Annotated in this window: 116 protein-coding genes, 4 tRNA genes and 1 riboswitch (2 of these 121 cut by a window edge); of the genes, 39 read left to right on the top strand and 81 right to left on the bottom strand. The window is 60.0% G+C overall.

The genetic code is table 11. The features are described 5' to 3' along the window. Both HBO05_RS13690 and HBO05_RS13695 read right to left on the bottom strand, forming a co-directional pair. Positions 1-290, bottom strand: partial view of an IclR family transcriptional regulator gene (locus HBO05_RS13690; RefSeq protein WP_169955225.1) — the start only. 514 nt of this gene lie to the left of the window's left edge; the window shows 290 of its 804 coding nt (coding positions 1-290); its start codon is at positions 288-290; its stop codon lies off the left edge, out of view. A 72-nt stretch (positions 291-362) separates the two neighbouring features. Beyond that, positions 363-842 (bottom strand): GNAT family N-acetyltransferase, encoded by a 480-nt coding sequence (locus HBO05_RS13695; protein ID WP_169955224.1) that lies wholly within the window; start codon positions 840-842, stop codon positions 363-365. Between the two features lie 359 nt (positions 843-1201). On the opposite strand from HBO05_RS13695, the gene HBO05_RS13700 reads away from it, so the two are divergent. Then, positions 1202-1540, top strand: coding sequence for a hypothetical protein (locus tag HBO05_RS13700; protein ID WP_057439593.1), 339 nt, complete (start codon positions 1202-1204; stop codon positions 1538-1540). A 52-nt stretch (positions 1541-1592) separates the two neighbouring features. Further along, positions 1593-1853 (top strand): hypothetical protein, encoded by a 261-nt coding sequence (locus HBO05_RS13705; protein ID WP_169955223.1) that lies wholly within the window; start codon positions 1593-1595, stop codon positions 1851-1853. Positions 1854-1901: 48 nt separating this feature from the next. Here the strand turns inward: HBO05_RS13705 and HBO05_RS13710 are convergent, their stop codons facing one another. The 17 genes from HBO05_RS13710 to HBO05_RS13790 form a co-directional block, all read right to left on the bottom strand. Next, positions 1902-2639, bottom strand: coding sequence for a class I SAM-dependent methyltransferase (locus tag HBO05_RS13710; protein WP_170042588.1), 738 nt, complete (start codon positions 2637-2639; stop codon positions 1902-1904). Positions 2640-2646: 7 nt separating this feature from the next. Then, a complete protein-coding gene (locus HBO05_RS13715; RefSeq protein WP_172312895.1) occupies positions 2647-3213 on the bottom strand; it encodes a DUF1285 domain-containing protein in 567 nt (188 codons plus the stop codon). A 16-nt stretch (positions 3214-3229) separates the two neighbouring features. Beyond that, positions 3230-3835 carry a DUF4823 domain-containing protein gene (locus HBO05_RS13720; protein WP_038442470.1) on the bottom strand — a complete coding sequence of 202 codons (606 nt, stop codon included), beginning with the start codon at positions 3833-3835 and terminating at the stop codon, positions 3230-3232. 74 nt (positions 3836-3909) lie between these two features. Further along, on the bottom strand, positions 3910-4878 hold the full coding sequence (locus HBO05_RS13725) for a radical SAM protein (RefSeq protein ID WP_172312897.1): 969 nt from the start codon (positions 4876-4878) through the stop codon (positions 3910-3912). 139 nt (positions 4879-5017) lie between these two features. Next, positions 5018-5671 carry a TetR/AcrR family transcriptional regulator gene (locus HBO05_RS13730; RefSeq protein ID WP_169955218.1) on the bottom strand — a complete coding sequence of 218 codons (654 nt, stop codon included), beginning with the start codon at positions 5669-5671 and terminating at the stop codon, positions 5018-5020. 426 nt (positions 5672-6097) lie between these two features. Next, entirely contained in the window at positions 6098-6880 is a 783-nt protein-coding gene (locus tag HBO05_RS13735; RefSeq protein ID WP_169955217.1) for a TatD family hydrolase, read from the bottom strand. A 65-nt stretch (positions 6881-6945) separates the two neighbouring features. After that, on the bottom strand, positions 6946-7932 hold the full coding sequence (locus HBO05_RS13740; protein WP_169955216.1) for a DNA polymerase III subunit delta': 987 nt from the start codon (positions 7930-7932) through the stop codon (positions 6946-6948). Next, a complete protein-coding gene (gene tmk / locus HBO05_RS13745; RefSeq protein WP_172312899.1) occupies positions 7925-8557 on the bottom strand; it encodes a dTMP kinase in 633 nt (210 codons plus the stop codon). The genes HBO05_RS13740 and tmk overlap by 8 nt, the downstream gene beginning before the upstream one ends. Positions 8558-8576: 19 nt before the next feature. Continuing rightward, positions 8577-9671 carry an endolytic transglycosylase MltG gene (gene mltG, locus HBO05_RS13750; protein WP_172312901.1) on the bottom strand — a complete coding sequence of 365 codons (1095 nt, stop codon included), beginning with the start codon at positions 9669-9671 and terminating at the stop codon, positions 8577-8579. 1 nt (position 9672) lies between these two features. Further along, positions 9673-10488, bottom strand: coding sequence for an aminodeoxychorismate lyase (gene pabC / locus HBO05_RS13755; protein WP_170043797.1), 816 nt, complete (start codon positions 10486-10488; stop codon positions 9673-9675). Continuing rightward, positions 10488-11732, bottom strand: a complete 1245-nt coding sequence (gene fabF / locus HBO05_RS13760; protein WP_169955213.1) for a beta-ketoacyl-ACP synthase II — start codon at positions 11730-11732, stop codon at positions 10488-10490. The genes pabC and fabF overlap by 1 nt, the downstream gene beginning before the upstream one ends. 127 nt (positions 11733-11859) lie before the next feature. Continuing rightward, on the bottom strand, positions 11860-12096 hold the full coding sequence (gene acpP, locus HBO05_RS13765; RefSeq protein ID WP_076964148.1) for an acyl carrier protein: 237 nt from the start codon (positions 12094-12096) through the stop codon (positions 11860-11862). A gap of 192 nt (positions 12097-12288) precedes the next feature. Then, positions 12289-13032: a 3-oxoacyl-ACP reductase FabG gene (gene fabG / locus HBO05_RS13770; RefSeq protein WP_169955212.1), complete on the bottom strand. Its 744-nt coding sequence runs from the start codon at positions 13030-13032 to the stop codon at positions 12289-12291. A gap of 17 nt (positions 13033-13049) precedes the next feature. Then, positions 13050-13988 carry an ACP S-malonyltransferase gene (gene fabD / locus HBO05_RS13775; protein ID WP_170043757.1) on the bottom strand — a complete coding sequence of 313 codons (939 nt, stop codon included), beginning with the start codon at positions 13986-13988 and terminating at the stop codon, positions 13050-13052. Positions 13989-14115: 127 nt separating this feature from the next. Beyond that, positions 14116-15126 (bottom strand): phosphate acyltransferase PlsX, encoded by a 1011-nt coding sequence (plsX, locus tag HBO05_RS13780; RefSeq protein ID WP_169955210.1) that lies wholly within the window; start codon positions 15124-15126, stop codon positions 14116-14118. 4 nt (positions 15127-15130) lie between these two features. Further along, positions 15131-15313, bottom strand: coding sequence for a 50S ribosomal protein L32 (gene rpmF, locus HBO05_RS13785; RefSeq protein WP_008152339.1), 183 nt, complete (start codon positions 15311-15313; stop codon positions 15131-15133). Between the two features lie 13 nt (positions 15314-15326). Continuing rightward, positions 15327-15857 (bottom strand): YceD family protein, encoded by a 531-nt coding sequence (locus HBO05_RS13790; protein ID WP_029299696.1) that lies wholly within the window; start codon positions 15855-15857, stop codon positions 15327-15329. Between the two features lie 105 nt (positions 15858-15962). On the opposite strand from HBO05_RS13790, the gene HBO05_RS13795 reads away from it, so the two are divergent. After that, positions 15963-16541, top strand: coding sequence for a nucleoside triphosphate pyrophosphatase (locus HBO05_RS13795; RefSeq protein ID WP_170043758.1), 579 nt, complete (start codon positions 15963-15965; stop codon positions 16539-16541). 131 nt (positions 16542-16672) lie between these two features. Here the strand turns inward: HBO05_RS13795 and HBO05_RS13800 are convergent, their stop codons facing one another. From HBO05_RS13800 to rluC, 3 genes are read right to left on the bottom strand one after another with little or no spacing between them, the layout of a single operon-like run. After that, positions 16673-17662 carry a S49 family peptidase gene (locus HBO05_RS13800; protein WP_169955208.1) on the bottom strand — a complete coding sequence of 330 codons (990 nt, stop codon included), beginning with the start codon at positions 17660-17662 and terminating at the stop codon, positions 16673-16675. 21 nt (positions 17663-17683) lie between these two features. After that, a complete protein-coding gene (locus tag HBO05_RS13805) occupies positions 17684-18346 on the bottom strand; it encodes an HAD-IIIA family hydrolase (RefSeq protein ID WP_172312903.1) in 663 nt (220 codons plus the stop codon). Then, positions 18333-19292, bottom strand: coding sequence for a 23S rRNA pseudouridine(955/2504/2580) synthase RluC (gene rluC, locus HBO05_RS13810; RefSeq protein ID WP_005790558.1), 960 nt, complete (start codon positions 19290-19292; stop codon positions 18333-18335). The genes HBO05_RS13805 and rluC overlap by 14 nt, the downstream gene beginning before the upstream one ends. Before the next feature lie 701 nt (positions 19293-19993). On the opposite strand from rluC, the gene rne reads away from it, so the two are divergent. Continuing rightward, positions 19994-23224, top strand: a complete 3231-nt coding sequence (gene rne / locus HBO05_RS13815) for a ribonuclease E (RefSeq protein ID WP_169955206.1) — start codon at positions 19994-19996, stop codon at positions 23222-23224. Between the two features lie 137 nt (positions 23225-23361). On the opposite strand, the gene HBO05_RS13820 is transcribed toward rne, so the two are convergent. The 12 genes from HBO05_RS13820 to HBO05_RS13875 all read right to left on the bottom strand — a co-directional run bounded on the left by HBO05_RS13820 (position 23362) and on the right by HBO05_RS13875 (position 34808). Next, positions 23362-23940: a nucleotidyltransferase family protein gene (locus tag HBO05_RS13820; protein WP_178123923.1), complete on the bottom strand. Its 579-nt coding sequence runs from the start codon at positions 23938-23940 to the stop codon at positions 23362-23364. After that, entirely contained in the window at positions 23937-24923 is a 987-nt protein-coding gene (locus HBO05_RS13825; protein ID WP_172312905.1) for an XdhC family protein, read from the bottom strand. The genes HBO05_RS13820 and HBO05_RS13825 overlap by 4 nt, the downstream gene beginning before the upstream one ends. After that, positions 24923-27244 carry a xanthine dehydrogenase family protein molybdopterin-binding subunit gene (locus HBO05_RS13830; RefSeq protein WP_172312907.1) on the bottom strand — a complete coding sequence of 774 codons (2322 nt, stop codon included), beginning with the start codon at positions 27242-27244 and terminating at the stop codon, positions 24923-24925. Before HBO05_RS13830 ends, HBO05_RS13825 begins: the two co-directional genes overlap by 1 nt. Next, entirely contained in the window at positions 27241-27711 is a 471-nt protein-coding gene (locus HBO05_RS13835; RefSeq protein WP_076964157.1) for a (2Fe-2S)-binding protein, read from the bottom strand. Before HBO05_RS13835 ends, HBO05_RS13830 begins: the two co-directional genes overlap by 4 nt. 244 nt (positions 27712-27955) lie before the next feature. Beyond that, the gene (gene murB / locus HBO05_RS13840; protein WP_172312909.1) at positions 27956-28975 is read right to left on the bottom strand and encodes a UDP-N-acetylmuramate dehydrogenase; all 1020 of its coding nucleotides are present in this window, start codon (positions 28973-28975) and stop codon (positions 27956-27958) included. Further along, a complete protein-coding gene (locus HBO05_RS13845) occupies positions 28972-29436 on the bottom strand; it encodes a low molecular weight protein-tyrosine-phosphatase (RefSeq protein WP_154842658.1) in 465 nt (154 codons plus the stop codon). Before HBO05_RS13845 ends, murB begins: the two co-directional genes overlap by 4 nt. Next, on the bottom strand, positions 29436-30200 hold the full coding sequence (kdsB, locus tag HBO05_RS13850; RefSeq protein ID WP_169955201.1) for a 3-deoxy-manno-octulosonate cytidylyltransferase: 765 nt from the start codon (positions 30198-30200) through the stop codon (positions 29436-29438). The genes HBO05_RS13845 and kdsB overlap by 1 nt, the downstream gene beginning before the upstream one ends. Next, positions 30197-30382, bottom strand: coding sequence for a Trm112 family protein (locus tag HBO05_RS13855; protein ID WP_003174668.1), 186 nt, complete (start codon positions 30380-30382; stop codon positions 30197-30199). Before HBO05_RS13855 ends, kdsB begins: the two co-directional genes overlap by 4 nt. A gap of 24 nt (positions 30383-30406) precedes the next feature. Beyond that, positions 30407-31417 (bottom strand): tetraacyldisaccharide 4'-kinase, encoded by a 1011-nt coding sequence (lpxK, locus tag HBO05_RS13860; protein WP_172312911.1) that lies wholly within the window; start codon positions 31415-31417, stop codon positions 30407-30409. Next, positions 31417-31845 carry a biopolymer transporter ExbD gene (locus HBO05_RS13865; protein WP_029299722.1) on the bottom strand — a complete coding sequence of 143 codons (429 nt, stop codon included), beginning with the start codon at positions 31843-31845 and terminating at the stop codon, positions 31417-31419. Before HBO05_RS13865 ends, lpxK begins: the two co-directional genes overlap by 1 nt. Next, entirely contained in the window at positions 31842-32477 is a 636-nt protein-coding gene (locus tag HBO05_RS13870; protein WP_029299724.1) for a MotA/TolQ/ExbB proton channel family protein, read from the bottom strand. Before HBO05_RS13870 ends, HBO05_RS13865 begins: the two co-directional genes overlap by 4 nt. Positions 32478-32552: 75 nt before the next feature. Continuing rightward, complete coding sequence (locus HBO05_RS13875; protein WP_262381406.1) at positions 32553-34808, bottom strand: DNA internalization-related competence protein ComEC/Rec2; 2256 nt, start codon at positions 34806-34808, stop codon at positions 32553-32555. 136 nt (positions 34809-34944) lie between these two features. Here HBO05_RS13875 and HBO05_RS13880 point away from each other — a divergent pair, with 136 nt between their 5' ends. From HBO05_RS13880 to HBO05_RS13900, 5 genes are all read left to right on the top strand, one after another. Then, positions 34945-35460 carry a DUF2062 domain-containing protein gene (locus HBO05_RS13880; protein ID WP_169955198.1) on the top strand — a complete coding sequence of 172 codons (516 nt, stop codon included), beginning with the start codon at positions 34945-34947 and terminating at the stop codon, positions 35458-35460. Between the two features lie 178 nt (positions 35461-35638). Then, on the top strand, positions 35639-38392 hold the full coding sequence (locus tag HBO05_RS13885; protein WP_169955197.1) for a response regulator: 2754 nt from the start codon (positions 35639-35641) through the stop codon (positions 38390-38392). Positions 38393-38503: 111 nt separating this feature from the next. Further along, the gene (locus HBO05_RS13890) at positions 38504-39493 is read left to right on the top strand and encodes a 2-hydroxyacid dehydrogenase (RefSeq protein ID WP_172312913.1); all 990 of its coding nucleotides are present in this window, start codon (positions 38504-38506) and stop codon (positions 39491-39493) included. A 71-nt stretch (positions 39494-39564) separates the two neighbouring features. Next, positions 39565-40005, top strand: coding sequence for a hypothetical protein (locus tag HBO05_RS13895; RefSeq protein ID WP_169955195.1), 441 nt, complete (start codon positions 39565-39567; stop codon positions 40003-40005). Then, positions 40002-40406 (top strand): META domain-containing protein, encoded by a 405-nt coding sequence (locus HBO05_RS13900; RefSeq protein ID WP_169955194.1) that lies wholly within the window; start codon positions 40002-40004, stop codon positions 40404-40406. Before HBO05_RS13895 ends, HBO05_RS13900 begins: the two co-directional genes overlap by 4 nt. Before the next feature lie 40 nt (positions 40407-40446). Here HBO05_RS13900 and HBO05_RS13905 read toward each other — a convergent pair whose 3' ends face one another. Further along, positions 40447-40908, bottom strand: a complete 462-nt coding sequence (locus HBO05_RS13905) for a TlpA disulfide reductase family protein (protein ID WP_057439622.1) — start codon at positions 40906-40908, stop codon at positions 40447-40449. Positions 40909-41023: 115 nt separating this feature from the next. Here HBO05_RS13905 and arsC point away from each other — a divergent pair, with 115 nt between their 5' ends. Genes arsC through HBO05_RS13920 form a run of 3 tightly spaced genes read left to right on the top strand, consistent with a single transcriptional unit; the run spans position 41024 to position 42391 of the window. Further along, positions 41024-41377: an arsenate reductase (glutaredoxin) gene (arsC, locus tag HBO05_RS13910; RefSeq protein ID WP_170043765.1), complete on the top strand. Its 354-nt coding sequence runs from the start codon at positions 41024-41026 to the stop codon at positions 41375-41377. Continuing rightward, complete coding sequence (gene wrbA, locus HBO05_RS13915; RefSeq protein ID WP_169955192.1) at positions 41374-41988, top strand: NAD(P)H:quinone oxidoreductase; 615 nt, start codon at positions 41374-41376, stop codon at positions 41986-41988. Before arsC ends, wrbA begins: the two co-directional genes overlap by 4 nt. Continuing rightward, on the top strand, positions 41972-42391 hold the full coding sequence (locus HBO05_RS13920; protein WP_038442506.1) for a DUF2069 domain-containing protein: 420 nt from the start codon (positions 41972-41974) through the stop codon (positions 42389-42391). The genes wrbA and HBO05_RS13920 overlap by 17 nt, the downstream gene beginning before the upstream one ends. Positions 42392-42516: 125 nt before the next feature. Here the strand turns inward: HBO05_RS13920 and HBO05_RS13925 are convergent, their stop codons facing one another. Continuing rightward, positions 42517-43188 (bottom strand): DNA-3-methyladenine glycosylase I, encoded by a 672-nt coding sequence (locus tag HBO05_RS13925; protein ID WP_057960415.1) that lies wholly within the window; start codon positions 43186-43188, stop codon positions 42517-42519. Positions 43189-43255: 67 nt separating this feature from the next. Next, positions 43256-44080 carry a tRNA 2-thiocytidine(32) synthetase TtcA gene (gene ttcA / locus HBO05_RS13930; protein WP_029299748.1) on the bottom strand — a complete coding sequence of 275 codons (825 nt, stop codon included), beginning with the start codon at positions 44078-44080 and terminating at the stop codon, positions 43256-43258. Positions 44081-45397: 1317 nt separating this feature from the next. Here ttcA and HBO05_RS13935 point away from each other — a divergent pair. Both HBO05_RS13935 and HBO05_RS13940 read left to right on the top strand, forming a co-directional pair. Further along, positions 45398-46000 carry a Yip1 family protein gene (locus HBO05_RS13935; RefSeq protein ID WP_057439628.1) on the top strand — a complete coding sequence of 201 codons (603 nt, stop codon included), beginning with the start codon at positions 45398-45400 and terminating at the stop codon, positions 45998-46000. Between the two features lie 129 nt (positions 46001-46129). Continuing rightward, complete coding sequence (locus tag HBO05_RS13940; RefSeq protein ID WP_169955190.1) at positions 46130-46624, top strand: SprT family zinc-dependent metalloprotease; 495 nt, start codon at positions 46130-46132, stop codon at positions 46622-46624. 115 nt (positions 46625-46739) lie between these two features. Here the strand turns inward: HBO05_RS13940 and HBO05_RS13945 are convergent, their stop codons facing one another. Both HBO05_RS13945 and HBO05_RS13950 read right to left on the bottom strand, forming a co-directional pair. Then, on the bottom strand, positions 46740-47921 hold the full coding sequence (locus HBO05_RS13945) for a CaiB/BaiF CoA-transferase family protein (RefSeq protein ID WP_170056929.1): 1182 nt from the start codon (positions 47919-47921) through the stop codon (positions 46740-46742). A 151-nt stretch (positions 47922-48072) separates the two neighbouring features. Continuing rightward, positions 48073-49404, bottom strand: coding sequence for a dicarboxylate/amino acid:cation symporter (locus tag HBO05_RS13950; RefSeq protein ID WP_169955188.1), 1332 nt, complete (start codon positions 49402-49404; stop codon positions 48073-48075). A gap of 334 nt (positions 49405-49738) precedes the next feature. Here HBO05_RS13950 and HBO05_RS13955 point away from each other — a divergent pair, with 334 nt between their 5' ends. Continuing rightward, positions 49739-50737 carry an AraC family transcriptional regulator gene (locus HBO05_RS13955; RefSeq protein WP_170043767.1) on the top strand — a complete coding sequence of 333 codons (999 nt, stop codon included), beginning with the start codon at positions 49739-49741 and terminating at the stop codon, positions 50735-50737. A gap of 105 nt (positions 50738-50842) precedes the next feature. Here the strand turns inward: HBO05_RS13955 and HBO05_RS13960 are convergent, their stop codons facing one another. Both HBO05_RS13960 and HBO05_RS13965 read right to left on the bottom strand, forming a co-directional pair. After that, entirely contained in the window at positions 50843-52189 is a 1347-nt protein-coding gene (locus tag HBO05_RS13960) for an ATP-binding protein (protein ID WP_169955186.1), read from the bottom strand. Beyond that, complete coding sequence (locus tag HBO05_RS13965; RefSeq protein ID WP_169955185.1) at positions 52186-52863, bottom strand: response regulator transcription factor; 678 nt, start codon at positions 52861-52863, stop codon at positions 52186-52188. Before HBO05_RS13965 ends, HBO05_RS13960 begins: the two co-directional genes overlap by 4 nt. A 148-nt stretch (positions 52864-53011) precedes the next feature. Between HBO05_RS13965 and HBO05_RS13970 the strand changes: the two genes are divergently transcribed. After that, entirely contained in the window at positions 53012-53728 is a 717-nt protein-coding gene (locus HBO05_RS13970) for a 4'-phosphopantetheinyl transferase superfamily protein (RefSeq protein WP_172312915.1), read from the top strand. A gap of 83 nt (positions 53729-53811) precedes the next feature. Here HBO05_RS13970 and HBO05_RS13975 read toward each other — a convergent pair whose 3' ends face one another. After that, positions 53812-55422 carry an ATP-binding protein gene (locus tag HBO05_RS13975; protein ID WP_172312917.1) on the bottom strand — a complete coding sequence of 537 codons (1611 nt, stop codon included), beginning with the start codon at positions 55420-55422 and terminating at the stop codon, positions 53812-53814. Continuing rightward, the gene (locus HBO05_RS13980) at positions 55419-56144 is read right to left on the bottom strand and encodes a response regulator (RefSeq protein WP_169955182.1); all 726 of its coding nucleotides are present in this window, start codon (positions 56142-56144) and stop codon (positions 55419-55421) included. Before HBO05_RS13980 ends, HBO05_RS13975 begins: the two co-directional genes overlap by 4 nt. A gap of 848 nt (positions 56145-56992) precedes the next feature. Here HBO05_RS13980 and HBO05_RS13985 point away from each other — a divergent pair. After that, the gene (locus HBO05_RS13985; protein ID WP_170043770.1) at positions 56993-59884 is read left to right on the top strand and encodes a ribonucleoside-diphosphate reductase subunit alpha; all 2892 of its coding nucleotides are present in this window, start codon (positions 56993-56995) and stop codon (positions 59882-59884) included. A gap of 102 nt (positions 59885-59986) precedes the next feature. Here HBO05_RS13985 and HBO05_RS13990 read toward each other — a convergent pair whose 3' ends face one another. The 8 genes from HBO05_RS13990 to HBO05_RS14025 all read right to left on the bottom strand — a co-directional run bounded on the left by HBO05_RS13990 (position 59987) and on the right by HBO05_RS14025 (position 67297). Then, positions 59987-60994 (bottom strand): hypothetical protein, encoded by a 1008-nt coding sequence (locus HBO05_RS13990; RefSeq protein ID WP_169955261.1) that lies wholly within the window; start codon positions 60992-60994, stop codon positions 59987-59989. 218 nt (positions 60995-61212) lie between these two features. Beyond that, on the bottom strand, positions 61213-62532 hold the full coding sequence (gene flgE, locus HBO05_RS13995) for a flagellar hook protein FlgE (protein ID WP_169955180.1): 1320 nt from the start codon (positions 62530-62532) through the stop codon (positions 61213-61215). Between the two features lie 31 nt (positions 62533-62563). Continuing rightward, the gene (gene flgD, locus HBO05_RS14000; protein WP_169955179.1) at positions 62564-63295 is read right to left on the bottom strand and encodes a flagellar hook assembly protein FlgD; all 732 of its coding nucleotides are present in this window, start codon (positions 63293-63295) and stop codon (positions 62564-62566) included. Positions 63296-63311: 16 nt separating this feature from the next. Next, positions 63312-63755 carry a flagellar basal body rod protein FlgC gene (flgC, locus tag HBO05_RS14005; RefSeq protein WP_169955178.1) on the bottom strand — a complete coding sequence of 148 codons (444 nt, stop codon included), beginning with the start codon at positions 63753-63755 and terminating at the stop codon, positions 63312-63314. A 3-nt stretch (positions 63756-63758) separates the two neighbouring features. Beyond that, a complete protein-coding gene (flgB, locus tag HBO05_RS14010) occupies positions 63759-64166 on the bottom strand; it encodes a flagellar basal body rod protein FlgB (protein ID WP_057439685.1) in 408 nt (135 codons plus the stop codon). 236 nt (positions 64167-64402) lie between these two features. Then, the gene (locus tag HBO05_RS14015) at positions 64403-65290 is read right to left on the bottom strand and encodes a hypothetical protein (RefSeq protein ID WP_172312919.1); all 888 of its coding nucleotides are present in this window, start codon (positions 65288-65290) and stop codon (positions 64403-64405) included. Positions 65291-65493: 203 nt separating this feature from the next. Then, complete coding sequence (gene cheR, locus HBO05_RS14020) at positions 65494-66321, bottom strand: protein-glutamate O-methyltransferase CheR (protein WP_057439687.1); 828 nt, start codon at positions 66319-66321, stop codon at positions 65494-65496. A 43-nt stretch (positions 66322-66364) separates the two neighbouring features. Beyond that, complete coding sequence (locus tag HBO05_RS14025; RefSeq protein ID WP_169955176.1) at positions 66365-67297, bottom strand: chemotaxis protein CheV; 933 nt, start codon at positions 67295-67297, stop codon at positions 66365-66367. Between the two features lie 81 nt (positions 67298-67378). Here HBO05_RS14025 and flgA point away from each other — a divergent pair, with 81 nt between their 5' ends. The 4 genes from flgA to HBO05_RS14045 all read left to right on the top strand — a co-directional run bounded on the left by flgA (position 67379) and on the right by HBO05_RS14045 (position 69962). Next, positions 67379-68143, top strand: a complete 765-nt coding sequence (gene flgA, locus HBO05_RS14030; RefSeq protein ID WP_169955175.1) for a flagellar basal body P-ring formation chaperone FlgA — start codon at positions 67379-67381, stop codon at positions 68141-68143. A gap of 140 nt (positions 68144-68283) precedes the next feature. Then, positions 68284-68601, top strand: coding sequence for a flagellar biosynthesis anti-sigma factor FlgM (gene flgM, locus HBO05_RS14035; protein ID WP_057960432.1), 318 nt, complete (start codon positions 68284-68286; stop codon positions 68599-68601). Between the two features lie 48 nt (positions 68602-68649). Next, complete coding sequence (locus tag HBO05_RS14040) at positions 68650-69117, top strand: flagellar protein FlgN (protein WP_170043774.1); 468 nt, start codon at positions 68650-68652, stop codon at positions 69115-69117. Positions 69118-69212: 95 nt separating this feature from the next. Next, a complete protein-coding gene (locus HBO05_RS14045; protein WP_169955173.1) occupies positions 69213-69962 on the top strand; it encodes a flagellar brake protein in 750 nt (249 codons plus the stop codon). A 60-nt stretch (positions 69963-70022) separates the two neighbouring features. On the opposite strand, the gene HBO05_RS14050 is transcribed toward HBO05_RS14045, so the two are convergent. Continuing rightward, positions 70023-71402, bottom strand: coding sequence for an MFS transporter (locus HBO05_RS14050; RefSeq protein WP_169955172.1), 1380 nt, complete (start codon positions 71400-71402; stop codon positions 70023-70025). A gap of 545 nt (positions 71403-71947) precedes the next feature. Here HBO05_RS14050 and HBO05_RS14055 point away from each other — a divergent pair. Then, the gene (locus HBO05_RS14055) at positions 71948-73159 is read left to right on the top strand and encodes a site-specific integrase (protein WP_172312921.1); all 1212 of its coding nucleotides are present in this window, start codon (positions 71948-71950) and stop codon (positions 73157-73159) included. On the opposite strand, the gene HBO05_RS14060 is transcribed toward HBO05_RS14055, so the two are convergent. Next, on the bottom strand, positions 73156-73653 hold the full coding sequence (locus HBO05_RS14060) for a hypothetical protein (RefSeq protein WP_172312923.1): 498 nt from the start codon (positions 73651-73653) through the stop codon (positions 73156-73158). The genes HBO05_RS14055 and HBO05_RS14060 overlap by 4 nt on opposite strands. Positions 73654-73815: 162 nt before the next feature. Here HBO05_RS14060 and HBO05_RS14065 point away from each other — a divergent pair, with 162 nt between their 5' ends. The 3 genes from HBO05_RS14065 (at position 73816) to HBO05_RS14075 (ending at position 74858) form a co-directional block, all read left to right on the top strand. After that, the gene (locus HBO05_RS14065) at positions 73816-74016 is read left to right on the top strand and encodes a helix-turn-helix domain-containing protein (RefSeq protein WP_172312925.1); all 201 of its coding nucleotides are present in this window, start codon (positions 73816-73818) and stop codon (positions 74014-74016) included. A gap of 136 nt (positions 74017-74152) precedes the next feature. Beyond that, positions 74153-74389: a helix-turn-helix domain-containing protein gene (locus HBO05_RS14070; RefSeq protein ID WP_172312926.1), complete on the top strand. Its 237-nt coding sequence runs from the start codon at positions 74153-74155 to the stop codon at positions 74387-74389. Positions 74390-74453: 64 nt separating this feature from the next. Continuing rightward, entirely contained in the window at positions 74454-74858 is a 405-nt protein-coding gene (locus tag HBO05_RS14075; RefSeq protein WP_093128165.1) for a hypothetical protein, read from the top strand. A gap of 477 nt (positions 74859-75335) precedes the next feature. Here the strand turns inward: HBO05_RS14075 and HBO05_RS29295 are convergent, their stop codons facing one another. Both HBO05_RS29295 and HBO05_RS29300 read right to left on the bottom strand, forming a co-directional pair. Then, positions 75336-75701: a hypothetical protein gene (locus HBO05_RS29295; protein ID WP_262381407.1), complete on the bottom strand. Its 366-nt coding sequence runs from the start codon at positions 75699-75701 to the stop codon at positions 75336-75338. 146 nt (positions 75702-75847) lie between these two features. After that, positions 75848-76078: a hypothetical protein gene (locus tag HBO05_RS29300; protein WP_262381408.1), complete on the bottom strand. Its 231-nt coding sequence runs from the start codon at positions 76076-76078 to the stop codon at positions 75848-75850. A gap of 164 nt (positions 76079-76242) precedes the next feature. Here HBO05_RS29300 and HBO05_RS14085 point away from each other — a divergent pair, with 164 nt between their 5' ends. Further along, positions 76243-77241 carry a hypothetical protein gene (locus HBO05_RS14085; RefSeq protein ID WP_172312928.1) on the top strand — a complete coding sequence of 333 codons (999 nt, stop codon included), beginning with the start codon at positions 76243-76245 and terminating at the stop codon, positions 77239-77241. Positions 77242-77390: 149 nt separating this feature from the next. Here the strand turns inward: HBO05_RS14085 and HBO05_RS14090 are convergent, their stop codons facing one another. Then, positions 77391-78278, bottom strand: a complete 888-nt coding sequence (locus tag HBO05_RS14090; protein WP_172312930.1) for a DUF2971 domain-containing protein — start codon at positions 78276-78278, stop codon at positions 77391-77393. A 440-nt stretch (positions 78279-78718) separates the two neighbouring features. Between HBO05_RS14090 and HBO05_RS14095 the strand changes: the two genes are divergently transcribed. From HBO05_RS14095 to HBO05_RS14120, 6 genes are all read left to right on the top strand, one after another. Continuing rightward, positions 78719-79075, top strand: a complete 357-nt coding sequence (locus HBO05_RS14095) for a hypothetical protein (protein WP_172312932.1) — start codon at positions 78719-78721, stop codon at positions 79073-79075. Positions 79076-79570: 495 nt separating this feature from the next. Next, positions 79571-79987: a DUF5681 domain-containing protein gene (locus tag HBO05_RS14100; RefSeq protein ID WP_172312934.1), complete on the top strand. Its 417-nt coding sequence runs from the start codon at positions 79571-79573 to the stop codon at positions 79985-79987. Beyond that, positions 79984-80415: a hypothetical protein gene (locus HBO05_RS14105; RefSeq protein ID WP_070994668.1), complete on the top strand. Its 432-nt coding sequence runs from the start codon at positions 79984-79986 to the stop codon at positions 80413-80415. Before HBO05_RS14100 ends, HBO05_RS14105 begins: the two co-directional genes overlap by 4 nt. Continuing rightward, entirely contained in the window at positions 80402-80611 is a 210-nt protein-coding gene (locus HBO05_RS14110) for a hypothetical protein (protein ID WP_143007505.1), read from the top strand. The genes HBO05_RS14105 and HBO05_RS14110 overlap by 14 nt, the downstream gene beginning before the upstream one ends. Positions 80612-80615: 4 nt before the next feature. After that, entirely contained in the window at positions 80616-81449 is an 834-nt protein-coding gene (locus tag HBO05_RS14115; RefSeq protein WP_172312936.1) for a hypothetical protein, read from the top strand. A gap of 222 nt (positions 81450-81671) precedes the next feature. Next, positions 81672-82103: a trypco2 family protein gene (locus HBO05_RS14120; RefSeq protein ID WP_172312938.1), complete on the top strand. Its 432-nt coding sequence runs from the start codon at positions 81672-81674 to the stop codon at positions 82101-82103. 70 nt (positions 82104-82173) lie between these two features. On the opposite strand, the gene HBO05_RS14125 is transcribed toward HBO05_RS14120, so the two are convergent. After that, on the bottom strand, positions 82174-82833 hold the full coding sequence (locus tag HBO05_RS14125; RefSeq protein WP_172312940.1) for a DUF4145 domain-containing protein: 660 nt from the start codon (positions 82831-82833) through the stop codon (positions 82174-82176). Positions 82834-82990: 157 nt separating this feature from the next. Here HBO05_RS14125 and HBO05_RS14130 point away from each other — a divergent pair, with 157 nt between their 5' ends. Then, positions 82991-83605, top strand: coding sequence for a recombinase family protein (locus HBO05_RS14130; RefSeq protein ID WP_172312942.1), 615 nt, complete (start codon positions 82991-82993; stop codon positions 83603-83605). Between the two features lie 3 nt (positions 83606-83608). Here HBO05_RS14130 and HBO05_RS14135 read toward each other — a convergent pair whose 3' ends face one another. Together HBO05_RS14135 and HBO05_RS14140 are read right to left on the bottom strand one after the other, a co-directional pair. Beyond that, on the bottom strand, positions 83609-84613 hold the full coding sequence (locus HBO05_RS14135; protein ID WP_172312944.1) for a hypothetical protein: 1005 nt from the start codon (positions 84611-84613) through the stop codon (positions 83609-83611). 152 nt (positions 84614-84765) lie between these two features. Further along, positions 84766-84842: transfer RNA gene (locus tag HBO05_RS14140), tRNA-Arg, on the bottom strand. A 319-nt stretch (positions 84843-85161) separates the two neighbouring features. Here HBO05_RS14140 and HBO05_RS14145 point away from each other — a divergent pair. The 3 genes from HBO05_RS14145 (at position 85162) to HBO05_RS14155 (ending at position 86307) form a co-directional block, all read left to right on the top strand. Beyond that, positions 85162-85386, top strand: coding sequence for a hypothetical protein (locus HBO05_RS14145; RefSeq protein ID WP_172312946.1), 225 nt, complete (start codon positions 85162-85164; stop codon positions 85384-85386). 11 nt (positions 85387-85397) lie between these two features. After that, a complete protein-coding gene (locus tag HBO05_RS14150) occupies positions 85398-85577 on the top strand; it encodes a PA3371 family protein (protein ID WP_169955165.1) in 180 nt (59 codons plus the stop codon). A gap of 403 nt (positions 85578-85980) precedes the next feature. Further along, positions 85981-86307 (top strand): Arc family DNA-binding protein, encoded by a 327-nt coding sequence (locus tag HBO05_RS14155; RefSeq protein ID WP_029294475.1) that lies wholly within the window; start codon positions 85981-85983, stop codon positions 86305-86307. A 97-nt stretch (positions 86308-86404) separates the two neighbouring features. On the opposite strand, the gene mgtE is transcribed toward HBO05_RS14155, so the two are convergent. The 8 genes from mgtE to ltaE all read right to left on the bottom strand — a co-directional run bounded on the left by mgtE (position 86405) and on the right by ltaE (position 94184). Then, a complete protein-coding gene (gene mgtE / locus HBO05_RS14160; RefSeq protein WP_169955164.1) occupies positions 86405-87847 on the bottom strand; it encodes a magnesium transporter in 1443 nt (480 codons plus the stop codon). Between the two features lie 369 nt (positions 87848-88216). Next, a tRNA-Arg gene (locus HBO05_RS14165) sits at positions 88217-88293 on the bottom strand. Between the two features lie 72 nt (positions 88294-88365). After that, positions 88366-88442, bottom strand: a tRNA-Arg gene (locus tag HBO05_RS14170). Positions 88443-88550: 108 nt separating this feature from the next. Continuing rightward, positions 88551-88641: transfer RNA gene (locus HBO05_RS14175), tRNA-Ser, on the bottom strand. A gap of 62 nt (positions 88642-88703) precedes the next feature. After that, complete coding sequence (csrA, locus tag HBO05_RS14180; protein WP_003178872.1) at positions 88704-88892, bottom strand: carbon storage regulator CsrA; 189 nt, start codon at positions 88890-88892, stop codon at positions 88704-88706. Positions 88893-89075: 183 nt separating this feature from the next. After that, on the bottom strand, positions 89076-90317 hold the full coding sequence (locus HBO05_RS14185) for an aspartate kinase (protein ID WP_038442619.1): 1242 nt from the start codon (positions 90315-90317) through the stop codon (positions 89076-89078). 97 nt (positions 90318-90414) lie between these two features. Then, positions 90415-93033 (bottom strand): alanine--tRNA ligase, encoded by a 2619-nt coding sequence (alaS, locus tag HBO05_RS14190; RefSeq protein ID WP_170043788.1) that lies wholly within the window; start codon positions 93031-93033, stop codon positions 90415-90417. 146 nt (positions 93034-93179) lie between these two features. Next, positions 93180-94184, bottom strand: coding sequence for a low-specificity L-threonine aldolase (gene ltaE, locus HBO05_RS14195; RefSeq protein ID WP_172312948.1), 1005 nt, complete (start codon positions 94182-94184; stop codon positions 93180-93182). Positions 94185-94364: 180 nt separating this feature from the next. Then, a riboswitch (FMN riboswitch) is annotated at positions 94365-94534 on the top strand. Positions 94535-94647: 113 nt separating this feature from the next. Here ltaE and HBO05_RS14200 point away from each other — a divergent pair. Then, entirely contained in the window at positions 94648-95157 is a 510-nt protein-coding gene (locus HBO05_RS14200) for a 6,7-dimethyl-8-ribityllumazine synthase (protein WP_169955161.1), read from the top strand. A 146-nt stretch (positions 95158-95303) separates the two neighbouring features. Here HBO05_RS14200 and astE read toward each other — a convergent pair whose 3' ends face one another. From astE to acs, 14 genes are all read right to left on the bottom strand, one after another. Continuing rightward, positions 95304-96308: a succinylglutamate desuccinylase gene (gene astE / locus HBO05_RS14205; RefSeq protein WP_170043789.1), complete on the bottom strand. Its 1005-nt coding sequence runs from the start codon at positions 96306-96308 to the stop codon at positions 95304-95306. 12 nt (positions 96309-96320) lie between these two features. Beyond that, positions 96321-96611, bottom strand: a complete 291-nt coding sequence (locus HBO05_RS14210) for a hypothetical protein (protein WP_029294458.1) — start codon at positions 96609-96611, stop codon at positions 96321-96323. A 23-nt stretch (positions 96612-96634) separates the two neighbouring features. Further along, positions 96635-97981 (bottom strand): N-succinylarginine dihydrolase, encoded by a 1347-nt coding sequence (gene astB, locus HBO05_RS14215; protein ID WP_172312950.1) that lies wholly within the window; start codon positions 97979-97981, stop codon positions 96635-96637. Positions 97982-98185: 204 nt separating this feature from the next. Continuing rightward, complete coding sequence (gene astD, locus HBO05_RS14220; RefSeq protein ID WP_172312972.1) at positions 98186-99655, bottom strand: succinylglutamate-semialdehyde dehydrogenase; 1470 nt, start codon at positions 99653-99655, stop codon at positions 98186-98188. Beyond that, entirely contained in the window at positions 99652-100677 is a 1026-nt protein-coding gene (astA, locus tag HBO05_RS14225; RefSeq protein WP_169955158.1) for an arginine N-succinyltransferase, read from the bottom strand. Before astA ends, astD begins: the two co-directional genes overlap by 4 nt. A gap of 50 nt (positions 100678-100727) precedes the next feature. Continuing rightward, positions 100728-101747 (bottom strand): arginine/ornithine succinyltransferase subunit alpha, encoded by a 1020-nt coding sequence (aruF, locus tag HBO05_RS14230; RefSeq protein WP_032861580.1) that lies wholly within the window; start codon positions 101745-101747, stop codon positions 100728-100730. A gap of 194 nt (positions 101748-101941) precedes the next feature. Further along, positions 101942-103162: an aspartate aminotransferase family protein gene (locus tag HBO05_RS14235; protein WP_169955157.1), complete on the bottom strand. Its 1221-nt coding sequence runs from the start codon at positions 103160-103162 to the stop codon at positions 101942-101944. Between the two features lie 241 nt (positions 103163-103403). Beyond that, the gene (gene argR / locus HBO05_RS14240) at positions 103404-104384 is read right to left on the bottom strand and encodes a transcriptional regulator ArgR (protein ID WP_172312952.1); all 981 of its coding nucleotides are present in this window, start codon (positions 104382-104384) and stop codon (positions 103404-103406) included. Positions 104385-104611: 227 nt separating this feature from the next. Continuing rightward, complete coding sequence (locus HBO05_RS14245) at positions 104612-105376, bottom strand: ATP-binding cassette domain-containing protein (protein WP_029294441.1); 765 nt, start codon at positions 105374-105376, stop codon at positions 104612-104614. Between the two features lie 27 nt (positions 105377-105403). Continuing rightward, entirely contained in the window at positions 105404-106516 is a 1113-nt protein-coding gene (locus tag HBO05_RS14250) for a succinylglutamate desuccinylase/aspartoacylase family protein (protein ID WP_172312954.1), read from the bottom strand. A gap of 1 nt (position 106517) precedes the next feature. Beyond that, on the bottom strand, positions 106518-107216 hold the full coding sequence (locus HBO05_RS14255; RefSeq protein WP_029294436.1) for an ABC transporter permease: 699 nt from the start codon (positions 107214-107216) through the stop codon (positions 106518-106520). Beyond that, complete coding sequence (locus HBO05_RS14260; RefSeq protein WP_029294434.1) at positions 107213-107902, bottom strand: ABC transporter permease; 690 nt, start codon at positions 107900-107902, stop codon at positions 107213-107215. The genes HBO05_RS14255 and HBO05_RS14260 overlap by 4 nt, the downstream gene beginning before the upstream one ends. Positions 107903-107993: 91 nt before the next feature. Beyond that, complete coding sequence (locus tag HBO05_RS14265) at positions 107994-108779, bottom strand: ABC transporter substrate-binding protein (RefSeq protein ID WP_172312956.1); 786 nt, start codon at positions 108777-108779, stop codon at positions 107994-107996. 671 nt (positions 108780-109450) lie between these two features. After that, on the bottom strand, positions 109451-111406 hold the full coding sequence (gene acs / locus HBO05_RS14270; protein ID WP_169955154.1) for an acetate--CoA ligase: 1956 nt from the start codon (positions 111404-111406) through the stop codon (positions 109451-109453). Positions 111407-111799: 393 nt separating this feature from the next. On the opposite strand from acs, the gene HBO05_RS14275 reads away from it, so the two are divergent. Then, positions 111800-112069: a DUF2790 domain-containing protein gene (locus HBO05_RS14275; protein WP_170043792.1), complete on the top strand. Its 270-nt coding sequence runs from the start codon at positions 111800-111802 to the stop codon at positions 112067-112069. A 153-nt stretch (positions 112070-112222) separates the two neighbouring features. Continuing rightward, positions 112223-112253, top strand: the 5' end (the start) of a protein-coding gene (locus tag HBO05_RS14280; protein WP_169955152.1) for an AraC family transcriptional regulator. Its footprint extends 857 nt past the window's final position; 31 of the gene's 888 nt are visible here — the first part of the coding sequence; it begins with the start codon at positions 112223-112225; its stop codon lies off the right edge, out of view.

The raw sequence follows: 112253 nt of genomic DNA on the forward strand, positions 1-112253 counted from the left end.
GGTATCGCCAGCGTCACCAGCGGCAGTTCTTCCCGCGCCTGGAACCCCAACTCGATCAGCTTGGGCCCCAACAGGTAACCGACCTGCGGCACTACCCGCAGGTAACGCTCGTCCACCAGGCAACTGGCCAGGCGATGCGTGGTGCTGCGGGTGGTGCCGATGCGCCGGGCAATCTCCTTGAGATCCCGCGCCCCCGCCGCCACCGCCTGCACCACGCCCAGGCCGCGCAGCAAGGTCTGGGTGCCGGTGGGCGCGGGGTCTTTGGCGGGGATCGCTGGGTTTTCCTGCATGTTTGGGCCTATCTAGAAATGCGAAAGCGGCGGCCATTATGGCAAATGCCGGGCCGCAAGACAGGGCCGATCTCAGCCCTGGGCAAACTCACGCAGCGCATCGCCTTCCATGCGGTAGCGCACCCATTCTTCCTGGGGTTGGGCGCCGATGGATTTGTAGAAGGCAATGGCCGGCTCGTTCCAGTCCAGAACGCTCCATTCGAAGCGCCCACAGCCATTGTCGTAGGCGATCTTTGCCAGGTGGCGCAGCAACTTCTTGCCCGCCCCGCCGCCGCGCTGTTCCGGGTTGATGTACAGGTCTTCCAGGTACAGGCAGTTGCTGCCCAGCCAGGTGGAATAGCTGAAGAAGAACACCGCAAACCCGATCGGCAAGCCGTCACGCAGGCAGATCAGGCCATGGGCGGTAGCGCCTTCGCTGAACAGGCTGCGTTCGATGTCCACCACGCCGGCGATCACTTCGTGGCGAGCTTTTTCGTATTCGGCCAGCTCGGTGATGAAAGTCAGGATCTGCGCAGCATCGCTGGGCACGGCGGGACGAATCTCGATGGTCATGAACAGGCCTGCGGCTAAAAATAAAGGACACATACTAAGGCCCTTTGATAACCGTTTGCAGGGTTTTATGCACGCAGTTACTCCATAACTGCAGCAATGTTGGCACCCGTAACCGCAGAACAAATGGTGCAGTCGCGCGTGGTAAAAAGTCCGCCATAAATCCAACAGACGCCCAGGTTTGCCCATGCCCCCCCACTGCTCCCGTTGGCGGAAAACTCTGGCGCGCCTGATCTGGCGCCGGGCTTCGAAACACAAAATCTTACAGGTGAGCTGACACCGTTCGTCGTGATCCAGGCACCAACAATAAGAGCGGGCGGACCAACCTAAGGTAAGGACTTTATTCCTATGGAGGCTCCACCATGAATACTTCCAAAGTGACTGCCCTCGCCCTCGCCGGTTTGCTGTCTGCGGTTTCCCTGGGCAGCTTCGCCGCGTCCGACCCTTCCACCGGCAAGACCGACCCGATTGGCAGCCCGCCCAACCCTGCCACCCAAGAGAGCAAAGACTCCATGGGCACCGGCCTGGATACCAATGGCGGAGCCATCATCCAGAACGGTGCCGACCCACGCACCCAAGGCAATGACGGCAACCGCCAGGGCCTGGGTACCGATGTGGAGAACGGCAAGATCGGCCCCGGCAAGAATGCCGCCCCAAGCGGCAACGATGACAACCTGCCCGGCGCGCCGAAACAACCTTGACCCCTTGGCCGACAGACGAACACTACCCCACCACTGACCCTGAGAGGTATGCATGAACGTCGATAAAAACCTGGAGAAAGAAGTCCTCACCCGCCTGCTGCACGCGCACCCGAATGGCTTGGGTAAGGAGGTGCTGGATAACTACCGGGGCGAAAAAGTCGTGGCCAGCACCCTGGCCACCCTTCAGGACCGTGGACTGATCAAGGAAGGCCATGTGACCTGCAACGAGGCCGGCGAACACGCGCTGCACCTGCCGATCAAACTGACGGCCTCTGGCGTGGACGCCGCCCGCAAGCTGGAAAGCCAACCGTAACGGCTGTCGAGCCCTGGCGAGGCTGCGTCGCCCCTCGCCAGGCATTGCCTACAGCGTTGGGCGTTGCGCAGCCACCAGCAACATCATCGGCCGCTCCAGCTCCTCCGCCAACTCAGGCCGGGCCACAAGGTCCGCGGCACTCGGGCCCCATTCTTCAATATGGCTCAGGCTCAAGCCTGCCTTGATCAACAGGTTGAGCAGAGTGCCCAGGGTACGGTGCTGCTTGATCACGCCCTTGGCCAGCCAGTCGGTGACCCGCGGTCCTTCCAATTGATAACTGTCCAGCGGCCAGCTTCTGCGGCCTTGCTCATCGACCTGCCAGCCCGGCTGGCGGGGTGCCATGAAGATCGGGTGCTCGATGGAAAAAACCAGCCACCCTCCCGGTTTCAAGGCCCTATGAATGCGGGCAAACAGCCCGGGCAGGTCGGCGATGTAGTGAAAGGCCAACGAGCTGTAGGCCAAGTCGTAAGCAGCATCGGGCAGATCAAGTTGCTCGAGGTCGGCAATGGCATAAGTAATGGCCGAGGATGACGTCATTTCCTTCGCCCGCGCCAGCATCTTCTGTGAGACGTCCAGCCCCAGCACCTGTTCGGCGCCCTGCTCCTGGGCCCAGCGGCTGAACCAGCCATAACCACAGCCCAGGTCCACCACCTGCAAGCCCCGCATCGGCGGTAACAACGCCTGCAACGCGGGCCATTCCGGCGCGCCTGCCAACCCTTGCAGGGAGCGGCCCATTTGACTGTAGCCAGCGAAAAAAGCCGGGGTATCGTAGATATTCTGCGTCATGCCAGTATCAATCCCTGGGCTCCAGGCCTATCGGAAAGAACACCCCGCCACTCCAGATGCCCAGCCAACTCTCGCCTTCGATCTGGCGCGTCACCGCCAAGTCCACCAATTGGTAGAACACGTTGCGATGGACCAGTGCCTCAAGGTTGTTGCGCACCAGCACGTAGGGCGAAGGTTCCTGGGTGTGGGGATCGATCACCACCCGTAGCGGGTGCGCCGGGCCGGCTTCGATCAGGTCTTCGACATTGGAGGTAAACCGCAGGAGCTGGCTTTCGCCCTGCCCCTCGACCTCCAGCGACACCGCCACAAAAGGCGCGTCATCCACCTTGATCCCAACCTTTTCCACCGGTGTGATCAGAAAGTAATCATTGCCATCGCGGCGGATGATATTGGAGAACAGCTTGACCATCGGTTTGCGCCCGATGGGCGTGCCCAGGTAATACCAGGTGCCATCACGGGCGATACGCATGTCGATATCGCCACAGAAATCCGGGTTCCACAGGTGAACCGGTGCAGGTCCCTTGCCCTTGGGCAACTGCGCCAACAAATCATTGGCCTTGGCCGAACCCGTCATGCTGTTCTCCTTTGAATTACTGGTCGCTCATGCCCAGCAGGCTGCGGGCGTACTGGCGCAGCGGTGGGCCAAGCAAATCTTCGGGTTTGTTGTCGTGGAACGTCAGTAAACCGCCACGACTGCGGATCCGTGCAGTATCGATCAAATACTGGGTGCTGGTCTCGATCAACATGATCTGGATCACACCGCTGTCGACACCCAGCCGGTCGAGGGCTTCCTGGTCGGCCCACTCATCCGCATTGCCGATGCGATCATCGGCCTTGGCGAACCGCGTATACAACAGGTAATGGGCGCCTACCTCGCGGGCTTCGGCCATGGCCTGCTCCAGACCTTCCGGGGCGCGGGCGCGGCGGACCATGGGGAAGTATTCGATGAAACCGTTGAAGGCTTCTTCGGCCACCACATTGGGCCGCGGATAGGCACTGCCCGGCGGCGTGAACGCGCCCTGGGCGATAAACACAAAGGAATCGGGCTGAATGCGAACCGAGTTGGAACGGCGAGTATCGCTGTGGTCCAGCAAGCCGGCATCGCTCATCTGATAGCGAGTGCCTTCGGCCATATCGCTGACTGTCATGCAGCCACCCAGCGCGAACGACGCCAGCAACAAAACCAGACTACGCATCCTATCCTCCAGAGGCCGGTGACGGAAAACCGGCGAATGGGCACAAGATGCAGATTTTGCGCCAGCTTGCCTGGCTAGCCGCCAATGATCTTCATCACCGTCGCCCCGCCCGAAAACGCCACTTCCTGCTTATCGCCCAAGGCCTTGACCAGCAAGCCCTGTAACGCCGGCAGGGCCTGATGGCGCGGCTTGTCCAACAGGTCGCCGACATAGTGCCGGTTGCTCGACGAAAGGCAGCCGTGCAGCCACCCCGTGGAAGACAGCCGCAGGCGCGAACAGGTTCGGCAAAACGGCACGCTTTCATTGGCGATCACGCCGAAGAAGCCCTGGCCGGGAATTTCATAACGCACGGCGGTAGCGTCCACGGGGGCGTCGGCCTGCAGATATTCGTGATGCTCGCCAATCAGGCTCAGCAGTTGTTGCAGGCTGACGAATTGCTGTAGGAAGGCGTTGGAGTCGCTGGCCAGATGGCCCATGCGCATCAACTCGATAAAACGCAGTTCATAACCGCGCTCCAGGCAATATTCCAGCAGCGGCATGACCTGGTCGAGGTTCTGCCCGCGCAGCGGCACCATATTGACCTTGATCTTGATCCCCGCCGCACGAGCCTGGTCCATGCCATCAAGGACGGTGGCCAGGTCGCCACCCCGGGCGATCCCGCGAAAGGCATCGGCATCCAGGGTGTCAAGGGACACATTGATACGGCGAATGCCGGCATCGACCAGCAATGGCAACTTGCGCGCCAGTAACTGGCCATTGGTGGTCAGGCTGATATCGCTCAAGCCCATCTGCCCGACGGCCCGCATAAACGTTTCGAGCTTGGGGCTGACCAGTGGCTCGCCGCCGGTAATGCGCAGGCGATCGATGCCCGCCGCCTCGATCAGGTAGGCCACGCCACGCGCCATGGCTTCGGCCGAGAGTTCGTCCTGCGCAGCCACCAGCCGCTTGCCGTTGGGCACGCAGTAGGTACAGGCGTAATTGCAGGCTGAGGTCAGGCTGATCCGCAAATTGCGAAAACGCCTGCCTTGACGATCAACGATCATGGATCACTCCGGCAGCGGATAATTCGGGCGCGCTAAAACCTGACTCATAAATCAGATTTTAGCAAGGTCCTTGCCTGAGTATATTCCTGGGTTACTACATAGGGCAGTAAATCAGCCGGTCATTGTCCGGGTGAATGCCTTATGTGGCAGGCGTCTCGGGGTTCGGCAGCTCGGTGCTGTGCTTGCGCTTGTTGCCCATGCGCACGCCGATGTCCATCAAGAACTGGAAGAAGCCTTCCTGATCTTCCAGCACGTTGCTCCAGAATGGCGAGTGGTACAGCGCCACCGCGCCATGCACCAGGGCCCAGGCGGCGCAGTAGTGGAAATAAGGCGGCACATCTTCCAGCTTGCCTTCGCTGATGCGGCCCTTGATCAGCAGGGTCAGGCGCTCGAAGTTCGAGGCACGGATCTTGTGCAACTCCTCGACCATTTCCGGCACCTGGTGGCCCTTGACCACTTTTTCTTCCAGGCGGTCGAACAGGCGGTAGCGCTGCGGGTCGCGCATGCGGAACTCAAAGTACGCCCGGGACAGCGCTTCCTTATCCTTGTCGACGTCGGCCGAGTGCAGCAACTCGTTCAAATCGCGCTCGTAGTCGAGCATCAGGCGCAAGTAGATCTCGGCCTTGGACTTGAAGTGTTTATAGATGGTGCCTTTGCCGATACCCACGGCATCCGCAATCATCTCGACGGTGACGCTGTCTTCACCCTGTTCGAGGAACAATTTGAGCGCGGTGTCGAGAATTTCCTGCTCACGGCGGCGAAACTCACGGACCTTACGGGGTTCTTTGTGCATAGAAAGAGGTCTGCAGAGGTCAGTATTGGAAGGGTTCGATGCCCCGATGACGGAACGTTTTACCCGGTGCGAGGGATTATCCCGACTGAACGGTCGTTGGGCAACGTCTATATGAACAACCCATACACTAAACTTACAGCGCGCCAACGAATCAGGCGATGCGGGTCAGAAATTAAACGTCGATTCGCGCAATGTATTGCCGCTCAATGAGAACTCAAGCGAAGCGCACGTATTCCAAATCTGTTTAAAAAACGACCAGATGCGGCTGGACTGCACGGGATACTGATCAATACTTCATCTGTCGGTGTGACATCTCCCCCAAGTGAAACACCGATATGGGTACCAACGGACCGCGTACCCTTGTTTACTCCTAATGGTCTTAACCCGGATTCACCCCCCAGAACCCGGGTTTTTTTTGCCTGCAATTCAGCGAACGTGCGCCAGGGGGAACAGACGCTTGAAGTTCTCGGTGGTCTGCTCGGCAAAACGCTCCACCGACTCGCCGCGCAACATCGCCAGGTAATCCGCCACATCCCGCACATATTCCGGCAGGTTCGGCTTGCCGCGATGAGGGATCGGCGCCAGGTATGGCGAGTCGGTCTCCACCAGCAGACGGTCGGCGGGCACCTGGCGCGCCACATCACGCAGGGCCTCGGCGTTGCGGAAGGTGACGATGCCCGACAGGGAAATATAGAACCCCAGGTCCAGGGCCGCCTTGGCCATCTCCCAATCTTCAGTAAAACAGTGCAACACACCCGCCTGGGGCAGCGCCGCTTCGCGCAGCAGGGCCAGGGTGTCGGCGCGGGCGCCACGGGTATGCACGATCACAGGCTTGCCGGTCTGCTGCGCCGCTTGCAGGTGCAGGCGGAACGAGGCCTGCTGCAGGTCGGCGGCCTCCGGCTCGTAGTGGTAATCCAGGCCTGTCTCGCCGATGGCCACCACTCGCGGGTGATTGAGTTCGTCCAGCAGCCACTCCAGGGCCGGGGCTTCGCCAGGCTTGAGATCCAGAGGATGGATGCCCACCGAGCAATCTACATCGGCATAGCGCTCGGCCAGGGCCTTGACGTCGGCGGCGTTCTCGGCGCTGACACCGATACACAGGAAGTGCCCGACCCCACGCTGGCGCGCAGCCTCGAGGGCAGCATCCAGGGAGCCGTTGTGGGCGGCGAGGTCGAGGCGATCAAGGTGGCAATGGGAATCTACGAGCATAAGAAGTTACAACTTGCGTCACAGGAAGTGTCTGGCCGACGAAACATCCGTCGACCCCGAGAATATCAACGTCGGCCGAGCAACCCGACCCACTGCACCAGCAGGGCCTCAAGCAACAGCACGCGGTTCAGGTTGGCCTTGCCCAGGACTTTCTGGCGCTGGGCGAGGATCCAGTCCTGAATGTTCAACACCTTGTCCTGGGCGCTCTTCTGCGCCAGGTATTGCACGACCTTGCGCATGTCCATCAGGCCCAGGCCGTTTTCGTCCTGGGTCAGTTGATAGCGCAGGATCAGGCTGGACCAGTCGCAAAACCAGTCAAACAACAACAACAGCGGCACATCTTTCCAGCCTTCGGCCAGTTGTGTGGCGGACTGCTCTTGCTTGAGCAGCTTCTTCACCCCGTCGACCACCAGCGCGCGCTGCTCGCGCACGCCCTGGGCCTGCAAGCTGACCGCAGCCAGGGGCGAGCCGGCCGCCAGGGTCAGCAACTCGACCCGCTCCTGCTCGCTGCACTCGGGCAAGGCCTGGCCCAGCCACTGCAAGCTCATGGCCTCGCTCGGCAACGGGCAGGCCTGCTGCACGCAACGACTGCGGATAGTCGGCAGCAGGCGGCTGGATTGGTGGCTGACCAGTAGCAGCACCGTATCGCCGGAAGGTTCCTCAAGGCTCTTGAGCAAGGCGTTGGCGGCGTTGATGTTCATCGACTCCACCGGCTCGATCAGCACCACCTTGCGCCCGCCCATCTGCGCGGTCTGTACCACGAAGCTCACCAAGTCGCGCACCTGGTCGACCTTGATCGCCTTGTCGGCCTCTTCCGGTTCCAGCACGTAGTTGTCCGGATGGCTGCCGGCCTTGAGCAGCAGGCACGACTTGCAGTGCCCGCACGCCTCCAGCCCAGCCGGATTCTGGCACAACAAGCGTGCCATCAAGCGCTCGGCCAGGGCGCGCTTGCCGATGCCTGCCGGCCCATGGAGCAAATAGGCATGGGCGTGCTGGGCACGCCCGGCCAATTGCTGCCACAGGCTGTCCTGCCACGGATAGGCTTCAGCCACGGTAAAGCTCCAACAGTTTGGGTAGCAGCGCATCGATGGCCTGCTGCACCTGCTCCAGCGGCTGCGCGGCATCCAGCAGGCAGTAGCGCGACGGCGCAGCTTGGGCACGCTGCAGGTAAGCCGCGCGTACCACCTCGAAAAACCCCCGGCCTTCCAGCTCGAAGCGGTCCAGGCGCCCACGGGCACTGGCCCGGGCCAGGCCGACGTCTACCGGCAGGTCGAAAACCAGGGTCAAGTGCGGGCGCAGGTCACCCTGGACGAAGGTCTCCAGGGTCGCAATGCGTTCCAGGGACAGGCCGCGGCCAGCGCCCTGATAGGCGTAGGTGGAGTCGGTGAAGCGGTCGCAGATCACCACCGCGCCACGGGCCAGGGCCGGGCGGATCACCTCGGCCAGGTGCTGGGCACGTGCGGCAAACACCAGCAACAGCTCGGTGTCGGGGTTCATGACCTCGTCGCCAGTGGCCAGCAGCACCTCGCGGATTTTTTCCGCCAGGGGCGTGCCGCCAGGCTCGCGGGTCAGCAGCACCTCGATCCCTTCGGCCCGCAAGCGTTCGGCCAGGTATTCACGGTTGGTACTCTTGCCGGCGCCTTCCGGGCCTTCCAGGGTAATAAACAAGCCAGTCACAGGCAGTCCTTAGTCAGAGTCATTGCGGGCTTTGCGTGGGCGCAGCGTCGGGCGCGGCAGGCTCAACGGTCGCGGGTGCAGCCGGCGCAGGGCTGGAGCGATAATCGGCGCGACGCTTGAGTTGGTACTCGCGCACGGCGGCATTATGGGCATCCAGGCTGTCGGAAAAAACATGGCTGCCATCGCCTCGGGCCACGAAATACAGGCTGCTGCCCGGCACCGGATTCAACGCGGCATGGATCGCCTCGCGGCCGACCATGGCAATTGGCGTCGGCGGCAGGCCGCTGATCATGTAGGTGTTATAGGGCGTGGCTTCCTTGAGGTGCGCGCGCGTCAATTTGCCGTTATAGCGCTCGCCCATGCCGTAGATCACGGTGGGGTCGGTTTGCAGCAGCATGCCGATCTTCAGGCGCCGCACAAACACCCCGGCAATCTGCCCACGCTCCTCGGGCACACCGGTTTCCTTCTCGACCAGCGACGCCATGATCAGCGCCTGGTAGGGATCGGTATAGGGCGCGTCCGGGGCGCGTCGCTGCCATTCCTGGGCCAGCACCTCGTCCAGGCGGTTGTAGGCTTTCTTCAGGAACTCGACATCGGTCATGCCGCGCACAAAACGGTAGGTGTCGGGGAAGAACCGCCCTTCGGGGAATTCGTCGGGATGGCCGATTTTTTCCATCACCTCAGTGTCACTCAAGCCCGCCAGGGTCTGTTCGATTTTTTCATGCTTGGCCAAGGCACTGCGCACCTGGCGGAAGTTCCAGCCTTCCACCAGGGTCAGGCTGTACTGCACCACGTCGCCGCGCTGCCACAGGCCGATCAGGCCCTGGGCCGTCAGGCCGGGCGTCATGCGGTACTCGCCACTGTGCAGGGGCTGGCCATCAAGATTGAAGCGCCAGTAGAGGCGTAGCCAGAAGGCATCCTCAAGCACGCCGTCGTTTTCCAGGCGATTGAAAGTACCCGTAGGGGTCGCGCCAGCGGCTACATCCAGCAATTGCTCCTGGGACAGATTCAGCGGCTGCTTCAAGGCCGAGTCCAGCTTCCAGGCCGAAAAGCCCAGGAGCAAACCCGCCAGGACCAGGCCGATCTCCAGCAGCAATACAATTTTACGTATCAAATCAAACACCCAATAGCGCGCGAACAATGCCCTGCAGTTTACGGGTGAGTGGCCCGGCCGACCAGCTCATTGGCCCACATCCAAGCACCGGCCAAATGCCATACACGCTGTTGCAGACGAACACTTCATCAGCCTGTTGCAGTTGCGCAAGGCTGATATCGGCAACCGTGGTGACAATGCCCAGCGCCTCGGCACTGGCCAGCAACTCGGCACGCATGACGCCGGCCACGCCACAGCGGCTCAGGTCGGCCGTCAGCAGTTGGCCGGCATGCACCAGGAACAGGTTGCTGAACACACCTTCGATGACGCGCCCGGACATATCCAGCATCAATCCTTCCGCGTGATCGGCATCTTGCCACTCGGCGCGGGCCAGGACCTGTTCGAGACGATTGAGGTGCTTGAGACCTGCGAGCAAGGGTTGCTCGGACAAACGGGTGGCACAGGGAAACAGGCGTATGCCGGATGAACCATGAGCCTGGGGATAGGCGGCAGGCGGGCTGCCTTGCAGGATACGCCGCGCTGGGGCGCCTGCATTGATGCCATAACCGCGCAGGCTATCGCCACGGGTGAGGATCAACTTGAGAACGCCGTCACCGAGGGCTGCCGCGTAAGCCAGCACCTCGCTGCGGATCAGATCCGGGGTCACCGCAAGCGCCAGGCGCCTGCAGCCCTCGTCGAGGCGTTGCAGGTGACGATCCAGCAGCACGGGCTGCCCGGCCTTGACCGCGATGGTTTCAAACAAACCATCGCCGTAGGCCAGGCCGCGATCTTTCAGCGACACTGCGTCCGCTGGCTGACCGTCGACCCAGCAGTGCATCACTCGGCGAACCGGCGGAACACCAGGGAACCGTTGGTACCACCAAAACCGAACGAGTTGGACAGCACCACGTCGATCGGCATTTTCTGCGGCTCGTGAGGCACGAAGTTCAGGTCGCAGCCTTCATCCGGCTCATCAAGGTTGATGGTCGGCGGCGCGACCTGGTCCTTGATCGCCAGCACACTGAAAATCGCTTCAACCGCGCCAGCCGCACCCAGCAGGTGACCGGTCATGGACTTGGTGGAGCTGACCGCCAGCTTGTAGGCGTGCTCGCCGAACACCGACCTGATGGCCTGGGCTTCCGCCAGGTCGCCAGTTGGCGTCGAGGTGCCGTGGGCGTTGATGTACTGTACCTGGTCGACGTTGATCTTCGCATCGCGCAGGGCATTGCTGATGCAACGCGCAGCGCCCGCGCCATCGGCGGGTGGCGAGGTCATGTGGTACGCATCGCCACTCATGCCAAAACCGATCAGCTCGGCGTAGATCGTCGCGCCACGGGCCTTGGCGTGCTCCAACTCTTCGAGGACCAGGGCACCGGCACCGTCGGACAGTACAAAGCCATCACGGCCCTTGTCCCACGGACGGCTGGCACGGGTCGGCTCGTCATTGCGCGTCGACAGCGCACGGGACGCGCCGAAGCCGCCCATGCCCAGGCCGCAGGCGGCCATTTCGGCACCACCTGCGATCATCACGTCAGCCTCGTCATAGGCGATATTGCGCGCCGCCATGCCGATGCAGTGAGTGCCCGTGGTGCACGCTGTGGAAATGGCGTAGTTAGGCCCCTGGGCACCCAGATGGATGGACAGGAAGCCGGAAATCATATTGATGATCGAGCCCGGGACGAAGAACGGTGAGATTCGACGAGGGCCGGAGTCGTGCAGCGTGCGGCTGGTTTCTTCGATATTGGTCAGACCGCCAATACCCGAACCCATGGCCACGCCGATGCGTTCACGGTTGGCATCGGTGACTTCCAGGCCAGCATTACGCACTGCCTGAAAACCGGCTGCCAGGCCGTATTGAATGAACAGGTCGAGTTTGCGGGATTCCTTGATCGAGAGATATTCCTCGACATTGAAGCCCTTTACCGAGCCGCCAAAACGGGTGGAATAGGCAGAAAGGTCCGTATGCTCAATCAGACCGATACCACTGTGGCCAGCCAGAATGCCCTGCCAACTGCTCGGCACATCCGTACCCAGTGGCGACAACATACCCATACCGGTGACTACGACGCGTCTACGCGACACAGCACTCTCCTTTTTCTAATGACGACACTTTGTTTCAAAGCTCATTTTTCATCAGAGCTAAAGAAAAAACCGCACGCCGTTATAGCAGTGCGGTTTTTCCATGACAGCAAGCGACGATTACAAACTATTACGCCTGGTGGCTAGTAACGTAGTCGATAGCAGCTTGAACAGTAGTGATTTTTTCAGCTTCTTCGTCCGGGATTTCGGTCTCGAATTCCTCTTCCAGAGCCATCACCAGCTCAACGGTGTCAAGGGAGTCGGCACCCAGGTCTTCAACGAAGGAAGAAGTGTTTTTCACTTCGTCTTCTTTAACGCCCAGTTGCTCGGCAACGATTTTCTTGACGCGCTCTTCGATGGTGCTCATACCTTGTTTTCACTCCTAATGGACAAATTCAGGCAGCTGGCCAGTGGGTAAGTGTATAGAAAGGCTTTTCAGCTTTTCAACTGAAAGCTTCACCCTCGTACCCTACCGACCACCTGTCTATAAATAGATTGCAGCTTTATAACGGATTTTAGACAGCTCGTATGACATTTTTTTGAAGCGATCCGTCACAATTTAACTCATGTACATCCCGCCGTTCACCGGGATTGTAGCCCCAGTCACGTATGCCGCACCGTCAGATGCCAGGAAAGAGACCACATTGGCGATCTCTTGGGCCTGGCCCAGACGGCCCAGCGGAATTTGCGTCAGCAACGCATCACGTTGCGCTTCAGGCAATTCGCGGGTCATATCGGTATCGATAAACCCTGGAGCCACCGAGTTGACCGTAATCGACCGCGAGCCGACTTCACGCGCCAGGGCACGGCTGAAACCTTCCAGGCCGGCCTTGGCAGAGGCGTAGTTTACTTGGCCTGCGTTGCCCATGGCACCCACTACGGAGCCAATATTGATAATTCGGCCCCAGCGCGCCTTGGTCATACCGCGCAAAACACCCTTGGACAGGCGAAACAGACTGTTCAAGTTGGTATCGACCACGTCGTACCACTCGTCGTCTTTCATGCGCATCATCAGGTTGTCGCGGGTAATTCCGGCGTTGTTCACCAGAATGGCCGGTGTTCCGAACTGTGCAGTGATCTGGGCCAAAACAGCAGCCACGGACTCATCACTGGTCACGTTGAGCTCCAGGCCGGTACCCTGCACGCCGTTTTCCTTGAGGGTTGCGGCGATACGCTCGGCGCCCGAGGCGGACGTGGCAGTTCCGATCACTACCGCGCCCTGACGGCCCAGTTCCAGGGCAATCGCCTGGCCAATGCCACGGCTTGCGCCGGTAACCAGTGCAACTTTACCTTGCAGACTCATGCAGGCTTCTCCTTAGTTCAGGCCAATGCGGCGCGGGCGGCGGCGAAGCCATCCGGGGTATTGAGGTTGGACGTCGACACGCCCTCGGCGCAGCGCTTGTTGAGGCCGGCCAGGACTTTACCCGGACCACACTCAACTAGTTGGGTAGCGCCCTTGGCGGCCAGGGTCTGGACTGATTCAACCCAGCGTACCGGCTTGTACAGTTGCTCCAGCAGGTCGCGCTTGAGGGTTTCCAGGTCCGGCGCCACGTCGGCGCTGACGTTTTGCACCAACGGGATCTGCGGTGCCTGCCAGTTGATGGCTGCGATGGACTCGGCAAAACGCTCGGCCGCCGGGCGCATCAACTCGCAATGGGACGGCACGCTGACCGGAAGTGGCAACGCACGCTTGGCGCCGCGGGCCTTGCAGCCTTCGATGGCACGCTCAACCGCAGCCTTGGCACCGGCGATCACCACCTGGCCTGGGGAATTGAAATTCACCGCGCTGACCACTTCGCCCTGGGCCGCTTCGGCACAGGCTTCGATCACCACGGCGTCGTCCAGGCCCAGGATCGCGGCCATGCCGCCCTGCCCGGCTGGAACCGCTTCTTGCATCAGTTGGCCACGGCGCTCTACCAGTTTGACCGCCTCAGCGAGGGTCAGGCTGCCTGCCGCGACCAGGGCGCTGTATTCGCCCAGGCTATGACCGGCAACAAAAGCCGGACGTGCGCCGCCTTCGGCCAGCCAAACGCGCCACAGCGCGACGGAAGCCGTCAGGATGGCCGGCTGGGTTTTATCGGTTTGATTGAGCAGTTCTTCCGGCCCGTCCTGGGTCAATGCCCAAAGGTCGTAGCCCAAGGCAGCAGACGCTTCCTTGAATGTCTCCAGGACTAGCGGGTATTGCGCGCCCAGCTCGGCCAACATGCCGAGGGACTGCGAACCCTGCCCTGGAAAGACGAATGCGAGGGATGTAGACATGTAACAAGCCCCTAATGATCTGGTCGTCGGTGAATTGACGCCCCACAGCTGGGAGCGCAAGAAACTGACAGATTGGATGGTCAATTGAACTGGCCGGTCACATTTAAGCATTCCCGGCCCGATTCGCCTAAGGCAACAGATCCTCAAGACGGCCATGCAAGCGCTGCGGAAGGTTCTCCTGGATCTCGATCAGCGCACGCGCAATGGCACTCTGAAAACCCTGGACTCCCGCCGAACCGTGGCTTTTTACCACAATACCCTGCAGACCGAGGAAGCTTGCGCCGTTATGCCGCGCCGGGGCCAGGTCCGCCTGCAAGCGCCGCATCAACGGCAACGCCAGGGCACCCACCAGCCGCGAAGCCAGATTGCGCTTGAACAACGCCTCGATCCGCGCAGCAATCATCGTAGCCAGGCCTTCGCTGGACTTAAGCAGGATATTTCCGACAAACCCGTCACAAACCACCACATCGGCCTCGCCACGATATAACCCATCGCCTTCGACGAACCCGATGTAGTTCAAGCCCCGCGCCTGTTGCAACAGGCTGGCGGCCAACTTGACCTGCTGGTTACCCTTGATGTCCTCGGTGCCGATGTTCAGCAAGGCCACCCTTGGCCGCACCACGCCCAACGCTTCGGCCGCGACCGAGCCCATCAGGGCAAAGTGCAGCAGGTGCTCGGCGCTGCAATCGACATTCGCCCCCAGGTCCAGCAACTGGCAATAGCCACGCTGCGTCGGGATCGCCGCAACCATCGCCGGTCGATCAATGCCCGGCAGGGTTTTCAGCACATGGCGGGACAAGGCCATCAAGGCCCCGGTATTGCCGGCACTGACACAAGCCTGGACCTTGCCATCGCGCAGCAGCTCAAGGGCCACGCGCATGGAGGAGTCAGGCTTGCCACGCAGGGCCTGGGCCGGCTTTTCATCCATGCCGATGGTTTCGCTGGCCGGCGTTATCGTCAGGCGCGCGCGATCCACAGCCGCATGGCTGGCAATCAGTTCTTCAAGTAGGGAGGGTTGACCGACGAGGGTCAGGTGCAGCGAGGGCGTAGCAGACAGGCTGGCAATGCATGCCTGGACAATGCTGCGGGGACCGAAGTCCCCGCCCATTGCGTCAATCGCGATGACTTGAGCAGACAAGTGATTACTCGTCAGCGCCCTTGTCGATCACTTTACGGCCACGGTATACGCCTTCTGGCGATACGTGGTGACGCAGGTGAATTTCACCGGTGGTTTTTTCTACAGACAGAGTGCTTGCCGTCAGGGCATCGTGCGAACGACGCATGTCACGGGCAGAGCGGGATTTTTTGTTCTGCTGAACAGCCATAATTGATTAACTCCTAAACGTTTGGGTCACGCTTTAACTGCGCCAATACACTGAACGGGTTGGACCGCGTTACCTCGTCCTCGCTCGGTTCGGACTCGTCATCGAGCCCCGCCGGCTGCTGGCATTCTTCCGGATGATGAGCAGGCACAATGGGCAAGGCGAGCAGAAGCTCCTCCTCGATCAGTGCATGCAGATCCAAAGGATCTTCGCCCAGTTCCAGCACGTCATAACCTTTCGGCAACGACTGGGTATTCGCACCCTCTTTCACCACAGCATAACTGCATTCGCTGTGGATCGGCAGGGTGACCAGCTCAAGACAACGCTGGCAAACCATTTTGACCTCGGTGTCGATAAAGCTGTGGATTACCACAGATTTACGTTCATCTCGCTCAAAAACGAATTTAGCCTGCACCGTACCGACATTGTCGGAAAGCGGGTCGCAGAGTCTCTCCAAATCGGCCAGCAACACTTCACCTTGGAGGGTGGTGCCACGATCAGCCAATTTGCGCGGGTCAACGTGAGGTGGAATCGGGTCATTCAACATAGGCGCAGCATTATAGGGATGCACCCGCCCATGTCAAAGGAAATTCAGCCCTGTGCGCCAGACTGTCCGCTCGCTAGAATCCGCGACTGCCTTGAGGAGAGCCACATGTTGCCTTTATTACTCGCTTCCAGCTCGGTTTATCGCCGGGAACTGCTGAACCGCCTGCATCTGCCGTTCATCTGCAGCTCGCCGGATATCGACGAAAGCCATCACGCCAACGAGCCAGCAGCCGATCTGGTCAAGCGCCTGGCCGAGCAGAAAGCCCGAGCCCTCGCCGGCAGCCACCCTGGGCATCTGATCATCGGTTCGGACCAGGTCGCAGCGCTGGATGGCCAGATCATCGGCAAGCCCCACACCTTTGAAAAGGCCCGCGAGCAATTACTGGCGGCCAGCGGCCGGCAGGTCAGCTTCCTGACCGGCCTGGCGCTGCTCAATAGCGACACCGGGCATTGCCAGGTGGACTGCATCCCCTTCACCGTCACGATGCGCCAGTTGGACCCGGCACAGATCGAACGCTACCTGCGGATCGAGCAACCCTACGACTGCGCTGGCAGCTTCAAGGCCGAAGGTTTAGGGGTGAGCCTGTTTCAAAGCACCGAAGGGCCGGATGCGACAAGCCTTGTCGGCCTGCCGCTGATTCGCCTGGTGGACATGCTGCTGGCCGAAGGCGTGCAGATCCCCTGAAAGCACCACAAAACCCAATGTGGGAGCGGGCTTGCCCGCGATTACGGCGGATCAGCCAAATATGTACCGACTGATCCACTGCCATCGCGGGCAAGCCCGCTCCCACATTTTGGGCTACGCCAATCGCGAGCTCAGCGTAAGGTCGGCCCCTGGAAGCCCATATACAGCGCCAATTTCTCCGCCACACTGGCACCCAGTCGCTTGGAGAAGCGATCGAACGGCGACTCCTGGACGGTAAAATCCACCAGTTCCTTCTCGCCAATCACATCCCGCGCCACCGAACTGGCACTGCCCAGGCCATCGATCAAGCCCAGCGGCAACGCCTGCTCACCGGACCAGATCAGGCCGGAGAACAACTCCGGATGCTCTTTATCCTTGAGCCGCTCACCGCGCCCCTGCTTGACGCTGGCAATGAACTGGCGATGAGTGGTATCGAGCACGCTCTGCCAGAACTGGGTTTCATCAGCCTTTTGCGGCTGGAACGGATCAAGGAAAGACTTGTGCTCGCCCGAGGTGTAGGTACGCCGCTCAACCCCCAGCTTCTCCATGGCCCCGACAAACCCGTAGCCGGCCGCCGTCACGCCAATGGAGCCCACCAGGCTGGCCTTGTCGGCGTAGATCTGGTCGGCGGCGCTGGCAATGTAATAGGCACCCGAGGCACCCAGGTCAGAGATGACCGCGTACAGTTTGGTCTCTGGATGCAGCGCGCGTAGGCGACGGATCTCGTCATAGACATAGCCCGACTGCACCGGACTGCCACCCGGACTGTTGATGCGTAGCACCACACCCTTGACCTTGGGATCCTCGAAGGCCGTGCGCAGGCTGCTGACGATATTGTCGGCACTGGCGGACTCCTTGTCGGCAATCACCCCACGCACCTCGATCAGCGCGGTGTAGCTACCACTGCGGGCGGCGCTTTTTTCCATATCCACCAAAGGGCTGAACAACACCAGCATGCCAATCAGGTAGGTAAAGGTCAGGAGCTTGAAGAAGATCCCCCAGCGCCGGGCGCGACGCTGCTCCTGGACGCCCGCCAGCAGGGTTTTTTCCAGCAGTTTCCAGCTTTTATCATCGCCATTGTCGGCACCGGCCTTGGTCGGTGCTTTCCACTCATCGGTCATGCCATCTACCCCAGCAAAAACTTAACGGGCCTGGTTGAGCCAGGCGTGCAATTGCGAAAACCGGTCAATCGTCAGTCGCGGCTCGTAAGCCTGCAAGGCTTCGGGGGACTGTGCGCCATAGCTGACAGCAACGCTGTCCATGCCGGCATTGCGCGCCATCAGCAGGTCGAACGAAGCATCGCCCACCATCAACGACTCACGGGCAGACACGCCGCAATGGGCCATGATCTGCTCCAACATCAATGGGTGAGGCTTGCTTGCGGTTTCATCGGCGGCGCGGGTGATATCAAAATAATCTTCCCAGCCATTGGCCTTGAGCACCCGATCCAGGCCGCGCCGGGCCTTGCCGGTAGCCACCGCCAGGTGATAGCCCTGCTCACGCAATGCGGCCAGGGACTGCACTACCCCTTCAAACAAGGGTGACGGCTCGGCTTCCAGGGCAATGTAGTGATCGGCGTAATGCTCGCGAAACGCCACCAGCTCACTGTCAGCGATCTGCGGATACAAGGTGCGAATGGCTTCGGGCAAGCCCAGGCCGATGATGCCCTTGACCGCCAGGTCACTGCACAGCTCAAAGCCGGAACGGGTCGAGGCCATGTGCATGGACTCGACAATCCGACCAATGGAATCGCACAGGGTGCCATCCCAGTCAAAGATCAGCAGCTTGTAGTCAGGGCGCGACACTCAGGCGCTCCACGGTCTTGGCCCACATCTCGTCCACAGGCGCCTGCAACTTCAATTCGCCACCATCGGGCAACGGCACCGTCAGCATGTAGGCATGCAGGAACAGGCGTTTGCCGCCAAGGTCACGAATCTCCTTGGAGAACCCTTCGTCGCCGTACTTGGTATCGCCAGCAATGCAGTGGCCCGCATGCAAGGTATGCACGCGGATCTGGTGGGTGCGCCCGGTCACCGGCTTGGCCTCGACCATGGTCGCGAAATCACCGAAGCGCCGCAGCACCTTGAACAGGGTCAGCGCCTCCTTGCCCTCCTCGTCCACCTCGACCATGCGCTCGCCGGAGCGCAGGTTGCTCTTCTGCAACGGCGCCCGCACGCTCTTGATCGAGGACGCCCAATTGCCGCGGACCAGCGCCATATAACGCTTGTCCACGCCATCGCCGCGCAGGGCGGTATGCAGGTGGCGCAACATGCTGCGCTTCTTGGCGATCATCAACAGGCCGGAGGTGTCGCGATCCAGGCGATGGACCAGCTCCAGCTCCTTGGCATCCGGACGCAACTGACGAAAGGCTTCGATCACCCCGAAATTCAGGCCGCTGCCGCCGTGCACCGCAATGCCGCACGGCTTGTTGATCACGATCAGCTTGTTGTCCTCGAAGACAATCGACGCCTCAAGGCGCTGCAACAGGCCCTGGGCCAGCGGCACGGGCTCGTCGCGCTCAGGCACGCGAACAGGCGGCACGCGGACGATATCGCCCGCCTGCAGCTTGTACTCAGGCTTGATCCGGCCCTTGTTCACCCGCACTTCGCCTTTGCGCAAAATGCGATAAATCAAGGTCTTGGGCACGCCCTTGAGCCTGGCCAGAAGAAAATTGTCGATGCGTTGGCCGGCATATTCCGGCGAGACCTCAAGCAGCTGGACGCTGGGGGTCGGGGGGGTGGTAGTCGTCATGTCGGGAATGATAACAATTTTTTATGGAATTGAAGCACTTAATCATTGCTGCTATAGTCGCGAACGCCGCCAAAAGCGGCCTGGACAGAGGACTCGCGGCAAACTGCCGCCCCTGACCATCGCAATTCATCAGGACGCGAGGCCGTCCTACGGGGCTCTTGCCATACTGGAAGGCTCAAGATTGTAACAAGCGCAGGTGACATGAGGCCTGAAGCGAGTGCAGGAAGCAGAGTGATTACTCGCCTCTTGCGCCGATATTTACGGCCAGTTCACAAAGTGCAGTCAGTCTTGTACCAGACCACGGCGAATGCTTCGGAAACAACGCCTGTTATTAGCCATGAGCGTGAACTCCCCATTGGAGAACACGGTAAATGCCAACCCGCTGCGGATTCTGCGCGCGGCAGCACCCGAATTATCAGGGATACGTGTAGGGTGGAGATGCACAACCGTCGGACTGTGTAGCACTAGGCTTATATTTAGACGCTTCATCTCGTCCACAGTCGCCGGTTGATTCCTCCTCCTGACTGAGTGCTTATTAAGTCACCACAGCAAGCAGGACGCGTAAGTCGCGATACCAGCCCAATTGGCCAGTATTGCTGGACACTGGAGTGGCCAACCACTCTTGACGCACCTGACACCGACCGTGAGAAGTCGTGTGTGCCGAACGCCGTTTCCGGCAGCCCGGAAACCGACGGTACAACATGAAAAGAATGCTGATTAACGCAACTCAACCCGAAGAGTTGCGTGTTGCACTGGTAGATGGCCAACGCCTCTACGACCTGGACATCGAGTCCGGTGCACGCGAGCAGAAGAAGGCCAACATCTATAAAGGCCGGATTACTCGTATCGAGCCAAGCCTTGAGGCTGCCTTTGTCGATTTTGGCTCTGAGCGCCATGGCTTCCTGCCCCTCAAAGAAATCTCCCGCGAGTACTTCAAGAAAGCCCCTGAAGGCCGCGTGAACATCAAGGACGTCCTGAGCGAAGGCCAGGAAGTCATCGTCCAGGTCGAAAAAGAAGAACGTGGCAACAAGGGCGCAGCCCTGACCACCTTCATCAGCCTGGCTGGCCGTTACCTGGTCCTGATGCCGAACAACCCGCGTGCTGGCGGCATCTCCCGTCGCATCGAAGGCGAAGAGCGCAACGAACTGCGTGAAGCGCTGAACGGCCTGATCGCCCCGGCCGACATGGGCCTGATCGTGCGCACTGCCGGCCTTGGCCGCAGCAGCGAAGAAATGCAGTGGGACCTCGATTACCTGCTGCAACTGTGGACCGCTATTAAAGAAGCGTCCCTGGACCGCTCCGCGCCATTCCTGATCTATCAGGAAAGCAACGTGATCATCCGCGCCATCCGCGACTACCTGCGCCAGGACATCGGCGAAGTACTGATCGACAGCGTTGAAGCCCAGGACGAAGCCCTGACCTTCATCCGCCAGGTGATGCCGCAGTACGCCAGCAAGATCAAGCTGTACGAAGACAGCGTTCCGCTGTTCAACCGTTTCCAGATCGAAAGCCAGATCGAAACCGCCTTCCAGCGCGTGGTCGAACTGCCTTCCGGCGGCTCCATCGTGATCGATCCGACCGAAGCCCTGGTGTCCATCGACATCAACTCGGCGCGCGCCACCAAAGGCAGCGACATCGAAGAAACCGCCCTGCAGACCAACCTGGAAGCAGCCGAAGAAATCGCTCGCCAACTGCGCCTGCGTGATATCGGCGGCCTGATCGTGATCGACTTCATCGACATGACCCCAGCCAAGAACCAGCGCGCCGTGGAAGAAAAAGTCCGCGAATGCCTGGAAGCCGACCGTGCCCGCGTACAAGTTGGCCGCATCTCGCGCTTCGGCCTGCTGGAAATGTCCCGTCAGCGCCTGCGTCCATCCCTGGGCGAAAGCAGCGGCATCGTCTGCCCGCGTTGCAACGGCACCGGCATCATCCGTGACGTTGAATCGCTGTCCCTGGCTATCCTGCGCCTGATCGAAGAAGAAGCCCTGAAAGACCGCACCGCCGAAGTCCGCGCGCAGGTGCCGATCCCGGTTGCAGCCTTCCTGCTCAACGAAAAACGCAACTCGATCACCAAGATCGAACTGCGCACCCGTGCCCGTATCGTCATCCTGCCGAACGATCACCTCGAGACGCCGCACTTCGAAGTCCAGCGCCTGCGTGACGACAGCCCGGAAGCCCACAGCGGCCAGTCCAGCTACGAAATCGCCGCCGCCGCTGCCGAAGTCGAAGAAGTCCAGCCAGCCGCCGCGACCCGCACCCTGGTTCGCCAGGAAGCCGCCGTCAAGACCGCGCCGGCCCGTGCCAACGCACCGGTGCCGACTGAAGCCGCTGCCCCGGTGGCCGCGCCTGCCGTCCTGCCGGAGCCAAGCCTGTTCAAGGGCCTGGTGAAGTCGCTGGTCAGCCTGTTCGCCACCAAGGAAGAGCCGGTAGCTCCTGCCGTGGTCGAGAAGCCAGCCGCTGAACGCCCTGCACGCAACGAAGAGCGTCGCAACGGTCGCCAGCAGAGCCGTAACCGCAACGGTCGCCGCGACGAAGAGCGCAAGCCTCGCGAAGAACGTGCACCGCGTGAAGAGCGCGCACCCCGTGAAGAGCGCCAGCCGCGCGAAGCCCGTGAAGAAACCCCAGCCGTAGCCCGTGAAGAACGTGCTCCGCGCGAAGAGCGTGCGCCACGTGAAGAACGCGCGCCGCGTGCCCCTCGCGCCCCACGTGAAGATCGCAAGCCACGTGGCGAGCGTGAAGAACGTGTACGTGAACTGCGTGAACCTTTGGACGCTGCCCCAGCTGTTGCCGCCGTAGCAACTGATGTCGCGACTGAAGAACGTCCGGCCCGCCAGCCCCGTGAAGAGCGCGCCCCACGCCCGCCGCGTGAAGAGCGTCAACCACGTGCCGAGCAGGCTGCCGCAGCCAGCGAAGAAGAACTGCTGAACAATGACGAACAGCCACAGGAAGATGGCCAGGACAACGCCGAAGGCGATCGTCCACGCCGCCGCTCCCGTGGCCAGCGTCGCCGCAGCAACCGTCGTGAGCGTCAACGTGACGCCAACGGCAATGTGATCGAAGGCTCGGAAGAGACCGGCGAAGCCAGCGAAGACAACGCCAACAACGAACCCACCAGCACCGAACTGGCTGCTGGCCTGGCCGTTACCGCTGCGGTTGCCAGCTCGGTCATCAGCGCACCTGCCGAAGCCGAAGCCAACCAGCAGGCCGAACGCGCCACCGCTGCCGTGCAGGAAACTGCCGCAGTTGAAGCACCGGTTGTCGAAGCCACCACCGTGGTTGAAGCACCAGCGGCTGTAGAAGTGGAAGTTGCACCGGTTCGTGAAGCCCAGCCTGAAGCCGAAGTCGTGGCTGCACCCGCAATCGTGGTTGAGCCACAGCCTGTGGTTGAAGCAGTTGTTGAAGCGCCAGCCGCTGAAGCAACCCCGCAAGTGCGTGAAGTTCGCGAAGAACAGACCGCCTTCCAGTGGACTGCCGAGCCAGCCGTCGTCACCGAAGCCCCTGCCCCGGCACCGGTAGAAGAAGCTCCAGCACCGGCTGCTGAAGTGGTTATCGCCGAACCTGCGGTGGTTGCAGAACCGGTTGTGATTGCCGAGCCTGCTCCGGTGGTCGTGGAAACCCCAGTGGTTGCCGAAGTGGCCGCCCCAGTGGTTGAAGCCCCTGCCAGCGCCCTCACCGAAAACGGCCGTGCGCCTAACGACCCGCGTGAAGTGCGTCGTCGCAAGCGTGAAGCCGAGCGTCTGCAGAAAGAAGCCGAAGAAGCAGCGGCAGCGGCCCCGGCCGTAGTCGAAGCGGTTGCGCAAGCACCGGCCATCGAAGCAGAAGTTGAGCACACTGCCCCAACCATCGACGAGAACCTGCGTTCCGTTGAAGAAGTGGTAGAGCACAACCCCAAAGCCCTGGAAGAAGAGCACGAGCCTAAACCCCTCGCCTGATTCCAACGGCAACTAAAAAGCCCCGCCTGATCACTCAGGCGGGGCTTTTTTATGCGACATGTGGGAGCTGGCTTGCCTGCGATGGTCGTTAACGATGACGGATAAATACCTGACACCCCGAGCAGCTCTTCCAGCCCCTACCTGAATTCCAGTGATTGCGGCACATCCACATCCCATAACACCCCAGGATCATCCACCGGCACTTCCCGCACCTCAGCCTGGGCAAACAGCGCCTTGGCCCCACAATCCCCGGTCAACCCCATCAACACCGGCCCCAGTGACTGGCCAAACGCAACAGGATGGCCTTGCCGGCCAGCATGCACCGGCACACTGACCCCCTCCACCCGCTCTATCACCCGCTCAATACTCGCCACCTGGATAAACGGCATATCCCCCAACACCACCAGCCAATCCGTCGCGGGGCCACTGGCGGCCACCGCTGCCGCAATGCTGTCGCCCATGCCCGCCGAATCCAGGAGCAGCACTTCGCACCCATAATGGCGCGCCAGGCGTACAACCTCGCTGCGCCCCGGCGATGTGACCACCCAACGCCGGGTGACACTGGCGGGCAAATTGACCAGCACCTGCTCCAAGACCGGCCGCCTCACCCCATCACGCCCCACACAAGGCGCCAGCAGTTTGTCCTGACCGCTTAACGCGCGGAACCGGCTGCCCTGCCCCGCCGCCAGGACAATGGCGGTGATGGCGCTCGTCAACTGACCGCCTCCCGCACGGGTTTCGCTTGCAACAGCTCTACGCCGTTCTTGATCGCGACGATGTGCGCCATCAACGACAAGGCAATCTCTGCCGGCGTATGACTGCCAATATCAAGACCGATCGGACCATGCAGCCGCGCAATCGCCTCGGCTCCCAACCCCAACACCGCCAGGTTCTCGCGACGCTTGCGGCTATTGGCCCGTGAACCCAGGGCACCGATGTAGAACGCCCGGGAATTGAGCGCGGTCAACAGCGCCATATCATCCAGGCGCGGATCGTGGGTCAGGGCCACAATGGCCGTGCGCTCGTCCGTCTGGATATTGAGCACCGCCTCATCGGGCATTCCCGGCACAAAGCGCCCGTGTTGTTCTTCCCAGCCATGCACGAACTCCGTGCGTGGGTCGCAGATCAGTACTTCAAAATCCAACAGCCGCGCGATTTCCGCCACATAGCGCGACAACTGGCCTGCACCGATCAGCAACAGGCGCCAGCGCGGGCCATAGATAGCCCGCAAGCGTCCACCGTCAAAACTGACAATGTCGTACTTGCTCGCCGCGCTCAAACGCACGGTGCCCGTCGCCAAGTCCAACTCCCGGGCCACTATTTCATGAGCCTCACAACGCGCCAGCAACTCGGCGACCCACGCAGGATCACCCACCCGCTCCTCCGTCAGGCGCAAGGTGCCGCCGCATGGCAGGCCAAAGCGCGCCGCTTCATCGCGGGTGACGCCATAGGTCACCAGTTGCACCGGCGGCCCGTCATCAGGCAAGCGGCCATCATGCAGCCGGGCGATCAGATCATCCTCGATGCAGCCACCGGACACCGAGCCAATCACCACCCCGTCGCCGCGCAGGGCCAGCATCGCCCCCGGCGGCCGTGGCGCGCTGCCCCAGGTCTGGACCACGCTGTACAGCACCACCCGCTGCCCGGCGCGGCGCCATTCGAGCACGCTGCGCAGGACATTCAGATCCACGCTGTCCATCAGGCCTTCGCCTCCTGCTGCCAGCCCTGTAGCTGATAACGCACGGGCAAGTTGCGGATACGCTTGCCGGTGGCGGCAAATATCGCATTGCACAGCGCCGGCGCAATCGGCGGCACACCCGGTTCACCGACGCCGCCCAAGGGCACCTCACCTGTTGGGGTGACCAAATGTATGGCGATTTCCCGGGGCGCCAGGGACATGCGCGCCACTTCATACATATGGAAGTTGTCCTGCTGGACCTTGCCATCCTTAAAGCTGATTTCCCCCAGGACCGCATTGCCCAAGCCCATGACGCACGCGCCCTCGAACTGCGAGCGGATGCGCTCCGGGTTGATCTGCGGGCCGCAATCCACGGCGATGTCGGCCTTGCGCACAATCAGTGTGCCATCATCCTTGACCTCGACCTCGATCACCGCCGCCACATAGGTCACGAAGCTGTAGTGCACCGCCAGCCCCAGGCCACGCCCCTTGGGCAGCGCACGGCCCCAGCCGGCAGCCTTGGCCGCGGTTTCCAGCACGCCACGCATGCGCGCGGTATCAATCGGATAACGCTCGGGGGACTCGCCGTAGTTCCATTCTTCGCTCAAGGTTCGCGGATCGATCTGACGATCCGGGCCCAGCAGCTTGAGTTGATATTTCAGCGGATCCTGGCCAGCCTTGTGCGCCAGTTCATCGACAAAACTCTGAATGGCAAACCCGTGGGGGATGTTCGACACCGAACGGTACCAGCCCACGCGGGTGTGGGCAGCAGCCTCGGGGTTTTCCAGGCGCACATTGGGAATGGCATAGGCCATGTTGGTAAAACCCATGCCCAGCTCGAACGCCGCCTCGTGGTTCATGCCTGGCGCAAACAACGCGGTGATGCTGGGTGCCACGGTGCGGTGCAGCCAGGCGGCAGGCATGCCGTCCTTGTTCAGGCCGGCCTTGAGGTACTCGGCGGAGACGGTATGGAAGTAGGAGTTATGGATATCGTCTTCACGGGTCCACTGCACGCGCACAGCCTTGCCGGGAAACTCCTTGGCCAGCACCGCAGCTTCGATGATGAAGTCCGGTTTCGACTTGCGCCCGAAACCGCCGCCCAACAGGGTGACGTGGATCGTGACGTTATCGAACGGCAGGCCAAGGCGCTCGGCCACCCGTTCGCGGGTGACCTGTGGCGCCTGGCTCGGGGCCCAGGCCTCGCATTGCCCGTCTTGATAGCGGGCCACGGCAACCATCGGTTCCATCGGCGACTGCGCCAGGTGTGGCAAGTAATACGCGGCTTCGAGGGTGCTGTCGGCATCGCTCAGGGCCTGGTCGATGCTGCCGGTATTGCGCACCACTTTGCCGGGCTTGAGGGCCGCCGCTTCCAGGGTCTTGCGATAATCGATGGAGTTGTAGCCGGCATTGGTGCCGTCCTCCCAGACAATCTGCAACGCTTCGCGCCCCTTGATCGCCGCCCAGGTGTTGCTGGCCACCACCGCCACGCCGCCCAATGGCTGGAACTCGGAGGGCAAGGGCCGGCTTTCGATTTGCAGGACCTTGATCACCCCCGGGACTTTCAACGCCGCGCTGGCATCGAACGACTTGACCTTGCCGCCATACACCTTGGGCCGCGCAATGGTCGCGAACAGCATGCCGTCAAAATGCACATCGGCGCCGTACACCGCCCGGCCGTTGACGATATCGGCACCGTCGATGGCCTTGGTGGCTTCCTTGCCGATATAGCGAAATTCCGAGGGTTGCTTGAGCCGCAGGCTGTCGCGCGCCGGCACCGCCAGCGCACCGGCGGCTGCGGCCAGGGCGCCATAGCCCAGTTCGCGGCCGCTGGGCTGGTGAATCACTTTATGCAACTGCGCCCGGCATTCGCCCAGCGGGACTTGCCACTGCTCGGCAGCGGCCTGTTCCAGCATGGTTCGCACGGCGGCGCCGCACCGGCGCATCGGCTCGAACCAATGGCGCATGCTGCGCGAACCGTCGGTATCCTGGTTGCCAAAACGCGCTTCATCGCCCGGTGCCTGCGCAACCTTCACCAGCGCCCAATCGGCCTCCAGTTCATCGGCCACCACCATGGTCAGGCTGGTGCGCACGCCCTGGCCCATTTCCGAGCGGTTGCAAATCACGGTGACGGTGCCGTCGGTGGCGATGCTGACATAGACCTTGGGATCATCCACCACCCCATGGGGCATCGCGGCCCCGCCGTATTGCTTGGCCTCGGCGGCAAAGGCCTGGGGCAAGCCCCAACTGGCAGCCACCACCAGCGCACCGGTGGCGCCGACCCCCTTGAGGAACCCACGGCGACTGAGGTTGTTCAGGGCGAAATTGCTCGGCAACTGGCTCATGCCTTGGCCTCCTGCAAGTGGGTCGCGGCCTGGCGGATCGCCGTCTTGATGCGGTTATAGGTGCCGCAACGGCAGATATTGCCGACCATCGCCTCTTCAATCTGCGCATCGCTGGGGTTGGGGTTGGTTTTGAGCAAGGCCGTGGCCGACATGATCTGCCCGCCCTGGCAGTAACCGCATTGCGCCACTGCGGTGTCCAGCCACGCCTGCTGCACCACCTGGCCAATCGGGTCGTTATGCAGGTTGTCGATAGTGCTGACGTTCTGCCCTTTGACCGAGCCGATGGGCGTGATGCAACTGCGCGCCGGCGAGCCGTCGATATGAATGGTGCAGGCACCGCACAGGCCCATGCCGCAACCGAACTTGGTGCCGTTGTAACCCGCCACGTCGCGGATCGCCCACAGCAGGGGCATGTCCTCGGTGACATCCAGCGGATGATCTTGACCGTTGAGTTTGAGAGTAATCATGGGCACGCCCGCATAGTGATTGGATTATGGGGTCGAGCTATCTGCCGCTTTCAAAGGAGCGGAGTCGGTTCACACAGATGGCTCAGGCTAATCGGGCTCTCTTGTGAAGACAGGTCTTCACCGGGCCTTTGATAAACAGCGTCTATCGAACAATAAACAGGCATCGTTAGCCTGCTAAGTTAACCCAGCATTAACAAAAAAGCCCTGCAATGCAGGGCTTGGTTCAACAGGCTAGAAGCGTAGCTCAATAACGATTGGGCTCCATTTCCAACTCGACCTTGAAGCGCTCGGCGATATCGCTCTGGATGCGCTGGGCCAAGCTGGCAATATCCAGCCCGGTGGCCGCGCCATAATTGACCAGCACCAGCGCCTGCAAGCGATGCACGCCGGCATCACCGTCGCGAAAGCCTTTCCAGCCGGCCTTTTCAATCAACCAGCCAGCCGCCAGTTTCACTTGGCCATCAGCCTGGGGATAAGCCACCAGATCGGGATATTGCAGCTTTAATTGCGCCGCCAGCACCTGGGGCACCAAGGGGTTCTTGAAGAAACTGCCAGCGTTGCCCAGGACCGCAGGGTCGGGCAGTTTTTCACTGCGAATGCTGCAAATGGCCCGACTGACATCGCTGGGGGTCGCCTGGGTAATGCCCTGCTCGGCCAGGCGCTGCTGCACCGGGCCATAGCCGAGCTTCAGGTGCGCGACGCGGCTCAAGGCAAAGCGCACCCGCAGGATCAACCAGCGCCCCACTTCGTGTTTGAACAGGCTGTCGCGATAGGCGAAGTTGCACTCTGCCAGGCTGAAATCGCGCAACTCGCCGCTCTGGCGGTCGAGGGCGGTCAGGCCGGCGAACACATCCTTGATCTCGACACCGTAGGCGCCGATGTTCTGCATCGGCGCGGCGCCGACAGTGCCGGGGATCAGGCTGAGGTTTTCCAGGCCAGAGAACCCTTGCTCAAGGGTCCACAGCACAAAAGGATGCCAGGCCTCACCCGCCTCGGCTTCCACCACAACCTGCTGGGCGTCCTCGTGCAGGACGCGGATACCCTGGGTCGCCATGCGCAATACCAGCGCCGGGATATCCTGGGTCAGCAGCAGGTTGCTGCCGCCACCGATCACCAGCAATGGCAACTGTTGCGCGGCCGCATAGGCCAGGGCCTCGCGCACATCGGCGTCGCTATGGGCCTCGGCGAACAACTGCGCACGCACATCGATGCCAAAACTGTTGAAGGCCTTCAGGGAAACCTGGGGCTGCACATCCAGACTCATAACCGCCCCTTCAACTCGATCACCAGCAAGTCGCACGCGGCCTCGATCAGGTCCAGGACCTGCTCGAAACCCTGTTCGCCGTCGTAATACGGATCCGGCACTTCATCCACCGCCGAGTCGTAGCGGCGCAGGAACAGATCCAGCTCCGCCTTGCCTTGGGCCGGCTGCATAGCCTTGAGATTGCGCAGGTTACTCTGGTCCATGGCCAGGATCAGGTCGTAGCGCGCAAAGTCGGCACGCGACACTTGCTGCGCACGCTGGGCCGACAAGTCGTAGCCACGGCGCAGCGCTGCTTGCTGGCTGCGCTTGTCCGGCGCCTTGCCGATATGCCATTCACCGGTACCGGCAGAGGCCACCTCGACCCGGTCCGCCAGCCCGGCGGCCCGCAGTTTGTGGCGCAGCACGCCTTCGGCGGTGGGCGAGCGGCAGATATTGCCCAGGCAGACAAACAGGACTTCCATCACGCCCCCAGCAACCGACGCACGCGCTCAAGGTCTTCCTGCGTATCGACGCCGGCTGGCGGGGCTTGCAGCGCATCATCGACATGAATGCGCACGCCGTGCCACAGGGCTCGCAGTTGTTCCAGTGCCTCGGTGTTTTCCAGCCAGCACGGGCCCCAGCTGACGAAGTCATGCAGGAAGCCCGCGCGGTAGGCGTAAATGCCGATATGGCGACGATAAGGTACGCCAGCCGGTAATACGTCACGCTGCTTGGCGAACTCATCGCGCGCCCAGGGCAGGGTCGAACGGCTGAAGGTCAGGGCCAGGCCATTGATGTCGCTGACCACCTTGACCACGTTCGGGTTGAGCAGGGTCTGGATGTCTTCGATAGGTTCGGCCAGGGTCGCCATGCGCGCTTCGGCATGGGCGGCCAGGTTGGCGGCGACCTGGTCGATGACACACGGCGGGATCAGCGGTTCGTCACCCTGCACGTTGACCACGATGGCGTCCGGCGCCAGGCCCAGGTGCGTGGCGACTTCGGCCAGGCGGTCGGTGCCGGAGTTGTGGTCTTCACGGGTCAGCACTGCTTCGGCGCCAAACCCCTTGCAGGCCTCGATGATCCGCAGGTCGTCAGTGGCCACCACCACGCGCTGGGCGCTGCTTTTGCAGGCCTGCTCCCAGACCAGCTGGATCATCGGCTTGGCGCCGATCATCTGCAGCGGCTTGCCGGGCAGGCGGGTAGAGGCATAGCGCGCGGGGATGACAACAGTGAAGGCAGTGGTCATTTATCCAGGCGCTCGTCGGTCGTCAGGGTACGGGCTTCGCTTTCCAGCATCACCGGGATGCCATCGCGGATCGGGTATGCCAGGCCAGCGCCTTTGCTGATCAGCTCGGTCTTGTCGGCGCTGAGCTTGAGCGGGCCTTTGCAGATCGGGCAAGCGAGGATATCGAGCAGTTTGGTGTCCATGGGGGTTTCCTGGATAAAAGCGTTTTAAGGCAAAAGTCGAGCGGGCAGCAGACGCATCAGTTGCGTGTCGAACCAGGCGATAAACGCCGGTGACGGTGCCGCATCAACTGCAAGGTACCACCAGTGTGCCTGGGCAAAGGCGCGGCACTTCACCGCGTCCTTTTCAGTCATGACCAGCGGCAGTGACGGCGTAAAATTCAGGACCTCGGCGCTGTAGGGCGCATGGTCGGCAAACGCATGGGGTATCGGCCGCCAGTGTAGCGTTTCAAGGGTATTGAAGAAACGTTGCGGGTTGCCGATACCGGCGACCGCATGCACCTGCTGCCCCACGGGAAAATGGTCCAGCGGCCGGCGCTCGCCGGTCAGCAGGTTGACCAGCGTGGTCGGCAGCAGACGGAAAGCAAAGCCGTCCTCGCGATCAGCCCCGGCGCCGTTATAGAGCAGGGCATCGACGCTGTGCAGGCGCTCGACCGGCTCGCGCAACGGCCCGGCCGGCAGGCAGCGGCGATTGCCCAGGCCACGGGCGTTGTCGATCAGCACCAGTTCCAGGTCACGGGCCAGGCGGTAATGCTGCAAGCCGTCGTCGGAGAGGATCAGGTCCAGGGTCTCGCTGGCCAACAGGGCTTGCACCGCACGGCTGCGATCGGGGTCGATCATCAGCGGGACGCCGCTGCGCTGCACGATCAACAACGGCTCGTCGCCGGCCACTTGAGCGCTGTCGCTAGCCTGCACTCGCCATGGCAACTGCGCAGGCTTGGCCCCGTAGCCACGGCTGACCACGCCGACCCGCAGGCCACTGCGCTGGCAATGCTCGATCAACCACAGGATCAACGGCGTCTTGCCCGTGCCACCCACGGTGATATTGCCGACTACCACGATGGGCACCGGCGCTTGATAGATCGTGCCCTCGCCCGCCAGGAACCGCTCGCGCTTGCGCCTGACCACCCGGCGATAGAGTGCCTCCAGAGGTTGCAGGAGCTTGAGCGCCGGGTGGCCGTCATACCAGGCCTGGAGCAAACGATCGGACAAGGCCATCAGGGTTGCCCCGCCGCCTCGACGGTGGTCATGCGCAAATGGCTGAAACCGAGCTTGCCGGCTGCATCCATCGCGGTGATCACAGCCTGGTGTGGGGTCTTGCCATCGGCGCTAATGGACAGCGGCATTTGTGTATCACCGCCGGACTCCTTCTGCAGCGCATCCATCACGCTGGCCACGTCGTTTTTCTCAAGCAACTGGTTGTTCACCGAAAACACCCCTTCGGCGCTGATGGTGATCTCCAGTTGCTTGAGCTGCTGGTCTTCAGCCGGCGAGCCGCTGACGGCTTCCGGTAGCTCGACCCGCAGTTGGGTTTCCCGGGTAAAGGTGGTGGTGACGACAAAAAACAGCAGCAGGATAAACACCACATCGATCAACGAGGCCAGGTTGATATCGACGGTTTCCCGGGGCTTGCGGCGAAATTTCACGCTTTGCCCTCGACCAGGTCGACATCGCGGTCGCCCTGGACCACTTCCACCAGCTTGATCGCTTCCTGCTCCATGCCCACCACCAGTTCATCGATGCGCCGTTGCAGGAAACGGTGGAAAAACACCGCCGGAATACCCACCATCAGGCCCGCCGCCGTGGTGATCAAGGCCTTGGAAATGCCCCCGGCCAATACCGAGGCGTTGGTGGTCATGCCCGAACCGGTAAAGGCGCTGAAGATATCGATCATGCCCAGCACCGTGCCGAGCAGGCCGAGCAACGGCGCCATTGCGGCGATGGTGCCCAGGGCATTGATATAGCGCTCCAGCTCGTGGATCACCCGGGCGGCGGCTTCTTCAATGCACTCCTTCATGATCTCGCGACCGTGCTTGGAGTTGGCCAGGCCAGCGGCGAGGATCTCGCCCAGGGGGGAATTGGCCCGCAGTTCCTTGAGCTTTTCCTTGTCCAGTTGCTTGTCCTTGATCCAGCGCCAGACCTGCCCCAGCAGATGATCAGGGGTTACACGGCTGGCGCGCAGGGTCCACAGGCGTTCGGCAACAATGCCGAGTGCGGCGATGGAGCTCAGAATGATCGGCAACATCATCCAGCCGCCGGATTTGACCAATTCCCACACAGTGAATGTCCCCTCGAAAAAGTGCGCCACTTTAGCATACAGGCTGGCGAGGAAGGACCTGCCTGCCGACAGCCATCATGTCGCAGGTACCGGCCTTTGGTAACTGTCAGTGACAGGCGCACGCCAGAAACGACGCTGGCTGCGTGCCATGATCGGCGCCTCGAAAGCCCCCAGGCGCAGGCGCACGGCGCCCCGCTCGGCGCTGTCATAAATGGTGCTGTGAAAATGCTGGTAGCGTGCCAGCACTTGCGGGTGCGGATGGCCAAAGCTATTGCCGCGCCCCCGGGAGATCAGCACCGCCTTGGGGGCCAATTGCTGGACAAACGGCCATGACGAAGAACTGCGGCTGCCATGATGGGGCACTTGCAACCAATCCGTGGCGACCGCCAAGGGTGTGGCCAACAAGGCGCGCTCGGCCTCGCGGTCGATATCGCCGGTCAGCAGCAACCGTTCGCCATTGGCCTGGACCTGCAGCACGCACGACTTCGCATTGCCATTGCTGGCATCCGCCCATTGCCACAGCTCAAACGCCACGCCGTCCCACTCCCATTGCTCACCGCTGACACAGGCCTGGGTATCGAGAAATGCCGGCAGGCCCTGGGTTTCCCCGCCCACCACGCGCTTGACCGGCAACCCGCGCGCGATCGCCGCAGCGCCACCGGCATGATCGGCGTCGGCATGGCTGAGCAGCATCAAGTCCACCTGGCCAACCCCCAGCTTGCGCAGAGCCGGCAGAACCACGCGCTCACCGAGATCGAAATCCCCCACCCGTGGCCCGGCGTCATACAACAGCACGTGGTTGCGGGTGCGCAACACGATCGACAAGCCCTGGCCGACATCCAGTTGCTCCACCGCCACCTGGCCCAACGGGATCGACTCACGGGGCGGGAACACCGCCAGCAGCAACAAAGGCCACCCCAGCAGGCGAAAGGGAATGCCCTTGGGCATCGATAACAGCACGGCGCCCAGCACACTGAGCAACCAGTAGCCCACGGGCACCTCGGCCGGCAGCCACGCCGGTATGTGCCCGGCCAGCAAGGTCAGGGCGCTGAACAGCCAATCCAGCGCGCCACCCGCCAACCACAGCAGGCCACTGCCCAGCCACGGCACTGCCAGCAACAACGTGCCCGCCAGCGCCAACGGCAGCACCAGCAGGCTGATCCACGGCACGGCAAACAGATTGGCCAGCGGCGCACTCAAGCTGATCGGCAAGCCGAGTATCAATAGCAGCGGAAACAGCCCGATAGCGATCAGCCACTGGGCACGGCTCCAGGCCTGCCACGCACGCCAGGGCCCCAGACGGCCGCTGAAGGCCAGCAGCAACACGGCCACGGCGGCAAATGACAACCAGAAACCCGGTTGCAGGCTGGCCAGGGGTTCAAGGATCAATACTGCATTGAGTGCCAGCAGCAGGGGCCACCAGATCCCCAGATGGCGAAACCGCAGGCGCCACAGCAACACCAGCCCCACCATCACACAGGCCCGCTGCACCGGCACGGCAAAACCGGCGAGCACGCCATAGGCCAGCGCCGCGGCGAATGCCAGGCCACAGGCCCAGGGTAACCAGGGCAAGCGCCTGGGCCAGCAACCGTAACGGGCCAGGCCGGCCACCAGCGCATAGATCAGCCCCGACAACAGGCCGATATGTTGGCCAGAGATGACCAACAGATGCACGGTGCCGGTGTCCTGCAAGATGCGCCAGTCCTCGGCGGCCAAACCGGAGCCGTCGCCCAGTACCAAGGCGGCCAGTCCGGCTGCGCGTCCCTGGGCATCCACCGCCAATAACTGCTGGCGGATCCCATCGCGCCAGGCATGTCGGGCAGGCGCCAGGCGCTGGCCATCCTTGACCGACCCGGTCGCCCCCACACGCTGGGCCAATAGCCAGGCCTCCTGGTCGAAACCATGGAAATTCAGCAGGCCGGACGGGCGTTTGAGAGTGACAGCCAAACGCCAGCGCTCCCCGCTGCGCACTGGCGGGCCGCCCTGCCAACTCAGCCGGATGCGCTGGGGCAGCCGGTCCTGGCGTGACCGGCTGTCGCTCAGCTCGAAGCGCACCAGCCCATTGGCCTGCTGCGGTAGCCCACTGACGCGCCCTTCCAGCCAACGGGTCTGGCCGTCCAGGGCGGGCACGAGCCGCTCGTCCAGTGCTCGTTGCGCGCTGAAACAAGCCCACGCCAGGCCCAACAGGAAAAGCGCCAGCGGATAAGTACGAAACGGCAGCAGCATCAACGCCACCACCAACATGACCAGCAACCAACCGACCGGCGGCAAGGCAGGCAGCAGGCGCAACGCCAGCAGCCCCAACGCCAGCGCAAACATCCCTGTGCGCATGGATCATTCCTTTAAAGTGACCCATCGAGTGTTAGCCGAGTGGTTCAAGGCGAACTATGATTTTTTGTCACAAAGTCTGAATTTCCCGTTCGTAGAATACGGGCATACTTGCCCCTCGAACTGACCTGGACCCCTTATGCCACGGCGCTTATTCAAACGGTACATGCCCGATCCGACCAGCATTCGGGAACACAAGTCCTTACGCTTTCTCGGCACGCTGCTCCATGACCCCAACCTGTGGCACCTCAATCGGCACTCGGTTGCCCGGGCCATGGCTGTCGGTCTGTTTGCCGCATTCATTCCCATTCCCTTGCAGATGCTGTTGGCCGCCGTCCTCGCCATCTCCGTGCGCGGCAATATGCCCATCGCCGTGAGCCTGGTATGGCTGACCAACCCGATTACCATGCCCGTGGTGTTTTTCTGCACCTATATGACCGGCACCTGGCTGATGAACATCCCGCCGCGCACCCTGCCCGATGAACTGACGTGGGAATGGATCAGCGGGCAACTGTCGACCATGTGGCAGCCGTTCCTGCTGGGCTCGGTGGTGATGGGCCTGGTATTGGGCGCGCTGGCGTACTGCCTGACCATGGTGTACTGGCGGTGGTGGGTGGGTCATCAGTGGAAAAAACGCCAGCAGCGTAATCGGTAGTCGCCGAGGGGCCTTGCTGGCGCCAGCGCCGCGATGCAGCAACCCGACAAGCCAGCGCCTTGCCCCCTCAAGCATCTTTTGCAAGATTCCAAGCCCCTCATATGGCTACACTGCGCAGGTGGCGCAGGCCGGATGCCTGCGTAGAATCTCGACATCAGTGTGGTAGCAGGAGAGTGGCGTGCTAAGAAGAATGGGGATAAAAGGCCGCGTACTGTTGCTGACCTTGTTGCCTACCAGCCTGATGGCATTGCTTTTGGGCGGTTATTTCACCTGGATGCAGCTCTCGGACCTGCAAACCCAATTGCTCAATCGCGGCGAGATGATCGCCGAACAGCTGGCGCCGCTGGTGGCACCGGCATTGGGCAACAAGAACACCGATCTGCTGGAACGCATCGCCACCCAGTCCCTGGAACAAGTCGATGTACGGGCCGTGTCCTTCCTGGCGCCCGACCGCACGCCCCTGGCCCATGCCGGCCCGACCATGCTCAACCAACCGCCCATCGGCAACAGCTCGCACCTGTTGCAACGCACCGGTAATGACGCCACCCGCTACCTGCTGCCCGTGTTCGGCCGTCATCGCAACCTCGCTGGCGAGCTGATCCCCGACGAAGCCGATCGCCTGCTGGGCTGGGTCGAGCTGGAACTGTCCCATAACGGCATGCTGCTGCGCGGCTATCGCAGCCTGTTCGCCAGCCTGATGTTGATCGCCATCGGCCTGATCTGCACCGCCGCCCTGGCCTTGCGCATCAGCCGCACGATCAACTCGCCCATCGGCCAGATCAAACAAGCGGTGGCGCAGCTCAAGGATGGCAACCTGGAAACCCGCTTGCCGCCCCTGGGCAGCCAGGAGCTGGATCAGTTGGCGTCCGGCATCAACCGCATGGCCGAAACCCTGCAAAATGCCCAGGAAGAACTGCAACACAGCATCGACCAGGCCACCGAAGACGTGCGCCAGAACCTGGAAACCATCGAGATCCAGAACATCGAGCTGGACCTGGCCCGCAAGGAAGCCCTGGAGGCCAGCCGCATCAAGTCGGAGTTCCTGGCCAACATGAGCCATGAAATCCGCACGCCGCTCAATGGCATCCTCGGTTTCACCCATCTGTTGCAGAAAAGCGAGCTGTCGCCCCGCCAGCTGGATTACCTGGGCACCATCGAAAAGTCCGCCGACAACCTGCTGGGCATCATCAACGAAATTCTCGACTTCTCGAAAATCGAAGCCGGCAAGCTGGTGCTCGACAATATCCCGTTCAATCTGCGCGACCTGCTGCAAGACACCCTGACCATCCTCGCCCCGGCCGCCCACGCCAAACAGCTGGAGCTGGTGAGCCTGGTCTACCGCGATACGCCGCTATCGCTGGTGGGCGACCCGCTGCGTCTCAAGCAGATCCTCACCAACCTGGTCAGCAACGCCATCAAGTTCACCCGCGAAGGCACCATCGTCGCCCGCGCCATGCTCGAAGACGAACAGGAAGACAGCGTGCAATTGCGCATCAGCGTGCAGGACACCGGCATCGGCCTGTCGAACCAGGATGTGCGCGCCCTGTTCCAGGCCTTCAGCCAGGCCGATAACTCGCTGTCGCGCCAGCCCGGTGGCACTGGGTTGGGCCTGGTGATCTCCAAGCGCCTGATCGAGCAGATGGGCGGTGAAATTGGCGTCGACAGCACGCCGGGCCAGGGTTCGGAGTTCTGGATCAGCCTTAACCTGCCCAAGACCCGCGACGATATCGAAGACCTGCCCGCCCCGCCGCTGCTGGGCCGGCGCGTGGCGGTGCTGGAGAATCACGAACTGGCGCGCCAGGCCCTGCAACACCAACTGGAAGACTGCGGCCTGGAGGTCACGCCGTTCAACAGCCTGGAGAACCTGACCAACGGCATTACCAGCGCACACCAGACCGAACAGGCGATCGACCTGGCCGTACTGGGCATCACCGCCAACGACATTCCGCCGGAGCGCCTCAACCAACACCTGTGGGACCTCGAACACCTGGGCTGCAAAGTGCTGGTGTTGTGCCCGACCACCGAGCAGATGCTCTTCAACCTGTCGGTGCCCAACCCCAATAGTCAGTTGCAGGCCAAGCCGGCCTGCACCCGCAAATTGCGCCGGGCGCTGTCCGACCTGATCAGCCCGCGGCCGTTGCGCAGCGAACCGGGCGAGCCGCTGTCCAGCCGCGCGCCACGGGTACTGTGTGTCGACGACAACCCGGCCAACCTGTTGCTGGTACAAACCCTGCTCGAAGACATGGGCGCCAAGGTGCAGGCCGTGGAAAGCGGCTATACCGCCATCGAGGCGGTGAAAAAAGAAGCCTTCGACCTGGTGCTGATGGACGTGCAGATGCCCGGTATGGACGGGCGCCAGAGTACCGAGGCGATTCGCCAGTGGGAAAGCGAGCGCCACGGCACGCCGCTGCCTATCGTCGCGCTGACGGCCCACGCCATGGCCAATGAAAAGCGCGCCCTGCTGCAAAGCGGCATGGATGACTACCTGACCAAACCCATCAGCGAACGGCAACTGGCCCAGGTGGTGCTCAAATGGACCGGCCTGGCCCTGCGCAACCAGGGCCCGGAACGCGCCGTCGAAGGCCACGGCCCCGCCGCGCAACTGCCGGTACTCGACCATGAGGAAGGCCTGCGCCTGGCGGCCGGCAAGGCTGACTTGGCCGCCGATATGCTGGCCATGCTGCTGGCGTCCCTGGAGGCCGACCGTGAGGCGGTCTGCGTTGCCCGCGAAGCCAACGACAATAACGCGCTGATCGAACGGGTACACCGCCTGCACGGCGCCACCCGCTACTGCGGCGTGCCGCAATTGCGTGCAGCCTGCCAACGCGCCGAAACCCTGCTCAAGCAGGATGACGCCAAAGCCATGGCCGCCCTCGATGAGCTGGACCTGGCCATTGCCCGCCTGGCCAGCGAAGCGCGGGTCAACGCCTGATGCAGAGCAACACGCCCAACGCCAATCATGGGCAACATCTCCTGTAGGCGCCGCTACGCCGGTGCCTACAGGATTTGTGTCACCACACGCTATTTTGCAGGGAGCCTTTTGATGCGCATCATCCTCTTCAGCAGCCAGACCTACGACCGCGACAGTTTCCTTGCCCAACCCTTGCCCGCAGGCATGGAGCTGCAATTCCAACCGGCGCGCCTGAACCTCGACACCGTGGCCCTGGCCGACAAGCACGAAGTGGTCTGTGCGTTTATCAACGACGACCTCAGCGCCCCGGTGCTCGAACACCTGGCCGCCGGCGGCACGCAACTGATCGCCCTGCGCTCGGCCGGCTACAACCATGTAGACCTGGCCGCCGCCAAGCGCCTGGGCCTGACCATCGTGCGCGTGCCGGCGTACTCGCCCCACGCGGTGGCCGAACATGCCGTGGCCCTGGTACTGGCCCTCAACCGCCGCCTGCACCGCGCCTACAACCGCACCCGCGACGGCGACTTCAGCCTGCACGGCCTGACCGGCTTCGACCTGGTGGGCAAGACCGTGGGCGTGGTGGGCACCGGGCAGATCGGTGCGACCTTTGCCAAGATCATGGCTGGCTTTGGCTGCACCTTGCTGGCGTACGACCCCTATCCCAATCCGCAGGTCGAAGCCCTTGGCGCGTGCTATGTCAGCCTGCCCCAACTGCTGGCCGAGGCGCAGATCATCAGCCTGCACTGCCCGCTGACCGCCGACAGCAAGCACCTGATCAATGCGCAATCCCTGGCCCATATGCAGCCGGGGGCGATGTTGATCAATACCGGGCGCGGTGGCCTGGTGGATACCCCGGCGCTGATCGAAGCTCTCAAGGACGGGCAATTGGGCTACCTGGGCCTGGATGTGTACGAAGAAGAAGCCCAGCTGTTTTTTGAGGACCGCTCGGACCTGCCCTTGCAGGACGATGTACTGGCGCGCCTGCTGACTTTCCCCAACGTGATCATCACCGCGCACCAGGCATTCCTCACGCGCGAGGCGCTGGCGGCGATTGCCGGGACCACCCTGGCCAATATCCAGGCCTGGGCCAACGGCCAGCCACAAAACCTGGTGCACGGATGATCAACGGTCACATACCGCACGCATGGTAAACAGACGAGCGTGATAGGATGCCGCGCCTATTTGGAGGATCCATGGCCGAACACGATTTCCGCTTCAGTTTGCTGAGCCCACAACACACCCTGATCGAATGCCGCGCCCTGGTGCCGGGTCGTTACCAAGTCACCGGCAATGGTGGCTCGATCAAGCATGGCGATGTGCTGATCGTCACCTTGCGCGGCAGCAAGACCCTGTCGATGCGCCTGACCGTCGAAGGCGATGCGCGCTACTCCATCCGCCCGGCCGGGCAATGGGTGGCCATGGCGCAGGGGCCGAAGTTCGGCGAACTGGAGATTCACACCTGGAAGGTCAATTGCGACAGCTGCGACGCCGTGCTGGAGTTTGAGTTCTCGGTAGAAACCAAACTGACCAAGGAACCGCTGCAACCGGCCGCCACTGCGCGCATTGCCGAGTTGGGCTGGGCCACCGTCGGCGACAAGCACCGTTGCCCGAAATGCCAGCAGGCCGCGCCATGAAGAGCCTGCTGATGGTCGCAGCGCTGGGCGCAGGCCTTGCCGGCTGCGCCAGCGATGAGGTCAAGCTCAAGCAGGATCACAGCTACATCGTCGAATGGATCGGCGAACGGCCCCTGATGGACTACGCCCACCTGACCGTGACCCTCGGAGCCGATGGGCGGGCCTATGGCAATGGCGGCTGCAACCACTGGTTCGCACCGTACAGCCTGGACGGTGACAAACTCAGCTTTGGCAAGATCGGCAGCACCCGCAAGCTGTGTGCCGAAGCCCTGATGGAGCAGGAGCAGCGCTTCTTCAAGGCCCTGCAAACCGTGCAACGCTGGGACATCTCGCCCATCGAGCAGACCCGCTTCTGGCCTGCCGAAGGCAAGCCACTGCGCTTGTGGCTGGAAGAAGGCTGACCACCCAGCAGGAGCCGGCTTGCCGGCTCCTGCAAGGGGTTTAGCCGCGCAGTTCCTTGAGTTTGGCCAATACGCCCGCCGCCGTCTGCTCGCCCAACATCTGTGCCCGCACCTTGCCCTTGTCATCAATGATGTAGGTCACCGGCAACGCTTCGCTGCGCGGGATATCAAAAATCGCCTCGGGGTTCTGCGCCAGTACGGTGAACTTGATGCCCAGCTTCTCGCTGGCGCTCTTGAGCTCTTCACCCTGCACATTGTCGAAGTTGACGCCGAACACGCTGACCGGCTGGCCCTTGAGTTGCTCGGCCAGGGCGTTGAGTTCGGGGATCTCGATGCGGCACGGGCCACACCATTCGGCCCAGTAATTGATCACCAACCATTGTTTGTCGACGCGCTCGGACGCGACTTTCTGGCCGTATTGGTCAACGCCATAATCATTGCCGCAGCCGCTGAGCAGGAGTGTGGTGATAACTGCCAGTGCGCCTATCAGTCGCCGTGTCATGGGGTAATCCTTAGCAAAAATGAACGTGGGCTGCGGCCGATCGCCTCTTACGGTTTAAGGACACGCCGCAGCGCGGGTAGAATACCCGCCACCTTACGCAAGATGCGACCCGCACATGACCGATCTGACGCTTTATCACAACCCGCGCTGCTCGAAATCCCGCGGTGCGCTCGAACTGCTGCAAGCCCGTGGCCTCACGCCCAACGCGGTGCGTTACCTGGAAACACCGCTGGACGCCGCGCAGCTTGAAGCCCTGCTCGGCAAGCTGGGGATCGGCGCCCGGCAATTGCTGCGCACCGGCGAAGACGAATACAAGACCCTCAACCTGGCCGACGCCAGCCTCAGCGAGGCGCAGTTGATTGCCGCCATCGCCGCCCATCCCAAATTGATGGAACGGCCGATCCTGGCCACCGCCGACAAGGCCGTGATTGGCCGTCCGCCGGAAAACATCCTGGAGCTTCTGCCGTGAGCGCGCCCTACATCCTGGTGCTGTATTACAGCCGCAACGGCTCGGTCAGCGAAATGGCCCGGCAAATTGCCCGGGGCATCGAGCAAGGCGGCCTGGAAGCGCGCCTGCGCACTGTGCCGGCGATTTCCAGCGAATGCGAGGCCGTCGCCCCGAGCATCCCCGCCGAAGGCGCACTCTACGCCAGCCTCGACGACCTGAAGAACTGCGCGGGCCTGGCCCTGGGCAGCCCGACGCGTTTTGGCAACATGGCCGCGCCGCTGAAGTACTTTCTCGACGGCACCAGTAACCTGTGGCTGACCGGCGCCCTCGTCGGCAAGCCAGCCGGGGTCTTCACCTCGACCGCCAGCCTGCACGGCGGCCAGGAAACCACCTTGATGTCCATGCTGCTGCCGTTGCTGCACCACGGCATGCTGATCACCGGCCTGCCCTACAGCGAACAGGCCTTGCTCGACACCCAGGGCGGCGGCACGCCCTACGGCGCCAGCCACCATTCCGGCGCTGACGGCAAACGCGCCCTGGACCCCCATGAAATCGCGTTGTGCCGCGCCCTGGGCCTACGCCTGGCGAAAACTGCGGCGAAACTGGAGAGTGGCCGTGGCCAAGAAGCCTAAAGTCCTGCCGGCCCAGGCCTGGCTGGAACCCCGGGTCAAAGTGGCACGGGCCTTGAGCCTGCTGGCGTTCCTGGGCCTGGTGGGGTTGCTCTGCGTGTACTACCTGCTGGTCGCCGACCTGCATGGCGCGCGGCCCTGGGTGATCTTGCTGATCGAACTGGTGCCGTTGCTGATCCTCGCGCCGGGCATGCTCATGGGCAGTGCGCGCGGGCATTCGTGGATGTGCTTTGTGGTGAATCTGTATTTCATCAAGGGCGCCCTGGCGGCCTATGACCCGAACCGCCAGTGGTTTGGCGTGCTGGAGATGCTGGCGAGCCTGGCGGTGTTCTGCACGGCGCTGCTGTATGTGCGCTGGCGGTTCCAGCTGAATCGGCGGTTGGCGGGGGAAGGTCAGCCAGCCTGAGGGGTATGTGGGGCCAGCCAGGCCCCCATCGCAGGCAAGCCAGCTCCCACAGGGGAATGCATTCCAAATGTGGGAGCTACGGTGGTGCGACGATTCGACTTGCCTGCGATGGCAGCACCGCGGTCTCAATGGTTGACGGTAAACGCCAGCATCATCGACAACTGGCACATCGGCCGCCCGCTCTCGGCGTGCCATTGGTTGAACGCCGCCTGCACCGTCGCCAGGTCCCGCAGGCTGGTGGGGGCCTTGTCGACAATCTCCTGCGCATTCAGCGCCGCGACCACGTCGTAGCTCGGCACAAACGTGTCCTTGCCCACCATGCGCAAAAAGCGCGGCGCCGACAGCCCGCCCAACTGGTGGCCGTGCTTGCTCAGGTATTTCCACAGGCCGACGATATCGGTCACCGGCCAGTCGGCGATCAACGCCGCGAAGCTGCCCTTCTCCTGCTCGACATCGAGGATCATCTGCGCATTGCGCGGCACGCTCTTGAGCTTGCCCAGGTGGCGGATGATCCGCGTGTCCTGCATCAGCCGCTCAAGGTGCTCGGCGCCCATCAACACGACCTTCTCGGGATCGAAGCCGAAGAACACTTGCTCGAACGCCGGCCACTTGGCGTCCACCACACTGTGCTTGAGCCCGGCGCGAAACACCCGCAGCGACAGGGTCGACAGGTAGCGGTCATCGCTGATCTGGCGCAATTGCGCCGGCGTCTTGGGCACAGGCAGGTGGGCTTCGAGCTCGGCCGCCGAACCAAAGCGGTTCAGACAGTATTCGTGCAGCCATTTGTAATCGCGCATGCCCTCTCCTACGGGTTGAAATGAAAACGGCGCCTATGAGCGCCGTCTGTCAGAGCCTGGAAAAGACTCAGAGGTTCACAATGTTGACGAAGCGCGAAGCGGCGGTCTCGTCGATGCGCAGGCTGGTGAAGTCGAACAGGTTGCGGTCGGCCAGTTGCGACGGGATCACGTTCTGCAAGCTGCGGAAGATGCTTTCGGTGCGCCCCGGCGTCTTGCGCTCCCACTCCTGGAGCATGTCCTTGACCACCTGGCGCTGCAGGTTCTCCTGGGAGCCACAGAGGTTGCAGGGGATGATCGGGAATTGCTTGAAGTCGGAGTAGGCCTGGATGTCCTTCTCGTTGCAATACGCCAGCGGGCGGATCACCACGTTGCGGCCGTCGTCGGCGCGCAGCTTGGGCGGCATGGCCTTGAGGGAGCCGTTGAAGAACATGTTGAGAAAGAACGTCTCGACGATGTCGTCGCGGTGATGACCCAGGGCCATCTTGGTTGCGCCAATTTCATCGGCAAAGGTGTACAGGGTGCCACGGCGCAGGCGCGAGCACAGCGAGCAGGTGGTCTTGCCTTCCGGGATCAGTTCCTTGACCACCGAATAGGTGTCTTTCTCGACGATGTGGTACTCGATGCCCAGGGTCTTGAGGTAGGCCGGCAGCACGTCCTCGGGGAACCCGGGCTGCTTCTGGTCCATGTTGACGGCAACGATGTCGAACTTGATCGGCGCGACCTTCTGCAGGTGCATCAGCACGTCCAGCATGGTGTAGCTGTCCTTGCCGCCGGACAGGCAGACCATGACCTTGTCGCCCTCCTCGATCATGTTGAAGTCAGCGACAGCCTCACCGGCCAGGCGCCGCAGGCGTTTTTGCAGTTTGTTCTGATTGACGGTAAGGGTGCCCATGGCGCTTGGATCCGCGAAAAAGGTGTGTGACGAAAAGCCGGGCATTTTAGCGGTATGGAGCACCGAGTTCCAATGTGGGACGGGCTTGCTCCCGATAGCGGCAGTCCAGCCACTGTTTCTGGTAACTGACCCACCGCCATCGCAGGCAAGCCAGCTCCTACACTTGATCTGTGGTGGGGCCAAAATTCTCTGCCTCAGTGAGATCCCCTGTGGGAGCGGGCTTGCCCGCGATAGCGGCAGTCCAGCCACTGTTTCTGGCAACTCACCCACCGCCATCGCAGGCAAGCCAGCTCCTACACTTGATCTGTGGTGGGGCCAAAATTCTCTGCCCCAGTGAGATCCCCTGTGGGAGCGGGCTTGCCCGCGATAGCGGCAGTCTAGCCACTGTTTCTGGTAACTGACCCGCCGCCATCGCAGGCAAGCCAGCTCCTACACTTGATCTGTGGTGGAGCCAAAATTCTCTGCCCCAGTGAGATCCCCTGTGGGAGCGGGCTTGCCCGCGATAGCGGCAGTCCAGCCACTGTTTCTGGTAACTGACCCGCCGCCATCGCAGGCAAGCCAGCTCCTACACTTGATCTGTGGTGGAGCCAAAATTCTCTGCCCCAGTGAGATCCCCTGTGGGAGCGGGCTTGCCCGCGATAGCGGCAGTCCAGCCACTGTTTCTGGCAACTGACCCACCGCCATCGCAGGCAAGCCAGCTCCTACACTTGATCTGTGGTGGGGCCAAAATTCTCTGCCCCAGTGAGATCCCCTGTGGGAGCGGGCTTGCCTGCGATAGCGGCAGTCTAGCCACTGTTTCTGGTAACTGACCCGCCGCCATCGCAGGCAAGCCAGCTCCTACACTTGATCTGTGGTGGGGCCAAAATTCTCTGCCCCAGTGAGATCCCCTGTGGGAGCGGGCTTGCCCGCGATAGCGGCAGTCCAGCCACTGTTTCTGGTAACTGACCCACCGCCATCGCAGGCAAGCCAGCTCCTACACTTGATCTGTGGTGGGGCCAAAATTCTCTGCCCCAGTGAGATCCCCTGTGGGAGCGGGCTTGCCCGCGATAGCGGCAGTCCAGCCACTGTCTCTGGCAACTGGCCCACCGCCATCACAGGCAAGCCAGCTCCCACAGGAGGCTGTATTCCACGTCACAGACCCAGGCGCGATTAAGCCCAGTGTTTACAGCGCAATTTGCTCTAAAGCCCCACACTTTTTCCGGTCATCACTTCCTATACTGCGACATAAGGTCGCACATGTATCCAGACCTTTCAGGCCACTTGGCCGGCGGGCGCTCCGCTTGGGGGGCGATGGTAATAACGACAGGAGTGACTGGCATGATCCATCACGTCGTGGGGCTTTTCACCCATCCCGACCAGGAATGGCGGGAAATTCGTGGCGATAAAGAAGAAAGCATCGGCCACATGTACCTCACTCACACGCTGATTCTTGCGGCGATCCCCGCCGTATCAGCCTTTATCGGCACCACCCAGGTCGGCTGGGTCATCGGCAATCGCTCCCCGGTCATGCTGACCCAGGAAAGTGCATTGTGGATGACTATCATGTCGTACCTGGCGATGCTCGGCGGCGTTGCGGTGATGGGCGCCTTCATTCACTGGATGGCGCGCACCTACGACGCCAATCCGAGCATGGCGCGCTGCGTCGCGTTCGCCACCTATACCGCGACGCCACTGTTTATCGGCGGGCTGGCGGCGCTGTATCCGCATATGTGGCTGGGCATGGTCGTGGGCACGGCCGCCATCTGCTACACGGTGTACCTGCTGTATGTAGGATTGCCGACCTTCATGAGCATCGACCCGGACGAAGGCTTCCTGTTTTCCAGCTCGGTACTGGCCGTAGGCCTGGTGGTACTGGTGGCGATCATGGCGTTTACCGTGATTGTCTGGGGCCTGGGCGTGGGGCCGATCTACACCAACTAGCCGTCTTACCAGCGCAGGAACAGCCACCGCAAGGTGGCTTTGTGCGTTATGCATGACCATTCGGCGCCTGACAGATTCGGAAACACCCGTGGATGCGGCATACTGGGCGTCTCTGGAGATATGTACAGCATGCCCGAGCAACTCAATACCCGCGTCGAAGATTGTTTCCTACAAGCCGAATCCTTTTTCAAACGAAGTTTCAAACGCCCCCAGGTCAGCCTCAAGCTGCGTGGGCAGAAAGCCGGTGTCGCGCATTTGCACGAGAACCTGCTGCGCTTCAACCCCCAGTTGTACCGAGAAAACAGCCAACACTTCCTCAAACAGACGGTGGCCCACGAAGTGGCGCACTTGATCGCCCACCAGTTGTTTGGCGAGCGCATCCAGCCCCATGGCGAGGAATGGCAACTGATCATGCGCGGGGTCTACGAACTGCCGCCTGATCGCTGCCATACCTATGAGATTCAGCGCCGGCGGGTGACCCGCTATATCTACCGGTGCCCGTGTGCCGACAGTGACTTCCCGTTCTCGGCCCAGCGCCATGGGCTGGTGAACCAGGGCCGGCGGTATTTGTGCCGGCGCTGTCGGGAGACGTTGGTGTTTACTGGGGAGACGCGGGTGGAGTGAGGTTTTTGGGGGCCTGTTTGGGCCCCTTCGCGGGCAAGCCCGCTCCCACATTTTGATTTGTGAATACATTCAGAATGTGGGAGCGGGCTTGCCCGCGATGGGGCCCGAACAGCCACTACCCCACCACCCTGGCACCCCGCAGCTCGGCTATCCGCTGAGTACTGAAACCCAACTCCCCCAGCACCTCATCACTGTGCGCCCCCACCGCAGCGCCAATATGCCTCGGCTGCGGCACGCCCTCGGAAAACTTCAGCGGGCACGCCATCTGCGCCTGGAACGAGCCATCCCCGCGGGGCACTTGGCTCACCAGCTCGCGGGCCTGCAACTGCGGATGCTGCAGGGCTTCGCCCAGACTGAGCACCGGCTCGACGCAAGCATCGACCCCGGCAAACAACGCACACAGCTCCTCGAAGCTGTGCCGCTCAAACTCCACTTGCAGCGCCTGCTTGAGGGCCTTTTGCTGTTCGGGCTTGGGCGACAAGCCCTGGGCCGCCAGCTCCGGGCGCCCCAGCGCAGTACACAATTGCTGCATAAACCCCGGTTCCAGGCTACCCACCGACAGCCAGCGCCCGTCCCGCGAGCGGTAGTAATCGTAGAAGCTGCCGCCATTGAGTATCTGGTCTTCGCGCCCAGGCTCCACGCCACAGGCTAGGTAGGCCGCGCCGGCCATGGCGTTGAGGCTGAAGGCGCAGTCGGTCATGCTCACGTCCAGGTACTGGCCCAGCCCGCTGTGCTGGCGCGCAATCACTGCCGCCAGCAGGCCGACCACGGCATGCAACGAGCCGCCGCCCACATCCGCCAATTGCACGCCCAGGGGCACTGGGCCGCTGTCCTGGCGCCCGGTGTAGCTGGCGACGCCAGACAGGGCCAGGTAGTTGATGTCATGGCCGGCGCGGTCCTTGTAGGGGCCTGTCTGGCCATAGCCGGTGATGGACACATAGATCAGCTTCGGGTTGAGCGCCTTCAACGCCTCATACCCCAAGCCCAGACGCTCCATGACTCCGGGGCGAAATTGCTCCAGCACAATGTCGTACTCCGCCACCAATTGCCGCACGATCTCCAGCGCCTCGGGCTGCTTGAGGTCCAGGGCCAGGCTGCGCTTGTTGCGGTTGAGGTAGGCATGACTGGCCGACACGCCACGGTCGTGGGGCGGCAACACCCGCAGCAGGTCCATGCGCGTGGGGGATTCGATGCGCAGCACCTCGGCGCCCATGTCCGCCAACAGCAGCGAGGCAAAAGGCCCCGGCAGCAAGGTCGAGAAATCCAGCACTTTAAGGGACGCCAAGGGGCCTGACATGGGAGCTCCGATTCCAGTTCGATGGGGCACAGAGTAGTCAGCCTTGGGCAACAGCGGCAATTACCGTAAGCATCATCGACAGTGACCGTTGTGCTCGTGCGCCCATAAAAAAACCCATCCGAAGATGGGTTTTTCAGGACTGCGCCAGCGTTTACTTGATCGCTGGTGCCGGGCCTTCGGCCACGCCCAGGTCATCCAGTTCGCGGGTTTCGGAGATACCGGTACCGCCGGAATCCAGCTCGCTTTGCAGCTTGTCGGTGTCCAGTTCCTTGACCCACTTGGCGACGACGATGGTCGCCACGGCGTTACCGACCAGGTTGGTCAGGGCACGGGCCTCGGACATGAAGCGGTCGATACCGAGGATCAGCGCCAGGCCGGCAACCGGCAGGTGGCCAACCGCCGACAGGGTTGCGGCCAGGACGATAAAGCCACTACCGGTCACGCCCGCAGCGCCTTTGGAGGACAGCAACAGCACCAGCAGCAGGGTGATCTGGTGGGTGATGTCCATGTGGGTGTCAGTCGCCTGGGCGATGAACACGGCAGCCATGGTCAGGTAGATCGAAGTACCGTCGAGGTTGAAGGAGTAGCCCGTCGGGATCACCAGGCCTACAACCGACTTCTTGGCACCCAGGCGTTCCATCTTGATCAGCATGCGCGGCAGTGCGGATTCGGAGGAGGAAGTACCGAGGACGATCAGCAGCTCTTCACGGATGTAGCGCACCAGCTTCAGGACGCTGAAGCCGTGGGCGCGGCAGATGCCACCCAGGACCACCAGCACGAACAGCACGCAGGTGATGTAGAAGCAGATCATCAACTGGCCCAGTTGCACCAGCGAGCCGACACCGTAGGCACCGATGGTGAACGCCATGGCGCCCAGGGCACCGATTGGCGCAAGCTTCATGATCATGTTGATGATGTTGAACATCACGTGGGCGAAGCGATCGATGAAGTCCAGCACCGGCTTGCCGTAGGCACCCAGGCGGTGCAGGGCGAAACCGAAGATCACCGAGAACATCAGCACTTGCAGGATATCGCCGTTGGCGAAGGCGCCGACGATGGTGTTGGGGATCACGTTGAGGATAAAGCCGACGATGCTCTGGTCTTTACCGGCAGTGACGTAGGCCGCGACTTTCGAAGCGTCCAGGGTCGCAACGTCGATGTGCATGCCAGCGCCTGGCTGCACCACGTTGACCACGACCAGGCCGATCAGCAGGGCGATGGTGGAGACGATTTCGAAGTACAGCAGCGCGTAGCCGCCGGTCTTGCCCACCGACTTCATGTTCTGCATGCCGGCGATGCCGCTAACCACGGTACAGAAGATGATCGGGGCGATGACCATTTTGATCAGCTTGATAAAGCCGTCACCCAATGGCTTGAGGGCCACACCGGTTTGCGGGTAGAAGTGACCGAGCAGGATACCGATAACGATGGCAACGATTACCTGGAAATACAGGGTTTTGTAGAACGGCTGACGAGTCGTCATTGCAAAGTTTCCTCAAGAGTCCCGTGGGGCAAATATCCGCCATTGCCCACGACACTTGAATTGCGAACCCTCCTGCACTGGAGGGATTTGTTTTGGCGAGCTGCTGGCTGGCAGATCTGTAATCCTTATCGCAAACGGCGTGCCACTTTCCTCAAAAGCCCTGGAGCCCGCAAACCATGGGGGCTGATAGCTATCAGCGGTGGTTTTGCAGATGGCGACAGGTGGCGGATATCCGCCCAGCGATCCGATCTCGTCCTACAATTTGGCGGATATCCGCCTTGTCCACCCACAGCACGATGGCTACCATCGGCCACTCAATGGACGAGGCCCCTGCATGCGCGAACGCACCATCGCCAGTCATTACGCCCGCGCCGCCCTGGGCGGCGCGCGCCGGGCCGGCTACGACTGCTCGACGCTGTTGCAGCAACTGGGGATTACCCCGGAACTGCTGGCAGAACCCCGCGCGCGCATCGCGCCGGAGCAGTTCACGCAACTGTTGCAACGGTTGTGGCTGGCCCTGGATGACGAATACCTGGGCTTCGCCGATGGGCCGAGCAAGCGCGGCACCTTTGCCATGATGTGCCACGCACTGATTCACTGCCGCACCCTGGAGAAGGCCCTGGAGCGTGGGCTGCTGTTCTACAGCCTGTTCCCCCAGGGGCCACGCTGGCGCCTGAGCCGTGAAGGCGATATGGCGCGCCTGAGCCTGGATGACTCGCAACTGTGGGACCCGGATCATTTCTTGAGCGAAAGCCTGCTGGTGATCTGGCATCGCCTCGGCAGTTGGCTGATTGGCCAGCGTATCCGCCTGGAGCAGGCAACCTTCAGCTACCCAATGCCGGCCCATGCCAGCGAATACGACCTGCTGTTCCCCTGCCCTCTGGTGTTCAGCGCGTCCAGCAGCAGCCTGCTGTTCCACTGCCGCTACCTGAACCTGCCTCTGCTACAGGATGAGCGCACCCTCAAGCTCTTCCTCGAACGCTCACCCGCCGACCTGCTGTCCCGGCCAGACGAAGGCGACAGCCTGCGCAGCCAGTTACGCCGCCTGCTGAGCCGCGACCGCACGCCCTGGCCAGACCTGGAGGCCGTGGCGCAGCACCTGCACATCAGCCCCCAGACCCTGCGCCGGCATTTGCGTGACGAAGGCACCAGCTTCCAGGCACTCAAGGACGAATTGCGCCGCGATATTGCGATTTTTCATCTGGGGCGGGCGGATCTGTCGTTGCAGGAGATTGCCGAGCAGTTGGGGTTTTCCGAGCCGTCGGCGTTTCATCGGGCGTTCAAGAAGTGGACGGGGGTGACGCCGGGGGCTTATCGGGCGCAGGAGAGTTGAGGTCGGGCCCCATCGCAGGCAAGCCAGCTCCCACATTTTGATGTGTAAACACAATTAAATGTGGGAGCTGGCTTGCCTGCGATGCGCCCGGCGAATCAACAAAGATCACAGCGCCGGGAAATGAATCCTGAATGCCGCGCCTCCTAAAGGCGAATCCCCCAGGGTCAACCGCGCGCCGTAGCTTTCAATAATATCCTTGACCACCGCCAACCCGATCCCCTGCCCCGGATGCTGGCGATCCAGGCGCTCGCCGCGCTGCAGGATCCGCGCACGCTGGTCGGGGGGCACGCCGGGGCCGTCGTCTTCGATGCACAAGCGCACGCCATCGGCACCTTCATCCAGGGTCACGCGCACTTCGCTCAGGCACAGGCGGTAGGCGTTTTCCAGCAGGTTGCCGAGCAATTCCAGCAAGGCGCCCTGCTCGATGGGCACGTCGCATTGCTCCGGCAACGCGAAAGACACCCGCACGCGTTTGTCGCGGTAGACCTTGTCCAGGGTCTCGCACAGGCTTTGCAGCACCGGCCGCAAGCGCACCTGGTGGCGCACCAGGCCGCTTTTGCGCAGGCTGGCGCGCTGCAACTGGTAGCTGATCTGCTGGCTCATGCGCTCGATCTGCGACTGCAGGACCCGCGCCTGCTCAAGGTCCTGGGGGCGCTGGGCCATGTCTTCACTCACGCCCTGCAACACCGCCAGCGGGGTTTTCAGGCTGTGGGCCAGGTCGTCCAGGGAGTCACGGTAACGGGTGCGCTGCTCGCGCTCGCTGTGCAGCAAGCGGTTGAGGGAGCCGGTCAGGCGCAGCAGCTCCCGTGGGTGTTGCTCACTGAGGCTTTCGCGGGTGCCGCCTTCGATTTCATCCAACTCCTGACTCAGCCGGCGCAAGGCCTGCAAGCCCCAGGTCAGGCCGATCCACAGCAGGCTCAACAGCACCAGCAAGGCGGCGCCGAAGCCCAGGTAGAGGTTTTCCCGCAGGCCTTCCAGGGTCACCTGGTATTCGCGCACCGGTTGCAGGGCGACGATACTGAACGCCGCGCTCTTGCCCCCCAGTAGCTTGACCTCGACGTCATACACGAAGAATTCCTGGCCGTTGGCCTCGCGAATCTTCGCAAACTCATTGCCGCGCCCGTCGTAGCGCGGGCGGTAGTTGATGTTTTCTTCGCGGGTCGCCCGCGAACGCCAGACCAGGTGGCCTTCGCGGTCATAGATGTAGCCCAGCAGGCGGCTGTCGGTCAGGTTGAAGCGCTCGTCCGGCAACTGCGCCGGCATCAGCAAGCGGTTGTTATCAACCCGCGCGGCAGAGATCAGTGTGGTCACATCCGACGCCAGGCGTTGCTCGATGGAATCCTGCAACGCCAGGCTGAACGCGCCCTGCATCGCCGGCAACAGCGCCAGCATGAACAACACGGCCAGGGTGGTGGCCGCCAGCATCAGGCGCACACGGAGCGAACGGATCAACGGCAGCGCTCGTTAAACAGGTAGCCCAGGCCGCGCACGGTATCGATGGGCTTGAACCCGGCCGGGCCTTCGAGCTTGCGACGCAGGCGGCCGACCAGCACCTCGATCACGTTCGGGTCGCGCTCGTCGTCATCGGGATAGAGTTGTTCCATCAACCGGTCCTTGGCCACCACTTGCTGGTGATGACGCATCAGGTATTCGAGGATCCGGTACTCATAGGCCGTCAGCGCCAGGGGCTGTTCGTCGAGGGACGCCTGCTTGCGGTTGAGGTCCAGCAGCAGCGGGCCGGCGACGATGGTCGATTGGGTAAAACCACTGGAGCGGCGCAGCAGTGCGTTCATCCGTGCCTCCAGTTCCTCGAACTGGAAGGGCTTGACCACATAGTCGTCGGCCCCGGCGGCCAAGCCTTCGACCTTGTCCTGCCAGTTGCCACGCGCGGTCAGGATCAGGATCGGGAAGGTCTTGGCCTGGGCCCGCAGTTGGCGGATCAGGTCCAGGCCGCCCATGCCGGGCAGGCCCAGGTCGATGATCGCCAGGTCGTGATTGAATTGCCCGGTCTGGTACAGCGCCTCTTCGGCGTTGGCCACGGCTTCGACCACGTGGCCGCTGTCGCCAAGACGGGTCAACAGGTGATGGCGCAACAACGCCTCATCTTCGACAACCAGCAATTTCATAACGCTCTCCAAGGCCAATCCACTGTCCCGCAGGGAAACATCATAGCGGCCCTGAAGGTATGCTTGTGCAGTTTACGGCCGTTGAACTGAACACAGTCTGAACCGGCGGGCTACCCAGGTGTGTGCCGCCCCGTGCAGAATAGCCGCCATGAACCTGATACCCGCCTGCTGCACCCCACTTGATGATCATTGGCCGCTGCCCGTCGCCTTGCCCGGCACGGTGTTCCTGAGCACCCGTTTCGAACCCAAACTGCTCGAGGCCGGTGACTTCCAGCGCTGCGCCGTGCCGCCACCGGCCAGTATCCAGCGTTCGGTGGCCAAGCGGCAGGCGGAGTTTCTGGCCGGACGGCTGTGCGCCCGCAGTGCCTTGCAACGGCTCGAAGGCCTGGACTGCATCCCCGCCATCGGTGAGGACCGCGCGCCGGTCTGGCCCGCTCATATCAGCGGCTCGATCACCCATAGCACGGGGCATGCAGCGGCTATCGTCGGGCACAAGGCGCAATGGCGCGGGCTGGGCATGGACCTGGAAAACCTGCTGCCCCTGGAACGGGCCAAGCGCCTGGCCGGGGAAATCCTGACCGCCGATGAGATGCAACGCATGGCCGCCGGGCCACGGGAGCAGATTGCGCAGTGCGTGACCCTGACGTTTTCGGCCAAGGAGAGCCTGTTCAAGGCGCTCTACCCGATTGTGCACAAGCGCTTCTATTTTGAGCATGCCGAGGTGCTGGAGTGGTCTGAGACAGGCTCGCTGCGCCTGCGGTTGCTGACGGAGTTGTCCAGTGAGTGGTGTTATGGCAAGGAGTTGGAGGCGCAGTTTGTGGTGCATGAGGGGCAGTTGTTGAGTGTGGTGGCTATCGGCGCCTGATAGATAGCTATCGCGGGCAAGCCCGCTCCCACATTTGACGGTGTTCACCCATCAAAATGTGGGGCTTGCCTGGGATGTCGGTCTCAAGGTTTGTCCTGATCCCGAGGCCAACTCAGGCTGAAACACGCGCCACCCAGGTTGTTGCTCTTGCTGATCAACGCCCGCCCACCGTGCCAGTAGATAATCCGCCGCACAATCGACAAGCCCAGGCCATGCCCGCCCGAGGCCCGGGTGCGGCTGTCATCCAGGCGCAGGAAGGGGGTAAAGATCCGTTCCCAGGCACTTTCCGGAACCCCCGGGCCATCGTCTTCGACATCGATACGGCAACGCACCTGGCCCACCTGGTAGCTGATCAGCACCCGCGACTGGGCATGGCGCATGGCATTGCTCACCAGGTTTTGCAGGGCGCGGTGCAGATAGCGCGGCTCGGCATCGACCCAGGCCGCGTCCAGGTGCGCCGATGACAGGCACACCCCCCGCGCCACGTCGATCCCCGGCCGCAGGGGCGCCAACTCGCCGATCACCTGGTCGAGCAAGGCACTCAGGTCGACCCGCTGGAAACTCAAGGCCGGCGACCCCTGCTCCAGGCGGGCATAGGTCAGCATCTCGTCCACCAGGCCGTCGAGGTCCTGGATATCGCTGTCCATGCCTTCCATATATTTACGCCGGGCTTCGGGGGTGGCGGCTTCGCCGATCATCTCCAGGCCAAAACGCAGGCGCGCCACCGGCGTGCGCAGTTCGTGGGACACCGCGCGCACCAGTTCGCGCTGGATCGCCAGCAGGCGCTGCAAGTGCTCGGCCATGCCGTTGAAGGCCGATGCCAGGCGCCCTACCGAGTCGGCACCGCGCGCCGGCACCCGGGCTTCCAGGTTGCCTTTGGCGATGCGCGTGGCGGCCGCTTCCAGCCCGCGCAGGCGGCGTTCCAGCTGGCGCACCAGCAAATACACGATCAGGCCGATCAGGGTCAGGCCGATCAAGGCGATCAGCACCAGCCATTGCGCCGGGTAAGGGTTCATCTGGTACAGCGGACCGATTTCCAGGACCCACGGGGTGCCGACCATGCCGGCAAACACGCGGATCGAGTCGCCGCCCTTGCCCAGGGCCATCACCGTGTCGCCTTCAGCCACGCGCCGCCGCTGGTCCTCGTCCATGTCGGCCTCGTTCGGTTTCAGCAGGTGCATTTCAAAGCCGAAACCCTTGGCCTCCTTCAGGTCTGCCAACCGTTGCGGCTGCTCGGCCACCGAAAACCGCACGAGTTCGTCGGCCAGCAAATAAATGGTGGCCCGGGCCAGTTGCTCGCTGATCTGCTGCACTTCGCCGGTGAGCAGCAGTTGCTCTTTTTCACTGACCAGGCGCAACACCCGGGCCGCATGGGGCCCGGTCTGCTCCACCAGGACCTGGCCCCGCTGCAGGCGATTGCGCTGGCTCAGGTCCAGGCGGGCATCCGCCACCGCCTGCAATTGCAAGGGAATCCCCAACAAACGCTCCCACACTGCCAGGGCGCGCTGGCGCTCGATGCTGCTCATGGGTTGCAGGTTGTCGCCCATCAGGGCAAACGTGCCGTGGGCCAGGCGCTCGCGGTACTGGCCGCTGCGCACCTCATTGAGCAGATGCAGGGCCAGGACGCCGAGCAGGGCCACCAGGATCAGCGCCGCACACATGCCGCCATAGATGCGCAGGAAGATCGAGTTCACGACAGCATATCGGCGCAAGCTTCGGGGACGAACAGGTAGCCTTTGCTGCGAATGGTCTTGATCAGCCGCGGGTGGATCGGGTCGTCGCCGATTTTCGGGCGGATCCGCGAGATGCGTACGTCAATGGAGCGGTCCTGGCCGTCGTAGCCGATCCCGCGCAGGGCGGTGAAGATCTCTTCCCGGGACAGGATGCGCCCGGCATTGGCCACCAATAGCCACAACAGGTCGAATTCGGCGCTGGTCAGCTCGATACCGCCGTCGTGCAGCCAGGCTTCGCGCAAGGCGTTGTCCACCACCAACGGGCCGAATTGCAGGCGCCGCTGTTTCTCCGCGGCGGCGGGCTCGGCGCTTTCGCTGCGCCGCAGCAAGGCCTGGATCCGCGCCAGCAGCAGGCGCGGGCGCACGGGTTTGCATACATAGTCATCGGCGCCCATGTCCAGGCCCAGGACCTGGTCCATGTCGTCGGTACGCGCGGTGAGCATCAGGATCACCCCGTCGTAGCGCTCGCGCACCTTGCGGCAGATGCTCAGGCCGTCTTCGCCGGGCAGCATCAGGTCGAGGATCACCAGGTCCGGCTGCTCGGCAATGATCCGCGCCACCGCCAGGGCGCCGTTGCCCTCTATGGCGACCCGCAGGCCGTTGCTTTCCAGGTAGTCACGGGTCAACTCAGCCAGACGCTGGTCATCCTCGACAATCAGTACCTGCCAGGCTTCTTGCTCCACGGGTGGTCCTCGTTTTTATAAGGGATTTGTCCGGACTGCGCAGGTCCAAATGTGGGAGTGGGCTTGCCCGCGACAACGGTGGATCAGTAGTAGATATGTTGCCTGACACACTGCTATCGCGGGCAAGCCCACTCCCACATTTGGATCTTCGCCAGCCATACCTAATTTGTCATGCACAAAGGGCATAACCGTGTAGGAATAAAAGGCCGATTGTAGCCATGGCCCAACCCTCAAACACAAGCCAGGAAATGCATTCGGTGATCGCGTTTTTTTGTGATAGGGTTCGCGCCCGCAAAAATCCAACCGGGTGTTTTCAGCTTGGAATATTCGGTGACAAACGGTGCGATGCAGCAGTACTGCGGCCTACACGGTGGTTCTACCTTTCATACACATTTTACCCACAGCGTTATCCACAGGTAGTGCGTTGCTAAGCCCCCCAAAACGCATTATCTTGTACCTCGTTGCCAAAAAAACCCTACATGTAGGGTTTCAAGCGAAAAGACCAAACACAAATCAGACAAGAAACTCAAGTGCTTTCTTGCTCCTGTTTGGTGGAACTTAAACCTTTTTCGAAAGCCCAAACCGCGCACGCGGATGGCTGCTGTTTTCAAGCCCGAAGGGGAGAAAGCGGTACGGGTGTTGCAATACAAACCACACCCACTCAGGAATACGGCAAAGAGCCCAAGGCTCGGCGCCGAAGACTTCGGCATGGAAGCGGCGCGAACAGCTCCCTTCCTCCTGTCCCGAGGTTGTTATGCCAGGCCAAGGCCTGTTGTAAGTGCTTCAGGACGGAACGGTGGGCACCGTGATGGTGCCCAAATAAATATAGAATGTGGAGACAACCCCCCATGCAAACCGACACAACTCGCGAGAACCCGCAAGGCTCCGTGCCGCAGGGCGCTGATTCGAATATGGATCTGTCCGCCACCGCGCCCGGCCAATTGCGCGTGATCAAGCGTAACGGCACTGTCGTTCCTTACACCGATGACAAAATCACCGTCGCCATCACCAAAGCGTTTCTTGCAGTTGAAGGCGGCACCGCTGCCGCTTCGTCGCGTATCCACGACACCGTTGCCCGCCTGACCGAACAAGTCACCGCGACCTTCAAGCGTCGCATGCCCTCGGGCGGCACCATTCACATCGAAGAAATCCAGGACCAGGTCGAACTGGCCCTGATGCGTGCCGGCGAGCAGAAAGTGGCCCGCGACTACGTGATCTACCGTGATTCGCGTGCCAAGGAACGTGCCGTACACGCACCGTCCGCCGAAGCCGTGCAAGCTCACCCGTCGATCCGCATCACCCTGGCTGATGGTTCGTTCGCGCCCCTGGACCTGGGCCGCCTGAACACCATCATCACCGAAGCCTGCGAAGGCCTGGAAGAAGTCGACGGCGACCTGATCCAGCGTGAAACCCTGAAGAACCTGTACGATGGCGTGGCCCTGACCGACGTCAACACCGCCCTGGTGATGACCGCCCGTACCCTGGTTGAGCGTGAGCCGAACTACTCGTTCGTCACCGCCCGCCTGTTGATGGACACCCTGCGTGCCGAAGGCCTGGGTTTCCTGAAAGTCGCCGAGAGCGCTACCCACCACGAAATGGCCGACCTGTATGCCAAGGCCCTGCCTGCCTACATCGCCAAGGGTATCGAGTTCGAATTGCTGAACCCGATCCTGGCCACCTTCGACCTGGAAAAACTCGGCAAGGCCATCAACCACGAGCGTGACCAACAGTTCACCTACCTGGGCCTGCAAACCCTGTACGACCGTTACTTCATCCACAAGGACGGGATCCGCTTCGAACTGCCGCAGGTGTTCTTCATGCGCGTGGCCATGGGCCTGGCGATCGAAGAGAAGAACAAAGAAGACCGTGCCATCGAGTTCTACAACCTGTTGTCGTCCTTCGACTACATGTCGTCGACCCCGACCCTGTTCAACGCCGGCACCCTGCGTCCACAGCTGTCGAGCTGCTACCTGACTACCGTGCCGGATGACCTGTCGGGCATCTACCACGCGATCCACGACAACGCCATGCTGTCCAAATTCGCCGGCGGCCTGGGCAATGACTGGACTCCGGTGCGTGCACTGGGTTCGTACATCAAGGGCACCAACGGCAAGTCCCAGGGCGTCGTGCCGTTCCTCAAGGTAGTGAACGACACCGCCGTCGCGGTAAACCAGGGCGGCAAGCGCAAAGGCGCAGTGTGTGCGTACCTGGAAACCTGGCACATGGACATTGAAGAGTTCATCGAGCTGCGCAAGAACACCGGTGATGATCGTCGTCGTACCCACGACATGAACACCGCCAACTGGATCCCTGACCTGTTCATGAAGCGCGTCTTCGATGACGGCCCGTGGACCCTGTTCTCGCCGTCCGAAGTACCAGACCTGCACGACCTGACCGGCAAGGCCTTCGAAGAGCGCTACGAGTACTACGAAGCCCTGTCCCAGTACCCAGGCAAGATCAAGCTGTTCAAGACCATCCAGGCCAAAGACCTGTGGCGCAAGATGCTGTCCATGCTGTTCGAAACCGGCCACCCATGGTTGACCTTCAAAGACCCGTGCAACCTGCGCAGCCCACAGCAGCACGTCGGCGTGGTCCACAGCTCGAACCTGTGCACCGAGATCACCTTGAACACCAACAAGGACGAGATCGCCGTTTGCAACCTGGGCTCGATCAACCTGCCGAACCACATCGTGGGCGGCAAGCTGGACACCGCCAAGCTGGAACGCACCGTCAACACCGCCGTACGCATGCTCGATAACGTTATCGACATCAACTACTACTCGGTGCCACAGGCGCAGAATTCCAACTTCAAGCACCGTCCGGTCGGCCTGGGGATCATGGGCTTCCAGGATGCTTTGTACCTGCAGCACATTCCCTACGGTTCGGACGCTGCGGTCGAATTCGCCGACAAGTCCATGGAAGCGGTCAGCTACTACGCGATCCAGGCTTCCTGCGACCTGGCCGACGAGCGCGGCGCCTACGAGACGTTCCAGGGTTCGCTGTGGTCCAAGGGCATCCTGCCGCTGGACTCGCAACAGATCCTGATCGAGCAGCGTGGCCAGAAGTACATCGACGTTGACCTCAACGAATCCCTGGACTGGGCGCCGGTACGTGCCCGTGTGCAGAAAGGTATTCGTAACTCCAACATCATGGCCATCGCACCGACCGCGACCATCGCCAACATCACTGGCGTGTCGCAGTCGATCGAACCGACCTACCAGAACCTGTATGTGAAATCGAACCTGTCGGGCGAATTCACCGTGATCAACCCGTACCTGGTCCGCGACCTGAAAGCCCGCGGCCTGTGGGACTCGGTCATGATCAACGACCTGAAGTACTACGACGGTTCGGTGCAGCAGATCGAGCGCATCCCGCAAGAACTCAAGGAGCTCTACGCGACGGCCTTCGAAGTGGACACCAAGTGGATCGTTGACGCCGCCAGCCGTCGTCAGAAGTGGATCGACCAGGCCCAGTCCCTGAACCTGTACATCGCCGGTGCTTCGGGCAAGAAGCTCGACGTGACCTACCGCATGGCTTGGTACCGTGGCCTGAAAACCACCTACTACCTCCGTGCCCTGGCCGCGACCAGCACCGAGAAGTCGACCATCAACACCGGTAAGCTGAACGCTGTATCCAGCGGCAACCACGGTGATGATTCGGTGCTGGCTGCTCCAGCCGGTCCGGCGCCAGTGCCAAAGGCCTGCGCGATTGACGAGCCGGATTGCGAAGCTTGCCAATAAGCTGAGCCCGCCCTGGGGCTAACCCTCCAAGGCTGAAAAGCCCCCGATACACCCAAAGTGTATCGGGGGCTTTCTTTTGCCCGGAAAAACCCTCGTACGAGACTAGATCAACACGGTGGCTATACCCGATGCAGGCACACCGCCTCGCTGCCCCCACAGCTCAATGCGGCCGTTAATCACCGCCATCGAATGGCCGCCGTACTCCACCGTCCCGACCTTGCTGTTCCTCAAGTCGGCATCGGTCGCCTGCCTGTAAAGCCCCTTGAGCCCTATGCGGTCCAAACCCTCTCGCGAATACTCTCCATCGTTAAGGGTCTTGATGGCATCCTTGAAACTGCGCGCAGCCTTACCATCGTTGTTTTCCATCTGGGCCCGCTTGGCGCTCGCGGCAAATATGAAGTTGGCGGACGTTATCATCGAAGGATCATCTCCCTCGAATCGGGCCTCCTTTGCGGCCTCCTTGAATTCTTCCTTGGAAAAATGAACCTTGTATCCATCGCGCATCGTCACGTCATAGCCATCGCCCGCCCCTTTAACCTCCTTGAACACATCCGTAGGCTCCTTGCCATACCGCATCATGGCGGCCTTTATTGCGGAAACCGTCACACAATTGCCGTCAGGCCCTTGCTTGAAACCACTCCAGATATTGCCCGATTCTTTACCGGTTCCCGGCTTTTGACCGGGGTTGCTGTTATCAGGCTTGTAGTTGAAATAATTCCTCCCGTTGGTATAAGGCTTATCGGACATTTTTTCGGCAGGGCCAAACCCCGCAGGGTTCACTCTACCGCCGCCGCCACCGCCACCTCTTGGCGATGGCGGGCTGGGTGGCGCTACGTCATCACTGGGAAACCATTCGTCCAGCATCCGCTTGAGAAACTCGAGAAACTTGCTATCCGCGCTCTCGCCCAGCTTGTTTAGCGCCTCCTTGAATTTTTCGTCACCCATTTTCTGGCGCAGATCATTCAACTTGTCGCGCAGATCCTGCACCGTCTGAGTCTTGCCGGCTTGCTCGGCATCGAACAGTTGGCTGAGCAACGTCTTGACCGTCGACGCTTCGCCAGCAGGCCCAACGGCAGGCAACACCGTCGGTGCCGCAGCCGGTGTGAACATCACGCGCCCCGTACCTGGTGCAGACCACCCTAGACTCTCCATGCTCCGCCCTCCCAAGATTGGTGAGCCAACAGGGCTCTGGCCCCATCAGTGGCGAAGCAGGAGCGGAGTGTTCCTTCCCATGCATTTCAACGCGTTACCTGATGCTCTGCGCTGGGTTTTCCTACGCCCACAAAAAAGCCCCTCCTAGGAGGGGCTTCTTGTGCAGCACTAGCGCATCAGGTCATCTGAATGATGGTCTGCATGATGGTGCTCTGGGTGGAAATGGTCTTGGCGTTCGCCTGGTAGTTGCTCTGGGCCTTGATCAGGTCCACCAGCTCATTGGTCAGGTTGACGTTGGAGTTCTCCAGGGAGTTGGCCACGATCGAGCCCAGGGTCCCGGCTTCTGGTGCATCGTAGCCAGGCTGGCCAGAGGCGAAGGTTTCTTTCCAGGTGGTGCCACCTGCGGGCTGCAGGCCTTGCTCATTATTGAAGCTGGCCAGGGAGATCTGGCCGATGGCCTTGCTCTGCTGGTTGCTGAAGGTGGCGAACAGCACACCGCTGCCGTCGATTTTCAGCCCGGTGATTTCGCCGGTGGCATAGCCATCAGTGATCGGCGGGTTGCGGTAGCTGGCCGAGTTGTACTGAGTGATATCGGACATGTTGATCGCAATACCGCCCGGGTTGGCAGCAGCCCCGTTGTCAGGGTTCCACACGCCATTATCCATGACGCCCGGCTTCCAGTTGCTGATGGTCAGGGTGGTGTTGGATACGGTGCTTGGCGGAGTGACGATCCCCTTGAGCGTGCCTGATGTATCAAATGTCACCGTGGAGGCCACCGGCGCAACCGCACCTGTGCCCTTGACCGGCGTACCGTCAGGATTGCGTCCGTCGATCAGGGTGTAGGACTTCCAGGTATTGGAGCCGGTTTTCACCATGTACTGCACCATCTCATGGGCATTGCCTTGAGTGTCATACAACGTGGTGCCGTACTGCTCGGTAAACGTGCTCGCTTCAGTCGGATCAAACGGGCTGGTCGTCTGGTCGATCACCGGCTTGGAGGAGTTCAGGTTGCTGCTGGAGTCAACCTTGGTCGACGCTTTGGGCGGCAAGTTGGACAGGTTGATCCGCAGGTCGGTCAGGCCGCTCTTGGAGATTTTGCCATCTTCATCGGCAGCGTAGCCCTGCAGGCGCGAGGTGCCGGTGTTGTTGGTGATGTAGCCGTCCTTGTTCGCCTGGAACGAGCCATTACGGGTGTACTCCAGCGAGCCGTCGCTGCCCTTCTGCACGAAGAAGCCGCCGCCCTGGATACCCATGTCCAACACGCCACCGCTGCCGTTGACTTCACCCTGGGTGAATTGTTGGGAGACCGCCGCCAGGTTAACGCCCGTGCCGATGGTTTTATTGCCAGTGCCCAAGCGGGACGCCGCATAAATGTCGCCGAACTCTGCGCGGGACGACTTGAAGCCAGTGGTCGCGACGTTGGCGATGTTGTTGCCGGTCACGTCCAGTTGTTTGTTGGCCGCATAGAGGCCGCTAAGGCCGATATTAAAAGACATGTTTCTCTCCTCTTGCCGTATCTAGCCGGCTCTATGTACCGATAGTCTGAATTTGCGACAGCTTGATGCTGCCCATGCCGCCAGAAAGATTGAGTAGCATTTCGCCGCCAGTCTGGCTCAAGGTCACGCTGGTGACCGTGGCCGGCAGCGAGGTTTTCAGGGCAACCGAATCACCAGCGTCATTCTTGGTGCTGGCCGCGAAGGTGTAGGTGCCGGAATCCAGCTGCTCGCCCGCCTCGTTCTTGCCGTCCCAGATAAAGTCCGACTTGCCGGCGCTCTGGGCGCCCAGATCGATGGTCTTGACCAGCTTGCCGTCCTTGTCGGTGACCTTGACGGTGACGTTGCCCACCGACGAACCCACGGCGACCGAGCCGGTGAAGCTCTTGCTGGTGTCGACCATGGCCTTGTTGGTTTCGATAATCACCGAACGCCCGACCAGCGACGAGGCTTGCAGCGCCTGCGACGATTTGTAGTTGCCGGTGATGGTGTTCACCGAGTCGTTCAGGGTGTTGATGCCTTCCAGGCTGCTGAACTGCGCCAGTTGCGCGACGAACGCGCCGTTGTCCTGGGGCGACAGCGGGTTCTGGTTCTTGAGCTGGGTAACCAGCAGTTGCAGAAACGCATCCTTGCCCAGGGACTGGTTGCCCGAGGCCGCCTTGGCCGTGTCGGCCAGGTTGCCCTGGGTGGACTTGGCATCCTTGACCTTGGAGTCGAACAGACTCTGGATCGTCGACTGATTCGACACATCGTTAGTGACAGACATGCTTTAGCGCCCCTTATCACTGACCGAGGGTCAGGACCTTCTGCATCATGGCTTTGGCGGTGTTCATCATTTCCGCGTTGGTCTGGAACGAGCGACTGGCGGAAATCATGTCAGCCATTTCCTCGACCACGTTGACGTTGGGGTAGTACACGTAGCCCTTTTCGTTCGCGGCAGGATGATTGGGCTCGTAGCGCGCCTCGAGGTTGCTCTGGTCTTCGACCACACCCAGCACCTGGACGCCCTGGCCGGCAGCATCCTGGCTCTGGAACAACGAATCGCTGCCGCCGTTCTGACCGGCCTGAAACATGGTGGCGAACACCGGGTGCCGGGCGCGGTAGGTCTGGTCGATGCTCGACGACACTGTCTCGGCGTTGGCAATGTTACTGGCGACCGTGTTCAGACGCGTGGTCTGGGCGCTCATGCCACTACCGGCAATATTGAAAACACTGGATAGAGACATGGCTTACTCTCCGCGCAGGGCTGACATCAGCCCTTTGAATTTGCTGTTGAGCAGGGTGAAGCTGGCCTGGAAGTTCACCGAGTTCTCGGCGTAGTTCGATTGCTCCAGCTGCGCATCGACGGTGTTCTGGTCGATCGACGGCTGCATCGGCGTGCGATACATCAGCGACTCATCGCCACTGCTCAGGCCCTGGGCTTCGATATGACGGTTATTGGTCATGTTCAAGGCGAAGGAGCCGTTCTTGGTCTTGTCGCTCTGTGCGGCGAGCACGGCGGCAAAGTCCAGGTCCCGAGCCTTGTAGTTCGGGGTATCGGCGTTGGCGATGTTGTTAGCCAGGACTTCGGCACGCTGGGCGCGGAAGCCCAGGGCTTGTTCGTGGATACCGAGCGCTTTATCGAAGCTGATGCTCATGGCGGAAACCTTTAGGGGCTGACCTGCTTTTCGTAACAGGGTTATAGCAAGCCCCATGCCAGGTTTATCAACCCCAATAAATCAAGGGGTTAGGCAGGCATTGCCGGCGGCAATGGCGCAAAAGCGGCAACGCTTTTCCGCGAAACGTCAGGAAAGCGGCAATGGGCATTGCCGTTTAAAGAAAGCGGCAGGAGCCGGATTGCCGGTTCCTGCGGAGGTGGCCTGGAGGAGTGCCATCAAGTCAGAACCAATACGTTCTCTTTCCATTCGTGCCCCCTGCCATCGGAAATCTTGCCCGCTGTGGCTCGCTGTCCCACTTTGCCCCAGCGCTCCTCCATTCCCCCAATTACCGCCATCGAGTGCGCGGTACCGGCACCGCCCACATCCTTGTCTATCGTACCCACCATGCCACTTTGCAAGTCGCGCAAAGTCCCCTGCCTGACATGATCCTTCAGGCCCAACCGGACAAACACATCCTTGGTGTACTCACCGTTTTTAAGGGAGTCCAAGGCCTTGGCATAGCTGTGCCCTGATCCTTCGTGGTTTTCGTTCTGCGCCCGCTTGGCACTGACGGCGTATATAAAGCTGGCGTCCTTGATCATCGCGGGATCACTTCCTTTGAGCCCGGCGTGCTGGGTGGCCTGTTGCAGTTCCTGCCGGGTCAAATCCACGGTTTTCCCATCCCGCATGGTGACATGGTAGCCATTGGCGGTTTTCTTCACGTCCTTGAAGATATCGGTCGGTTTCTGGCCAAAACGCTGCATTGAGGCCTTGATGGCTGAAATAGTGGCGCAGTTGCCGTTTTCACTCTGGAAAAAACCGCCAAAAATATCCGCGGTTTTTCTCCCCGGCGTCGCGCTATTGGAAGGAAAAAAATTGTTGTGAGCCAGGGCAGAATTACCGCCGGATGGATAAGCGCCATAATTGAAAGGCTGGCTCGAAGCACTGGGATTACCCGAGACAAAATTCATACCCGGCGGCCTGGGGCCATGGGCGCCAAATACAGGCCTTGAACCTGCCTGCCCTCTTCCCGCCAAGGGGTCATCGATACGCCGCTGTTCAACTGAAGAATCGAATGCAAACCGTGCGCCTTGCGGACCGTACCCTGATGAAACGTTTCCCATACACCCTCCTTCTGGTGAGCGCGACGAAGAGTCAATCCCACCGTCGCAAACACGACTTTTCGTATTGGGCGGGCTGAATTTGCCCACCCAATGCTGGGTGGTGAGGAAGGAAACATCAGTTCCAGCAGGGTACGCCCCAGGATCGCCGGACAAAAAAAAGGAGCCCCTGGGGGCTCCCTTTTGCGTCGGCTCGGCTCAAGCCATCACTTGGCCTGGTAGATAATGCCTGGGCTGCACTGCACCATCTGGTAATGATCCGGCAAACCGTTCAGCGCCTCGGACGCGCCGAGGAACAAATAGCCGCCGCGCTTGAGCGTACCGTGGATGCGCAGCAGGATGTCCTTCTTCACTTCAGCCGAGAAGTAGATCAAGACGTTGCGGCAAAACACGATGTCGAACTTGCCAAGGCTGGCGTAGCTGTCCAGCAGGTTGAACGAGCGGAACTCCACCCGGCTCTTGATCGGCGCCTTGACCGCCCAGCGCCCGGCGCCCTTGGGGTCGAAGTAACGCTGCAGGCGCTCCGGGGACAGGCCGCGGCCCAGGGCCAGGCTGTCGTATTCGCCGGTCTTGCAGTTGGTCAGCATGGTGCCGGACAGGTCAGTGGCAACAATTTGCACCCCGGCCTTCAACTGCCCCATGTTGGTCCGTTCGAACTCATCGATGGACATCGACAGCGAATAGGGTTCCTGCCCAGACGAACATGCCGCCGACCAGATGCGCAAGCGCTGGCCAGGGCTAGCCTTGATGGCCTCGGGCAATACCTTGTTCTTGAGCACCTCGAAGGGGTAGGTGTCACGAAACCACAGGGTTTCGTTGGTAGTCATGGCATCGACCACCATCTCCTTGAGCCCGCTGCGCGGTTGGCCCTGGATGCGCTGTACCAACTCGCCCAGGGACTTGATGCCCTGCTGCTCCATCAATTTGTTGAGACGGCTTGATACCAGGTATTGCTTGTTTTCACCGAGCAATATGCCACAGGCTTTTTCCAGGAAGACCCGGAACTGTTCGAAATCCAAATTACCCGTAGACAATGAAACCGCCTCTTAACTCGTGTGACCGCCAGGGAGAAAGCCCCTAGCCGTGATCTGCAGATTTGATCCGTTCAACGACCCGGGATGCCAGGTCATCAGGACGGAATTTGGCCAGGAAGTCATCGGCACCGACCTTCTTGACCATTGCCTGGTTGAATACACCGGACAATGAAGTATGCAGGATGATATGCAATTTTTGCATGCGTGGGTCGTTGCGTATCTCGGCCGTGAGGGTGTAGCCGTCCATTTCCGGCATCTCGATGTCGGAAATCATCATCAGGAATTCTTCTTCCGGCTTCTTGCCTTCATCCACCAGCTTGCGCAGGTAGTCCAGCGCCTGGCGGCCGTCATTGAGCGCCACCACTTCGACACCGACGGTCTGCAGGCACCGGGACACCTGCTTGCGCGCCACCGACGAGTCATCCACCGTCAACACCCGCAGGGACACGGCCTTCTGCTGGGTCTGCTCATCCACTACACCCACCGAAATATGCTCCGACGTCGGCGCCACTTCCGCGAGGATCTTCTCCACGTCGATGATTTCCACCAACTGGTTATCGACCCGCGTCACTGCCGTGAGGTAGTGGTCGCGCCCGGTGCCCTTGGGTGGTGGATGGATCTCTTCCCAGTTCATGTTGACGATACGTTCCACCGAGCGCACCAGGAAACCCTGGGTCTTGGTGTTGTACTCGGTGATGATCACAAACGGGTTCTCGCGATCCTGCAAACCGGCAGAACCGGTGGCCATCGCCAGGTCAAGAATCGGAATCGTCGAGCCACGGATGTTGGCCACGCCACACACCACCGGGTTGGACTTGGGCATTATGGTGAGCTTGGGGCATTGCAGCACCTCCCGCACCTTGAAGACGTTGATGCCATATAGCTGCTTGCCATCGAGTCGAAACAGCAACAACTCCAGGCGATTCTGCCCTACCAGCTGTGTGCGCTGGTTCACTGAATCCATTACACCCGCCATGCCCAGACTCCTACGCTACAAAACTTACGGGTACGACGCGCCCCCAACACGAAACGGCACGCGCTTTGCTTTTTATTGGCCATGGACATCAAAACGACAGTTTCCCGACGCCTTCGCTCGCCACAGTACCGCAGATTACTCTGCGCCTGGATGGCGTTGCTTGCCTTGGGCGCAGGCCACCAGGCCCACGCCGACAACGTCACCTTGCCTGATCTGCTTATCGGCGTCACTCAAGGCTTTCTTGAGTTCACTGTAGAAGATTATCTGGCGAGCACCCAGACACCGGGCCGTTATGAAATCCAGGTCAACCAACTGGACCCGCGTTTGCGCATGCCCATGTGCGACAAGGAATTGACAGGCTCCCTGGAAAGCCCAGCCCAGCCCATTGGTCGCGTGACCGTGCGCGTGCGCTGCGACGGCAGTTCGCCCTGGACCGTGTTCGTGCCGGCCCAGGTCCGGTTGTTTCGTGACGTAGTGACCGTTACTCGCCCGCTCAAGCGTACCGGCATCATCGGCTTTGAAGACGTGGCCCTGCGCGAGCGGGACATCAGCCAGATCAGCCAGGGCTACCTCACCTCCGTGGACCAGGCGGTCGGGCAGAAACTGACCCGACCAATGGTAACCGACCAGGTCATCACCCTGGTTCACCTGGAACAGGCAGAAGTGGTGCGCAAAGGTGACCAGGTGGTGATATCCGCCAGCAGTGGCGGCCTGAACGTGAAAATGCCGGGAGAAGCCCTGGCCAATGGCGGGATGAGCGAACAGATTCGCGTGAAGAACCTCAACTCCAAGCGCGTGATCAAGGCCCGGGTAACAGCGCCTGGCCAGGTGGAGGTCGCACTATAGATCACTGGCGTGGGACGCTGGCTTTTCCTACACTGTGCCGAGATCACGCTGTGCACAGGTTTATTGTCGATCGAGCCTAAAGTTTGTCCGGGTATGGCCGAAAACATGGCAAGCGTCCAAATACCCAGAGGTTTTTTAACATGGTCATTGATTTCAGCCGATTGAACAGCGCCCAGGCAACGCCCGGCGGCACGCGTACCAACGCGGCCAAGGACAGCGTTGAAGCCAAGGCCCCGGCACTGCCCGCCAAGGCAGAACAAACCGCTTCGACCCAAAGTGGCGAATCGGTGCATTTGAGCAACGAGGCTCAACAGTTGCAGAAGATCACGGACTCGCTGCGCGATCAGCCAGTTGTCAATAAAGCCCGCGTGGCCGAGTTGAAACAGGCGATTGCCGATGGCAGCTATCAGATCGACAACGACCGTTTAGCCGGCAAAATCATCAAAGCCGAGCGCTAGGCCAAGGCCTGCGCCAGGCTTTTGGACGCTTAAAACCCAAGGCCAGCCATGCACGACGAAAATTTGCTGCACCTGATCACTGAAGACCTGGCTCCCGCGCAACACCTGCTGGAGCTGCTTCAAGACGAATTCGTGGCCCTGTGCGGCCGCGATATGCGCCTGCTGGAAGATATACTGGCACGCAAGCAATCGTTGATCATCCTGCTTGAACAACACGGCCAGAAACGCAGCCAGATCCTGCTCAGCCTGGGCCTGCCCGCTGATCACAGCGGCCTGGAGCAGTTGGCCAGCCACTCGTCGGTCGGCGACCAGTTGCTGGCCCAGAGCGCAGCGCTCAATGAGTTGTTGATCAACTGCCAGCAAGCCAATGTGCTCAATGGCCAGTCGATCCAACTGCAGCAAGCCACCACCGCCAACCAGCTGCGCATCCTCCATGGCGGCGAACCTCCAGCACTGTATAACGCCCAGGGCTCCACCTCACGGCTGGTCAAGCCCAGCACCCTCAGCCAAGCCTGACGCCGGTTTATTGCGCGCCCTATCAAGGCGTGCCACATGCTGGCAAAATGCCGGTTCTTGCGTGTAGTCGTATTTTGTCTGGAGATGGAAGAACCGTGTTCAACACCCTTAGCGCGGAAGATGCTCCGCAGCCCCCCAAGGTCCTCACCACCCCTCTGGAAATTGCCAGCACCCTGCGGCTGCTGCAAGAGAGCCACGACCCGCTGATCATCACCTTCCACGAACGCAACCAGCGCTTCCAAAGCTACCTGGTGGATGTCGACAAGGACAGCAAGACCCTGAGCCTGGACGAAATGATCCCGCCCGAAGGTGAACGCTATCTGGAGAATGGCGAAGCATTTCGTATCGAAGGCTTTCACGAAGGCGTGCGCGTGGCCTGGGACAGCAATGGCCCGCTGACCATCGGTGCAAAGGACGGCCACCGCATCTATAAAGGCAGCCTGCCAGAAGAAGTGGTCTACCATCAGCGCCGCAATGCCTTTCGCGCGGCATTGAAACTGGCGCAACTGGTGAATATCGAACTGGGTGGCGAGAAACTCAAGGCGCCTATCAGTGGCAAGCTGCTGGATATCTCCGCCACCGGCTGCAAGCTGCGCTTTGAAGGTGATATCTCCGAGCGCCTGCAACTAGGCCAGGTCTACGACCGTTTTATCGCCGCCCTGCCCTTCGGCAGCATGACCACGGCGGTGGAGCTGCGCTACCTGCACTTCGAAGAAAGGATCAACACCACCTTTGCCGGTGTGCGCTTTCACAACATGAGCGGCCTGGTGCAGCGCCAGGTTGAGCGGTTTGTCTACCAACTGCAGCGCGAGGCGCGACGGTTCGATAAAGACGACGACATGTAAGCGCCAAACCACAGGCACAAAAAAACGGGCAGCTCCTTTGGGAACTGCCCGTTTTTTGTTTCAGGGACGGGCCCGGCTCAGGTCATGCGGGTGTTCATCCGGGTCAGGATGCTCCGGCGGCTCGGGCTCGGGCTGCGGCTCCATCTCCGGCTCTGCGTCGGGCGCAGGCTCTGGCGCGGCGGTTTGCATCTGGTCCTGGACCACCTGCTCATCCACCCGCGGGTCGAGGGCTGCCACCAATGGCGAACTGGACATGCTGTCGGGCATGGCCACGTGGTGCAACGGCGCGTCGTCCACCTGATGCAGGTTGGTCACAGCCTTGGGGCGAATACGCCAGACCAGGATCAATGCGCACAGGCTGAAGAAGGCATAGAGCATCTGGTTGCCAAACAGCTTCATCACCACGCCGGCCAGCAACGGCCCGATACTCGCGCCCACCCCGTAGGTCACCAGCAACATCGCGGTGAGCGACACTCGGCGATCACCTTCGACATGGTCATTGGAAAATGCCACGGCCAGCGGATAGAGGCAGAACTGCACCAACGAACACAGGAACCCGGCGATAAACAGCACTTCCAGCGGCACCTGGGTCATGATCGCCAGCGGCAATGCCGCCACCGCCAGGCACAGGGCGAAACAGCGAATCAACAAGGCGCGGTCATAGCGATCGGACAGCCAGCCCAGCGGCCACTGCACCAACAGGCCGGCAAAAATGCAGCTACCCATGAACAGGCCGACCTGTTCGGTGCTCAAGCCCTGTTGGGCCGCGTACAGCGGCGCCAGGCCGTAGAAGGACCCGACGATCAGGCCCGCCCCCAGCACCGTACTCAAAGACTGCGGCACACGCTTGATAAAAAAGCGCGGCTCCATCGGCGCCGGATGCAAGGGCGCGGGGTGAATACGCCGGGTCATGGCGACCGGCACCAGGCACAGGGCAAAACACAGCGCCACCAGCATCAGCAACTCAAGCCCCAATTGGGGGTGCATGACCAGAATCAGTTGGCCCAGCACCAGGCCCAGGTACGACGCGATCATATAGCCGCTGAACACCACGCCACGCTGCTTGGCATCCGCCTGCTCGTTGAGCCAGCTCTCGATCACCATGTACTGGCACATCATGCCGAGGCCGACGATTATCCGTAGCACGATCCAGGCCGGCAGCCAGTCCACCAGGCCATGGCCCAGCACCGCCGCACCGACAATCCCGGCACAGGTGGCATAGGCCCGAATATGACCAACGCGGGCGATCAGGCGATGCCCGATCTTGCCACCCAGCACCAGGCCAAAATAGTTGGCCGCCATCAGCGCACCGACCCATAGGCTGTCGACGTTATCCGCCGCCAGGCGCAAGGCCAGGTAAGTACTGAGCAGGCCGGAGCCGATCAGCATCATCAAGGAGGCGAAATAAAGGGCTCGAAAAGATTTCCAGATCTGGCGCATCGGCGTTCCGAGCGGCTCCTTGCAGTGGGTGTCAGGCAATTCGCACTAGCCTGAGGGCGAAGCGTCGTTAAGCCCAGGCACCCAACTACACAGGCACCCAGGGGCATTTTGATCCAGCAAGCGGCACAACCTCGGGATCACCGAAGCATGCAGCCTTCGATGAACTTGGCACCCAACAGTTCCTTCGCTGTTCAGCTACGTGTCAGACGCATCCAGACCGGGGGCGAGGTACAAGGTTTTAACAATATATCTCGCCAGCCAGCCCAAAGGCACTGGCCAAGCGGCCAAGAAAACAGCCGCCCATAAAAAAACCCCGCCAGCAAAATCTGATCGGGGTTTTTCAGCGTCTCGGCCAGGGTGGAGGCGAGACTGCAAATGGTGTCCCAGGGCCGGTTCGAACGGCCAACCTTCCCCTTAGGAGGGTCATATCAAGCCCAGTCACCATTGAGAAAACCCAGTATTTATTGGCCTTAGCGTCCGGTTGCGTCCGTAAAAACGACCCCGTATAGTACTTTTTGCACCCACCATGCACCCATGGGAACAAATTGAAAGAGAAGCTAACAGCCAAACTGCTGGGATCACTGCAGGTCACTGGCAACGAATACGAAGTTCACGATACCACCGTCGGCGGTCTATTCGTGCGTGTTACTGCCGCAGGTGCAAAGTCTTACGTCGTCTCCTGGGCCCGTGGCCGGAAGAAGACTTTAGGCCGTGTAGGCATTCTCACGCTTGATCAAGCGCGCACTGAGGCCACTCAGTACCTCGCAGAAGCCCGAGCACATGGAGAGCCTCTGGCGGTCACTCAAGGCCGAAGGGGAGCCACCCTGCCCTCCTTGCGCGACTTCATTGAAGACACCTATATGCCGTGGTTCAAGGCTCATCACAAAGGCCACGAGAAGACGCAGCACACCCTCAGCAATAACTTCGACCCAATCATGTCCCAGCGCCTGGACGCGATCACCGGGCGAGACCTGGAGCAGATCCGCACCGCCTGGATGCAAGCCGGCAACAAAGCATCGACGGTGAATCGAAAAATGGGCTCGATCAGTGGTGTTTTCAGTCGTGCCGTTGAGTGGGAGTACATCGACACACACCCGCTGGCCAAGCTGAAACAGCTCAAAGTCGACTCAAAGGGGGTGATTCGCTACCTGGCTGCTGATGAGACCAAGCGTCTACGCGACGCCCTGGACGCTCGACAGGATGAGATGAGGGCTGAGCGCGAGAGTGCAAACACCTGGAGGACGGACCGCCACCGAGAGCCGATGCCAAGCCTGCTGGAACTGCCCTTCACCGATCACCTGAAGGCCATGGTGTTGGTATCGTTGAATACCGGCATGAGGCGCGGAGAGCTGTTCGACCTGAAATGGTCAGCGGTGAACTTCGACACGAAGACAATCACAGTCGCCGGGGCCACCACCAAGACAAGCGATACGCGCCACATCCCGATGAACAGGGAGACTATTGGGGTGCTGGAAGCCTGGAAAAAGCAGGTGAGCGAGTCGCCGTATGTCTTCCCTGGCCAAGGCGGCGGTCGTTTTGAGGACGTGAAAAGCGCCTGGCTCAAATTGCTTGAGCGGGCGCAGATCGACGGATTCCGCTGGCACGATATGCGGCACGACTTTGCTTCACGCCTGGTAATGGCTGGCGTACCGCTCAACACGGTACGGGATCTGCTGGGGCACGCCGATATTAAGATGACACTTCGTTACGCGCACTTGGCGCCAGGCACCAAGGCCGCCGCGGTAGAGCTGATTTAGAAAGGAGGCTCAAAGGGAACGATAGTGCGGCTTTCTTTGTTTTCCTCCACGTGCTCGAGAAGGTCGCTCCAGAACATTCGGATATATTCTCGATCAAGGCGACCTACCCCCTCGACTTGCCAGTGAGTGCCAATTTTTGCGTGCGCTTTTTCCATGAAAACAGGGGATGCCTTAATCGTCTCCCAGATACGCTGCTCTTCAAATGTGAGGAGGTTAGGCAGGTGATAGCAGAGATTTACAAAGCGCTCACTTTCATCAGTCGACCACACCTCTGTTACGGCATTAGCAACCGACCGGCTCTCTGTATTCCCACCATCATGAAATGGAACATCAAGATCGAAAACCAACGCTTCAACTGCTGCCTCTACTACCCCAGTAATTGACTGCCGTTTTACCCGAGAAATGACGTCGATCGTGAATTTGACCTTTGGGTCTAACCGGAGGGTCAGTGTTTCGGTCTTCCGCGATCCCTGGTTAGGTTTGTTCTTGGCCATTTCAAAATCTCCGAGCCATAAATCGAGCGACAATCCTAATCCGTACGTCCGAGCGAGTCCATACGCTCATACAAATCATATAGCATCAGTTGACGTACAGTATTCTTAACGAATAGGATTGGTCCACGGCCACTCAATTCCAATGGCCGATGGAGAACCAAAATGCTTGCAGCAGAACAACCAGCAGCCTTGTCCGTCAGCGTCGAAGACGCAGCTCGGATCGTCGGATATTCGCGATCGGGTGTTTATGAGTTGATAGCAAAGGGAGAAATCAAAACCTTCAAGCTTGGTAGGCGTCGCTTGATTCTGATGAGCGAACTTAAGGTTTGGATCGAACGAGCAGCGAAGGAAGGTGCCCGGTGATTAGTGCGTTGCCCCTGGAAGCTGGACCGGAAGGGATTGAATCAAGAGAACTGAATAATAGAGAGAGCGTTAAGGCGGTGTTCGAGCACCGCCCTAACGAAAACACACTGGATAGCACCAACGTGAAGGGCAAACTATGACACGCCATTCTTCGACAGAGCAAGACCGCAAGATGATAGAGGCGCTGAGAAACGGCCCTGTATCGACCATCGAAGCCGCTAGGGATCTGGATATAGTCCAGCCACCGAATACGATCCGCCGCCTCAGAAAGAAAGGCAACGAGATTCGTACCTATTGGACGCATCAGTCCACCGAGCCAGGCCGCCCGCCACATCGCGTGGCCAAGTACATCCTCATGCGCGAAGCGTCCTAAACCAGATATCCAGCGCTTTCCCCAGTTGTGGGGCAAGCGCTCGCACCTGCCTGTGAGCCGCTGAATGGCCAGAAAGAAATCCTACAAAGTCGATTTTGGCGGCGGCCGAGTTTTGGCGCTTCCCTATCGGCTCTTGGTCAGCGACGCCTTCGACAATCTGTCGACCAAGGCGGTAACGGTGCTGATCAAGTTGGCCAGGAACTACAACGGCCGTAATAACGGGGATCTCTCCTGCACTGCCTCAATGATGGCCAAGGGTAAGCCTATGGACGCGAAGACACTTGCCTCAGCCCTCGCTGAGCTTATGGAGGCTGGGCTGATCGTTCGCACAAGGGAGAGCCGTAAGGGCGGTAGAGAGCAGGGAATGGCCCGTTGCGCGCTGTATGCGGTCACGTGGGCAGCAATTGACGACTGCCCGGGAAAGGAGCTCGAGATTTCCCCTGGGCCACCGCGCTTCAAGTTCATCTGAGTTCGAGTTTTTCGGTGGGAATTTTTCCGCCTAGTACTGGGAATTTTTCCCAGTCATCACTCCCTCATTGTCCGGTTGCGTCCGGGTATTTTGCTGAAATGGTGCAGTACTGGGATTTTTTCCCAGTACCTTTCAATGAAACCGGGGCCTCCAGAGGAGTGCGTAAACGGAAAAAATCCCACCCTTTATAAATTACCACCACCAGGGGTTATTAAGATGGGACCAAGGACCTACCAGCAGGCCCGCTGCACTCATGGTTATGCTGGGAAATGTAAGCGCATCGGAGGCTTCACTTTCCTTATTCTCGACTGGCGACCTTGGACGATGCTCGGAATGTGCAGACCGTGCGCCGAGGAAGTGAGGAAAGACCTTATCTATCTCGCCGAGAAGGCACCAACGGCCAACAAATGAAAAAGGGCACCACCCTGTTTCGGGGTAGTGCCCTTGATGCTGCGAAGGTTTCTTTGCTTGTCAGCCCTACTCCAACACCACCGCGCGGTATTGCTGATCACCGCCCAGGTCATCCGAGCCGAAAAGAGCCTGGTTGACGGCCTTCCTACTCTCAAGCAGAAGGTCATGCTCATCATGAGTGCCAATGTCCGCCGCAACCCACTCAGGGAGCTCCTTACGCCGCCGTAACTCGCTCAGGTGTGTCCACCACCGGGTAGCGTAGCGACGCTCTGCGAGGATTAGCTCAACCACCAAGGTTCGTTGCTTCTCGGTGAAGAGGGGCAGATGTAAGACGCTAGCGTCGCCCGCCTCAGTGCGTGCCGAGCCCTCCCCTTCAAATCCGGACTTATCTTGGCCTTTCAGAGCGTTACTGATATTTTGGTAAAGTTGCATGACGTGTACCTTGAAGTTTCGTCGTGTGATCGCCAGGCCGCTGTTGACGCAGCGGCTTGGCACCTTTTCTGTGATGGCTCAAAATAGAGCCATCGATTCAATCGGCTAGATTTTCAGCCGATTACCGGGGTGAACGGTCTGTTCAACTACTGCTTACCCTTCTCGCTGATCCAGCCTGCCGCCCAGCTTAGGGGGTCTTTCGACTCCATCGGATTGAGTGGCTTCCCGTCGCGTGCCGCTTGCTTACCCTCCTGCTCTGTCTCTGTGTGAATCCATACAGAGGTATGCCTATAGCCTGCTTCGCGCTGTCGCTCCTTGAAGAGCCTTTGGCGTTTTGCCGCGGATAAAGGCTCTTTGGGCTCAGAGGGCTTGCTCATCAATCTCTCCATTCACACTTGCTGTGAGAGGACTATAATCATTCGTTAGTGGTAACGCAAGATATAGAATGCAAGCACACACTTGGCATCCCCTGCAGATGGATCCTGACTCCCTTTCACAGCATGGTGATGGCATAATGCTTTCAAAGACCAAGAGCATAATCATGGACATGGATATCAAAAAGAAACACTTCATCGATCAAAAAGTTAGAGAGCGTTGGGTGTTAACTCTCTCACCTCTGTTAATCGGGGTCTTGCTAAAACTTTATGTCGATATACCGTTTCGCTCGGAATACAATACAAAAGTCACAATAGCCGAATACTCTTACCCAATATTTTTTGCAACAAGCTTCTTTTATGTATTATTTTGGTATCTTAGAACGGGATTCAAGGATAGAAAAATCCTTGAACAAGACCCTGATCGTTTGAAGATGCGCAATGAAAACTCGGAGCTCAAATCTAAGCTTAAACAGATGCAACGAGAAATAGAATTCCTTCACAGTCACCACTTTGAAAGTCAAACAAACAACAGCTTTGTGGCAACTCAAAAAAACCGCAGTGCGAACCCAGATGCCTATACCGAGGAGCATATTCTTAAGTCAGAAATCAATATGACTATAAACAAAACTCGCGACTTATCTTTCAGTAGAATCGAAAGAGAAATCAGTAGATCGGGCTTCAGAGGAGCTATTTACTTAGTGTCAGGCGTATTCTTAGCAGTACTCGGAATTTTAGCGTTAGCAGGGTTCGTTTTCCCCAACGCATTTGGCGTCTACTCAAGATTTTTCAATAGCACACCAGAAACTGGCGCAAGTGATTACGCAACAGCAATTCATTATGCATCTAAATTTTCATTTATTATTTCCATTGAAATCCTTGCTTACTTCTTTCTTCGACTTCACAAATCAAATCTGGTTGAGGCAAAATACTATCAAAACGAACTAACCAACCTTGAGATAAAATACCTCTCTCTTGACGCCGCCCTTTATGTCAAGCGTGCAGAAACTTCACACAAGGTAATATCAAACCTATCTGAAACAGAGAGAAATCATATCCTTGAAAAGGGCCAGTCCACCACTGAGCTGAAAAAAATCGAGCTGGAAAAAAACCAGTTTGTAGAAATTACAAAGGCGCTCGCCTCATTAACTCCCAAATCAAAATAAAGTTATTGCAAACAATAGAATATATGATAAACCTTAGAACTGAACGTTAAGATGCACGGAGAGATGTGAGCACATTACGCACATCTCTTCAGCCTCCTTGACATTGATTGCTCCCACTGACTTTAGCGAAGTGTAACCTCCAGCCTGCGTCACCCAGCACAAATCAATAACTTACGCTCTAGTTTACCGCCATGTAGCTCCATGCGATAAAGCGAAGCCCTTGTGTATTTTTCAGAAATTAGTTGACGAACACGCTCCTCAGTGACGCTAGTCGCCCGTGCACCTATTGTTACTGATTCTAACTCCTCTGGATAAAAAAGATAATCACCAACCTGCTTTTCTGCTTCATTCCTTCGCCAGGTGATAACACGCCATTCACGCTCATACTCCCATGACTTATCCTTAGTATAAAAAATGGCATGCAACGTACGCTTTCTTAGTTCTGAAGTGTTACCGAATAATAAAAAATCGAGGCCTGACCCTACGACAGGCCTCTCAGCTGAGTAGGAGACTTGCGTGGCTGCTATCAGCGGCGTGGAGCGCTCCACAATGTGGCGAAAGCCCATAACACAGCCTGTGTGGTTCTCAGCGTAATTCCCCCACATGGCTTGGTTGTCATACTCCGATGTAACGCATAGAACACGGGCAGCATTTAATCCAAGATTCTTTACGTAGTCTTGAAGTGCCAACTCAATATTTTTATCGGCGCTAACCAGCTCACCAGTCAGCTCCTCCAGTAAGTCTTCACGTTTTTTGCTCCCATCTGAGGCTATCTTTTTAACGAGATTAAGTAGCAAGCGTACTTGAGGTACTAAATTTTCCTCATTGATATCCTTACCATCATAAGCCGCATCCACAATTGCTTTAGGCAGATCTTTATAGGAGTCTGCGACACTGGGATAAAATTGCGGCATACGTTGAAATTCAGAAATATCGTTAAACAACAGCGGACTTGACCAGCGTAACCTAGAGCTCTCAAGCACTAAGCAAGCTGTTGACGATGGCGTGTATTTATAGAAAACCGAGGGAAGCTGCATAGCTGGCATCCATTAGTAAAAATTTTGAAAGGTTTCTATGCAGAGGGTAACTGCCAGTCGTCATCATACGGGCGTTGAACAAACCAAGCGAACCCAATGGACGCGTGTGAAGGGTCACCCAATGGAATGAAACGCCGCCCGTAGCGGGTATCGCACGACGCGACGTTTTGGTCTCACTGAATGCAGAAAGCAACACACAGTGTAGAAATCAACACAGGGGGGAGTGGCCAATATCACCAGACCTGCTACAAGACCCAGGATGGAACCTCCTCCCCTCCCATCGAGACAGACCAAATGAGCCGACTCGGACCGTCTGGTCTACTTGGCCACCGCTCATCCTGACAGCAGGCTGGAACAGGTGTGATACAGCGGGTCTCGCCTCGCCAGAATAAAGAGGGGCCTGCTATCCTCAGCGCTCGCCAATTTGAAGGAGCAAAAGGATGTCACGCCCAAATTTCAACTGGGACACATATGCGGCAAAAGCTAAATTCGATGACGTGCGCGAGCTGTGCGCAAGTCATGGCCGGCTTCCGACGATGTACAACCCCGACAGAACGCTGGTCTACCTTTCATCACAAGACCTGGCTGTAGCTGTCGATGATCTAAAAGAGCTGCAGTCACTTTTGGCTGATGTAAAACGCAGCTTTTTCCAAACGCTCAATAATCAAGACCACAGCTACAAAAAGCTTTATGAGTTGGAAACGGATTACGACTTGCTTTCAAATCTGCTAAGCAATTTAGACAGCCCGCCAGATCATTACGGTATTCGCTTGCCGAACCAGATCCAGGATAAATAACCTATCGCCGCGCCACGTTTTCACATATCGCAAAACGTGGCGCGGAAACCTGACATACCAAAACGGTAGTTCAGGCCTCCCCGCTCCAGCCTCAATCCGAGTTCGGACTGAGCCGGAAACCCGGCCTTGTATCACTTTGACTATCCTCGACTTACTGCAACAAAAACACCCTCTCCAATCCCGCCAAAACCAAATATTTCAGTCCCATTCAATCCCGTTGCGTGTAGCACCTAAGGTGCACCTAAAAAGCACTGGATAAATGATCAGATCATGCCTAATGTGAGTTTTTGAGCCACTCAAAACTCCATTCGAGGCCGCATCTATGAACACAGCTAAGCCCGCCCGAGGACGCCAGCACAAACCAACTCGCTCTGAAGTTGCTGCCGCCTGGGGCCGCCTTCGCGAAGCCGCAGCAGACGGAAGCGTTCAAGCATCTGCCCTGCTGATAGCGCTCGCCGAAAACAAACCGGTCATCGCCATGGAATCGCCCACCGCATGACTGATCGCGATAAAGCCGGCAAATGGAAGCCCGGACAGTCGGGTAATCCCGGTGGCCGTTCCGGCCAGACACAAGAACTGCGCGCCCGACTCGCGGAAGGTGCAGACGCCGTGACAAAGAAGGTTCTGACAGCGGCCAAGAAAGGCGACATGCAGGCTTGCCGACTGATCCTTGAACGCCTGGTGCCGCCAATCAAGCCAACTGCCGAGACAGTGTGCTTCGACCTGGACGACACCGACCTGCCCAGCGCAGCCAAATCAATCCTTCGCGCAGTTGCCGCCGGCGAGCTACCGCCCGACCAGGGCAAGGCATTGATCGAAGGACTAGGCGCTGTTGCCCGGGTCATCGAAGTTGCCGAGCTACAGAAGGCTGTTGAAGAACTCCGCGAACAGGTGGAGGGAATGCGGCAATGAGCATTAAGTGGATGCGCGCCGAGCTCAAACGAATAGCAGAAAAGATCGGCGCCGAAGACGAAGAGACAGTGCTCGTTATGTTGACGGTAGTGGACTGCAGCGTTGACGCGGTTGAGGAGGAGATGGACTACCCCAAGACGGTGGGCCATTCGTTCAACTATCCCGTCCTGGGCGTGCAAACGGTGATGCACTTCCCACTGTGCACCATGAACAGCAACGACGCGGCCAATCTGGCAGAGGCGTTCATTCTCCACGTCCGCGCAATTGAAAGCCTCCGCCGTCCCGCTCCGGTAGGCGTGATGGATATGCGGCCATTCCCAAGCTCTAGTGCCTGGATCTTCCCGCCGCTGGCTGATGGGCAAAACATCAAAGAGCACGTCGCAGAACAGTACCAACTGATCATCGAGGCCCGCCATGAACATCCGTAACCAGGTGGCCAAGCTGCGCCAGCAATCCGGGCTCACTCAGTTCAATCGTGACGTGCGAGAGATCAGCGCCCTTATGGACGAGTTGCACGCAGCAGCAACCGGCGGCGACTCCCCGGAGAACGCTTCCCTACTCGAGATCCTGAGCGAAGCCTCAGACCAAAGCCGGCCGAACCGCGGCCAGACAATCAAAAGGTAACTCAATGAAAATCGGCAAACGCTCCGTCCTCAAAGTTGGCTTGGCCAACCTCCATTACTCCGAATACGAGCACTCCCAGGTAGAGGCCCGAACATTCAATATACAGCGCCCCGACGGCACCAAAGGCACATGGCAGGCCGGCGGCTTGCTGAAGTCAGTTCGCCATTTGCAGGGCTTGGCGCTGGAGACTTTCAAGGACCTTGGAGAAGAAATTCTCTCGATTCGGGGAAACAAAGACCTCAACGCCGCAGCCATCGAGCGCAAGGGCAAGGAGCAGATCGACGGGATCGTTCCTGCCTTGATGCCGGCTATGGAAAAGGCGGCAAAGGATATGCTGACGCTGGCCCAAACAGTGGTCAACGGCTTTGCTCCGGTTACGCCTCGCGCAAGCTCGGACGTTGTTGGCTTCCTGGCTGATCAGGAGCTACGAGCCATCGTGCGGAGCCTTAAGCCGGAAGAGCGCCAGCGACTGGTCGCTGAGGCGCGTGCAGGTAGTCATCCCGACGTTGTAGAGGCGGTGCTCAGGGCAAACCCAATGCTCTCCGGGCTATCGCCAGAGGCGGCTGACAGCCTTTCGCGTGCTGGTATTGCCGCGTCCCGCGCCGAAGACATCGAAGGGCTCAAGCAGATGCTAGCGATCTACGATGACGTGCTGGCCACCGCCTCCAATGCTGGTGTCGCACTGAGCGGTATGGTCGCCAATTCGCATGGGTACACCGGCCGGTTTGAGAAGTGGAGATCGGGCTGCGAAGGCTCCGAATCGCTTCGCGAATGGCTGGCGAAAATGCCCACTCGCAACTCCGCAAAAGCGTCTCCTGATCAATCCGAAGCGGCCTAATTGACCATCCGTGCGCTACGCAAGTATTGGTAGCGCCGATCAGCCGGCTGATTCTTTGAGTAAGAAGACATGACGTTTCAAGAGCGCTTTGCCGAGGCGTGCAACACGCGAAAATTCAAACCCTACGAGCTGATACAAGGACCTGAGGATCAACTATAAAAACGGCCTCCCGGCGATACTTTTTATACGATATCGTGAGTTTTTAAACCCGAGTGCAGAGCCATGAAAGGAATGATCAGCCTAGTTGACTTCATCAAGGAAGTTAAAAAAGAACTCCGCGCAGCAGTCGATAATGAAGACCCTTTTTTTGAAATGGGAGAAGTCGAGCTAGAGGTCTCTTTCACCTTAGATGCATCCGCTAACGCCGGAGTAAAGTTACTGGTTGCAGACATTGGCGGCCAAACGAAAGCAACTCAGATGCACAAAGTAAAGATAAAGCTCCATCCGTTCGTGGAGGTGGAGGCAGAACAGCTCCCATCCTCGATGCCTGAAATCCGAAAAGGTGCAGTGACCACAGTTACGACTACCAGGCGCGTGGCTATCAAAGGCCCGCACTCCACCCAAGCCGGCAGCGTTAAGGACAAGCAAAAACCAAAAGCAAGCAAGCCAGTTGCTAGCGTCTCGCCAACGAAGGCTGCCCCTAGGGCAGGTTGATAGAGTGTGCTGATCTATGCCAGAGGCCCACAGTTTTGAGCATATATAATGCGAGCAGAACTGCTCACATCTACACCTTCGGCTTATCTCGTTTTTCAATCGCCAAGCGAGCCTTCTCCGGAAGGTTCGCGAATCGATCCTGCGTCTTGAGCGGTCGACTGATGCGCTCCTCGACAATGAAGTTAATCATCTCAAAGAGCACCAGAACGCTGTCATGGTCGTCCTCAAGGTTCATTTCCAGGGGGTGTACCGCGTTGTTCCCAGTTACGCGAATCACATCCAGCGCTTGTTGGATATGAGGATCAAGTCCTTGGGCCACCAGGGTTTTGATATCAGTGTCAATGTGCTCGCCTTTACCGCCGATGTGCCCTAGCAGCTTCTGGAGACAAAGCCGCAATAGGGCAGCAGCTCCCCGAGGGGATCGAGACGAAATCTCCCGAGCCTCCTCAAAATCTACCAGACAGTCCGGAGGAAGGTGCTCGTGAGCGGACGGAGCGCTAATCGCATTTGGAAAAATCAGCGTTCCCGTACGATCGTTCGTTGTGCTCCAAATGCTCAACTGCTCGCAGTGCTCGCACCTGCAAATGTAAAACTGAAAACTTAAATACCCGTAGCGTCCGAAATTGGACGTGGTTTGCCCCCACACCATAGTTGCCAATGTCTGACAGTCTGGATGCAAGCAAGTAAAAGCCTCACCTTTGAACGCAGGAGCCACGTGTCTAGGAGCCATCTATTCCCAACCTTCAAAACTATTTAGGTGATGGCACTTTAACCTATGCCTATCCAGATACAGGCTTATTTTGTCTTTTTCGGGCTTTTCGCTTGATAAGTGACACCCATAGTGCAACAGTATTAGTAGAACGCCCTAACTGATACAGGCACTCATCATGTTCATCCGCGCATACCTCCGAGCTTCCACCGAAGAACAAGACGCCGGCCGTGCCCGGGCTTCGCTCGAGCAGTTCGCAAGCGACCACAACAAGGTCATAGCAAGCGTGTACTTGGAGAACGCCAGCGGCGCCACCGCCGACCGGGCTGAGCTGCTGCGCCTGCTGAAGGATGCCCGCAAGGGTGACGTGTTGCTGGTGGAGTCGATAGACCGTCTTTCCCGCCTCCCGGTGGAGGACTGGCAAAAGCTCAAGGCTGCGATCGACTCCAAGGGACTGCGAATCGTCGCGCTCGACCTGCCGACCAGCCACCAGGGAATGCAGGACACCAAGGGCGACGAGTTCACCGGGCGGATGCTGGGTGCCATCAATTCAATGCTGGTGGAAATGATGGCCGCCATCGCACGCAAGGATTACGAGCAGCGCCGCGACCGGCAGGCCCAGGGCATAGAGAAGGCCAAAGCCGCCGGCAAGTACCAGGGGCGGCCAGTGGACGCCGATCTGCACAGGAGGGTGAAGGAATTGCTGAACGCTGGGCTGGGCATCCGCGCGACAGCGCGTCACGCGGCCTGCTCCACCACAACGGTATTGCGAATCAAGTCAGCGGAGCAGTAATGACTATTTGTCAGATTTAATCCGATCAGTGACCTTTTTGAGATCAAATCCCCTGATGCGACTTTCTTCGAGCAGCTCGATGAACTGCTTGAGAAATTTCATTGAGTCAGCTTCCGACGGTTTTTTTGCCCCTTTTAAAACTACAGGCAGCATATTTTCCATCACTGAACGACCGTGCTCAGTGAACTGCTCTTCGGTCATCTCTTTTAAATGTCGGTCAGCCCTGTATCGAGCCTCCACAAAGTCCTGATTTGTCCTTGGCGGAGGGGGTGGCGGCTCGTCCCGTTCGAAGCTGAGATTGGCGATGTCAGATGTCGAGCCGTAGCTTTGACCTTGCGAGTGGGCCCACGAACACAAAAACTCGTCTATATCGCTTTCAACTTTATGGTGGCGATAAGCGTTGCAATCATTGCTGATTATGAATGCTGGTATCAATTTCCCCGCTTCTGCCTTCATCCGATAAGTCGTTTGGATCAATACGACAAAATCGATATGCGAAAATCGATTGGGATTGTTGTCGTTTCCCCCTCGGAGCCAATAGTTGAATCTGTCTACAAGTTGAGACACAGGAATGCTATCGACGGTCTCATTCAAGACAAGCAGAATCCCAGGGGTTTCGGGATCAAGGCCTAAAAACTCCTTTGAGGATGCAATTTGCTTTTTCGCCTGGCGAAGCACCCCTTCCACCATGGTGGTGGCTTTGGAAACAATCCTATTGAGGTGTGCTTGACCGTCAGGCATACCAGCGATTGCGGTACTCAGGTCGTAGGTGCCGTAGATCAATGGGAATTCTTCTGAATCCATCACGGGCTTGGCGTGAGTGAATATTTTCTCCTTCGGATCAACCTCAAAGGTCTTGAGCTCAGTCACTGCTCTTCTATTGAAGAATAGATAGTCCGCCATTTTGACGTTCGGAGGTTGGTGTACGTGACCATCTAACTGAGTCACATGATCTTGGGTTTCAAGAAACTTGATCATGCGCTGCTCGATCGTCAATCCTTTGTCCATGAGCTATCTCCCGGTCAATTAGTTGCCAAGAGTCTATAGCACAGGGAAGCAGACGACGTAGAAGGAGAACAACGAAGGAGACAAATGCACCCGCTCTGCACCCATAGGGATTCGGCAAGAACGAATGAAAAGGCTAAAAGCCTTGAATTATATGGTGTCCCAGGGCCGGTTCGAACGGCCAACCTTCCCCTTAGGAGGGGGATGCTCTATCCAATTGAGCTACTGGGACTTATGACAGGCGCAGGCCAAATGGCGTCGCGACAGACGGCGTGCATGTTAACGGCCAAGGTGAGTTTTGTCATGTCGTCCGCAAGCTTTTTAGGCGTAAGCCGTTAACGCGCCCACCTCCTGCCTACAGGGCTGCCAAGACCCATCGTGCAAAATGCACTAGCACGAAAGGCCATCATTGCATCTTGCAACGAGCCATACTTTTGAGATCAATCTAACATACTGTTTTTTAAGGATTTTTATCAAAATAGCAGCTGGCACGATGACTGCACTCTTTACCCTTAACAATCTGTCCTGCACATGAACACGGGGAAACACCCATGAACAGCACCCTCCTGCTTCTGAATGCCCTGGCCCTGGCGGTACTGGTGATGTTCCAGTTGCAGATCAGTGGCGATAGCGATGCAGCGCAGATCAGCCACACAGGCAGCCACCAGACCCAGCAACGCGCGCAACTGGCAGTGATGACAGCCAATGGGCAACCCTCTGTTCAGTTGGCACAAGGCGCGCAGGCCGCCGGCACTTCTGAGCACTGGATTTTCTAAGCGAGCCGATCATGACCAAGACCACCTGGCTGTTTTTCATTCTGACCCTCATCACCGGCGTCATGGGGCTCAGCGCCACGTCGAATGATTGGCACACCCTTTCCCTAGGCGCCTGCGCCGTGTTCGCCAGCGCGTGGGTGATTGCCGCAATTGTCGGGCGTCGCTTCAAGTTCGACCCGGTTCTGCGCTGAACAACCGATTCACCCCCGCCGCCCCCCCCCCCTCACCTCTCACCCGACCTTATGTCGCCTGGGCGCGCAAATCGGCCATTTGCCACTAGTCTTAAAAATAAGGGCAAAAGGCCACATTGCTATAGGATGTGCGCCGCAAGACCCTCGGGCATCGAGAGCCTGCGCTGCGAATACTGCGCAGAAAAGTTTTCTAACCAGTCCGCAAATTTGATAATGAGTACTGGCATAAAGCCTGTAGTCAGTTCAATATTTGTCACAGAATTGACGCCAAGGAACCGGCAAATCTGAGGCATGATGCGGCCTCTTTGCAATTCAGGTTGAACATTTGTCCGCAAACCTTGTCCTAACACACATGTTGCGGCCAATTCCAAAAACCGCTCCCCTGAACTAACCGGTTAAATATATGCGCCCATTGAAACAGGCAATTTATTCCAGCCGTACGGCTGACAAGTTCGTCGTACGTCTGCCAGACGGAATGCGGGAACGCATTGCCGAGGTGGCTCGCAATCATCACCGCAGCATGAACTCTGAAATCATCGCGCGCATGGAGCAAAGCCTTATTCAGGAAGGCGCTCTGGGTGATGAGCTGAGCATGCGTATGGACAGCCCGGAGCTGTCACTGCACGAACGCGAGCTGCTACAGCGGTTTCGCCAACTGTCCCACCGTCAGCAAAATGCGCTTGTGTCGCTGATTGCCCATGACGTTGAGGCAGCCGCAGAAGCCGAATAACCGGCAACTGAAAGCTGAAGCCAGCCTTGCGCTGGCTTTTTTTTGCGTGTTTTTTTTACTTTGGATGCAGGAGCCGGCTTGCCGGCCCCTATTGGGTTCAAAGCAGGAAGATCGTCGCCAAGCCCAGGAAGATGAAGAAGCCACCACTGTCAGTCATGGCCGTGATCATCACACTGGCGCCCATCGCCGGATCGCGCCCAAGGCGCGCAAGGGTCATGGGGATCAACACCCCCATCAAGGCCGCCAGTAGCAGGTTGAGGGTCATGGCCGCAGTCATGACCACGCCCAGGGACCAGCTGCCATACAGCAGATAGGCCACCACCCCAATAACGCCCCCCCACACCAAGCCATTGATCAGGCCCACCGCCAATTCCTTGCGCATCAGGCGCGAGGTATTACCCGTGCTCACCTGGTCCAGGGCCATTGCCCGCACGATCATGGTGATGGTCTGGTTACCCGAGTTACCACCAATACCGGCCACGATCGGCATCAGCGCCGCCAACGCCACCAGCTTCTCGATAGAGCCTTCAAACAGGCCGATCACCCGCGAGGCAATGAACGCAGTAATCAGGTTGACCGCCAGCCAAGCCCAACGGTTGCTCAGGGATCGCCAGACTGACGCAAAAATATCTTCCTCTTCACGCAGACCCGCCATGTTGAGGACTTCGTTTTCGCTTTCCTCACGGATCAGGTCGACCATCTCATCGATGGTCAAACGGCCGATCAGCTTGCCGTTCTTGTCGACCACCGGGGCCGAAATCAAGTCATAACGCTCGAATGCCTGGGCGGCATCGTAGGCGTCTTCATCGGGATGAAAGCTCACCGGATCGCTGGCCATGACCTCGGCCACTTGTTTGTCCGGGTCGTTGACCAGCAGGCGCTTGATCGGCAGCACGCCCTTGAGGATGCCCTCGTAGTCGACCACAAACAGCTTGTCGGTGTGCCCCGGCAGTTCCTTGAGGCGCCGCAGGTAGCGCAAGACCACTTCCAGGCTGACATCCTCACGGATAGTCACCATCTCGAAGTCCATCAATGCGCCGACTTGCTCCTCGTCATAGGACAACGCGGAGCGCACGCGCTCACGCTGCTGACCGTCGAGGGTCTCCATCAGCTCATGGACAACATCACGGGGCAGCTCAGGGGCGAGGTCGGCCAGTTCGTCGGCGTCCATCTCCTTGGCCGCAGCCAGGAGCTCGTGATCGTCCATGTCGGCGATCAGGGTCTCACGCACCGAGTCGGATACTTCGAGGAGGATGTCGCCATCGCGATCAGCCTTGACCAACTGCCAAAGCGTCAGACGGTCGTCCAGCGGCAGGGCTTCAAGGATGTAGGCAACGTCGGCAGAGTGCAGGTCATCGAGCTTGCGCTGCAATTCGACGAGATTCTGCCGATGGACCAGGTTCTCGACCCGGTCTTGATGAGGACCTTCCTGGCGATGGGTCAGATCTTCGACCACACGCTGGCGCTGCAGCAGCTCGACGACTTGAGCCAGGCGATCCTGCAGGCTTTCTTGTGTTTTCTTTACTTCTACTTCGGTCATAGGCGAACTCCACTCCCAGCAGCGGGGCACGCCGGAAGGATCAATCAGTCAATTCATGATTGGTAAAACGGGGTACTGAGTAACTACTGGGTAAGTCCATGGAGGTATTCCACAAGCCCCGGCGGGGCTGACGGGCGCAATGATACACCGTGCGCCCGCTTTAAACGTTAAAAAACTGGAAAGAACAAGCGCTTGCACAACAAAGCTGAGTGTTGGCCACACGTATGAAACTGCGACGACAGCCATAGAAAAGAAAACACATGGGCGAGAGAAAAACCTGCGTGGCCGAGACTATTCCTACGCAGGCCGCCGGGAAAGTAAAAACCCCAGACGGCAAAAAGCCCGCACTAGGCGGGCTTTTTGTTTGTATGGTGCACTCGACAGGATTCGAACCTGTGACCGCTCGGTTCGTAGCCGAGTACTCTATCCAGCTGAGCTACGAGTGCAGATTGTGGTTTTATACCAGATCACAACTGGTTGGAGCCAAGTTACCTGCATTGCTGCAACTAACTCTTAAATGGTGCACTCGACAGGATTCGAACCTGTGACCGCTCGGTTCGTAGCCGAGTACTCTATCCAGCTGAGCTACGAGTGCATTTGTTGCCGCGCATTATAGGCCGTTCAATCTCTATGTAAAGCTATTTTTTCGTTTAATTTCAACAACTTAGCGAAAAAACCAGATTGCAACGTACTAAGCAAATAATGGCGGAGAACGGGGGATTCGAACCCCCGACACCCTTTTGAGGTGTACTCCCTTAGCAGGGGAGCGCCTTCGGCCACTCGGCCAGCTCTCCGCAACACGGGGCGTATATTAACCAGCTTCATCCCCGTTTGCAAACATAAAAAACGATAAAAATTAATGGCTTGGTTCGTCGTCCTTCTCTTTCTTGATCCGCAGGTAGATTTCCTCACGGTGGACGGCCACCTCTTTGGGGGCATTGACCCCAATCCGCACTTGATTGCCTTTGACGCCGAGCACGGTCACGGTGATTTCGCCATCACCAATAATCAGGCTTTCTGCGCATCGACGAGTCAGAATCAGCATACCTTTCTCCTCACGCATTTCATTTCGGGAACAACAGTCTGCAAAAAAAGGCCTTGGGCCTATAACCCATCGGCCATGGCCCTGCATGCCTAAGTATTGTCGAGCACGGGCAAAAGAACAGGCCTGGGCCATCACCCGGCAAAAAAGAAAGGCGCGGATCAACCGCGCCTTCCTGGCAACGCGTTACTCGCCCTGTCGGGCCGGCGCGTCCAGTTCGAAAGCGGTGTGCAGTGCACGCACAGCCAGCTCCAGGTACTTCTCTTCAATCACCACCGACACCTTGATCTCCGATGTGGAGATCATCTGGATATTGATGGTTTCCTTGGCCAGGGACTCGAACATGCGGCTGGCAACGCCCGCATGGGAGCGCATACCCACACCAACGATCGACACCTTGGCGATCTTGGTGTCGCCGACCACTTCACGCGCCCCGATTTCCTGGGCAGTGTTCTGCAGGATACGCTCGGCCGCATCGTACTCGTTGCGGTGCACGGTGAAGGTGAAGTCGGTGGTGTTATCGTGCGCAACGTTCTGCACGATCATGTCGACTTCAATGTTCGCCGCACTGATCGGCCCAAGGATCTTGAAGGCCACGCCCGGGGTGTCTGGCACGCCACGGATGGTCAGCTTGGCTTCATCGCGGTTAAAGGCGATGCCGGAAATGATCGGCTGTTCCATGGATTCCTCTTCATCAATAGTAATGAGGGTGCCCGGACCCTCTTTAAAGCTGTGCAATACGCGCAGCGGTACGTTGTACTTGCCGGCAAACTCCACCGCACGGATCTGCAACACCTTGGACCCGAGGCTGGCCATTTCCAGCATCTCTTCGAAGGTGATCTTGTCCAGGCGCTGGGCCACGGACACTACGCGCGGGTCAGTGGTGTAGACGCCGTCCACATCGGTGTAGATCTGGCATTCGTCAGCCTTCAGGGCTGCCGCCAGCGCCACGCCGGTGGTGTCGGAACCGCCACGGCCCAGGGTCGTGATATTGCCGTGCTCGTCAACGCCCTGGAAACCGGCGACAACCACCACGCGACCGGCCTTCAGGTCACCACGAATCTTCTGGTCGTCGATCTGCAGGATACGCGCCTTGGTGTGCGCGCTGTCCGTGAGGATCCGTACCTGGGTGCCAGTGTAGGACACCGCCGGCACGCCACGCTTGTTCAGCGCCATGGCCAACAAAGCAATGGTCACCTGCTCACCGGTGGACACGATCACATCCAGCTCACGCGCCAGCGGAGCCTGATCACCACTGATTTGCTTGGCCAGATCAATCAGGCGATTGGTCTCGCCGCTCATGGCCGACAGCACCACCACCAGGTCGTCGCCGGCATCGCGGAATTTCTTAACCTTGTCGGCGACCTGCTCGATTCGTTCGACAGAGCCGACCGAGGTGCCTCCAAATTTCTGTACGATCAAAGCCATTTCTAAGCCGCCTCAGCCCGTAAAGGGGCGCCCAATAAACAAATCTTCCAGCAGCTAAGCGAGCCCATGACTAGACCATGGACTCATTAACAGCGCCTTAAATACCGGCCTCGACAAATGGCACGGTCAGGGCCAGGGCCGCGTCCAGGGCACCAGCGTCTACACCACCGCCTTGCGCCATGTCCGGACGACCACCGCCCTTCCCGCCCACTGCCGCAGCGGCTTGTTTCATCAAATCACCAGCCTTGAGTTGGCCAGTCAGGTCCTTGGTTACACCGGCAACCAGTACGACCTTTTCCTCATGGACACTGCCGAGCAGGATCACTGCGCGGCCGAGCTTGTTCTTCAACTGATCGACCAAGGCCAACAGCGCCTTGCCGTCCTGACCGTCCAGGCGCGCGGCCAGAACCTTCACGCCCTTGATGTCCAGTGCCGAGGCTGACAGGTCGTCACCCGCTGCGCTGGCCGCCTTGGCTTGCAACTGCTCCAGCTGTTTTTCCAGCTGGCGGTTGCGCTCCAGTACGGCAGAGAGCTTGTCGATCAGGTTGTCACGGCTGCCCTTGACCAGGGTCGCCGCTTCCTTGAGTTGTTCTTCGGCCGCATTGAGGTAGGCCAGGGCCGCAGCACCGGTCACCGCCTCGATACGCCGTACACCGGAAGCCACGCCGCCTTCGCTGATGATTTTCAGCAGGCCGATGTCACCGGTGCGCTTGGCATGGATACCGCCGCACAGTTCCACGGAGAAGCTGCCGCCCATGCTCAGCACGCGTACGTTGTCGCCGTATTTCTCGCCGAACAGCGCCATGGCGCCTTTTTTCTTGGCGGTTTCAATATCGGTTTCTTCAGTTTCTACCGCAGTGTTCTTGCGAATCTCGGCGTTGACGATGTCTTCCAATGCCTTCAATTGCTCAGGCTTGATCGCTTCAAAATGGCTGAAGTCAAAGCGCAGGCGCTGACTGTCGACCAACGATCCCTTCTGCTGGACGTGCTCGCCCAATACCTGGCGCAGCGCCGCGTGCAGCAAGTGGGTAGCCGAGTGGTTCAAGGCGGTTGCATGCCGTACATCAGCATCAACCTGAGTCTCTACCGGAGCGCCGACCGTCAGGTTACCCAGCACCAACACACCGTGATGCAGGAAAGCACCGCCGGTCTTGGTGGTGTCGCGCACGTCGAAACGACCGGATGTCGAGCGCAAGAAACCACAGTCACCGACCTGGCCGCCAGATTCGGCGTAGAACGGCGTCTGATCGAGCACCACGACCGCCTCTTCGCCTTCGCTCAAGACATCGACCGACTGGCCATCTTTATAAATAGCCACGATCTTGGCCGAGCCGACGGTGGCCTGATAACCCGTGAACTCGGTCGCCACGTCAACCTTGACCAAGGTGTTGTAATCCAGGCCAAAAGAGCTTGCGGAACGCGCGCGTACACGCTGGGCTTCCATCTCACGCTCGAAACCAACCTCATCGACCGTCAGTTCACGCTCGCGGGCGATGTCGGCCGTCAGGTCCATCGGGAAGCCATAGGTGTCATACAGCTTGAACACCACATCACCGGGCACCACGGTGCCTTTGAGCTCAGCCAGGTCCTGTTCCAGGATCTTCAGGCCGTGCTCCAGGGTCTTGGAGAACTGCTCTTCTTCAGCCTTGAGCACGCGCTCGATGTTGGCTTGCTGCTGCTTGAGTTCCGGAAAGGCTTCGCCCATCTCGGCCACCAGCGCGGCAACGATTTTGTAGAAGAAGCTACCCGTGGCGCCCAACTTGTTACCGTGGCGGCAGGCGCGACGGATGATGCGGCGCAGCACGTAGCCACGGCCTTCGTTGGAGGGCAGCACGCCGTCGGCAATCAGGAAGCCGCAGGAACGGATATGGTCCGATACCACTTTGAGCGAAGACTGGTTGTCGTTGGCGCAGCCAATGGCCGCGGCCGACGCGCTCAGCAGGTTCTTGAACAGGTCGATTTCGTAGTTGGAGTGAACGTGCTGCATCACCGCGCTGATCCGCTCCAGGCCCATACCCGTATCTACCGACGGTGCAGGCAGCGGATGCAACACGCCATCGGCGGTGCGGTTGAACTGCATGAACACGTTGTTCCAGATCTCGATGTAACGGTCACCGTCTTCTTCCGGCGAACCCGGCGGGCCACCCCAGATGTCGGCGCCATGATCGTAGAAAATCTCGGTGCACGGGCCGCACGGGCCGGTATCGCCCATGGTCCAGAAGTTGTCGGAGGCGTAAGGCGCGCCCTTGTTGTCGCCGATGCGGATCATGCGCTCGACCGGCACACCGATCTGCTGGGTCCAGATGTCGTAGGCTTCGTCATCGGTGGCGTAGACGGTGACCCAGAGTTTTTCCTTCGGCAGCTTCAGCACGCCAGTGAGGAAGGTCCAGGCGAAGTTGATCGCGTCTTGCTTGAAATAATCGCCAAAGCTGAAGTTGCCGAGCATTTCGAAAAAGGTGTGGTGACGGGCGGTGTAGCCGACGTTCTCCAGGTCGCTGTTCTTGCCGCCGGCGCGCACGCACTTCTGGCTGCTGGTGGCGCGGGTGTAGGCGCGTTTTTCCTGGCCCAGGAAGCAGTCCTTGAACTGGTTCATCCCCGCGTTGGTGAACAGCAGGGTTGGGTCATTGCCTGGGATCAAGGAGCTGGAGGAGACACGGGTGTGACCTTGCTCTTCGAAGAAGCGAAGGAAGGCTTCACGGATTTCTGCGCTTTTCATTAGGTTCTTCCACGGAGGCTGCGGCCAAAGGCCAGTGCTAAACGTCATCAGACGGAGCGACGGCAAAGGGCCGCATTATATCGGCCCTTTGCCCGTGGTACAGCGTGTTTATACGATAGAAACAGTCAATTAGACGGCCTGCACTGTCATTTCCGGGAAAACTCGACAAATGTCGCCAGCACTTGCTCCATCTGTGCCCGGCTGACGTCCAGGTGCGTGACCATGCGCAAGCGCGGGGCGGCACTCAACGTGATCCCATGCGCTTCGGCAAAGGCCTTCAGGGCCTGGGCCTGCTCGCCGATCTGCACGTAGACCATATTGGTCTGCACCGGCTCCACGCTGTAGCCGGCCTTGCGCAGCTCATCGCCGAGCCACTGGGCATTGGCGTGGTCTTCGGCCAGGCGCGCCACCTGATGGTCCAGGGCGTACAGCCCCGCCGCCGCCAAAGAACCCGCCTGGCGCATACCGCCACCGACCATCTTGCGCAAACGACGGGCCTTGGCGATCAACGCACTGGAGCCGCACAGCACCGAGCCAACCGGCGCGCCAAGGCCCTTGGATAGGCACACCGAGACCGAATCGAAATGCCCGGCAATCTCCCGCGCATCCACCCCCAGCTTGACCGCCGCGTTGTACAGGCGCGCGCCGTCCAGGTGCAGGGCCAGGCCATGTTCGCGGGTAAATGCGCGTGCAGCGGCCAGGTAGCTCAGGGGCAACACTCTGCCTTGCATGGTGTTTTCCAACGCCAACAGCCGGGTGCGGGCGAAGTGGAAGTCATCCGGCTTGATCGCTTCTGCGACCTGGGCCAGGTCCAGCGAACCGTCCGCCTGGACTTCCAGGGGCTGCGGCTGGATCGAACCCAGCACCGCCGCGCCGCCGCCCTCATATTTGTAGGTGTGGGCCTGTTGCCCGACGATGTATTCCTCGCCCCGCTCGCAGTGGGCCATCAGTGCCAACAGGTTGCTCATGGTGCCGGTCGGCACGAACAGCGCGGCGGCAAAGCCCAGGCGCTTGGCCAGTTCGGCTTCCAGCAGGTTGACGCTGGGGTCTTCACCGTAGACATCATCGCCGCTCGGTGCGCTGGCCATGGCATCGCGCATGCCCGGCGTGGGTTGGGTCACGGTGTCACTACGAAGATCAATAACGGACATCAAGTGGGCCTCTGCGAGTGGGGAATGACCTGTTGTAACCGATTACTGCGGGCATCGCCCACAGATATCAACCGCCTACAAGGCTGATTGGCAAACCTGTCGATAGTCGATATTAACAAGCACCCTATGCAGTTTTTCGAAATGTATGGTAAAAACTCTCCGCCGCCAGGGTTCTGGCGGCAACGCTCTCAGGGCGGGGTGCAATTCCCCACCGGCGGTAATTGCGCGCAATGCGCATAGCCCGCGAGCGCTTGGCGCCTCGAACTGCTCACGCAGGACGGCGGCAAGGTCAGCAGACCCGGTGTGATCCCGGGGCCGACGGTCATAGTCCGGATGAAGAGAGAACGGGATTGGCGCCTAAGGGCCGTGTGCTGATTTCATGCCTGCATGACACAGCTGCTCGTACCCTTAAATCCCATTCGATTCATAACGCCCTGTTTTTTTCATAAACAGGAGTCAGAACATGCAACCCACCGCAATCGACAGCAAGAGCAAAAACCACCACGGTGAGCGCGTCGCGTTTATCCAGGCTTGCTGGCACAAAGATATTGTTGATCAGAGCCGTAAAGGCTTCCTCGCCGAAATGCTCGTCCAGGGCTACCAAGAGTCGGACATCGATTTCTTTGAAGTCGGCGGCGCCTTTGAAATGCCCCTGCACGCCAAGCTACTGGCCAAGTCCGGCCGCTACGCCGGCATCGTCGCCGCCGCCCTGGTGGTGGACGGTGGGATCTATCGCCACGAGTTCGTCGCACAATCGGTAGTCAGCGGCCTGATGCAGGTGCAGTTGGAAACCGAAGTGCCAGTGTTCTCGGTGTCCCTGACGCCGCATCACTTCCACGCGGGCAGCGAGCACCACAACTTCTTCTTTGAGCACTTTGTGCACAAGGGCAAGGAAGCTGCGCAGACCTGCGCCGATACCCTGCACAAGATCCGCGCGATTCGCCGCAATGAGCCGCGTGCCTTAGCAGTCTAAGCAACCCTACCCAACCCAGTGTAAAAACTGGGTCTGGGTGGGAGCTGGCTTGCCTGCGATAGCATCGCCTCGAGGTAACTGACAGACCGAGTTGATGCTATCGCAGGCAAGCCAGCTCCTACAGTTGACCGCGCTGAACCCAAGGTTCAGGCCAGGCCAACATCTGTGGTCGGCACAATCAGGATGCCCGCCCGCAAGCCATTCTTGACCTTCGGGTTGGGGAAGATAATGCGCGCGCCCTCCTCCTCGATCACCCAGCGGGTCTTGGCGATGTCCTCGGCCAGCAGGTAGCCCTTCTCCAGTTCCGAAAAGTTCTCCACATCCGCCGGCAAATGCAGGGTAAAGGCGTCACTGTGCTTGATGATTTCCCGGGCCACGCTGAACAACTTCAGGCCGTCCAGGCCCTCGGCGGCCGGCTCGTTGCCTTCGATGATTTGCTTGAGGCGGGTTTCCAGGCGCGATACATCCACCCCCTGGTTCTGCCCGAATGGACGGGCCTTGCCCAGTTCCAGGGTGAACGACTCGGCGCCCAGTTGCTCGTAGGTAAACGCGGTGAAAGTGATGGAGGTCTTGTTCTGCAACAGCACCGCTTCCATGCCGGCCGCGCGCAAGCGGGCCAGTTCGGTGCGGGAGTGTTGGCGCCCTTCCTTGAAGGGGTACAGGGCAAACTGCTCGATCTTCGAACCGCGAATCGCCGTGTGCAGGTCGTAGTGCAGGCGCGAACGGCCGGGCACGCTGAAGAAGGTGCGGGCCAACTGCTCAAGCTCGGCGGCGCGCATGGCTTCGGGGCCGATGCTTTGTTCGTGGCGGCCGTTGAACAGCCGGTTGACGTCCTGCTCGAGGTAACGCTCGCCGCGACGCATGGCCTCGGGGTTGCCGAACAGGAACAGAATACGGGTACGGGGCTTGATCTCCCCGCGGGCGATGCCATGCAACAGGCGGTCGGCCAATTCGATCGGCGCGGTTTCGTTGCCATGGATGCCGGATGACAGCAGCACATCGGCGCCGTTGTCCCGTGCCTCAGGAGGCCGCACCTCGAGTGCGCCCTCACTGAGCCAGCGCATTTGCACGCCGTCGACAGTCAGTTGAATTTTTTGCGCCGGTTCACGACCGGCGAGGGTCAGTTCAAGCAGTTTGCCGAGGGCGAGCATAGAGCAGCTTCCTTAGTGGTTGCAGCCTGGGCCGTGGACGTGATCGTCGTCATCACCTTCAACGTCGGCCGGTTCCATTTCCAGTTGCAGGCTCATCAGGTTGGTGGCCAGCGGGCGCATCAGCAGGTTGGCGTACTCGGCGTCGCCTTCTTCCACGTCCACGCCGATCAGCAGTTGGCCACGGCCATCGTGCTGGATCCAGATTTCCTTGCCCTGCCACACCACGGCCAGGCGGGTGCAAGAGGTTTCCAGCTGGGTGCCGTCGGTGTCTTCAAGGATCAGCTTCAGGGTATCGGTGGTCATAAATAAGTCTCAGCCGTGTGGCTTTAATTGATCTGGAAAGGATAAACCGAGCCCAGTTTAAGGATTTGCGTCAGTTCATCCAATGCCGTGCGACATTCGAGCAGCAACTGCGGGTCAGCCAGATCGGTTTCACGCAGGCTGTCGCGGTAGTGCTTGCCGACCCATTGGGTCAACGTTTCGTACAGCGGTGCAGTCATGATAACCCCTGGATTGACCGCCGCCAGTTCAGCCTCCTTCAACGCCACGCGCAAACGCAGGCAGGCCGGGCCGCCGCCATTCTGCATGCTTTGCTTGAGGTCGAAGACTTTCACTTCGCCGACCGGCCCACCGGCACTGGTCAGGCTTTGCAGGTAGTGCCAGACACGCTCGTTGTTGCGGCACTCCTCGGGCACGATCAGCAGCATCGAACCGTCGGCGCGGCTCAGCAACTGGCTGTTGAACAGGTAGGAGCGCACGGCGTCTTCGACGCTGACCAGGGCGCGGGGTACGCAGATTGCCTGGAAATTGCCGCCGAGCTTGCCCAGCTTGGCCTGCAGTTCAGCGAGCATCTGCTCGGTATTGAGGAACGCATCCTCGTGATAGAACAACACCTCACCGTTACCCACTGCGATCACGTCGTTGTGGAACACCCCGGCATCGATCACGGCCGGGTTCTGCTGGCCGTAGACCACACCGTCATCCTGCAGGCCATGCAAACGCGCAACCGCCTGGGACGCTTCGAGGGTCTGGCGCGCCGGGTACTTTTGCGGCGCTGGGTAGCGGGTGTCGAACGCACTGCGGCCGAACACGAAAAACTCCACGCCCGCCTCGCCATATTCGCGGCAGAAGCGGGTGTGGTTGGCGGCGCCTTCGTCACCGAACTGCGCCACGGCCGGCAACGCGGCGTGGTGGGCGAAGTGCTGCTGATCGGCAAACATCGCCCCCAGCACGCGGCTGGTGGTCGGGTGTTCGATGCTGCGGTGGTATTTGCAGTTGAGGTTGGCGGCGGTGAAATGCACGCGGCCGTCAAACGTGTCGGCGCTCGGGCTGACCGTCGCGGCGTTGGCCACCCACATGCTCGAGGCCGAACAACTGGCCACCAGCAACGGCATGGCGTGCTTGGCCGCCTGCTGGATCACCTGGGCGTCTGTGCCGGCAAAGCCAAGGCTGCGCAGCGCGGCGACATCCGGACGTTCCTGGGGAGCAAGCACACCTTGCACAAAGCCCATGTCCATCAGGGCTTTCATTTTCGCCAGGCCCTGCAGCGCCGCTTCCCTGGGGTTGGAAGATTGCTGGCTGTTGCTCTGGGACGCGACGTTGCCGTAGGACAAACCGCCGTAGTTATGGGTCGGCCCCACGAGACCGTCAAAATTGACTTCACAGGATTTCATCGGCGAGGCTCCACGAACATCTGTTTTTATAGGCATCAAAGGTCTTCAACACACCACAAACCTGTCTTTGCAAACCCGATCAACTGCAGGTGCTGGCTTGTGTAGGAGCTGGCTTGCCTGCGATGGCATCCCCTCGGTCTGGCTGAAAGACCGAGGTGCCCGCATCGCAGGCAAGCCAGCTCCCACACAAGCCCGCTCCCACATTTAGTTCAGCGTTACACCCGGCGTCAGCGCGGCTGGCAAGACCAGGCTCGGTGTCTCCAGGGATGCCACCGGGTACGCGCAGTAATCTGCCGCGTAATAGGCACTGGCGCGATGATTGCCCGACGCCCCTACCCCACCAAATGGCGCGGTGCTCGCCGCGCCGGTCAGCTGTTTGTTCCAGTTGACGATACCCGCACGGCTTTGCAGCCAGAACTGCTGGTAGCGCGCCTCGGAGTCCGACAGCAACCCTGCGGCCAAACCGTATTGAGTGTTGTTGGCTTCACTGATCGCCGCTTCGAAATCCGTGTAGCGAACCACTTGCAGCAACGGGCCGAACAGCTCTTCGTCCTCGCGCTCGGTCACGGCGGTCACGTCGATGATGCCAGGTGTCAGCAAGGCTGCCTGCGCCTGGGGCTGGGTCATTTCCAGCAGCGCCACGGCGCCGTTGGCCAGCATCAGCTCCTGGGCCTCCATCAAGGCCTTGGCCGCGCCCAGGGAAATCACCGAGCCCATGAATGGCGGTGGTTGCTGGTCGAAGGCCCCCACGGCAATGGTCGCACTGACGGCAACCAGGCGCGCCAGCAGTGCGTCGCCCCAGGCGCCTTCCGGCACCAGCAGCCGCCGGGCACAGGTGCAGCGCTGGCCGGCAGAAATAAAGGCCGACTGGATGATGGTGTAGACCGCTGCATCCACATCGGCCACCTGGTCCACCACCAGCGGGTTGTTGCCGCCCATTTCCAGCGCGAGGATCTTGTCCGGGCGCCCGGCGAACTGCTGGTGCAGGTGATTGCCGGTGCGGCTGGAACCGGTGAAGAACAGGCCGTCGATACCTGGATTGGCGGCCAGGGCGATCCCGGTCTCCCGCGCGCCTTGCAGCAGGTTCAAGACACCCGCCGGCAGGCCGGCTTCGATCCAGCACTGTACCGTCAGCTCGGCCACTTTAGGGGTCAGCTCGCTCGGCTTGAACAACACGGTATTGCCCGCGAGCAAGGCCGGGACGATATGCCCGTTGGGCAAGTGGCCGGGGAAGTTGTAAGGACCGAACACTGCGACCACGCCGTGAGGCTTGTGGCGCAACACCGCCGTGGCGTCGCCCAGGGGGCCGCTCTTCTCGCCGGTACGTTCGCGGTAGCTCTGCACCGAGATCGCGATTTTGTTGGCCATGCTGGTAACTTCGGTGGCCGACTCCCACAGCGGCTTGCCGGTTTCTTCGCCAATGCAGCGGGCGATTTCATCGGCGCGGCTCTTCAAGGTGGCGGCAAAGGTTTCCAGCACGCTGATGCGCTCTTCCAGGGGGCGCTTGGCCCAGGCCGGGAATGCCTGGCGCGCAGCCTGCACGGCGGACTCGACCTGCTCGACACTGGCGCCATTGCCGGCCCAGATCACCTGCTGGGTCACCGGGTTCAGCGACTCAAAGCGTTCACCCTGGCCAGCCAGCCAGCTCCCTGCGATATACAACGAATTCATTATTTCGACTCCCGGGCAGCAGACAACGGTACGGCACGCACTTGATCACCGGCCACCAGTTGCAGGCGCTTGGCGGTCAGCGGATCGACCACCAGGGTGCCCGCAGCCAGGCGCGCCGGTGCGGCGGTGATGCGGCACTCTTCACGTTTACGGTTATGCATCAGGAACGGCGTGGCGTCGTCCCCCGGCGTGCCGATGGCCAGCACCAGCGCCTGGCTGTCACGCACCGCGCGGATCTTGCTGGTCTCACACTCCACCGCAGGGCCCGCGTCGAAGATATCGACGTAGCCCTGGTAGCTGAAGCCTTCGCTCTTGAGCATGCTCAGGGCCGGCTCGGTGTCGGGATGGACCTTGCCGATCACGTTGCGCGCGTCCTCGGACAAAAAGCAGGTGTACAGCGGGAACTTGGGCATCAGCTCGGCAATAAACGCCTTGTTGCCCACGCCGGTGAGGTAGTCAGCCTGGCTGAACTCCATCTTGAAGAAGTGCCGGCCCAGGCTTTCCCAGAACGGCGAACGCCCGGCGTCGTTGGACACCCCGCGCATCTCGGCAATGATCTTGTTGCCAAACAGCTGCGGGAATTCAGCAATGAACAGCATCCGTGCCTTGGCCAGCATGCGGCCGTTGAGGCCGTTGCGGTAATCGGCATGCAGGAACAACGAGCACAGCTCGGAGTTGCCCGTCAGGTCGTTGGCCAGGAACAGCGTAGGAATCTCGCGATAGATGTTCAGTTCCTGGGAGGCGCTGACCGTCAGGCCGACCCGGAAGTTGTACCACGGCTCACGCAGGCCGACGGCGCCAGCGATGGCGGAAATCCCCACCACCCGGCCTTCGTCGTTTTCCAGTACGAACAGGTAGTCGGCATCACCACGCCCGGCTTCGCCGCGAAAGGTCTTTTCAGCCCAGCCAACCCGGTGGGTCAGGCGCTCTTCATTGGCCGGCAAAGTGGTAAGGCCGGTGCCGGTGCTGCGCGCCAGATCAATCAGGGCCGGTAAATCGCTGCTGCGTACGGGACGAACGATCATGCTATCTCCTCAGACGGGCCGCTTTGCAGCCACCCGCGAAACTCTGCTTTTTAAACCGCTACCAGGCGCACGCTGGCGCCTTCGCCGACGCCCAGGGCTTCGGCCGCTTCCAGGTCCAGGGTCACCGGCTTGCCTGGCGCGTAGTCCAGTTCCAGCATCACTGCGCGGTAATCCTGCAACTGCGCGTTGCTCACCAGGTACTGGCGGCCGACGCCCTTGACCATCTCGCCGATCTTCACCGGCACCACGCGGCTCTGGGCGATCGAACGGATGCCCGAGACCCGCGCATGCAGGGTCGGGCCACCGTCGAAGATGTCGATGTAATGATCGGTTTCAAAACCTTCGCGCATCAGGATGTCGAAGGTGATCTGCGCACGCGGGTGCACCTGGCCCATGGCTTCCTGGGCTTCGTCGGGCAACAGCGGCACGTAGATCGGGTAGTGGGGCATCAGCTCGGCGAGGAAGGTGCGGCTCTTCAACCCGCACAGGCGCTCGGCGGCGGCGTAGTTGAGGTCGAAGAAGTTGCGGCCGATGGCGTCCCAGAACGGCGAATCACCGTTCTCGTCGCTGTAGCCGACAATCTCGGTCACCACCGAGTCGGCAAAACGCTCGGGGTGGCTTGCGACAAACAGCAGGCGGCCACGGGAGTTGAGTTCCGACCAGGCCGAACCCACCAGTTCCGGCACCACGTAGAAGCTGGTCAGCAAGCTGTTGCCGGTCAGGTCGTGGCACTGGGACAGGACGTGAATTTTGTTGTGGATCTTCAGTTCGCGGGACGCGTGGACGAAGGTCTCGTTGCGAAAGCTGTAGAACGGCTCGGAATAACCGGCCGAGGCAACGATGGCCGAACAGCCCACCAGCTTGCCGGCGACAGTGTCTTCGAGGACAAAGAAATAGCTTTCTTCACCGTTGAAACTCACTTCGGCGGCGAAGGACGCTTCGCTGGCGGCGATTTTGTCGCTCAGGCGTTCAACGTCATCCGGCAGGGAGGTGACACCAATCGGGCTGTCCGCAGCCAGACGCTGTACCTCGCCCAGATCAGCCATTTGCGCGGGGCGCATCACCAGCATGGTGTCACTCCTTAACTCGAAAACTTCATAAAAAAATGCCGGACACTGAACCTGGAATCACCCAGGTTCCAATGTGGGAGCGGGCTTGCCCGCGATTGCGGTGGGCCAGTCACAACAACGTCGACTGACAGATCGCTATCGCGGGCAAGCCCGCTCCCACATTTGATCCGGTTCGTTAGATAAATGTGTATCTATCAGGCTTGCGTCAGCGTTTTTACAGCACGTTCAAAGCGGTCCAGGCCTTCATTGATGTCCGCCTCTTCCACCACCAGGCTTGGCGCAAAACGCACCACGTCCGGGCCGGCCTGCAGGATCATCAGGTTTTCTTTCTCGGCCGCGTTGAACACGTCCTTGGCCTTGCCCTTGAACGCGTCGCTCAATACGCAACCGAGCAGCAGGCCCATGCCACGTACTTGAGTGAAGATCCCGTATTGCTGGCCGATCTGCTCCAGGCGGGCCTTGAACAGCTCGTGCTTGGCATTGACGCCGGCCAGCACCTGGGGGGTGTTGATCACGTCGATCACCGCTTCGGCCACCGCGCATGCCAGCGGGTTGCCGCCGTAGGTGGTGCCGTGGGTGCCGACCACCAGGTGCTTGGCCAGGTCTTCGCGCGTCAGCATCGCGGCAATCGGGAAGCCGCCGCCCAGGCTCTTGGCGCTGGTGAGGATGTCGGGTACCACGCCGTAGTGCTGGTAGGCAAACAGATGGCCGCTGCGGCCCATGCCAGTCTGCACTTCGTCGAACACCAGCAGCGCGTTGTTGGCGTCACACAGGTCGCGGGCACCTTGCAGGTACGCAAGCTCAGCCGGCAACACGCCGCCTTCGCCCTGGATCGGTTCCAGCACCACGGCGCAGGTCTTGTCCGACACCGCGGCTTTCAGCGCGTCCAGGTCGTTATAAGGAACGTGGGTGATGCCGGTGATTTTAGGACCGAAACCATCGGAGTACTTCGACTGGCCACCGACGTTGACCGTAAACAGAGTGCGGCCGTGGAAGCTGTTCAGGGCGGCGATGATCTCGTATTTCTCGCTGCCGAAACGGTCGAACGCCACGCGACGGGCCAGCTTGAAGGCGGCCTCGTTGGCTTCGGCGCCCGAGTTGCAGAAGAACACACGCTCGGCAAAGGTGGCGTCGATCAGCTTATGGGCCAGGCGCAGGGCCGGCTCGTTGGTGAAGACGTTGGAGACGTGCCACAGCTTGTTGGCCTGGGCGGTCAGTGCACCGACCAGCGCCGGGTGGGCATGGCCCAGCACGTTCACTGCGATGCCGCCGGCAAAATCGATCAGCTCGCGACCCGACTGGTCCCACACGCGGGAACCTTCGCCACGCACAGGGATAAAGGCGGCAGGGGCATAGTTGGGCACCATGACCTGGTCGAAATCGGCACGTTGCACCGGGGCTTGCTCAACGGACATCGGAGTCTCCTGAAGAGGAACGCCTGCCTGGAACTGGCGGGCGATGCAGGGATTGTAAGGACAGTTTTCAGCGCGGCCTTGCCGCCAAGCGACAACTTCTTATAGCGCCAACCCCCGTTTTACGCGGGTTTACGCCAATGCGACAAATAGCTTCGCAATGGCGCAGTTTAAACAGAAGACAGGCGGTTGCGGCAGTGCCGTGGGAATTTTGCTCAGCTGCATCCGCAGGGCAAGGCCCTGCTCAGCCGCGCTCGGATGGCACCGACGACAACTCGAACGGGCTGCTGCTGCGCCGCTGGTTGCGATCTTCACGGGGGGTGGCGCCGAAGAAGTTGCGGTAGGCGCTGGAAAAGTGCGGCCCCGAGGAGAAGCCGCAGGACAGGCCGATCTGGATGATCGATTTGCTGGTTTGCATCAGCATCTGGCGCGCCTTGTTCAGGCGCAGCTCCAGGTAGTACTGGCTGGGAACGCGGTTGAGGTACTGCTTGAAGATGCGCTCCAGTTGTCGTCGCGACACGCACACATGCTGGGCGATTTCGTCGGTGGTCAGCGGCTCTTCGATATTGGCTTCCATCAGCAACACTGCCTGGGTCAGCTTCGGATGGCTGGACCCCAGGCGGTTCTGCAATGGAATGCGCTGGCGTTCGCCACCTTCGCGGATGCGCTCTACCACCAATTCTTCGGAGACCGCACCGGCCAGTTCGGCACCGTGATCACGGGCCAACACCGCCAGCAGCAGGTCGAGCACCGACATGCCACCGCAGGCGGTCAGGCGATCACGGTCCCAGTCGAACAAATGGCTGGTGGCGATGACCTTGGGGAAACGCTCGGCAAAGTCATCCTGCCAGCGCCAGTGCACGGCGGCGCGATAGCCGTCGAGCAAACCCAGTTGCGCCAACGGATACACGCCCGCCGACAAGCCGCCGATCACGCAGCCGGCACGCACCAGTTGCTTGAGCGCGGTGCCCAACTGGGACGCGATCACGGTGGGCGGCTCGTCGGCCAGCAGGAACAGCTTCTGGAAGCCTTCCAGCTTGCCGGCCCAGGGTTCGCCGGGCAGCCTCCAGCCACCCTCGACCGGCGGCTCGGCCTGCAGGAATGACACCTCGTAGACCACGTCTGGATGCACCCGCTGGGCCACACGCAAGGCCTCCTCAGCCAGCGCAAGCGTCAGGGCTTTAGTGCTGGGCCAAATCAGGAAACCAATGCGATGGGCTGTCATGGAGGGCTATCCGAAACGAAAACGGTAATGAAGACAAGGGCCAATGCTAGCCCGTAAACCAACACAAATCTCAAAACAAACAGAGATCTAATGTGGGAGCTGGCTTGCCGGCGATAGCGGTGGGACTGGCTTACCGCTATCGCCGGCAAGCCGGCTCCTACAAGGAATCGAGGCCAACCTCAAGGCTGCGAAGCATGCACTATTTCAGTGCATAAACGCAGCCTTGTTTACTTCAAGCTACCGGACAAGAACTGCTGCAACCGCTCGGACTGCGGGTTGACCAGCACTTCACGCGGGTTGCCGCGCTCTTCGACAATGCCTTTGTGCAGGAACACCAACTGGTTGGACACTTCACGGGCAAAGCCCATTTCGTGGGTCACTACCACCATCGTCCGGCCTTCCAGGGCCAGGTCCTGCATGACCTTCAACACTTCGCCGACCAACTCCGGGTCAAGGGCCGAGGTCGGCTCGTCAAACAGCATCACCTCAGGCTCCATCGCCAGCGCCCGGGCAATCGCCACGCGCTGCTGCTCGCCACCGGACATATGGCCGGGGAAGGCATCCTTGCGATGAGCCACGCCGACTTTGGCCAGGTAGTGCTCGGCCTTTTCACGGGCGTCTTTTTTCGACATGCCCAGCACATGCACCGGGGCTTCCATGACGTTTTCCAGCGCGGTCATGTGCGACCACAGGTTGAAATGCTGGAACACCATCGACAGACGCGAACGCATACGCTGCAACTGCTTGGGGTCGGCGGCTTTCATCGCGCCGTCCTTGTTGGCCACCAGCTTCAGCTCTTCGTTATTGAGCAGGATCTTGCCGGCGTGAGGCTGCTCCAGCAGGTTGATGCAGCGCAAAAAGGTGCTTTTGCCCGAGCCACTGGAACCGATGATGCTGATCACATCACCGGCCGCGGCGGCCAGGGACACGCCTTTGAGCACTTCATGACTGCCATAGCGTTTATGCAGGTCTTGGACTTCAAGTTTGTACATGCGGTCGGTTCTCACAAAAACAGTTGGTCAGTCGTTGAGCAAGCGCCCGTGACGCAGCGCTTCGCGCCCCGCCACCTTGGCCAGCCAGAAACCCGCTTGGGCATAACGCAGCCGTTCAACGGCAAACAACACCCCTGACGTGCCCGCGCAAACAATGCTGACGCGGTCGGCCAAAGGATCAATCACTTCAAAAATCGGCTCGCCGGCTTCCACCCAGTCACCGGCTTTACGCAAGTAACTGATCACCCCGGCGTGGGGTGCAAACAGCAATTCAGTGCCTTCGAAGGGCACGCCTTCACACGGTTCATGTTGCGGCGCCGGCCACTCTCCCTTGATCAGGCCCTGCTCGGCGAGGAACGCGAGGATACCTTCGGCGTGGAAGATCGCCTCATCCCGACCGGTATCGGCCTGACCGCCCAGCTCCAGGGTCGTCGCCAGGCATGCCAGGGGGATCTGCGCCTCGGGGAACGCCCGTGACAAACGCAGCCACGGCAACGAGCAGGCCTCATCGAACGAGCTGCCGCCGGAATCTTCCGCCAACAGGCCGACCTTCACATTCAAATGCGCCGACAACGAACGCCACTGCGGCCAGTGCTGGGGCAGCGCGTACATGTGCAGCGCGGCTTCAGCGTCGCAGTGCAGGTCGAGGACCACATCGGCAGTACAGGCATGGCTCAGCAAAACCCGCTGCATACCTTGCAACTGGCTGCTCGGCTCGGGCAGTGCATTGAGCGCATCGCTCATTGCCTGGCGGATCATGCGCACGTTGGCGTGGGGATCATCCCCCAGCCTGCCTTCCAGCAAGGCAGCAACCGGCTCGCTCAACTCGACGAAATCACGGTTGAAGTTCTTCCCGGTGCCGACCTCGAAACGCCCCTGGTGGCTGCCTTGCAGCAGTTGACCCAGGCCCATCGGGTTGGCCACCGGCACCAGCTCGATTACACCGTTGAGGGCGCCCTGCGCCTCGAGTTCGGCCAGGCGCTTTTTCAGCTCCCAGGCCGCGCGCATCCCCGGCAACTCATCGGCGTGCAGGCTGGCCTGGATATACGCCTTGCGCTCGCCATGGCCGAAACGGAACACCGTCAACTGGCGCTCGCAACCCAGGTGCCCCCAGGGCAGTACGTGCTCGATGCGTTCCATATCAGTGCTTCCGGGGAGCCAGGTAGCTCAACCAGCGGCGCTCGGCCAGCTTGAACAGGCGCACCAGGATGAACGTCAGGCACAGATAGAACAGGCCAGCGGTGATGTAGGCTTCGAACGGCAGGTAGTACTGGGCGTTCACCGTGCGCGCGGCACCGGTGATGTCGATCAGGGTGACGATGGAGGCCAGGCTGGTGGTCTGCAACATCATGATCACTTCGTTGCTGTACTGCGGCAGCGCCCGGCGCAGGGCCGAGGGCAGCAGGATGCGGCGGTAGAGCTTGTAGCGCGACATGCCCATGGCCTTGGCCGCTTCGATCTCGCCATGGGGCGTGGCCTTGAGACTACCGGCGATGATCTCGGCGGTGTAGGCGCTGGTGTTGATGGCAAAGGCCAGGCACGCACAGAAGGTCGCGCTGGACAGCCATGGCCAGAGGAAACTCTCGCGCACCGCTTCGAACTGGGCCAGGCCGTAGTAGATCAAAAACAGCTGCACCAGCATCGGCGTACCGCGGATCACATAGGTGTAGAGCCAGGCTGCGCCATTGACCAGCGGTTGTTTGGACACTCGCATCAGGCCCAGGGGCACGGCGGCAAGCAGGCCGAAGAACAGCGAGATCAACAGCAGTTTCAGGGTGGTCAGCAAGCCGCCAAGGTACAGCGGCATGGCCTCCCAGATGACGTTGTAGTCGAAGATCATAGATCAGCCGCCTTTACGCCTACCGAGTAGCGCTTCTCAAGATAACGCAGGGCCAGCAACGAGACGCTGGTGATCACCAGGTACATCGCCGCCACCGCGAGGAAGAAGGTAAAAGGTTCGCGGGTGGCATCTGCCGCCTGCTTGGCCTTGAACATCATGTCTTGCAGGCCCACCACCGAAATCAGTGCAGTGGCCTTGGTCAGTACCAGCCAGTTGTTGGTAAAGCCGGGGATTGCCAGCCGGATCATCTGCGGCACCATCACCCGGAAAAACACCTGGAACGGGCTCATGCCATAGGCCATGCCCGCTTCGGCCTGGCCCTTGGGGATGGCCATGAACGCACCGCGGAAAGTTTCCGACAGGTAGGCGCCAAAGATGAAACCCAGGGTGCCGATACCGGCGGCCAAGGGGTTCAAGTCAATATAGTCGTCGTAGCCCAGTAGCGGCGCGACGCGGTTGAGCAGGTCCTGGCCGCCGTAGAAAATCAGCAGGATCAGCACCAGGTCGGGGATCCCGCGGATCACCGTGGAGTACAGGTCACCCAGCCAAGCCAGCCAGCGTACCGGCGACAGGCGCAATGCGACCCCAATCAGACCCAGAACAATGGCCAAGGCCATGGACGACAAGGCGAGCTGAAGCGTCAACCATGCGCCATCGAGGATAACGGCCCCGTAGCCTTTCAACATGATTCAGGTCCTCGAAAAGGCGGATGAAAAAATGGCGCAAACTTCAGAGACCCTGGTGCTTGCGCCATTCTGGACAGACAACTGCGAAGGTTTACTTGGCGTCAGCGCCGTAAATATCGAAGTTGAAATACTTTTTCTCGATTTCTTTGTACTTGCCATTGGCGCGGATCGCGGCGATGGCTGCGTTGATGCGGTCCAGGTTGGCCTTGTCGCCTTTACGTACTGCGATACCGATGCCGTCGCCGAAGTATTTGGCGTCGGTGAACGCAGGGCCTACGAACGCGTAGCCTTTGCCCGCGTCGGTCTTCAGGAAACCGTCTTCAAGCAGGGTCGCGTCAGCCACGGTGCCATCAAGGCGACCGGCAGCCACGTCCAGGTAGATTTCGTTCTGGGTGCTGTAGGGAACGATGGTCGCACCTTTAGGCGCCAGGACTTCCTTGGCGAAACGGTCGTGGATCGAACCGCGCTGTACGCCGATCTTCTTGTCCTTGAGCTCAACCAGGCTGTCGCTGACGGCAACGCTGTCCTTCATCACCAGGCGTGCCGGGGTCAGGTAGTAGCGGTTGGTGAAGTCCACGGACTTCTTGCGGTCGTCTGTGATGGACATGGACGACAGGATTGCGTCGATCTTGCGCACCTTGAGCGCCGGGATCAGGCCGTCGAACTCTTGCTCGACCCAGGTGCACTTGACCTTCATCTCTTCGCACAGGGCGTTGCCGATGTCGTAGTCAAAACCGACGATGCTGCCGTCCGGCGCCTTCGAGGCAAACGGAGGGTAGGCTGCTTCGATACCAATTTTCAGCGGCTTCTCTTCAGCGAAGGCCTGCATGGACAGCACGGACAGCGCCAGGGCGCCCAACAGCACGAGTTTCTTCATCTTGGGACTCCATCGGTATAGGACAAAAACAGCAGTATGAGCCATGGCCCACGATGCGACTGAGTAAAACCGAATAGCGGTGCTGCGTCCTACACCAGTTCAACACGGCGACGACGAGCGAGTGATCGGCATTCTAACGACAGGCCGGAAGCCGATATTTCCTCAATGCGACAACAATTTACAGAAGCACCGAGAAAGCGACTCCAACCCATTGACAACCCCTGATTTTTATGCAGAGGCAAAAGATATTAAACCTATTAACGCTGCAAATTGCGGGCCTATTATTCGCAAACCCTTCTATTCCGGCAAGTGTAGCGTTTGATCTAATTTTTCAGGGTGTCTAAAACGGGCGTTTTCGGGGCGCGGATGTAGCACTTTGCCTCATGTTTGGGCGCAAGGTTACACATTTGCACCACTGGGTAACATTCAGAAACGTCCTACTAGATAAACCGATATTTATTGGCCTGGTGCTGAGGACGGTCTGTCATCCCCCACCATCCAATGTAGGAGCTGGCTTGCCAGCGATAGCGGCGGGCCTGTATCAAATGGGCTGACTGACCCACCATTATCGCCGGCAAGCCGGCTCCTACATTGATGGTATTTCATAGTGAGGCCCCACAAAAAAGCCCCATCCGGCCTACACCGGATGGGGCTTGGTCCCACAAACCCGCTTACGCGACGTTCATGGTCTTGTGGGTATCGATCAGATGCTGCACCACACTTGGATCAGCCAGGGTGGAGATATCCCCCAGCCCGTCATACTCGGCCGTGGCAATCTTGCGCAGGATACGGCGCATGATTTTCCCCGACCGGGTCTTAGGCAAGCCAGGTGCCCACTGGATCACGTCCGGCGATGCAATCGGGCCGATCTCCTTGCGCACCCAGTTCTTCAGTTCCAGGCGCAGCGCTTCGGTCGGCTCCTCGCCGTTTTTCAAGGTGACATACACATAGATGCCCTGGCCCTTGATGTCGTGAGGCACACCGACCACGGCCGCCTCGGTGACTTTGGGGTGGGCGACCATGGCGCTTTCGATCTCGGCGGTGCCCATGCGGTGCCCGGAAACGTTGAGCACGTCATCCACGCGACCGGTGATCCACCAGTAGCCGTCTTCATCGCGACGCGCGCCGTCGCCGGTGAAGTACATGCCACGGAAGGTCTTGAAGTAAGTGTCGACAAAACGGTCATGGTCGCCGTACAGGGTACGCGCCTGGCCCGGCCACGAATCGAGGATCACCAGGTTGCCTTCGGCAGCGCCCTCGATGATGTTGCCCAGGTTGTCCACCAACGCTGGCACCACGCCAAAGAACGGACGTGCCGCCGACCCCGGCTTGAGCGCGTGAGCGCCCGGCAACGGGCTCATCAGGGTCGCGCCAGTTTCGGTCTGCCACCAGGTGTCGACAATCGGGCAACGGGATTGGCCGACGTTCTTGTAGTACCAGTCCCACGCTTCCGGGTTAATCGGCTCACCCACCGAACCCAACAGGCGCAAGCTGCTGCCATCGATACCTTCGCAGGCGGCGGTGCCGGAAGCCATCATCGCGCGGATCGCGGTCGGCGCGGTGTAGAGGATATTGACCTTGTGCTTGTCGACGATTTTCCCGACCCGCGTGATATCCGGGTAGTTCGGCACGCCTTCGAACAGCAGCGTGGTCGCGCCATTGGCCAGCGGGCCATAGACGATGTAGGTGTGGCCAGTGACCCAGCCGACGTCGGCGGTGCACCAGTAGACTTCGCCCGGGCGGTAGTCGAACACGCGCTCGTGGGTCAGGGCGGCGTACAACAGGTAGCCGCCGGTGGTGTGCTGCACGCCCTTGGGCTTGCCGGTGGAACCGGAGGTGTAAAGGATGAACAGCGCTTCTTCGGCGCCCATCTCTTTTGGCGCGCAGACCGTGCCCGCCACTTTCATCAGGTCTTCGTACCAGATGTCGCGATGCTGGTTCCACTTGATCTGGCCATTGGTGCGCTTGCACACGATGACTTTCTGGATACTGCTGGTTTCCGGGTTGGTCAGCGCGTCGTCGACGTTGGCCTTGAGCGGTACCTTCTTGCCGGCACGAATGCCTTCGTCGGCGGTGATCACCACCTTGGATTTGCAGTCGATGATGCGACCGGCCAGGGCTTCAGGGGAGAAACCGCCGAACACCACCGAGTGGATCGCGCCGATGCGGGTACAGGCCAGCATGGCGACCACAGCTTCAGGGATCATCGGCATATAGATGGTCACCACGTCGCCACGGTGCACATCCTGGCCGCGCAGGGCGTTGGCGAACTTGCAGACTTGTTCGTGCAGCTCGCGGTAGGTGATGGTGCGGCTTTCGGAAGGATCGTCGCCCTCCCAGATGATCGCCGCCTGGTCGCCGCGCTCGGCGAGGTGACGGTCCAGGCAGTTGTAGGAAACGTTGAGGGTGCCGTCAGCAAACCACTTGATATCGACATGGTGGTCGTCAAACGAGGTCTGCTTGACCGTGGTGAAAGGCTTGATCCAGTCAAGACGCTTGGCTTGCTCGCGCCAGAAGCCGTCGGGGTTGACCACCGACTGCTGGTACATGGCCTTGTAGGTCGCCTCGTCAGTCAGCGTGTTGGCTGCTACTTCGGGGCGAACGGGGTACAGGGAAGCCGCACTCATCTTTCTTACCTCGGTGACTATAGTTGTTGTTGTATGGCCCTGTTGTAGCCGGGGCAGGCCTATAGAACCATTCGACGATGGTAGTAACAAGCCCCTACAAATTGCCCTGATATGTGCGTGCACCGCTCTGGTCCGGGGCCTGTAGCGCGTTTTGCGCTACCGGAAAAAACCTCTGTCGTGGATTGTTACGAAAACCACCAAAAGTGTTTATCAAAAGTACGGGTATATGAATGCAACCCAGGCGCCTAAAATCAACCTCGCCAACAAGGCACTGTGATTAACCAAGTTGCAGCCCCCACGAAGGCACGTTAATCCGAACTCTCTACTTAAGTTACACACGTGGCCTCACAAGGGCCCCGTGACCCCCTTCGACTGTAAAAAGGTAAATTGGAAATGAAAGCTTTATTAGTTATGGCCCTTGCCAGCCTGTGCGCCACCGCCGCCCTGGCCGACGAGATCCCGACTGACGTAGCCAGCCAGCACACCGCTATTGTTGAGGAATACACCTACGCCACTGATCTGGATATTGCCAAGGTGGTGTCCATGAGTTCCATTCCGAATGTCTGCGAAGTTGTTCCAGCACGCATGGAATATGAAGATCACCAAGGCCAGCGTCATATTCTTAATTACAAAGTCATGGGTAACGGTTGCTCTAACGGTTAATAACTTAGTTAGTTAGAACCTAACCTGGCAATGTTCGCCGCAAGGAATCGTTCTTGCGGCAAAGAGACTTGTTCACGGCACCTTCCCCTTCTCGCTTGAACCGAATGCTACGATTGTGGCGTTGCTATTCCCTCTGCACAGCAGGATGGGTTCATGAGAGCCAGTTTCGAGAAAATCCCCACCG

This window comes from Pseudomonas sp. WS 5079 (assembly GCF_012985465.1).
In the GTDB taxonomy this organism is placed as follows: domain Bacteria; phylum Pseudomonadota; class Gammaproteobacteria; order Pseudomonadales; family Pseudomonadaceae; genus Aquipseudomonas.

Excerpts from the sequence above, each read along its gene's own strand:
- HBO05_RS13695 (WP_169955224.1), bottom strand. The coding sequence starts at position 842 with ATGACCATCGAGATTCGTCCCGCCGTGCCCAGCGATGCTGCGCAGATC.
- HBO05_RS13700 (WP_057439593.1), top strand. The coding sequence starts at position 1,202 with ATGAATACTTCCAAAGTGACTGCCCTCGCCCTCGCCGGTTTGCTGTCT.
- HBO05_RS13705 (WP_169955223.1), top strand. The coding sequence starts at position 1,593 with ATGAACGTCGATAAAAACCTGGAGAAAGAAGTCCTCACCCGCCTGCTG.
- HBO05_RS13710 (WP_170042588.1), bottom strand. The coding sequence starts at position 2,639 with ATGACGCAGAATATCTACGATACCCCGGCTTTTTTCGCTGGCTACAGT.
- HBO05_RS13715 (WP_172312895.1), bottom strand. The coding sequence starts at position 3,213 with ATGACGGGTTCGGCCAAGGCCAATGATTTGTTGGCGCAGTTGCCCAAG.
- HBO05_RS13720 (WP_038442470.1), bottom strand. The coding sequence starts at position 3,835 with ATGCGTAGTCTGGTTTTGTTGCTGGCGTCGTTCGCGCTGGGTGGCTGC.
- HBO05_RS13725 (WP_172312897.1), bottom strand. The coding sequence starts at position 4,878 with ATGATCGTTGATCGTCAAGGCAGGCGTTTTCGCAATTTGCGGATCAGC.
- HBO05_RS13730 (WP_169955218.1), bottom strand. The coding sequence starts at position 5,671 with ATGCACAAAGAACCCCGTAAGGTCCGTGAGTTTCGCCGCCGTGAGCAG.
- HBO05_RS13735 (WP_169955217.1), bottom strand. The coding sequence starts at position 6,880 with ATGCTCGTAGATTCCCATTGCCACCTTGATCGCCTCGACCTCGCCGCC.
- pabC (WP_170043797.1), bottom strand. The coding sequence starts at position 10,488 with ATGCACTGCTGGGTCGACGGTCAGCCAGCGGACGCAGTGTCGCTGAAA.
- acpP (WP_076964148.1), bottom strand. The coding sequence starts at position 12,096 with ATGAGCACCATCGAAGAGCGCGTCAAGAAAATCGTTGCCGAGCAACTG.
- fabG (WP_169955212.1), bottom strand. The coding sequence starts at position 13,032 with ATGAGTCTGCAAGGTAAAGTTGCACTGGTTACCGGCGCAAGCCGTGGC.
- fabD (WP_170043757.1), bottom strand. The coding sequence starts at position 13,988 with ATGTCTACATCCCTCGCATTCGTCTTTCCAGGGCAGGGTTCGCAGTCC.
- rpmF (WP_008152339.1), bottom strand. The coding sequence starts at position 15,313 with ATGGCTGTTCAGCAGAACAAAAAATCCCGCTCTGCCCGTGACATGCGT.
- HBO05_RS13790 (WP_029299696.1), bottom strand. The coding sequence starts at position 15,857 with ATGTTGAATGACCCGATTCCACCTCACGTTGACCCGCGCAAATTGGCT.
- HBO05_RS13795 (WP_170043758.1), top strand. The coding sequence starts at position 15,963 with ATGTTGCCTTTATTACTCGCTTCCAGCTCGGTTTATCGCCGGGAACTG.
- HBO05_RS13800 (WP_169955208.1), bottom strand. The coding sequence starts at position 17,662 with ATGACCGATGAGTGGAAAGCACCGACCAAGGCCGGTGCCGACAATGGC.
- rluC (WP_005790558.1), bottom strand. The coding sequence starts at position 19,292 with ATGACGACTACCACCCCCCCGACCCCCAGCGTCCAGCTGCTTGAGGTC.
- rne (WP_169955206.1), top strand. The coding sequence starts at position 19,994 with ATGAAAAGAATGCTGATTAACGCAACTCAACCCGAAGAGTTGCGTGTT.
- HBO05_RS13825 (WP_172312905.1), bottom strand. The coding sequence starts at position 24,923 with ATGGACAGCGTGGATCTGAATGTCCTGCGCAGCGTGCTCGAATGGCGC.
- HBO05_RS13830 (WP_172312907.1), bottom strand. The coding sequence starts at position 27,244 with ATGAGCCAGTTGCCGAGCAATTTCGCCCTGAACAACCTCAGTCGCCGT.
- HBO05_RS13835 (WP_076964157.1), bottom strand. The coding sequence starts at position 27,711 with ATGATTACTCTCAAACTCAACGGTCAAGATCATCCGCTGGATGTCACC.
- murB (WP_172312909.1), bottom strand. The coding sequence starts at position 28,975 with ATGAGTCTGGATGTGCAGCCCCAGGTTTCCCTGAAGGCCTTCAACAGT.
- HBO05_RS13845 (WP_154842658.1), bottom strand. The coding sequence starts at position 29,436 with ATGGAAGTCCTGTTTGTCTGCCTGGGCAATATCTGCCGCTCGCCCACC.
- kdsB (WP_169955201.1), bottom strand. The coding sequence starts at position 30,200 with ATGACCACTGCCTTCACTGTTGTCATCCCCGCGCGCTATGCCTCTACC.
- HBO05_RS13855 (WP_003174668.1), bottom strand. The coding sequence starts at position 30,382 with ATGGACACCAAACTGCTCGATATCCTCGCTTGCCCGATCTGCAAAGGC.
- lpxK (WP_172312911.1), bottom strand. The coding sequence starts at position 31,417 with ATGGCCTTGTCCGATCGTTTGCTCCAGGCCTGGTATGACGGCCACCCG.
- HBO05_RS13875 (WP_262381406.1), bottom strand. The coding sequence starts at position 34,808 with ATGCGCACAGGGATGTTTGCGCTGGCGTTGGGGCTGCTGGCGTTGCGC.
- HBO05_RS13880 (WP_169955198.1), top strand. The coding sequence starts at position 34,945 with ATGCCACGGCGCTTATTCAAACGGTACATGCCCGATCCGACCAGCATT.
- HBO05_RS13890 (WP_172312913.1), top strand. The coding sequence starts at position 38,504 with ATGCGCATCATCCTCTTCAGCAGCCAGACCTACGACCGCGACAGTTTC.
- HBO05_RS13895 (WP_169955195.1), top strand. The coding sequence starts at position 39,565 with ATGGCCGAACACGATTTCCGCTTCAGTTTGCTGAGCCCACAACACACC.
- HBO05_RS13900 (WP_169955194.1), top strand. The coding sequence starts at position 40,002 with ATGAAGAGCCTGCTGATGGTCGCAGCGCTGGGCGCAGGCCTTGCCGGC.
- HBO05_RS13905 (WP_057439622.1), bottom strand. The coding sequence starts at position 40,908 with ATGACACGGCGACTGATAGGCGCACTGGCAGTTATCACCACACTCCTG.
- arsC (WP_170043765.1), top strand. The coding sequence starts at position 41,024 with ATGACCGATCTGACGCTTTATCACAACCCGCGCTGCTCGAAATCCCGC.
- HBO05_RS13925 (WP_057960415.1), bottom strand. The coding sequence starts at position 43,188 with ATGCGCGATTACAAATGGCTGCACGAATACTGTCTGAACCGCTTTGGT.
- ttcA (WP_029299748.1), bottom strand. The coding sequence starts at position 44,080 with ATGGGCACCCTTACCGTCAATCAGAACAAACTGCAAAAACGCCTGCGG.
- HBO05_RS13935 (WP_057439628.1), top strand. The coding sequence starts at position 45,398 with ATGATCCATCACGTCGTGGGGCTTTTCACCCATCCCGACCAGGAATGG.
- HBO05_RS13940 (WP_169955190.1), top strand. The coding sequence starts at position 46,130 with ATGCCCGAGCAACTCAATACCCGCGTCGAAGATTGTTTCCTACAAGCC.
- HBO05_RS13945 (WP_170056929.1), bottom strand. The coding sequence starts at position 47,921 with ATGTCAGGCCCCTTGGCGTCCCTTAAAGTGCTGGATTTCTCGACCTTG.
- HBO05_RS13950 (WP_169955188.1), bottom strand. The coding sequence starts at position 49,404 with ATGACGACTCGTCAGCCGTTCTACAAAACCCTGTATTTCCAGGTAATC.
- HBO05_RS13955 (WP_170043767.1), top strand. The coding sequence starts at position 49,739 with ATGCGCGAACGCACCATCGCCAGTCATTACGCCCGCGCCGCCCTGGGC.
- HBO05_RS13965 (WP_169955185.1), bottom strand. The coding sequence starts at position 52,863 with ATGAAATTGCTGGTTGTCGAAGATGAGGCGTTGTTGCGCCATCACCTG.
- HBO05_RS13970 (WP_172312915.1), top strand. The coding sequence starts at position 53,012 with ATGAACCTGATACCCGCCTGCTGCACCCCACTTGATGATCATTGGCCG.
- HBO05_RS13985 (WP_170043770.1), top strand. The coding sequence starts at position 56,993 with ATGCAAACCGACACAACTCGCGAGAACCCGCAAGGCTCCGTGCCGCAG.
- HBO05_RS13990 (WP_169955261.1), bottom strand. The coding sequence starts at position 60,994 with ATGTTCACACCGGCTGCGGCACCGACGGTGTTGCCTGCCGTTGGGCCT.
- flgE (WP_169955180.1), bottom strand. The coding sequence starts at position 62,532 with ATGTCTTTTAATATCGGCCTTAGCGGCCTCTATGCGGCCAACAAACAA.
- flgD (WP_169955179.1), bottom strand. The coding sequence starts at position 63,295 with ATGTCTGTCACTAACGATGTGTCGAATCAGTCGACGATCCAGAGTCTG.
- flgC (WP_169955178.1), bottom strand. The coding sequence starts at position 63,755 with ATGTCTCTATCCAGTGTTTTCAATATTGCCGGTAGTGGCATGAGCGCC.
- flgB (WP_057439685.1), bottom strand. The coding sequence starts at position 64,166 with ATGAGCATCAGCTTCGATAAAGCGCTCGGTATCCACGAACAAGCCCTG.
- HBO05_RS14015 (WP_172312919.1), bottom strand. The coding sequence starts at position 65,290 with ATGGGAAACGTTTCATCAGGGTACGGTCCGCAAGGCGCACGGTTTGCA.
- HBO05_RS14025 (WP_169955176.1), bottom strand. The coding sequence starts at position 67,297 with ATGGCGGGTGTAATGGATTCAGTGAACCAGCGCACACAGCTGGTAGGG.
- flgA (WP_169955175.1), top strand. The coding sequence starts at position 67,379 with ATGGACATCAAAACGACAGTTTCCCGACGCCTTCGCTCGCCACAGTAC.
- flgM (WP_057960432.1), top strand. The coding sequence starts at position 68,284 with ATGGTCATTGATTTCAGCCGATTGAACAGCGCCCAGGCAACGCCCGGC.
- HBO05_RS14040 (WP_170043774.1), top strand. The coding sequence starts at position 68,650 with ATGCACGACGAAAATTTGCTGCACCTGATCACTGAAGACCTGGCTCCC.
- HBO05_RS14050 (WP_169955172.1), bottom strand. The coding sequence starts at position 71,402 with ATGCGCCAGATCTGGAAATCTTTTCGAGCCCTTTATTTCGCCTCCTTG.
- HBO05_RS14060 (WP_172312923.1), bottom strand. The coding sequence starts at position 73,653 with ATGGCCAAGAACAAACCTAACCAGGGATCGCGGAAGACCGAAACACTG.
- HBO05_RS14065 (WP_172312925.1), top strand. The coding sequence starts at position 73,816 with ATGCTTGCAGCAGAACAACCAGCAGCCTTGTCCGTCAGCGTCGAAGAC.
- HBO05_RS14070 (WP_172312926.1), top strand. The coding sequence starts at position 74,153 with ATGACACGCCATTCTTCGACAGAGCAAGACCGCAAGATGATAGAGGCG.
- HBO05_RS14075 (WP_093128165.1), top strand. The coding sequence starts at position 74,454 with ATGGCCAGAAAGAAATCCTACAAAGTCGATTTTGGCGGCGGCCGAGTT.
- HBO05_RS29295 (WP_262381407.1), bottom strand. The coding sequence starts at position 75,701 with ATGCAACTTTACCAAAATATCAGTAACGCTCTGAAAGGCCAAGATAAG.
- HBO05_RS29300 (WP_262381408.1), bottom strand. The coding sequence starts at position 76,078 with ATGAGCAAGCCCTCTGAGCCCAAAGAGCCTTTATCCGCGGCAAAACGC.
- HBO05_RS14085 (WP_172312928.1), top strand. The coding sequence starts at position 76,243 with ATGGACATGGATATCAAAAAGAAACACTTCATCGATCAAAAAGTTAGA.
- HBO05_RS14090 (WP_172312930.1), bottom strand. The coding sequence starts at position 78,278 with ATGCAGCTTCCCTCGGTTTTCTATAAATACACGCCATCGTCAACAGCT.
- HBO05_RS14095 (WP_172312932.1), top strand. The coding sequence starts at position 78,719 with ATGTCACGCCCAAATTTCAACTGGGACACATATGCGGCAAAAGCTAAA.
- HBO05_RS14100 (WP_172312934.1), top strand. The coding sequence starts at position 79,571 with ATGACTGATCGCGATAAAGCCGGCAAATGGAAGCCCGGACAGTCGGGT.
- HBO05_RS14105 (WP_070994668.1), top strand. The coding sequence starts at position 79,984 with ATGAGCATTAAGTGGATGCGCGCCGAGCTCAAACGAATAGCAGAAAAG.
- HBO05_RS14110 (WP_143007505.1), top strand. The coding sequence starts at position 80,402 with ATGAACATCCGTAACCAGGTGGCCAAGCTGCGCCAGCAATCCGGGCTC.
- HBO05_RS14115 (WP_172312936.1), top strand. The coding sequence starts at position 80,616 with ATGAAAATCGGCAAACGCTCCGTCCTCAAAGTTGGCTTGGCCAACCTC.
- HBO05_RS14120 (WP_172312938.1), top strand. The coding sequence starts at position 81,672 with ATGAAAGGAATGATCAGCCTAGTTGACTTCATCAAGGAAGTTAAAAAA.
- HBO05_RS14125 (WP_172312940.1), bottom strand. The coding sequence starts at position 82,833 with ATGGCTCCTAGACACGTGGCTCCTGCGTTCAAAGGTGAGGCTTTTACT.
- HBO05_RS14130 (WP_172312942.1), top strand. The coding sequence starts at position 82,991 with ATGTTCATCCGCGCATACCTCCGAGCTTCCACCGAAGAACAAGACGCC.
- HBO05_RS14135 (WP_172312944.1), bottom strand. The coding sequence starts at position 84,613 with ATGGACAAAGGATTGACGATCGAGCAGCGCATGATCAAGTTTCTTGAA.
- HBO05_RS14145 (WP_172312946.1), top strand. The coding sequence starts at position 85,162 with ATGAACAGCACCCTCCTGCTTCTGAATGCCCTGGCCCTGGCGGTACTG.
- HBO05_RS14150 (WP_169955165.1), top strand. The coding sequence starts at position 85,398 with ATGACCAAGACCACCTGGCTGTTTTTCATTCTGACCCTCATCACCGGC.
- HBO05_RS14155 (WP_029294475.1), top strand. The coding sequence starts at position 85,981 with ATGCGCCCATTGAAACAGGCAATTTATTCCAGCCGTACGGCTGACAAG.
- mgtE (WP_169955164.1), bottom strand. The coding sequence starts at position 87,847 with ATGACCGAAGTAGAAGTAAAGAAAACACAAGAAAGCCTGCAGGATCGC.
- csrA (WP_003178872.1), bottom strand. The coding sequence starts at position 88,892 with ATGCTGATTCTGACTCGTCGATGCGCAGAAAGCCTGATTATTGGTGAT.
- HBO05_RS14185 (WP_038442619.1), bottom strand. The coding sequence starts at position 90,317 with ATGGCTTTGATCGTACAGAAATTTGGAGGCACCTCGGTCGGCTCTGTC.
- alaS (WP_170043788.1), bottom strand. The coding sequence starts at position 93,033 with ATGAAAAGCGCAGAAATCCGTGAAGCCTTCCTTCGCTTCTTCGAAGAG.
- ltaE (WP_172312948.1), bottom strand. The coding sequence starts at position 94,184 with ATGTCCGTTATTGATCTTCGTAGTGACACCGTGACCCAACCCACGCCG.
- HBO05_RS14200 (WP_169955161.1), top strand. The coding sequence starts at position 94,648 with ATGCAACCCACCGCAATCGACAGCAAGAGCAAAAACCACCACGGTGAG.
- astE (WP_170043789.1), bottom strand. The coding sequence starts at position 96,308 with ATGCTCGCCCTCGGCAAACTGCTTGAACTGACCCTCGCCGGTCGTGAA.
- HBO05_RS14210 (WP_029294458.1), bottom strand. The coding sequence starts at position 96,611 with ATGACCACCGATACCCTGAAGCTGATCCTTGAAGACACCGACGGCACC.
- astB (WP_172312950.1), bottom strand. The coding sequence starts at position 97,981 with ATGAAATCCTGTGAAGTCAATTTTGACGGTCTCGTGGGGCCGACCCAT.
- astA (WP_169955158.1), bottom strand. The coding sequence starts at position 100,677 with ATGATCGTTCGTCCCGTACGCAGCAGCGATTTACCGGCCCTGATTGAT.
- aruF (WP_032861580.1), bottom strand. The coding sequence starts at position 101,747 with ATGCTGGTGATGCGCCCCGCGCAAATGGCTGATCTGGGCGAGGTACAG.
- HBO05_RS14235 (WP_169955157.1), bottom strand. The coding sequence starts at position 103,162 with ATGTCCGTTGAGCAAGCCCCGGTGCAACGTGCCGATTTCGACCAGGTC.
- argR (WP_172312952.1), bottom strand. The coding sequence starts at position 104,384 with ATGACAGCCCATCGCATTGGTTTCCTGATTTGGCCCAGCACTAAAGCC.
- HBO05_RS14245 (WP_029294441.1), bottom strand. The coding sequence starts at position 105,376 with ATGTACAAACTTGAAGTCCAAGACCTGCATAAACGCTATGGCAGTCAT.
- HBO05_RS14250 (WP_172312954.1), bottom strand. The coding sequence starts at position 106,516 with ATGGAACGCATCGAGCACGTACTGCCCTGGGGGCACCTGGGTTGCGAG.
- HBO05_RS14255 (WP_029294436.1), bottom strand. The coding sequence starts at position 107,216 with ATGATCTTCGACTACAACGTCATCTGGGAGGCCATGCCGCTGTACCTT.
- HBO05_RS14260 (WP_029294434.1), bottom strand. The coding sequence starts at position 107,902 with ATGTTGAAAGGCTACGGGGCCGTTATCCTCGATGGCGCATGGTTGACG.
- HBO05_RS14265 (WP_172312956.1), bottom strand. The coding sequence starts at position 108,779 with ATGAAGAAACTCGTGCTGTTGGGCGCCCTGGCGCTGTCCGTGCTGTCC.
- acs (WP_169955154.1), bottom strand. The coding sequence starts at position 111,406 with ATGAGTGCGGCTTCCCTGTACCCCGTTCGCCCCGAAGTAGCAGCCAAC.
- HBO05_RS14275 (WP_170043792.1), top strand. The coding sequence starts at position 111,800 with ATGAAAGCTTTATTAGTTATGGCCCTTGCCAGCCTGTGCGCCACCGCC.